52 protein-coding genes (2 of these 52 running past the window's edge) are annotated in these 115343 nt (G+C 38.6%); 36 read left to right on the top strand and 16 right to left on the bottom strand.

Annotated features, from left to right (window positions below; translation table 11 throughout):
* The 24 genes from dltB to PT285_RS10260 all read left to right on the top strand — a co-directional run.
* Window positions 1-645: the 3' portion of a D-alanyl-lipoteichoic acid biosynthesis protein DltB gene (gene dltB / locus PT285_RS10375; protein WP_277150308.1), read on the top strand. It extends 594 nt beyond the left edge of the window; only the last 645 of its 1239 coding nucleotides appear in the window; its start codon lies beyond the left edge, outside the window; its stop codon occupies window positions 643-645.
* A gap of 37 nt (window positions 646-682) precedes the next feature.
* Complete coding sequence (gene dltC / locus PT285_RS10370; RefSeq protein WP_277150306.1) at window positions 683-922, top strand: D-alanine--poly(phosphoribitol) ligase subunit DltC; 240 nt, start codon at window positions 683-685, stop codon at window positions 920-922.
* Entirely contained in the window at window positions 915-2225 is a 1311-nt protein-coding gene (gene dltD, locus PT285_RS10365) for a D-alanyl-lipoteichoic acid biosynthesis protein DltD (RefSeq protein WP_277150304.1), read from the top strand. The genes dltC and dltD overlap by 8 nt, the downstream gene beginning before the upstream one ends.
* Window positions 2225-3172, top strand: a complete 948-nt coding sequence (locus PT285_RS10360) for a serine hydrolase domain-containing protein (protein ID WP_277150302.1) — start codon at window positions 2225-2227, stop codon at window positions 3170-3172. Before dltD ends, PT285_RS10360 begins: the two co-directional genes overlap by 1 nt.
* A gap of 517 nt (window positions 3173-3689) precedes the next feature.
* Complete coding sequence (locus tag PT285_RS10355) at window positions 3690-6188, top strand: sigma 54-interacting transcriptional regulator (protein ID WP_277150300.1); 2499 nt, start codon at window positions 3690-3692, stop codon at window positions 6186-6188.
* A gap of 207 nt (window positions 6189-6395) precedes the next feature.
* On the top strand, window positions 6396-6782 hold the full coding sequence (locus PT285_RS10350; RefSeq protein ID WP_277150298.1) for a PTS sugar transporter subunit IIA: 387 nt from the start codon (window positions 6396-6398) through the stop codon (window positions 6780-6782).
* Between the two features lie 19 nt (window positions 6783-6801).
* Entirely contained in the window at window positions 6802-7257 is a 456-nt protein-coding gene (locus PT285_RS10345) for a PTS sugar transporter subunit IIB (RefSeq protein WP_277150296.1), read from the top strand.
* 33 nt (window positions 7258-7290) lie between these two features.
* The gene (locus tag PT285_RS10340) at window positions 7291-7704 is read left to right on the top strand and encodes a hypothetical protein (protein WP_277150294.1); all 414 of its coding nucleotides are present in this window, start codon (window positions 7291-7293) and stop codon (window positions 7702-7704) included.
* 1 nt (window position 7705) lies between these two features.
* On the top strand, window positions 7706-8197 hold the full coding sequence (locus PT285_RS10335) for a PTS sugar transporter subunit IIB (protein WP_277150292.1): 492 nt from the start codon (window positions 7706-7708) through the stop codon (window positions 8195-8197).
* A gap of 18 nt (window positions 8198-8215) precedes the next feature.
* Window positions 8216-8977: a PTS sugar transporter subunit IIC gene (locus tag PT285_RS10330; RefSeq protein ID WP_277150291.1), complete on the top strand. Its 762-nt coding sequence runs from the start codon at window positions 8216-8218 to the stop codon at window positions 8975-8977.
* A gap of 2 nt (window positions 8978-8979) precedes the next feature.
* On the top strand, window positions 8980-9813 hold the full coding sequence (locus PT285_RS10325; protein WP_277150290.1) for a PTS system mannose/fructose/sorbose family transporter subunit IID: 834 nt from the start codon (window positions 8980-8982) through the stop codon (window positions 9811-9813).
* Window positions 9814-9918: 105 nt separating this feature from the next.
* Window positions 9919-11043 carry a glycoside hydrolase family 172 protein gene (locus PT285_RS10320; RefSeq protein ID WP_277150289.1) on the top strand — a complete coding sequence of 375 codons (1125 nt, stop codon included), beginning with the start codon at window positions 9919-9921 and terminating at the stop codon, window positions 11041-11043.
* A gap of 30 nt (window positions 11044-11073) precedes the next feature.
* Window positions 11074-13944 carry a hypothetical protein gene (locus tag PT285_RS10315; protein WP_277150288.1) on the top strand — a complete coding sequence of 957 codons (2871 nt, stop codon included), beginning with the start codon at window positions 11074-11076 and terminating at the stop codon, window positions 13942-13944.
* A gap of 895 nt (window positions 13945-14839) precedes the next feature.
* The gene (locus PT285_RS10310; protein ID WP_277150287.1) at window positions 14840-23077 is read left to right on the top strand and encodes a BspA family leucine-rich repeat surface protein; all 8238 of its coding nucleotides are present in this window, start codon (window positions 14840-14842) and stop codon (window positions 23075-23077) included.
* A 23-nt stretch (window positions 23078-23100) separates the two neighbouring features.
* Window positions 23101-28947, top strand: coding sequence for a BspA family leucine-rich repeat surface protein (locus PT285_RS10305; protein WP_277150286.1), 5847 nt, complete (start codon window positions 23101-23103; stop codon window positions 28945-28947).
* 716 nt (window positions 28948-29663) lie between these two features.
* Window positions 29664-38045 carry a BspA family leucine-rich repeat surface protein gene (locus PT285_RS10300; protein WP_277150285.1) on the top strand — a complete coding sequence of 2794 codons (8382 nt, stop codon included), beginning with the start codon at window positions 29664-29666 and terminating at the stop codon, window positions 38043-38045.
* A 23-nt stretch (window positions 38046-38068) separates the two neighbouring features.
* Window positions 38069-43717, top strand: a complete 5649-nt coding sequence (locus PT285_RS10295; protein ID WP_277150284.1) for a BspA family leucine-rich repeat surface protein — start codon at window positions 38069-38071, stop codon at window positions 43715-43717.
* Between the two features lie 575 nt (window positions 43718-44292).
* Window positions 44293-52302, top strand: coding sequence for a BspA family leucine-rich repeat surface protein (locus PT285_RS10290; RefSeq protein ID WP_277150283.1), 8010 nt, complete (start codon window positions 44293-44295; stop codon window positions 52300-52302).
* 25 nt (window positions 52303-52327) lie between these two features.
* Entirely contained in the window at window positions 52328-57805 is a 5478-nt protein-coding gene (locus PT285_RS10285; RefSeq protein ID WP_277150282.1) for a BspA family leucine-rich repeat surface protein, read from the top strand.
* A gap of 352 nt (window positions 57806-58157) precedes the next feature.
* Window positions 58158-59435 (top strand): ISL3 family transposase, encoded by a 1278-nt coding sequence (locus PT285_RS10280; protein ID WP_277150281.1) that lies wholly within the window; start codon window positions 58158-58160, stop codon window positions 59433-59435.
* Window positions 59436-60307: 872 nt separating this feature from the next.
* Window positions 60308-67570 (top strand): BspA family leucine-rich repeat surface protein, encoded by a 7263-nt coding sequence (locus PT285_RS10275; RefSeq protein ID WP_277150280.1) that lies wholly within the window; start codon window positions 60308-60310, stop codon window positions 67568-67570.
* Between the two features lie 24 nt (window positions 67571-67594).
* A complete protein-coding gene (locus tag PT285_RS10270; protein ID WP_277150279.1) occupies window positions 67595-73525 on the top strand; it encodes a BspA family leucine-rich repeat surface protein in 5931 nt (1976 codons plus the stop codon).
* 998 nt (window positions 73526-74523) lie between these two features.
* Window positions 74524-81516 carry a BspA family leucine-rich repeat surface protein gene (locus tag PT285_RS10265; RefSeq protein ID WP_277150278.1) on the top strand — a complete coding sequence of 2331 codons (6993 nt, stop codon included), beginning with the start codon at window positions 74524-74526 and terminating at the stop codon, window positions 81514-81516.
* Window positions 81517-81538: 22 nt separating this feature from the next.
* Entirely contained in the window at window positions 81539-86989 is a 5451-nt protein-coding gene (locus tag PT285_RS10260; protein WP_277150277.1) for a BspA family leucine-rich repeat surface protein, read from the top strand.
* A 96-nt stretch (window positions 86990-87085) separates the two neighbouring features.
* Here the strand turns inward: PT285_RS10260 and PT285_RS10255 are convergent, their stop codons facing one another.
* Genes PT285_RS10255 through PT285_RS10245 form a run of 3 tightly spaced genes read right to left on the bottom strand, consistent with a single transcriptional unit; the run spans window position 87086 to window position 88013 of the window.
* Window positions 87086-87325 (bottom strand): hypothetical protein, encoded by a 240-nt coding sequence (locus tag PT285_RS10255; RefSeq protein WP_277150276.1) that lies wholly within the window; start codon window positions 87323-87325, stop codon window positions 87086-87088.
* Window positions 87326-87356: 31 nt separating this feature from the next.
* On the bottom strand, window positions 87357-87632 hold the full coding sequence (locus tag PT285_RS10250) for a helix-turn-helix domain-containing protein (RefSeq protein WP_277150275.1): 276 nt from the start codon (window positions 87630-87632) through the stop codon (window positions 87357-87359).
* A gap of 18 nt (window positions 87633-87650) precedes the next feature.
* On the bottom strand, window positions 87651-88013 hold the full coding sequence (locus PT285_RS10245; protein WP_277150274.1) for a type II toxin-antitoxin system RelE/ParE family toxin: 363 nt from the start codon (window positions 88011-88013) through the stop codon (window positions 87651-87653).
* A gap of 214 nt (window positions 88014-88227) precedes the next feature.
* Here PT285_RS10245 and PT285_RS10240 point away from each other — a divergent pair, with 214 nt between their 5' ends.
* The 4 genes from PT285_RS10240 (at window position 88228) to PT285_RS10225 (ending at window position 95237) form a co-directional block, all read left to right on the top strand.
* Complete coding sequence (locus PT285_RS10240) at window positions 88228-89550, top strand: PTS sugar transporter subunit IIC (RefSeq protein WP_277150697.1); 1323 nt, start codon at window positions 88228-88230, stop codon at window positions 89548-89550.
* Window positions 89534-90400 carry an alpha/beta hydrolase gene (locus PT285_RS10235; protein WP_277150695.1) on the top strand — a complete coding sequence of 289 codons (867 nt, stop codon included), beginning with the start codon at window positions 89534-89536 and terminating at the stop codon, window positions 90398-90400. Before PT285_RS10240 ends, PT285_RS10235 begins: the two co-directional genes overlap by 17 nt.
* Window positions 90401-90403: 3 nt before the next feature.
* On the top strand, window positions 90404-92935 hold the full coding sequence (locus PT285_RS10230; protein WP_277150273.1) for an AAA family ATPase: 2532 nt from the start codon (window positions 90404-90406) through the stop codon (window positions 92933-92935).
* Window positions 92936-93143: 208 nt separating this feature from the next.
* Entirely contained in the window at window positions 93144-95237 is a 2094-nt protein-coding gene (locus PT285_RS10225; protein WP_277150272.1) for an ATP-dependent Clp protease ATP-binding subunit, read from the top strand.
* A gap of 59 nt (window positions 95238-95296) precedes the next feature.
* On the opposite strand, the gene PT285_RS10220 is transcribed toward PT285_RS10225, so the two are convergent.
* The 8 genes from PT285_RS10220 to PT285_RS10185 form a co-directional block, all read right to left on the bottom strand.
* Window positions 95297-96532: an ISL3 family transposase gene (locus PT285_RS10220; RefSeq protein ID WP_277150271.1), complete on the bottom strand. Its 1236-nt coding sequence runs from the start codon at window positions 96530-96532 to the stop codon at window positions 95297-95299.
* A 368-nt stretch (window positions 96533-96900) separates the two neighbouring features.
* On the bottom strand, window positions 96901-97566 hold the full coding sequence (locus tag PT285_RS10215; protein WP_277150269.1) for a Fic family protein: 666 nt from the start codon (window positions 97564-97566) through the stop codon (window positions 96901-96903).
* Window positions 97567-97608: 42 nt separating this feature from the next.
* Window positions 97609-98556, bottom strand: a complete 948-nt coding sequence (locus PT285_RS10210; RefSeq protein WP_277150266.1) for a Fic family protein — start codon at window positions 98554-98556, stop codon at window positions 97609-97611.
* Window positions 98557-98560: 4 nt separating this feature from the next.
* Entirely contained in the window at window positions 98561-99202 is a 642-nt protein-coding gene (locus PT285_RS10205) for a Fic family protein (protein WP_277150265.1), read from the bottom strand.
* Window positions 99195-99617 carry a helix-turn-helix domain-containing protein gene (locus tag PT285_RS10200; RefSeq protein WP_277150263.1) on the bottom strand — a complete coding sequence of 141 codons (423 nt, stop codon included), beginning with the start codon at window positions 99615-99617 and terminating at the stop codon, window positions 99195-99197. Before PT285_RS10200 ends, PT285_RS10205 begins: the two co-directional genes overlap by 8 nt.
* Before the next feature lie 194 nt (window positions 99618-99811).
* Entirely contained in the window at window positions 99812-99988 is a 177-nt protein-coding gene (locus tag PT285_RS10195) for a hypothetical protein (RefSeq protein ID WP_277150262.1), read from the bottom strand.
* On the bottom strand, window positions 99966-100157 hold the full coding sequence (locus tag PT285_RS10190) for a toprim domain-containing protein (RefSeq protein WP_277150259.1): 192 nt from the start codon (window positions 100155-100157) through the stop codon (window positions 99966-99968). The genes PT285_RS10195 and PT285_RS10190 overlap by 23 nt, the downstream gene beginning before the upstream one ends.
* Before the next feature lie 21 nt (window positions 100158-100178).
* A complete protein-coding gene (locus PT285_RS10185; protein WP_277150258.1) occupies window positions 100179-100949 on the bottom strand; it encodes a DUF3991 domain-containing protein in 771 nt (256 codons plus the stop codon).
* Window positions 100950-101092: 143 nt separating this feature from the next.
* Between PT285_RS10185 and PT285_RS10180 the strand changes: the two genes are divergently transcribed.
* Window positions 101093-101356: an AbrB/MazE/SpoVT family DNA-binding domain-containing protein gene (locus PT285_RS10180; RefSeq protein ID WP_277150256.1), complete on the top strand. Its 264-nt coding sequence runs from the start codon at window positions 101093-101095 to the stop codon at window positions 101354-101356.
* Window positions 101356-101691 (top strand): type II toxin-antitoxin system PemK/MazF family toxin, encoded by a 336-nt coding sequence (locus PT285_RS10175; protein ID WP_277150254.1) that lies wholly within the window; start codon window positions 101356-101358, stop codon window positions 101689-101691. The genes PT285_RS10180 and PT285_RS10175 overlap by 1 nt, the downstream gene beginning before the upstream one ends.
* Before the next feature lie 150 nt (window positions 101692-101841).
* Here PT285_RS10175 and PT285_RS10170 read toward each other — a convergent pair whose 3' ends face one another.
* Complete coding sequence (locus PT285_RS10170; protein ID WP_277150252.1) at window positions 101842-103632, bottom strand: FAD-binding protein; 1791 nt, start codon at window positions 103630-103632, stop codon at window positions 101842-101844.
* 514 nt (window positions 103633-104146) lie between these two features.
* On the opposite strand from PT285_RS10170, the gene PT285_RS10165 reads away from it, so the two are divergent.
* The 3 genes from PT285_RS10165 to PT285_RS10155 all read left to right on the top strand — a co-directional run bounded on the left by PT285_RS10165 (window position 104147) and on the right by PT285_RS10155 (window position 107472).
* Window positions 104147-105169, top strand: a complete 1023-nt coding sequence (locus tag PT285_RS10165) for a branched-chain amino acid aminotransferase (protein ID WP_280928001.1) — start codon at window positions 104147-104149, stop codon at window positions 105167-105169.
* A 153-nt stretch (window positions 105170-105322) separates the two neighbouring features.
* Complete coding sequence (locus tag PT285_RS10160) at window positions 105323-106051, top strand: gamma-glutamyl-gamma-aminobutyrate hydrolase family protein (RefSeq protein ID WP_277150250.1); 729 nt, start codon at window positions 105323-105325, stop codon at window positions 106049-106051.
* A 17-nt stretch (window positions 106052-106068) separates the two neighbouring features.
* Complete coding sequence (locus tag PT285_RS10155; protein WP_277150249.1) at window positions 106069-107472, top strand: APC family permease; 1404 nt, start codon at window positions 106069-106071, stop codon at window positions 107470-107472.
* Window positions 107473-107609: 137 nt separating this feature from the next.
* Here the strand turns inward: PT285_RS10155 and PT285_RS10150 are convergent, their stop codons facing one another.
* The 4 genes from PT285_RS10150 to PT285_RS10135 form a co-directional block, all read right to left on the bottom strand.
* A complete protein-coding gene (locus PT285_RS10150; RefSeq protein WP_277150247.1) occupies window positions 107610-109079 on the bottom strand; it encodes an FAD-dependent oxidoreductase in 1470 nt (489 codons plus the stop codon).
* A gap of 371 nt (window positions 109080-109450) precedes the next feature.
* Window positions 109451-110608, bottom strand: a complete 1158-nt coding sequence (locus PT285_RS10145) for a mannitol-1-phosphate 5-dehydrogenase (RefSeq protein ID WP_277150245.1) — start codon at window positions 110606-110608, stop codon at window positions 109451-109453.
* A 22-nt stretch (window positions 110609-110630) separates the two neighbouring features.
* Window positions 110631-111029, bottom strand: coding sequence for a PTS sugar transporter subunit IIA (locus PT285_RS10140; protein WP_277150243.1), 399 nt, complete (start codon window positions 111027-111029; stop codon window positions 110631-110633).
* Window positions 111030-111100: 71 nt separating this feature from the next.
* On the bottom strand, window positions 111101-113560 hold the full coding sequence (locus tag PT285_RS10135) for a sigma 54-interacting transcriptional regulator (protein WP_277150241.1): 2460 nt from the start codon (window positions 113558-113560) through the stop codon (window positions 111101-111103).
* Between the two features lie 219 nt (window positions 113561-113779).
* On the opposite strand from PT285_RS10135, the gene PT285_RS10130 reads away from it, so the two are divergent.
* The 3 genes in view from PT285_RS10130 to PT285_RS10120 are tightly spaced (at most 16 nt apart) and all read left to right on the top strand, a layout consistent with a single transcriptional unit that may run on beyond the window.
* On the top strand, window positions 113780-114280 hold the full coding sequence (locus tag PT285_RS10130; protein ID WP_277150239.1) for a PTS sugar transporter subunit IIB: 501 nt from the start codon (window positions 113780-113782) through the stop codon (window positions 114278-114280).
* Window positions 114281-114296: 16 nt separating this feature from the next.
* A complete protein-coding gene (locus PT285_RS10125; protein ID WP_277150237.1) occupies window positions 114297-115055 on the top strand; it encodes a PTS sugar transporter subunit IIC in 759 nt (252 codons plus the stop codon).
* A gap of 5 nt (window positions 115056-115060) precedes the next feature.
* On the top strand, window positions 115061-115343 hold the 5' portion of the coding sequence (locus tag PT285_RS10120) for a PTS system mannose/fructose/sorbose family transporter subunit IID (protein ID WP_277150236.1). Its footprint extends 560 nt past the window's final position; only the first 283 of its 843 coding nucleotides appear in the window; the start codon lies at window positions 115061-115063; its stop codon lies beyond the right edge, outside the window.

The following is a 115343-nucleotide window of genomic DNA, read 5'->3' as shown; positions in this document are numbered from 1 at the left end:
TTCCAAGGCTTTCTTTATAAGTTTGTCTTGGGCTGGTTCTTCGGCACTTACTGGCTACCACGGATCAGCAGGTCGGCACTGATTGTCGGCAACATGAACGGCGGCCTCAAGCTTTCATGGTGGCTGGTTGCCTACATGTATTGCTACAGCATGTATTTATTCTTTGACTTTGCGGGCTATTCGCTGTTTGCGGTGGCAATTTCCTATTTCATGGGAATTCACACGCCAATGAACTTTAACAAGCCCTTTATGTCCAAGAATATCAAAGAATTCTGGAACCGTTGGCACATGACCTTGTCCTTTTGGTTCCGGGATTATATCTACATGCGGTTCACCTTTTTCGCAATGAAGAAAAAATTAATCAAAAACCGCATCCGCCTGTCGCAAGTTTCCTACCTGCTGCTATTCGGCATCATGGGCTTCTGGCATGGCTTAACCTGGTATTACATTGTTTATGGCATTTTCCACGCGCTGGCGATTATTATCAATGATTCCTGGCTGCGTTTTAAGAAAAAACACAAGGGTAAGTTGCCTTCGAATAGGTTTACAAAATATTTCGCAATTTTTGTAACGTTTAACGTCGTATGTTTTAGCTTTTTAATTTTCTCAGGCTTTCTCAGTCAGCTTTGGTTTGGCTGGAAGTAGGGAAAAAGAGTAAAAAATTTATTAAAGGAGTAAAAAAATGGATACTAAAAAAGAAGTTTTGGCAATTTTGGAAGATTTAACCGGTGAGGACTTGTCAGACCGGATGGACGAAAATATTTTTGCTAATGGTCTGATGGATTCGATGGCAAGCGTGCAGATGCTCCTCAATTTACAAGAAAAATTTGGCATCGATGTTCCGGTTTCTGAATTTAACCGTGAAGAATGGGATACCCCTGCTAAGATTGTGACAAAGGTGGAAAACTTAGAAAATGAATAACAAACGCCGACTGTGGCAGATTTTTGGCCCAGTTCTTTGCGCTTTTATTTTGTTATTAGTTGTCTTTTTGCTGCCGTGGGAGCGAACCTTCTCCAAAGATTCAGTCTACCAGGCAGCTAATTCCCAAACCACGACAATTTTCAAGGGCTCGCGGATGAAGCAGAATGCCTATCAGGATGGTTATGTGCCTTTCTACGGCTCAAGTGAGCTGTCTCGGATGGATCCGCTGCACCCCAGCGTGTTGGCGGAAAAGTACCACCGGTCATACCGGCCGTTCTTACTGGGCGGTCCGGGCAGCCAATCGTTAGCGCAATTCTTGGGGATGCAGGGTACAGCTGAACAACTTAAAAATAAAAAGGCTGTGGTAATTGTTTCGCCGCAATGGTTTACCAAAAGAGGCCAAGATCCCAATGCTTTTAGCCTATACTACTCACCGCTGCAGGCATGTAATTTTATTCTGCAAGCAAGAAATACGCGCACAGACCGTTACGCAGCGAAACGCTTTCTCAAAATGCCGGAGGTTAAGGGCATAATTAAGTCGGGCATGAAGACAGTTGCACGCGGCGGCAAGCTTTCAACCATTCAGCGCCTTGCTCTTGATGGCCGGCGCCGGATGCTGAACAATGAGGACAAGTTCTTCAGTACATTCCAGTTGCGTGACCGTATTCAGAAGATTCGTGCACAGGGTAAGCTGCTGCCTGATAAGTATTCGATTGCGGGCTTGGACAGAGTGGCTGATGAACAAGCCGAAAAGCACACCAATTCGAACGATTTCGGGATTAATAATGTTTTTTACAAAAAGCGGCTTAATAAACGGACACTGGATAGACTAAAGGGCAGTCAGCGTGATTTTGACTATACCAAATCAGCTGAATATGGCGACTTTGAATTAATGCTTGACCAGTTTGCTAAGCAGCATACCAATGTTCTGTTTATTATTCCACCGGTTAATGCCAAGTGGTCTGAGTACACCGGTTTATCGCAGAAGATGTACCAAAAAGCTGTCTCAAAGATTAAGTACCAGTTGCGCAGCCAAGGCTTTGATAATATCAAGGATTTATCAAAACGCGGCGCTCAGCAGCACTTTATGGAGGACACGATTCATTTGGGCTGGCGCGGCTGGGTCGCCGTTGACCAAGCCGTTAGGCCATTTATGAAGAAGGCTAATCTACCTTATAACTATAATATCCATAATTACTTTTATTCAAAGAAGTGGCAACGCAAACCTTATGCTGCTCTGGTCAATATTACAGATAAAAACACTTTGAAAGTTGATCAAAAAGATAATTTAAAAGGAAATTAGTGCGCCAGGAAATTAATGCTCTGGGCATCAAGGGATCAGTATTAGTCATCAAAAATGGCAAAATTCTGCTCAACTATGCTACAGATAATACAACTGACACTAGTTATCTGATAAATTCCGTGCAAAAGTCAATGACAGCCGCAATGGTTATGCGGGAAATTCAAAATGGCAAACTAAGCATGAATGATCGCTTGGCTAAATTTTATCCAAGCGTGCCGGGTGCAGACAAGGTCAAGATTAAAAATCTGCTGAGTATGACATCCGGTCTTGATATCATGCCGGGTGAAGAGCTTGGCAGCGAGCATTTCTTGTCTGATGAAGATAATATTAATCAGGACATTCAGAAAACCGTTTTTTCAAAAGATTTATTGAACCAATGGTATTATAGTTCGCTCAATTATGTTTATCTTTGTGGCATTATTTCGCAGATTGAGCATAAGTCGTATGAGGAGCTTTTCCGTCAGACCTTCATTAGGCCGCTGAAATTGCGGCAGGCCGAGTTCTTATGGTCTGAGCCGGAAGACATAGTTGCTAGTGGATTGGTTCCCGGATTTATTTACCGCAATGGCCGCTATGATGTTGTCAAACACAAAACGGCTGTGCTTGATGCGCACAATGAGCTGGGTGCAGGATCGATTGTGATGTCTAACTATGATTTGGCGAAGATTTTACGCTATATTTTGACCGGTAAGCTTTTAACCAAGAGTAGTCGCGAGGAACTTTATCAAACACGTTCGCCTTTATCGAATTATGGCGGCGGTTTGTACAATTATCAGGGTTACAAAACTGCCAATGGTGCCGGTGAGGGTTATTATACCTTTCTGCGTACGAGTGATGATGCCAAGGACATGATTATTATTCAGAGCAACCGGACGAAGGATGGTGAGTTTACTTACCTTAGAGCGCAGGTTGACCGGATTATGGCACAGCTTTTAAAAATGAATTAATATTAAAAGATGATTAGCGAGGGGATTCCCCCGCTTTTTGCGTTGTGGCTAAAACTGAGGGGTCTTGCGTTTTTGGTGATTGAATGCTAAAATTTTCCTGAACCGTTGCTCAGAGGATAACTATTTTCTCCGGTAGCGAAAATAGCTATCTTCTATATGTGGTCAGAAGTGACGGTTAACACTGTGTGAGCCTAGTTCCGATGTTGGTGGAATTAGGCTTTTTTTTGATGTGAGGAATCTACTATTTCAACAATGCTTTTTAGGTCATATGCAAAAGCACTATGACGGTATATAACTAGCTTGGTTATGCTTAGTTGAAGAAAAGGTGTACACTGAATATGATTTGAAAATATCTTTTGCTTGTTTGATCTTTATTTTAAAATTTGCATACTTATGAGCAATAACAGTGGTAAGCTTTTATTTTTTTGTGTGCGGAGATTAAAAAGATTGTTGAATTTAAACATAATCAAGTTCAATAATAAATAGGTAAAATAGTACAAATAAAGAGAGAATTAATATGAAAAAGTTTAGAAAAGAAAAAGTTTTTTTAAGCGTTAAAGATGACACCACTTCTCAACTAATTTTGCACAATACGATATTGAGAGGAGCAACAGCTAAAGATATTAGCGAAAAATTACAGTTGGATCGTAGTAATGTAAGCAGGGAACTGAATGAATTAACAAGAGAGAATCTATTAATAAAAATAAAGGGAAAGCCCACCCAATATATATGTAAAAAAGTAATAGAAGATTTCTCGGGGAATATACTACCCAATACTACGGATTATAGTAGTTTATCGTCCTTTCTTGGGCAAAAGCCGGAAAACTCAAAAAGCAATAATGATTTTAATGAATTGATTGGTTATGATGGTTCATTGAAAGATGCTATAAAAAAAGCAAAGTCTGCTATTTTATATCCGCCTAATGGATTAACAACTTTAATTACAGGAGAAACTGGCGTTGGCAAATCTTTATTTGCAGAAAAAATGTACCAATATGGCATAAATAAAAAAATTTTGAGTAAGGATGCGCCTTTCATCAATTTTAATTGTGCCGATTATGCAGATAACCAAGAATTATTATTATCTCAACTTTTTGGACATCTCAAGGGATCCTATACAGGAGCTACTGATGATAAAGAAGGAATTGTCGGTGAAGCTGATGGCGGTATTTTATTTCTTGATGAAGTCCATCGATTAAGTGAAAAGGGTCAAGAGATGCTTTTTTCTCTGATGGACAGGGGACAATATCATAAATTAGGACAAGTAAAAAATTCTTCTTCTAAATGTCGAATTATCGCTGCAACAACTGAAAAGCCTTCTGAAACGATGTTAAGCACTTTTTTAAGAAGAATTCCTATTCATATTCATTTGGAATCTCTAGCTAAAAAATCAATAAAAGAAAAGTTTGAATTAATTTGTTATTTTTTCAAGCAAGAATCTCAAAATACTCAACAAAATATATATGTATCTAGAGATATTTTGCTGCTGTTTTTATTCGGCAATTTTACTGGAAATATTGGTCATCTGAAAAGTAGCATTCAATATGCTTGTGCGAGTGCATTTTTGAGATATGTTTCAGAAGATAATTTTTCAAGGTTAGAGTTGGTCCTGTCTGATATTCCCAAATTTTTGTTGGAGCAAGTAAAGACGCCAAATAACGCTGACAAAAATTTTGTTTACTCATTACCTAATACGTTAATTTTTAATTATAAAGAGAAAGGCGGCTCACAAAATTCAGTTGATGCCTTAAATTATTATAATGTTTCGGAGATAAAAACAACAAAGTATTTAGAAGCAGCAAATACAGATACTAAAGCTAAATCTGAATTAAAGAGTGAAATCGTTAAATACATGAATTGTTTGATTGCGGATTATTCTAAGCTTGCAAATGATCAATATGGTATTAACAATAAAACAATATTGGAAACTTTTATTAATAAGGATGTAAAAGAAATCATTTTTAATGCAATAAGACCATATGCTACAAGTCTTAAAAGCTGTGAATACTGTTCTCAATTATTAACTTACCATATTAGTAAATTGGTTTCAGTCTCCCATAAAGTTGATTCTAATTCGTTGACTGATGGTTTTATTGAGCAATTGACGGACAAAATTTTTACTGAAATTGAAGTGAAAACAAAAAAGTATTATACCAACAACGATCAACTTTTTTTCGCAGAAATTTTAAATCACCTTTTGTTTGAAGCAGAAGAAGGTAAAATAGGTATTATTATCATTATGCATGGTAACTCGACTGCTTCTAGCATGGCGGAAGTTGTTAATCAGCTCCTAAAAACTAAGCATGTTCATGCAATTAATATGCACTTATCGGACGATTTAAATAAAATTTACAATCAAGCAAAGGATTTGGTTAGGAAAGTCAACGAAGGACAGGGAATTTTAATATTGGCAGACATGGGTTCCATCGTTACATTTGAGGATAGATTGCAACATGAAACTCAGCTTCCAATTAAAGTACTGAGCAATGTAAGTACACCGATTGCGATTGAAGCAACGAATTATATCCTAAGTAGTAAAGACACACTTGAAAGTATTTATTCAAAATTAGTCAAGAAAAATAATAGTTTTGGAAGTTTGGTTAATAAAGATGACAGCTATCGATATTTTGATCAAATCATAATTCATAATCTTAAAAAGATCTTGACCTTCTTAGATGCAGAAAAGGTGTTTTATATTACTAAACAAGCTTTGAAAGTAATAATAGAAAATAGTAAGTTGGTTCTAAATAATGAATTCTTAGTTAAATTCATTATTCATTGTTCGTGCATGGTTGAGCGCTCATTTACAGGAGAAGTATTGCATTACAAAAACCCATGTGAATTATTTAATACTTATCCGAAACTATATCAAACCGTTATAAAGTCCTTTGCGATTATTGAGCAATATTTTGGAATAAAAATAAAATCAGAAGAAGTTGCTAATTTGATGGACATGATAATATTTGAATATCCAGATAACTTTTTGACACACATTAAGCAAAATGCAAAATTTTGAGGGAAAATAACACAATTATCAACACGCTTTATAAAGAGTTGTTGGTATTTATTTTTGTAAAATTAAAATAAAAAAATCAAAGTTGAACGAAGTCTTAAAATTCAAGTGCTAAGGAACAATAAAATTCCTTGGCATTTGGATTTTTTGTTTTAACACAAAGTCTTGGCATACTTATTGCTAATAACAAAGTGGAAAGTGGGTGATAAGATGACAGAAATTTTAATTATTACACATGGAAATTTTGGAAAATCGTTGTTAGAAAGCTGCAAATTAATAACTGGTGATCTGAAAAACTGCTGCGCTTTGGGATTACAAAAAGATGAATCTGTTGATGATCTAAAAGATAAAGCTCAAGAAAAGATCCAGGAATTAAAATCTAAAGGAGACGTAATTGTACTGGTGGATATATTAGGAGGCTCACCTAGCAATGTTGCCAACATACTTTTGAAAAAAATTGGTGGTTTTAAAATTATTGTTGGTGTTAACCTTCCCTTGTTAATTAGTCTAGCTTTGTCTAAAAATGATGTTTCAGATAAAAAATTTATGCAACAACTTATTAACACTACAAAAGATTCAATTCGCTTGATTGAATAGGTGAAGAAGGTGAGGAATTTTGAATATTTTTCGTTGTGATGATCGCTTAATTCACGGACAAGTAATTTACCGTTGGCTACGAGATAAAGGACTTTCTTCCATAATAATCATCGATAATGAAGCTGCAAACGACTTGCAGGAAAAAAGTATTATCCAAATGTCTGTTAATAAAAGATATGCATTAAAATTTATGGAAGTTCAAGAACTAAAAAATTTTTCCTCTCAAAATGACGATAACCTCTTTGTATTTAGCCAATTGCCAATAGCTGTTATTTTATACAATAAAGGTATTTTAACAGATGAATTAGTTATTGGCAGATTGTCTACAGGAATTGGGAAAAGAAAGCTGATAGAAGGAGTATATATCAACAAGGACGATGAAGCTGCCTTGAGATACTTGGCTTCGCATAAAATTAAAATTGTTCACAAAATGCTGCCGAGTGATGAGGCTGTGAATATTAATGATTTTTTATAATACATTTATTTCTATTATGAAGAAGGAACTTATATGAATGTAACCATTGTTATACTTTGCCACGGAACTTGGGGCAAATCATTAGTTAGAGATTATCAAACTTACTTTGGTTCGTCTTGTCAATTTAAAGTTTTTCCTCTTGAGGCAGAAACTGAAAAGAAAATGTATAAAGATAAAGTTGATAACTATATAAAAAACAATCCTAATTCAATTTTAATATGTGATTTATTCGGCAGTACTACTTTTCAAACAGCCTTAAAAATAGCTTTAAACAAAAAATTGCCAGCATACTCTAATTTATCATTGGAATTATTGATATCATTAACCAACATTATCAGCGATAATACTGAATTCTCCGAAATTAAAAGATTGCTGAGGACAGATAAGGAAATAAAAAATAAGGATTTAGTTACATTGTACAAAAAATATATGAACGGAGATAGTTAAAATGGCAAATATTACATTAACACGAGTTGATAATCGACTTATGCATGGTCAAGTAATCGTAAAGTGGACGCGTGTTGCTGACTGCAATCGAATTTTGATCGTAGATGACGCATTAAAAAATGATTCTTTTATGGTGGATATTTATAAAATGGCGGCTCCATCAGGAATCAATGTTGAACTAATGTCTACTCAAGAAGCGGGGAATGAATACCAAAAAAATCAATTAGGTGATGGAAAAATTCTGCTTTTATTTAAAACAATCGCTTCTGCAAGCTCAGCATATAAAAAAGGATTGCTCTTTCCATCATTGCAGTTAGGTGGAATTCCTAATGAGCCTGGAAAGATCAAGATTGTAACTGCGGTGTCAACTAGTCCCGATGAAATAAATAAAATAAAAGAATTGCATGAAAATGGTGTGGACATTACTGCACAAGTAATTCCCGAAGAATCTAAGCTTAATTACGACGAGATTATAAATCGTGCGGGTATTTAAAGAAAGGAAAAAAGAGAAATGTCTAAATTATTGTTAGCATTAATAACGGCCACATGGTACTGGATTGGAGGCAGTTTTATTGGATACACAATTTATCCAATTGTTATTTCTCCCTCTGTTATAGGACTGGTTTTTGGACTTTTATACGGCAATGTAACAACTGGACTTATTGCAGGAGCAAGTCTAGAAGTTATTTATATAGGGATGGTCAATGCGGGCGGTAATCTTCCGGCTGATCGTATGCTAGCAGCTTTAATAGCAATACCTGTTGTTTTGGAGACAGGTATGAAGCCGGCAGTTGCAGTAAGTATTGCTATTCCAATCGGAATTATTGGCGTGTTTATCAATAATATTCGTAGAACTGGTAATTCATTTTTAATTCAGTGGGCAGATAAATATGCTGAAGAAGAAAACATTAAAGGTATCTCAAGATGTGCAACTTTGTACTCGTTAATCTTTGGCTTTTTCTTGAGATTTCCAATTGTGTTTGTTGCTAATTACTTTGGTGCAGGATTAATTAAAATGATTCTAGGTGTTATTCCTGCTTGGCTAATGAACGGTTTAACAGCAATGGGAGGAGTTTTGCCTGCATTAGGTTTTGCAATGACGATCTTTGTGATAGGGAAAAACAATCTTATCCCGTTATTCTTAATAGGATACTTTATGGTAGCATATTTCAAATTACCAATTATGGGTGCAGCTATATTCTCAATTTGTTTAGCCGTGTTAATAATGTTTTGGCCAAAAAGTAAGGACAATAGTGATAAGGAGGCTTCTTAAAAATGGCAGAAGATGTAGAGCAAGTTGCGGGAAAGAAAATTTTAACAAAAAAAGACATCCATCGAGTTTATCTTCGCTGGTGGATGGGTTGTGAGTTAAGCTTAAACTTTGAACGTTATCAAGGATTAGGGTTTTGTAATGCTTTTGCACCATGCTTAAAGAAACTTTACGGGCATGGAGAGAAATTAAAACAAGCATTAAAACGACATTTACAATTTTTTAATACTCAAGCGATTTGGGGTGCTTTAATTCCAGGGGCAGTTTTGGCTATGGAAGAAGCTAAAGCATCTGGAGAAGATATTCCTGAAGAAACCATAACAAGTTTTAAAACTGGACTTATGGGGCCGATGGCTGGAATCGGGGATGCCCTTGAAGGCGGAACCTTTATGGCTATAATAAATTCTTTAGGAGCATCGTTTGCCATTAAAGGAAATATCTTAGGGCCTTTGTTGATCATTGCATATAATATTTTTGATGGATTTGTTGGCAACTTCTTGTTTAACATGGGTTATAAGATGGGCAAGCAATCTGTATCAAAAGTTTTACAAAGTGGCATGATTAATAAATTAATTCAAGGTGGAGCAATCGTTGGTATGTTTATGATGGGCGCTCTCTCCTCTTCATTTGTAAAATTAACTACTAAATTAAGCTTTAATGTTAATGGTCAAAAAGTTGCTATTCAAAGTACTTTAGATCAAATTGCGCCAGGCTTGCTTTCATTAGCATTAGTCTTCTTGATTTTTTGGGCTATGAAATATAAGAAGATGTCAGTAACAAAAATCTTGTTAATTTTGATTGTATTTTGCCTTGTGGGCGCATTTATTGGATTGTTTTAATCTTTAAATATATTTTTATGTTGTTAAATTGAAAACCTGATATGTAAGATTAGGTTTTCTTTTTTACATAAAGCAATTACTTAAAATTAATAAGGAGATAATTAAATGAGTATCTTAAAAAGTGTTTGGAATTATCAAGGAGAAGAGAGTAGAAGCATTTCTCCAGAAAATCCAATTGGAGAAAAGGGAAAAGCTGCAATGACAGCAAGTAATCTTGGTCCCAGTCGCAAAGGATCTTCTTCAGTACCTATAAATCCCAAAGAAACGATCACTTTGGCAGAAATTAATGGTCCCGGAATTATTAAGCATTTTTGGATGACAACACCAGAAAAAACTACGGCTGGAAGTTTTATTTTACGTGATTTAATTCTCAGAATTTATTGGGATGATGAACAAAATCCTTCAGTGGAATGTCCCTTGGGCGACTTTTTCTGTAATGGGTTCGGTACAAGATGTTTAGTTAATTCATTACCAATTGTGGTTAATCCAACTTCTGGAATGAATTGCTATTTTCAAATGCCCTTTAAAAAGAAGGCAAAAATAACCTTAACAAGTGAACATCCTAAACCGATTAATCATGTATTTTATACGTTTGATTATGCACTAGTGAATAATCTCCCAGAAAATACAATCTATTTCCATGCCAAGTGGAATCGGGAAAAAATTGTAAAAAAAGGAATTGATTACACTTTAATCGATAATATTAAAGGGCAAGGCTATTATGTCGGTACTTATCTCGCACTTTGTGCATTGGAAAGATATTGGTGGGGAGAAGGAGAATTTAAGTTTTATATAGATAATGATGATAAATTTCCAACAATTTCTTCAACAGGTACTGAAGATTATTTTGGTGGTGCTTGGGCATTTCATCAGCAAAAATATGGAAAGTTACCAGAAGCCCAGACTTTCAACACCTTGTTTACAGGATATCCGTTCTATTCTACCCAAAATCATACTCGTGAATTCTTTAATACTGGGAAACCCAACCCTAATCCTGAACATGCTTTTGGTGATGATGCACTTCCTATGCATGGACTTTACCGCTGGCACTTGCTGGATCCAATATCGTTTCATAAAAATTTAAAAGTGACCTTGCAAAATATCGGCAATGACGATATCAGCTTGTATGAACGACAAGATGATATTTCATCAGTAGCTTATTGGTACCAAACAGAACCACATAATAACTTTTCCGATATTCTTTCAAGAAACGATCGTCTTCCACGATAAAAACAAAGTAAAAGGAGAGCATTAATTAATATGTATTTACGTGAACAACCATTATATAAAAATTGGGAACAGTTATGGAAAGACAGTTATTGTTCAGATTTTTTTCAATCTACATACGATAAAGAAAGCGCAAGTGTTGATCTATCACTTAGCGAAAGACAGCTATTCACTCAATCGAATGGAAGAACACTTATTGGTCAGGATACCAAGGGACGCTTACATTTTATTAGTACACCGCATGAAAGTATTTATGCTATCCCTTCCGGTGGCACTGATTTAGGTGGACAGTTCAAAGGCAATATAGGACAGTATTATCAAAATGATGTTGCTTTATTTTTGGGTAAAATGCGTTATGAAATAAATCTAAATAGTGGGATAACTTATTCGGTTTATAATAAAAACTCAAGAACTAAATACCTTGATTCCTACTTACCCTTGACCGAAACTATTCGTCCTGAATTTGAAACAAGGGTTTTTTCCTTGGCACCTATTCTGGAAAAAGAAGCAGTGAATTCGTCTTCGCTTCCACAATTGCCTGGTCCAGCAGCAGTTTTTTACTGTATGGAAATTAAAAATACATCTGGTGCAAAATTATCCGGAAATATCAGATTATCCTTTGACCAAAAATTTGTTAACCAATTTGAAAAATATGGAGATAAGTTTGAAGATTACGCAAACTTACCATATAAATCTTCTTTTGAGCAAAAACTTTTAATGCTTTGGCATCCAGAAGCTTGTGCAGCTATTCAAATGTTAAACAGTACTTTGAAAGGAGCTCCTCGTTGTCCGATAATTTCATCCACTTTGAACTTAAATCCGGGAGAAAGTCAGCTGTTTACAACTATTATTGCTGTTGCACCTGAGCAAAAAGATATAAATAAATCATTAGGAATAATATATCAGCATACGCCCTTAGAATGGATTAATGTTGCTTCCCAATTTTGGAATGAACGTTTAGGAAAAATGAGCTTAGATATCCGGGAAAAATCCCCAAGCTCTCAAAAGTATTGGGATATGCACCTTCGTTTTTTCTTGGATAATTTTAACTGCCTTTCGTTTGATCATAACGGTAATTTATTGACTAATAGCCAAGGAGCCCCTTCACACGGACTTTCGCGTCTTTGGGGAATAGATATTGTTCCAAGTGTTATAAGTGTAATGTATGCAATACCAGAAATTGGTCCTAAAGCCATCGAATACTTGATAAGAAGAAATACTCCCCGTTACAGTATTTATGATGATCACAGTATTTTCTTCTATGCAGCTCCATTAATCTTGACACAAAAATATCTTGAATTAACTGGCGATGAAAAATATTTTCAAAACAATAAAAAGGTATTGAGTAAATTAAAAACTATCGGGGATAATTTGCTGAAATTTAAAAATAGCAAGAAAGCACTTTTTTCTAGTCACTATGCAAGTGATTTAATGGTTTTTAGGAAATATGATTATGGAGCAAACGTCCAATGCTACTACGCATTAAAGGGCTATCACAGCATTTTAAAAATTCTTTCGCAGAATACTTGTCAGGTGGATAAAATCTTGCACGCCATGCCTAAAGATATGGCAGAAAATATTGAAAATGAAGGTCCATTTGGTAGGCAAATAACGGGTGGAACAAATTTAGATGAAAAAGATAGGGATAAATTTTATATTTCAGATAAAACATATTATTATGCTGGAGAAGATACAGCCACTGTCTTAGCCCCATTGTATGGCCTGTATAATTTTAACTATAAGCCGTATGTTAACTTGCATCGTTATGCCCGCTCTATGTTTATTGCCTGCTATGATCCTGAGTTTCAAACTATGCGAGAACTTCCTTTTGGAATGCATCCGTCAGCTACAGGACTGACACTGCGCTTAGGTGGAAGCTATACTAGAAAAGAAATGTATGATAATTTACAGTTGTTATATAGTCGACTAGATGAAAGTGGATCACTTTTTTGGTGGCCTAGAGGTTTTAATAAGAAGCGCTGCTTAACCAGATGCAGCCAAGGACAAGGTCAGTGGGTCCAACAAAGTATGGAACAATGGCTCGGTCTTCGAATGGATGCCGTTCACCATACGTTAACTATTAAGCCACAAGGATTAATTAATGCTTACAATTGGAAAAATGGGAAAATAGGTAATTTTTATTTTGATATATCATTTGAAGAAAAATTGGGAAAGACCAATTTTAAAATAAAAAACAAAAACAAGGAGCCGTTTAAGATTATTATTGGGGCAAGATCATATGGCGTTGGAACAGAAATAAACCCTAAAGCAAAAGAGACTATTCTTTCTCCTGATGAATCATTAGATGAAGCTATTGCTACCGATCAATTTACCCCGCATGAAATAAATATTGCTAAACAAGAATGCTTGCAGCAAAAAGAGCATCTTGAATTTGGCCCATATGGAATAGTTATGCCTAAATTGTATAGCCATAATTGCAGTACTTTTATATTACGTTGCGTAATTGCCCATGATACCGAAACAGATTGGAAAGATCTGGATGTTGAAATTAAAGCCGATAAACGTTGGAAAATAGCTCCTAAAAAGTTTTATATATGGGATTATCAACCAATTTATTCTGGAAGTAATGCAGTGATTCATATTAAATTATTACCGCCACTTAAGCATACTGTTGCTGGTTTTTATATTAATTTACCCGAAAAATATAGTGGTAACTCAAAAAGTGTGATGCTTAGTGCTCATCCTTTTCAAGAGCCATTTTCGCAATCTGAAAGGGAGTTGAAACTTTATATTAAAGGAAATTCACAAGAAAATTTTTCACCAATAACGATTACTTTGAAGAAAAGCGGCAAAATTGTCAAATCTATTAAAATTCCGGTAATTATTTTGGGTGAAGAGCAGTATACTGAAAAATTTAATTTGATGGTTCATGGGGAAAAATAAATATCACAGGTCAAACTATGCATGCCCCGTGCTAGTAATAGAAGCTGAGAAAAGACTCAGTTTCTATTTTTTGTTTATATATTGAGCTTATTAATTATAATATCTCAAAAAATTTCATAAATTTTATAGAATTAAATGCTGCACATACTGTTAGATCGGAATTTATGGCCTAAAATTAACAAAAAACTACAAACTTTTCACACTTGATAATAATAGCTAAATTTAAAAGTAACGATGAATTTTCACCGTTATTTTTATTAAGTATGAATTTCTTCCAGAGTATTTTTGTAGCCTCGAAATCTAGGACAAATTTGTTCCTAACTTTATCTTAGATTAATTCATCAGTCTAAATTAGGTGTTTATGTTGTAATCTAACCAAGTATCAATAAATAACAAAGTACAATCTGAAAAGCCTAGTTTGAATAACAAAACTAAACTAATGATTTTAATCGATAAATATTAACAAGTGACTTTAAAATTTTGCTGGATCTTGCATTTTGATTTTTGAAATATTGGTCATCTATTTTATGACTTACTCTATATTGCAATAAATATTTTATTATTGCATGAAGCGTAATTATTGGGAAATATCACGCTGATTTTTAGTTTTAAAATATTTGCCATTGCCTATTATCCTGTTATATCAGCATTATCTAACTTTTTACTTTCTTTTACTTACATGATTTAACAAAAAAGAAACGCATTAATAAACAAGATAAATTTTAATATTTTTTAAGTAAATTGAATCGAACAATAATTTTTTATTTGAGCAAGAATCGATATTATTAGTTTTTTTCTAAACATTATTAAAAATAACGTTTACAAGAATAGCTTTTTGTTCTATTATTAATGTATATATAATCAGAATTGGAAATAGATAATCAGGAGGCAAAATTTGGGTAAAAATAACTTTACTGAACGGTCAAAGAAAACAGGATCGCAGAATAAACAGGAACACTTTTCAATTCGTAAGCTAACAGTTGGAGCAGCTTCTGTCTTGATTGGCTTTGGCTTTGTTAATGCTAATAATCAAGTTGTTAAAGCTGATGCGCAAAAGCCGGATGATACTGATGCCAATGTGCAATCGAATAATCAGGAGAAAACAGCAGCTAGTTCAGCTGATCAACAACAAGCCAGTGCAAATACTGCTGCAGGAATTGATACTCAGACACATGCAAGAAAGCATAGTCAGGCAGCTGCTGGTGATCAAACCCAAGCTAAACTATCGACTTTTAACGGGTTAACTTCATTTTTGCGTGATGCAACACCTGAAACGCCGAAAGAAAGTGAAGAGGGAGCAGTTTCTGCGCCATCTAGTTCGGCTGCGCAACAGCCTGAAGATACAGCTGAGCAGAGCAAGAAAGTTGAAACAGAACAGAAATTGAATGCGGCAGCAACGAGTTTGAATACTGCATTGAATCAGGCTAAGACAATCAGTAACTCGGACAAGTATAAGCAAGACACGCAGGAAAGACAGGAAGCACTGCAAGCAGCTGTCACCCAGGCACAGACGGTGGCTAACAAATATCATGATTTGGGCAGTTCCCCTTTATCTGAAGATGATCAAACCAAACTGCTTGCCGATATTACTGCGGCCTCAGATAAATTGACGGCGCTGCTGTCCGAATATACTGCAGAAAAAGAACAGGTGGAAGCTCAAGATGGAATTTCATTGCGTTCTAATTCGGGGCATGATGGTGATATTACCTGGACGTATACCAGCGGCACGCTAACTTTTACGGGCAGTGGTACTCTTTCTTCTACTGGGATTCAGTATTTAGGCGTGTCTGTAGGTGATATTACTAAGATAGTTTTCAGTGGTCCTATGCATGCAATTAAGCTGGCTGCAGATAGTTCGCATAAATTTACAAATTTATCGAATGTTACCGAAATTGATGGGCTTACTAATTTAGATACCAGTGCGGTAACAGACATGTCTTACATGTTTTCCGGTGTCAATAAAATGACCACTTTGGATTTATCGGGTTGGAATACTAGCAGTGTATTAAATATGTCTCATATGTTTGAGGAAGGTTATTACAATAATAGTAGTAAGTTATCCAGCATAATTTTCACAGGCTGGGATACCAGTCATGTAACAGACATGTCCTATATGTTTAGCAATCGTTATGGTTTGCAAGATATGTATGACGGCCTGACTTCTTTGGATCTTAGTGCCTTGAATACCAGTAGTGTAACAAACATGAGCCACATGTTTAGTGGTGATAGGGATTTAACAGGAATCACATTTGGTAGTGCTGCCAACTGGGATACCAGCAATGTAACCGATATGAGCAATATGTTTGATGGAGATCAAAAATTACAGACCGCTAATTTGAATATTGTTACTTCAGGAAATTACTGGAAAACCAGTAGTGTGAAGAATATGTGTAGCATGTTTTCTTCTACTGGTAGCATAACTAGCTTAGATTTGAGTACATGGGATACTAGCAGTGTGACTACTATGAACAGCATGTTTTCTTATACTAACTTGACTAGCCTAGATTTGCATACATGGGATACCAGCAGTGTGACTGACATGAGTTCGATGTTTTATTATACTGACGTGAGAAGTTTGGACTTGCATACTTATACAGATGGCTCTGGTGCGCATTGGGATACCAAGAATGTAACTGATATGGATTCGATGTTTAATCACGCAAGAGAATTAAGCACTTTAGATCTAACAGGTTGGGATACTAGCAAAGTAATCAGAATGGATTCGATGTTTTATTACTGTGATGATTTAGGGAGCATAGATGGCATAAGTGCCTGGGATACTAGTAAGGTAAAGTACATGGGTTCGATGTTTTATTCATGTGCACGCTTAACCGATTTAGATCTGCATACTTATACAGATGGTTCTGGTACGCATTGGGATACTAGCAGTGTAATTGATATGGCTTATATGTTTCAGTATTGTAGCAGCTTAGGCTCTGATTCAGGCAGTTTAAACATTAGTACATGGAATACCAGTAATGTAACGTCTATGGGTTTTATGTTTTATGGATGCAAAAATTTAACAAGTTTAAGTATCAGTACGTGGAATATTAGTAAAGTACAAAATATGGTGTGTATGTTTTTAGACTGCAGCGGCCTGACCAGTTTAAATTTAATTACTGATACAACAAGTGGGCATAATTATTGGAATATTGGTGCTAATATTCCAGCTGGTTCTGGTGCATGTATATCTATGACCTCTATGTTTGCTGGTTGCAGCGGCTTAACTAAACTAAAAATAAGTAACTGGAATACTGCCCGCGTGAATGGCATGGACAACATGTTTTCTGGTTGTAGTAGCTTAAAGACAGCTTCTGACATTGATATATCTAGTTGGGACGTCAGCAATGTAACGGACATGAGTTACATGTTTCATAACTGTAGTCAGTTGCAGAATTTGAACATAAATAACTGGCATACTGGTAATGTAGCTCATATGGAGTACATGTTTTCTGGCTGCACTGAGCTAGGCGATGATGGGTCAGGTAATTATACTTTAAACATTGGCACATGGGATACTAGTAGGGTGCAAGATATGCACAACATGTTTTCTGGCTGCTCTAGTTTACATAGTTTAGATTTGCATGCCTATACCGATGCAGCAGGCTCCCATTGGAATCCTTGCAGCGTAACTAATATGTCTTATATGTTTGATAGTTGCAGTAATTTGCAAAGCTTGAGCATGAGCACATGGGATACTGGTAATATGCAAAATATGAGTTACATGTTTAATAATTGTGCTCTGTTAAATAATTTAGATTTGCATACTTATACCGATGCGGCAGGCTCCCATTGGAATACCGCCAAAGTATCTACAATGGAAGGGATGTTTGATGGCTGTACTACCTTGAATGATTTCAATTTCAAAGGCTGGGATACTTCTACTGTTGCTAATATGAGTTATATGTTTAAAAACTGCACAAGTTTGACAGGGACGAAGGTAGCCCAAGAAGGGATTGCAGCTTTTGATACTTCCGCTGTAACTACGATGGCCTACATGTTTGCTGGTGATAGTTCAATTAAAGATCTGATTTTGGCATATAATGCTGGGAACTTGAATGATATGTCGTATATGTTTTCTGGTATGTATTCTGCCGCCACGTCTTCCCCTATATCTAAACCAGAGACTGGTGTGAAGTACATTGATATTACGGCGATGAATACCAGTACTGTAATCTATATGTCACACCTGTTTGATGGTGATCAATTATTAAATAACCTGAATGTTAATTCTTTTAACACGGATTTTGCTGAAGACATGTCCTACATGTTTAATGATTGCCGAAGTTTAACTAGTGACGGTACTGATTATACATTTGATGATCCTGCTGGTGCTGGTCAGCGTACGGTATGTTTGCCATTTGAAGTTAAGGACTGGATCACACGCTTTGTCAGCAACATGAGTTATATGTTCGCTGGTGATGCAGCATTAACTACTTTGAACCTTAAGCATCAGGACACCAAGTGGGATACTAGTAATGTTGCTAGTATGCAGCATATGTTTGACGGCGATACAGCTTTGACAAGCATTGGCGATGTCAGCAGCTGGGACACTTCCAGCGCGCAGTATATGACTTCCATGTTTAAAAATGATAAAAACTTAGTCGGTGATAATAACAAATTAGACTTAAGCGGCTGGAATACTAGCAGTGTATTAGATATGAGATCCATGTTTAACGGTGATGAAGCTCTGACCACTTTAAAACTTGGTCCTGATTGGAACACGAGTAATGTTGGTAATACTCCGTACAACTATAGCTACAGCGTGGCATCTATGTTCAACGATAACAAAAATTTAACAACAATCGATAATAACGGTGCGCCTTGGGGCACTGCTAAAGTTATAGATATGTCTAATATGTTTAACGGTGATGCCAAAATCACAAACTTAGACTTTGTTGACAGCTTTGTTACTGGTAACGTTACTAATATGCAGAATATGTTTAATGGAAATAGCAGTTTAACCGGTCTAGATTTACATACCTGGAACACTTCTAGTGTGGAGAACATGTCTAATATGTTTAATGGTGATGCGGCCCTGACTACTTTAACATTAGGTCCTAATTGGCATACCGGCAATGTTTCTAATCTACAAAATATGTTTAACAGTACCAAGAAGCTGAAAAAACTAGACATAAGTGCTTTTGATACAGGCAGTGCATATTCCAATATGCAGAGCATGTTTAATAACTTGGGTGCTGATTCAAGTGTCCAATCATTTGTATTAACATTGGGCCATTTTAAAATAAATGATAATGCCTGGGGTGATTTTAAGTGGAAAAATATTCGGGCTATGGGTACAAGTCAAGATTTTGATCATCCTGCTGGTAATGTTTATACCTTAGATGAATTCAAATCCTTATATAATCCAAGCAATGTTACAGAATGTCCCAATACAGAAACTTATGTATTGCAGATTCATGATGTCGACAATAAACACTACACTGCGATAAGTCCCGTTGTGGTTAAGGCACATACAGGCCAAACTGATCGGGTAACAGACCAGTATCAATTTACCGATATTCTCTCGTTCACAGATAATGAAGATTCTAACACCAAGACGTATAGTGACTTATTAGCCGCAACCGATAATATCGTTCCTAGTAAAAAGGTAATTCAGTCTGCGGAATGGCGGCTTGCTGCAGATAAAAAATACTCAATGGATCAGGAAGGCAATGTTAAAGTAACAGGCGGCGTCCTTGATGAGAATGGCAGATTAATTCCTGGAGCGAAAAATACTCCGGGACTCAATCTGGGGAATGCGGTAATTCGTGTGAAATACGGCGACAATACTGAAGCTAACGTGCCGGTTAAAGTCGAGTTGCCAGACTTCGTCCCAGGTCCTATGCAGGAAGTTACACGGACAAACAAATTACCAACTGTTGATCAAGCAAAAGCAGCGCTTAAAACCAGTGATACGGAAATTGGACCGGATGAGTGGGGCAAATCAAACTTGACCTATTCGTGGATTAAGGGAGAGCATGATCTTACGCCCTTACAAGATTCTGACTTAGGTGCAGTTGGTGATCACCACGTAGCAATTAAGGTCACATACACTACTGCTGGTCATTCAGATGGTTATGAGGTCGTCCCAGTAACCTTATTGGTAAAAAAATATAATGAAGAATTTCCAATCTCAACTAAAATCCCTATAACAACGCATGCGGTTGGCAGCAGCAGTACGCTCAGCGTGGTTACTCCGGGAGAATTTTCTAAGAGCAATTTGGCCGCCATGAAGGATCTAATCACGATTACTGACATTGCATCGGGTTACACTAGTGACAATCGTCCGCATGATATTAATGTTGATAACATCATTTCAAGCCTAGATTGGGCAAGCGGCAGTACGCCAACCTTTATTGACAATGGCAATGGCACCGGTAATGACTGCCACATCATTGCTCATTACACCGATAACACGGATGGTGCAGCAACTCCGGTTAAAGTACATGTAATTGGTGGTCAACTTAATAGTGCATACAATTCAGGCATCACTTTAAATGTCGGCCATGCTTTGCCGCCGATCGCTGATGCATTGAATCCAGCAAGTGTGTTAACCCCAGCAAGTGTTACAGCAATTAATAGTCACTATAATACTGTTCCTAATACCGTTAAGTATAATTGGTCGACCTCGCCTGATCGGGTAGTGGCTCCTGATATCAGTACAGGTGGCGCCAAGAACGTTTACGCTATCATTGATTATGGTGACGGAACCACACAGGCAGTACCCGTAACCATAAATGTGACAGATACATCAACATTGTATAGTGGCATTGCATATGATGGAACTTTGACAATTCATGCTGCAGATGACAGTACTGCTGCACCAACTTTGGATTTAGCCACCATGAAAACGCACTTTACGGATACAGAAGGCACACCACCTACCACATCTGCCATTCCAAGTAGTAGCATTACAGGACTTGAGTGGGCAACTGAAACTAATAGTGTTCCCGATTATACTTCCGGTAATATTGGCGCGCATACTGGCAAAATGCAGATTATATACACAGGCAACTCTGTAAGTGCTCCATTTAATATTAATGTTAATGTCGAAGGAGCCACTGCTGTATCCAGCATGGACTATTCATGCGGAGATAATCCAGCAGATAATATTGTTCCTTCTGCAGCAGATTTTCTGGATGGTACTAATGGCACTAAAGCCCCAGCTAGTTATGGTCTTCATGATACTGATTATAAATGGGTTGATGCCGTTAGTCATCAAGAACTAACGTTGGCTGCGCTACATCAGGCTAAAGGAATCATTGCAGCAGCAATTGAAGTAGATTATCACGATGGCACTCACCAATATTTGCCGGTAACATTAAATTTGCAAACAGTGGCTGCTAAACATAGCCATGACTTTACACCTGTAAGGATAAATACTCATGTCGGCAAGAATCCTAATAAAATCGATGTGTACGAATTTATTACTAATTCTGGTTCATTGGTTAGGGATACAGATTACCAAATTGTTTGGGCAAATAAACCTGATACGACTGTTATTGGGTTAAAAGATGATGGCACTAAAGATGTGAATGCAGCAGCACTTATTACTTTTGTTAAAGATGGTTCGCAGCTTACCGTGTCTGTTCCAGGAACAGTTAGTGGTGCAGTTCTTAAGAACAGTGATACTGCTAAGACGCTTTATCTGAATGATGCTGCCTTATCTGCAGGCCAACAAGCAGATATTACCAATTATTATGTTAACTCTAGTTCAATCAGCGGCTATACCCCAACGTATACTATTGAATTAGATGATAGTGCGGCAGCAATAAAGGTTCATTATAGTGACGGCATTGTGCAGGAACTTGAAGATGTGCCGCTTAAGGTTATTAAGCCGGCCACGCAGCGGGTTGAAACTTATCAGGGCAACCCTATAACTGCACAGCAAGTGCTTGCTAATTACAGTGAACTAGCAGGTATTGCGGGAATGACGATAACTAATGAGCTTTCTGGAATTAATTTCAATCAAACTGGTACCCAAACAGGCTACGTTAACCTTAACTATACAGCTGATGATCCCGCATTTTCTGATTTCAACGGCAGTTTTGCAGTTCCGGTAACAGTCAAGGTCAATGTACGACCGGTAGATAATTCAATGGCCGCTAACTTCCATCCAAACGGCGGTGGGGTTCAGGTACCGCAATATACGGATCTCCCATCGCACAATAATTATGCGGATCAAGCTGTTACTAATGCGAATGAAATGCCGGCCGGCACGAATTACACTTGGGACACAACCAGCACGGCTGACACGTCTACTAAGGACAAAACGGACAAGACATTTGTTACGGTTCATTATCCGGATGGTTCTGTTGGTTCGATTCCCGTTAAAGTTAACGTGAGTGATCCACAAGAGAGTGACATTGTCTTGAAACACAACGCTTACCTTTATGATGAGCAGGGCAAGCGGGTCAACGGCCAAACTTTGCAGAGCGGCTCAACGGTTAAGACTTATGGGACAGCCTTAATCAACAAGAAGATGTACTACATTATTGAAGCCGACAAATATTATATTAAAGCCAGCAACGTTGCGGGCAGGAAACGTAAGTTGGACTCGACAGCGCATGTTTACGATAAATACGGTCAGCAAACCAACGATCAGGTAATTTATGCTGGTACTGCGGTTACCACTTATGGTACCCCGGTCATGATTAAGGGGCAGAAATACTATCTGATTGATAATAACAAGTACGTGCCTGCTGATAATTTTCCGCCGGCATCTGATACTTGGATTGATCCGACAGTTCATGGAAGCAGTGATACTTCAGGCGGCGTCAAGAAGGAAACGATGCATGCGGCTTACTTCTACAATAAAAACGGCAAACGCAAGAGCAAGGCAATTTTGAAGGCTGGATCCAGTGTCGTAACTTACGGTAAGACAACGATTAAGCATAAGCAGTATTATGTTTTGGATAACGATGAATTTCTACTCGCAAACAATATTGATCCTGCTAAACGTTACTTAAGCCATGGAGCTGAGGTCGTTGATCGTTACGGTAAGGCAACCGGTAAAAAGCTGCATAAGGGAAGCAAGGTTTCTGTTTATGGCAAGGCTGTCAAGATTAAAGGCGTCAGCTGTTACGTTATTGGCGATAACCAATATGTTAAAGCCAGCAAGCTGAAATAATATAGGATTTGGAGGAATGCATCGTGTTAAGCAAAAATAATAGTAATGAACGAAAAAGAAAAAGCGAACTGCAGAATAAGCAGGAACATTTTTCCCTGCGTAAATTGACAATTGGTACAACTTCAGTTCTCTTGGGTTTCAGTTTTATTCAGGCTAATAATCAAGTGGTTAAGGCTGACGCAATTAAAGGGCCAGATGAAGAAAATGAAGAAAATGTAACGGCTAATAAAGCAGGTAAAGCGGCCGCCAAGCAGAAGGAGGCTGTACCTGTTAAGTCTAAGCAGGCCAATCTAGCCACATATGCCGGTTTAACATCCTTTTTAAGGGGTGAACTGGAAGTACCGCAGGAATCACAGGGCAGTACCAGCAGCGCTGCTGCAAGCAGTACAAGCACAGCAGAGAGCAGTGCAGCGGCTGGCAGTAGCACAGGCAGTGCCGCATCTTCTGCGGCATCCACACCTGTTTCGGCTTCCAGCACTGGTATGGGAAGTGTGGCAGCTGCTTCTGCAGCGTCAGTTGGGTCAACACCAGATTCTACTGGTGCAGAGAAATTGCCTGAACCAGAACCAGTTACAGTTGGGCCCCAAGGGGACACTAATTCGCACCACGCTGAAGGACTGGACGGAAATTGTAAGTGGACATACGACAGTCGCTCTAAGACGATAACTTTTACGGCAATGGCAGACAACAGTCATGATAATAGTTTAGCAGCTGGTATGCTGGGTACAACTTCAGTTCTTACCAACTCTCGATCGGGTCTGGACCATGATAAATCAGATATGACATATTTTCCTTCTGGCATTCCCGTGAACGCAATTAAGGTAATTAAGCTTGACAATTCTCAGGGACAAATCAAGCTGAATCAGAATTCTCGGTTTAAGTTTGCTAATCTAACAGATCTTAAAGAAATTGAGGGTTTAGATGGCGTGGATACTAGTTCTGTTTGGTATATGGACAATATGTTTGAAAATGATATTAGATTGCTGCATTTAAATCTTAATAACTGGGACATGTCTAATGTTATTAGTATGGATAATATGTTTAGGGATAATGATTCATTAAAATCTCTAACAATGGCTCATGGTATTAATCATACCGGTTCAGGAAATACTGCTTCAGGTTCTCCTCAACGTATAAATCTTAATTACAATGATGATGATTATTATTCAATGTTTTATGGCGACGGCGCTTTAACTGAAATAGTTTTACCTAAGATTAGGGTAAGCAAACTAAATTATTCTGATTTTGGTGTTTTAAGATATACTTTAAAGAAGTTGGATGTTAGCCAATTGATTACTGACGGGATAACTTCTCTAGGCTGCGATGGCAGTAATAGCGGTGGTGTATTTAGTGGCTTTAGATCTTTAACCGATCTTACAGGACTTGAAAAGCTGAATGTCAGTCAGGTTGATAATATGGCTGGCCTGTTTTCTGGCGATTCTTCTCTTACAAAATTAGATCTTTCTACATGGGATACCAGCGGTATTGCCCAGGAAGATCGTGATAATTTTCCTCCTAATAGTGAAAATAGAGTTGAGAATGCTTATCTGCATTATAGTATGTCCAATATGTTTTCAGGTGATAGTGCACTTACAACACTCATATTGGGTCCAGGTTGGGATACCTCAAAGGTTTATTCAATGCATAACATGTTTTCAGATGATACTAACCTGAAAACAATCAGCGGCTCAGCTCATTGGGATATGGGTCATGTTGCGCATGCCGAGGGGATGTTTATGGATACTTATCATCTTACAAATACATCATTGACCAATATTGGAGTTAGTGATTGGAATACCAGCAATTTTAAAAACATGGATGCAATGTTTTTTGGTCTTAGCAGTAGTTTGAGTACAGCACCAGAAGCCCATGATGACCCAGTGACAACGTTAGATCTGAGTAACTGGGATACCAGCCAAGTTACGGATATGGCTAGTATGTTTTATAGTGCAAAAAATTTAGCTACAATAAATTTGAGCACCTGGAATACTAGTCAAGTTACGAATATGTCGCAAATGTTTTCATATGCTAGTGGTTTAACATCATTAGACTTAAGTAAGTGGGATACCAGTAAAGTTACAAATATGTTCAATATGTTCTTATATACTAGCCATTTGCAGACGTTGAATCTTGGTAAAAATCAAACTACTAATAGTCAGACATTTGTGACAACTAGAGTTGCTGATATGCATTATATGTTTAAAGGAACTGGCAGCGCCAATGATTATGCTAATACTTTACATTTGGAGTTAGGCAATTTTAAGATTACCGTAGATGCTTGGTCAGGCTTTAATCCGTTAGGCTTTGACCTTGAGATTGTTAAGCTTGTTAAGATCGATGGTCATTACCAGTATGTTTCGGACGGGGCAATATCATTTGGAGATTTAGAGAATCGTTATAATGCTGAACCTCCGATAGCAAGCCCAGACCATATTTATACGCTGCTTTTGCATAATCATGGTAATAAACGCTATAGCTTTGATGGAACAGTACCAGTTATCTATGCTCATAAGGGGATGCTCAAGGCCCAGGTAGCTAATGATCTTGAAAACTTAAACTCAGTCACTCTTAAGGATAAAGACGATAGCAATAATTATTATCCGATTAAAACCTTAAAGAGTAAGGAAGATTATTTTAAGACAAAAGGTGATTATACTATTAAGTCTATTACGTGGGAAGACGGGAAAAACCGGGATGACCCGCTTGATACGTCTAAACCAGATCCCAAGGTAATGAAAAATAATGGCAGTTTGGATTCAGGAGGTGCAATTGATTTTGCCGGTAATATTACGTCTGATGCGGCTAATAAGACTGCTGACCAAAAGGGTAATGCCGTTGTCAGAGTAACCTTTGGTGATGGTACATTTATCGATGTTCCTGTTAATGTTTGGCTGCCAACAGTGGAAGAAGGGACCGGGCAGTATACGCAAAAGAATATGGTGCCAAGTGAAACCAAGGCTAAAGCTGCACTGAAGATAGGCGGGGATTTTTCATCTTCCTCGACAACCCCGTCTGCTCCCGTATCTCCTGCACCTGGTAAGTGGGGGAATAACAATTGGACCTTGTCCTATTCATGGATGATCAAGGACAGCCACACTCATGATTGGCGAGAGTTAAAGTCAGACGATTTACCAAACCCAGGTCAGTATGATGTCGGGGTCAAAATTAGTTATACAACTCCTACTGGTGAAGATGATGGTTCTCAAATAGAACCCGTAAAATTGGAAGTGCAGAATTATGACTCTGCATATAAAATAGCTTTTAAAAATACGGGTTTATTACATGAGCACCAATTAACGGTTCCTAGCAGCGATAATTCTGATCCAGTTGAATTTAATGATCCTGGTAAGTGGAAAGACTTTCTTGATGTCAGGCCGGTCACAGATCAAACTTTAGGAACAACTGGACCTGCGATAACCGAGGGCTTGTCTGAAATTATTCAAAAGGTTGAATGGGTTGCTAAGCCAACACTGAACCTTGGCACCAATATAGCAAATCAGCAGATTAAAATAACTTATCAGGATGGTGCAACTGCGCTGGTGGGTAATCCGTCAACTAATCCTGTTTATGTTGATCTTTCTGGCGGACAAGCAAGCAGCGCAGAACATTCTGTGTCTATTAATCACTCGAATGAATTAAATGCAACTACGGCTAAAGAGGCTATTGATATTACTAAAATTGCTACTGGTACGTATAATAATCTAACATATAGCTGGTCTGTACATGGAGATGCTAGTTCAACTCCGAATGTTACTCATACTGGTACGCAAAATATTTACGTTTTGATTGATTATCATGATGGGACTAAACAAGCAGTCCCGGTAACTTTGAAGGTCACATCCTTGAGCCAGACTTGCACACCTACATTGACAGGTAATCATATTATTATTCATGCCACTTCCTCTGGTACTGGTGAGTCAGTTGATAGTGATCATCATAGTTTGGTGCCAATAATTACTAATTCTGATAAAATTAATGACTTGTTGACTTTGACAGATAGTGGTACTCCGGTTACCTATCCGTCTGATAAAATATCTAAAATTGTCTGGCATCAAGGTGATGAACCTCATAGTGATGGTTCCGCATCGCAGACTCATAAAATAGATATCGTTTATACTGATGGCTCGGTGACTAGTCTTAATGGTGCACAATTTGATGTTGAAGGAGCTGCTATTGATACCGCTAACCACGCAAATATTGAACATTCCGGTTCTGATTACAGTGTAGCTTATGTTCAAGGTACGGTACCTACTGCAGAATCTTTAGTAGTTAAGCCTAATGCAGCTCATTTTGTTCCGACATATAAATGGGTAAGGAATGATCCTACACATGATGAGCTTTCCCTGTCAGATTTAAATGATGGCACTATCCATGGTACGATTAATGCGGCAATTGAGGTTACCTATTCCGACAACACACACCAATATTTGCCAATTACGCTGACAATTAATACTAGAGCCGGAGTAAGCAGATGCACTGGGCATGACCAAACAGTTCCCGTTGGCAAAAAACTTACTTTGGATAAGCATCTGGTTAGTGTTATAGATACTGCTACTAATACTGATGTTAATAAATCAGAATATAGTCTTTCCTGGGTAGACGGGGCACCTGATTTAACGGCTGCCAATTTAGGCAATGCCAATGAAAAGCAGATTAGTAAGACGATTAAAGTTACATTTAATCGTGGTGATTCAACACAACTTGTTAATGTTACTATTACGCTGGTTGGGGCAAAGCTGAAAACTTCTGCTTCACCTAAGCGGGTTTACCTGGGCAGTTCGGGTGCGGATATTGACCAAAACCAGGTGAACACCATTGCTTCTTATTACCTTGATACCAGCAAGATTAGCTCTTTACCGCCTGAGTCAAAACCAGCCTATGCATTAACCCAGACAGGTGACACTGTTACTTTGACAGTTACATATGGCGGGGATAGCAATGCACAGCAAGTTTTTACTAACATTCCTTTGAAGTTAGTTAGGGGTCAGATTAGCAACAATGTTCTTGCAGCCGATCAAAATTCTGTTTTGGGTTCTAATTATATCAGACAAGTTCTGCTTAATTATGATGATGTTGCAAGCACCGGTGCCTATATTAGTGATGCAATTACTGGCATCAACCTGACACAGCTGGGCGAGCAATATGGTAATTTCGTAATAAGCTTTAGTTCCAGCGGCTTTCCGACGATTAATGAAACCATACCAGTAACAGTTATGGTTAGCCATACCGATGTTTCTAAGGCTATTCATTCTGCAGATTCCAAAATAGTTAAACTGCTCTCAGGCAGCGTTATCGTCCCACAGCATACCGACCTTGCAGCCCATAATGAATATGCCAAAGGTGCTGTGACCAGTGTTAATGCAATGCCGAACGGCTGTGAATATGTTTGGGACAAAGATCATATTCCAGCAACGGATAAGGAAGGCACATACAGCAGTTTCGTCAACGTTTGTTATCCGAACGGGACATTTGTTTCGGTACCGGTAAAGGTAACGGTGGTTGGGCCTACGCTTAACGAAGCAATCCTGATGCACAATTCGTATATTTATAATCAAGATGCTAACCGGGTTACTAACCGTGTCTTGCAGCAGGGACTTAAGGTCAAAACCTATGGCACAGCGCTGCTTGAAGGCAAACTCTATTACCATCTGGAAGGTAATCAATATGTTAAAGCCGGCAATATTGATGGGCAGAAGCGCAGGCTGATTAAGACCAGTTACGTTTATGACAAATCGGGTCAGCGGATTGCAGATAAGACCATTTATGAAGGCACTGAGATAACGACGTACGGCGCACATGTAAAAATAAAGCACGGAAAGTATTACGCAATTGGTATCAACGAGTTTATCAAGGCCGATGCAATAAATTAAAGATTTAATCGATTGAACAAGAAAAAATAAGACTGATGGAGATTGAACTTCTTCATCGGTCTTATTTTGATGTTTGTATATTGCTTTTTAAAATCATAATCTACCATTTTTGACTCGAATATGAATCATTTTCAAGCAAAATATCCCCTAAAATAACATAAATCTCATAAAATCAAGTGCTACAAATACTGCCAAATTGCCATTTATAGCTTATAGTTAAAATTGCTTTTATCATGCAAACAAAAATCACCAAAAACCTGCAGGTTCTTCGTACTAAATAGTAACAGTTAATCTAACAGTAACGGGTGAAAAAGATATTTTCACTGTTATTTTTATTAAAAGCTAATTTTTTGCGCGCCTTTTTTTACTGCCTAAACTGTTATTGTCTTTTTGCCGAATTATCCTATACCTTACTAAGTATTTGATTATAATTTAAAACCTTGTAATTATTTAGTTATAAAGAAATATTGTAATGATTTTTTGTTTTAAAATCGTTTGCTGTTTCACCGTACAATCATTGTCTGTCTGCTTCTTTTCGTTTGATATATAAGTATTACCTGTAAGTAGAATATGCTTTAAAATACCTTTCAACTAAAGGCCAGTGTTATTAATTTTTTTCTAATTGTTATTAAAAATAACGTTTACAAAAATCGCATTTTGCTTTATCATTAACTATATATATAATTATATTTAAAGACAGATAATCAGGAGGTCAAATGTTGAGTAGGAATAACTTTACTGAGCGGTCAAAGAAAATTGGATCGCAGAACAAACAAGAACACTTTTCAATTCGCAAGCTAACAGTTGGAGCTGCTTCTGTTCTGATTGGTCTTGGTTTTGTTAATGCTAATAATCAAGTAGTTAAAGCTGATGCCCAAAAGCCGCAAGGCGAGAGCAATGTGCAAACTAATAATCAGGGGCAGACAACAACTAGCTCAGCTAAGCAGCAACAAGCTGATACAACTACCACTGCAGGCACCAATGCTTCTGTTAATGACAATCAGACACAGGCAGGAAAGCATAGCCAGGCAGCGGCCAGTGATCAAGCCAAAGTTAAGCTGACGACTTTTGCAGGGTTAACTTCATTTTTGCGTGACACAACAGTACCTGAAACACCTAAGACAAGTGAAGAGGGGGCAACTTCTGCGCCGTCTAGTTCTGCTGAGCAGCAGCCAGAAGATACAGCTGAGCAAAGCAAGAAAGTTGAAGCAGAGCAGAAACTGAATGCAGCAGCAACGAGCTTGAACACTGCATTGGATCAAGCTAAGACAATCAGCACTTCTGACAAATATAAGCAAGACACGCAGGAAAGACAGGAAGCCTTGCAAGCAGCTGTTACCCAGGCACAAACAGTGGCTAATAAATATCACGATTTGGGCAGTTCACCATTGTCGGAAGATGATCAGACCAAGCTGCTTGCCGACATCACTGCGGCCTCGGATAAGCTGGCGGCTCTTCTGGCAGAGTACACTACAGAAAAAGAGCAGGTGAGCCCTCAAGATGGGATTTCACTGCGTTCTAATTCAGGGACCGATGGCAATGTTACTTGGACTTATAATAGCGGCACTTTGACTTTCACTAGCGGTGGAACTCTTTCTTCTGCGCGGATTCAGAGTTTTGGCATTTCTGGCAATATTACTAAGATAGAATTTCAGGGTTCTGCAAATGCAATTAAGTTGGCTGAGAATAGTTCATATAAATTTGCATATTTATCGAGTCTTACAGAAATTGATGGTCTCAACAAGTTAGATACTAGTGCAGTAAAAAATATGTCGTACATGTTTTATTATGATACAGGTATAACCACTTTAAATTTATCGGACTGGAACACTAGTAACGTATATAACATGTCTTACATGTTTGATACTGGCGGCTATAGCCATTTAACCACTATAACTCTTGGCAGTGGCTGGCATACAAGTCGCGATTCTAATGGGAATGGAACAAACATGTCTTGCATGTTTGCAGATCTTTATGGGCGTCAAGGTCAATTTCCGGGACTAACCACTTTAGATCTTACGGGATTAGATACCAGCAATGCGGGTAATATGGCCGGCATGTTTTATAATGATAAAGAATTAACAAGTATTACATTTGGCAACACTTGGAGCACCAGCAATGTAACGAATATGAGTCAAATGTTTGAGAATTGTCAGCAATTAACTAGCTTAAATTTGAGTACATGGGATACCAGCAACGTAACAAACATGAGCTATATGTTTTCAATGAATGATAGTTGGCCATACAGCCAACTGAATAGTATAACCTTTACAGGTTGGAATACCAGCAGCGTGACTAACATGAACTATATGTTTAAATCTTGTCGAAGTTTAACTACTTTGGACTTAAGCGCTTGGGATACTCATAAAGTGACGAACATGTCTAATATGTTTTATTGTTGCAGTGGACTAACCTCTTTAGATTTGCGTCATACTGCTGGTACCAACTACTGGGATCTTGCGAGTGTATCAACTATTAATATGAGTAGTATGTTTTATAGTTGTAGCAGCTTAACTACTTTGACCCTTACTAACTGGGATACTAGCAAGGTAACAGATATGAGCTCAATGTTTTATAATTGTAATAGCTTGCAGAATCTTCGCATCAGTAATTGGAAGACTGGTAACGTCGTTAACATGAATAATATGTTTGCTTCTTGTGGCAATTTAAAGAGCATATCTGACTCTGAGACTTTGCCTATTAATCCGTCTTTTGATGTACATAAATGGGATACTAGCAAAGTAATATATATGAACTCAATGTTTTATAATTGTAGCAGCTTAACTAAGTTGATTACAACCAGTTCTACTCTTGCTGAGAATAAATGGAATACTGGGACTGTTTGCTACATGAGCTCAATGTTTTCTGGCTGTACAGGCTTAACAACAGGAACTAACACTGCAAATGCTAGTATAAATATCTTTGATTGGGATACTAGTCATGTAATGACTATGTCTGGTATGTTTTATAATTGCAGTGGCTTAACTTCTTTAGATTTGCACCATACTGCTGATACCAATAAGTGGAAACTTACGGATGTGTCCAATATTAGTATGGATCAGATGTTTCGGGGCTGCACTAGCTTAACCGCTCTGACGCTTACTAATTGGGATACTAGTAAGGTAAATACTATGTATGCCATGTTCCGTGATTGCAGCAGCTTGACGACTTCAGATAATATAACTGATATATCTAGTTGGAATACCGGCAATGTAGCCAATATGAAGGAAATGTTTGAGAACTGCAATCAGTTAAAGAAGCTAAACATCAGTAATTGGAACACCAGTAATGTGCAGAACATGGCCCAAATGTTTCAAGATTGCAAGCAATTAGGCAATGATGGCACTGATACTCTGAATATCGGTAAATGGAATACTAGTAAAGTTAGAGGATCAAACACACAATATACAGATAACAATCCAAGCGGATGGGTAGAGAGCTTTTATGATGGTATGCAGTTTATGTTTTATAACTGTACCAGCTTAAAGAAGTTGGATTTACATGCTTATACAGATGGTCCAGACTCTCATTGGGATGTTAGTGATACAGCAGAGACTTATCCGGATAATAGAACTAACACCATGGATCGGATGTTTGCAGGTTGTAGCAATTTAGAAGATTTAGACATTCATTCATGGGACACTACAAATGTTACAAGAATGAGTTATATGTTTTATAACTGCACTAAGTTAAATTCAACTACGATTCATGACGGTTCAACCCCCGGTGCGCCAACTGCCTTTACCTTGAATTCTTCAGGTACTTATTGGAATACTGGTAAAGTAACTACAATGCAAGGAATGTTTAAGAATTGTACTAGCTTGAACAATATAGACTTTAAAGGCGGCTGGATTAATAGTCATTTGGCCGATATGAGTTATATGTTTTATGGCTGCACAAGTTTAACAGGGGCTTCGGTAGATGCTAACGGAATTGCAGACTTTAAAACTTCAACAGTATCAACTATGTCGTACATGTTTTATGGTGATAGTAAGATAAAGGATCTGGTCTTAAAATATAATGCAAGCAACTTAAATGATATGTCATATATGTTTGCCAAGATGTACACTCCTGCGTCTGGTTCACCAGTTACACCGGAAACTGGACTAAGGTATATAGATATCACGGGAATAGATACCAGTACCGTAACTGATATGTCGCACTTGTTTGATGGCGATAAATTATTAAATAATTTGGATGTGACTCATTTCAATACTAATTTTACTGAAAATATGTCTTTCATGTTTGCTGACTGTGTAAGTCTGACCGCTGATGGTACTACTGAGGTGCTCGATGATATTGTTTCTGACCCTGGGTCTCTTTACCGCCCTAGTTCTTCTACGGTTAAATGCGGTTTTAGTGTTAGCAGCTGGAATACGCGTTATGTTACCGATATGAGTTACATGTTTGCTGGCACTACGGCCTTGACCAAGATTGGCGATGTTAGTCAATGGAAGACCTCTAATGTGCAGTATATGAATTCAATGTTTTATAATGCCAAGAAATTAGGCAGTGATAGTGATTTAGATCTAAGCGGCTGGAATACTAGCAGTGTGACAGACATGAACTATATGTTTTCTGGTGCTGAAGGTCTGACTACTTTAAAGCTTGGTCCTAATTGGGATACAAGTAATGTTGGTACTAATGGTGGTTCCGGCATACATCACCTCAATGGTATGGTAGCCATGTTTAACGATAATAAGAATTTAACTACCATAGATAATAACGGTGCAAGATGGGATACTTCTAATGTTACAAATATGTCTAATATGTTTAATGGTGATGCCAAAATTACTAATTTAGACTTTGTTGATAATTTTAATACCAGTAAAGTGCAAAATATGAATAATATGTTCAATGGTGCTGAATCTTTGACTGCATTAAAATTAGGCTCAAACTGGACTACCAAAAGTATAACATCGTATGCGAATACACCGGATTATTGGTCTGACGGCACACTGTGTGGAGTTACTCCGCCATGGAATAGTGGCTTATTAAATATGTTTAGTGATACCAAGAAGCTTAAAGAACTAGACATAAGTAGTTTTGTCGACATAAATTCCTTTACTAGTAACATATATTCTAGGATGTCGAATATGTTTAATAATATGGGCGCTGATTCTAGTGTTCAAACCTTTAAATTGACACTGGGCCAATTTAAAATAAATCCTAATGCTTTTGGCAACTTTAAGTGGATGAATATACAGGCCAAGGGCGATAGCATAGATGATAATCACCCTAATGGCAATTCCTATACTTTGGCTGAATTTAAGTCATTGTATAATCCGAATAGTGATGCAGGGTGCCCTGTGGGGACAATCACCTATATTTTACGGTCGCATGGTGCCGACAATGAGCGTTATGAACCGCAGACAGTTGTGATTCAGGCACATATGAATCAACATTTTTATGTAAACAATCTTACGCAATACCCAATGTCTGAATTGCTTTCGTTTACAGATAGAGAAGATGGTACTTCAAAATCTTATAATGATTTAATAAGTAAAACTGATGACATTAATCCAGATAAGAAAGCAATTGATTCTGTAAAATGGTTGCTTGATCCCGTCAAAAGGTGGTCAATGGATTCCGAGGGGAACGTTGTCCCTAGCGGCGGCGTTCTTGATCAAGATGGTAAGATAGTTGCTGATGCAAAAAATACCCCAGCTGCCGATAAAGGGAATGCGGTAATTCAAGTAACATACGGTGATGGTACTAAAGGTAACGTGCCAGTTAAGATTGAATTGCCAAACTTTGGCGTTGGTGACATGCAGGAAGTTACTGCTATTGGCATATCGCCAGATGATACTCAGGCAAGAGCTGCAGTCAAAACTAGTGATCTCGGAAATCCGCATCCAACAGAATGGGGCAAATCAGACTTGACCTATTCTTGGGTTAAAGGCGAGCATGATCTCTCACCTTTAGAGGATAATGATGTAAGTAGCGCAGGTGATCTTCATGTTGCAGTTAAAATTAGTTATACTAATAAAATTGATCAAAGAGATGACGGTTACGAAGTTATACCGGTTACCCTGCTGGTAAATCAATATTCCGATGAATTCCCAATTTCAATTGTTACGGATGGAGTCCCCCCTGTTGCTAGAAGCATAGCAACGCATGCAATCGGCGACAGCGGCACACTTGTTGTACCAAAGCCGAAGGCTTTCTCTAAATCCGGGACCAACGTGACTGATATGACAAACTTAATTATGGTCACTGACGCCGCATCGGGTTTTACAAATGTTGATCATCCTCTTGATGTAAGTGTTGATAGGATTATTGATCACTTAGATTGGGCAAGTGGTGGTGCTCCAACAGTTATTGACAATGGTGCTGGCGGTGGCAGTAATTGTCAAATTGTTGCCTATTATACTGATCGCTCACAAGGAGCAGGTGTCTGGGTTAAAGTGAAGACGTATGGTGGTAAGAGTAATGATTCTGCGCTTAGTGCGACCGTTGGTATAGATGCTAATAGGCCATTGGCTACTACTTATGCTGCTGTTGATGCATTAGATCCGGACAGTGTTACTGCTATAAGTAATAGATACTCATTGAATAATAACGACTTCAAGTGGTCGACTTTACCTGATCGGGTAAATGAACCTAGCACCGCTACTGGCGGCATTCAGCATGATTTTATCATTATTGATTATCATGATGGAACGACCCAAGCAGTTCCTGTCATCTTAAAGGTAAATGATACGTCAACGAGATATAACAATGTAAAATATGACAACTCAACCAGATTTTCTATTCATGCTGCAGATGACACCACAGCTGTGCCTATTTTAGATTTTAATACTATCAAAAACCATCTTACGTATGGTACACCTCCAGCCCCTATCCCAATTGGTGACATTAGGACAGTTGATTGGGCAAGTACAACCGGTAGTGTTCCTGGGTATACTAGTGATGACATCAGCTCTACGCCTGAGGATGCTATGCTGCAGGCTACGTACCAGGATGGTTCAATAAGTGCTCCAATTACTGTTCCCGTTACTATTGAGGGTGCCACAGTTCCGCCTACAGATACGGATCCGGTTAGTCAAGTACATTATGCAAAATATACGTATCCGGATGGTCAAGTTCCGCCTGCAGCAGATTTTCTAAATGCTCATGGAACAAAAGCACCAGCTAGTTACGGCCTCAATGATGCTGATTATAAGTGGGTTGATGCATCCAGCCATCAGGAATTAGCAGTAAATGATGCTACGGGTAATATTGCAGCCGCAGTTGAAGTCACTTATCATGATGGTACTCACCAATACTTGCCGGTAACTTTAATCTTACAAACAATGGCTGATCAGCATGCGGGTGAATTTACACCTAATAGCTTAACTACCCATGTCGGTGTTGACCCTAATAACTTTAATGTGCATTCATATGTTACTAATCATGGTTCATTAGCGGAAGGCCAAGGTGCAAATGATTACCAAATTGTTTGGCAAACACAACCGGATACAAGTGCCGCTGGATTAAAAGATGATGGTACTAAAGATGTGAATGCAGCAGCGCGCATTACTTTTAACAAGGACGGCTCGCAGCTTACCGTGCCTGTTCCGGTAACAATTAATGGTGCAGTTCTTAAGAACAGTGATACTGCTAAGACGCTTTATCTGAATGATGCTGCCTTATCTGCAGATGAACAAGCAGATATTATCAATTATTATGTTAACTCTAGCAAGCTCGGCAGCTATGCCCCGACATACACGATTAAGTTAAATGATAGTAAAGCAAAAATAACGGTTCATTATAATGATGGTATTACACAGACGCTTCCAAATGTTCCATTTAAAGTCATTAGGCCAGTTACCCAGCAGGCTACAACTTACCAGGGCAACACCATAACTGCCCAGCAAGTGCTCGCTAATTACAGTGAACTAGCAAGTATTCCGGGAATGACGATGACTGATGAGCTTTCTGGAATTAATTTCAATCAAACTGGTACCCAAACGGGCCAAGCTATTCTTAATTACGCGTCTGGTGACCCTGCATTTTCTGATTTCAACGGCAGTTTTGCAGTTCCGGTAACAGTCAAGGTCAATGTACGACCGGTAGATAATTCAATGGCCGCTAACTTCCACCCGAATGTTGGTGGCGTTCAGGTACCGCAATATACGGATCTTCCATCGCACAATAATTATGCGGATCAAGCTGTTACTAATGCGAATGAAATGCCGGCCGGCACGAATTACACTTGGGACACAACCAGCACAGCTAATACTTCTACTAAGGACAAAACGGACAAGACATTTGTCACGGTTAATTATCCAGATGGTTCTGTCGACTCAATTCCCGTTAAGGTTAACGTGAGTGATCCACAAGAAAGCGACATTGTCTTGAAACACAACGCTTACCTTTACGATAAGCAGGGCAAGCGGGTCAACGGCCAAACTTTGCAGAGCGGCTCAACGGTTAAGACATACGGGACGGCTCTAATCAATAACCGGATGTACTACATTATTGAGGCTGACAAGTATTATATTAAAGCCAGCAACGTTGTGGGCAAGAAACGTAAGTTGGACTCGACAGCCCATGTTTACGATAAATACGGTCAACAAACCAATGATCAAGTAATTTATGCGGGAACCGGTGTTACTACGTATGGTACCCCGGTCATGATCAAAGGGCAGAAATACTATCTGATTGATGATAATAAATACGTACCCGCTGCTAATTTCCCGCCGGCATCTGATACCTGGATTGATCCGACAGTTCATGGAAATAGTGATACTTCAGGCGGTGTCAAGAAGGAAACCATGCATGCTGCCTACTTCTACAATAAAAACGGCAAACGCAAGAGCAAGGCAATTCTGAAGGCTGGGTCCAGTGTCGTAACTTACGGTAAGACAACGATTAAGCATAAGCAGTATTACGTTTTGGATAACGATGAATTTTTGCTGGCAAGTAATATTGATGCTGTTAAACGTCACATAAAGCATCAAGCTAGCGTGGTTGATCGTTACGGTAAGGCAACGGGCAAAAAGCTGCATAAGGGCAGCAAGGTTTCTGTTTACGGCAAGGCTGTCAAGATTAAAGGCGTCAGCTGTTACGTTATTGGCGATAACCAATACGTTAAAGCCAGCAAGCTGAAATAAGATAGGATTTGGAGGAACGCATCGTGTTAAGCAAAAATAATAGTAATGAACGAAAAAGAAAAAGCGAACTGCAGCATAAGCAGGAACATTTTTCCCTGCGTAAATTGACAATAGGTACGACTTCAGTTCTTTTAGGTTTCAGCTTCATTCAGGCTAATAGCCAAGTGGTTAAGGCGGACACAATTAAAGGGACAGATGAAACAAATGTAACGGCTAATAAAACAAGTGAAACAGCCACTAAGCAGAAGGAGGCTGTACCTGTTAAATCTAAGCAGGCCGACCTGGCCACATATGCCGGATTAACATCCTTTTTAAGGGGTGAACTGGAAGTACCAGAAGAATCACAGGGCAGTACCAGCAGCGCTGCTGCAAGCAGCACAAGCACGGCGGAGAGCGGTGCGGCTGGCAGTAGCACAGGCAGTGCTGCAACTTCTGCGGCATCATCAGCTGCAGCTGCACCTGCTTCGACTGCAGCAAGCACTGGCGTGGGCAGTGCTGCAGCAGATTCTGCGGCGTCAGTTGGGTCTACACCTGCTGTTGCTGGTGCAGAGAAATTACCAGCTGAAGTGGAAGCTCAGGATGAAATTGTTCCCCGTTCAGAGATAAGTGGAACCGATGGGGATTGCTCGTGGACTTACGACAGCGGGACTAAAGCACTGACTTATACGGGTACAGCTGGGTCTAATAACACTCTTTCTTCCACCTCAGTTCTTAATCTATCCGGAATTCGTGGTGTTGTTGGTGAGACAGCAATTAAGGAAATCGACTTTGATAATACAACCAATGGTCGAATCAAGCTAAATGCGAATTCCAGCAGCAAGTTTGCTGGTATATCTGGACTTAAAGGAATAGAAGGTTTGAACGAGGTCGATACCAGTGCTGTTCAAAATATGAATAGTATGTTTTCTGGTGATGAGAGGCTGCTTGATCTAAATCTTGATGGTTGGGATATGACTAATGTTCAAAGCATAGACCAGATGTTTTATAATAACAAAGCATTAAAAACTTTAACGATGGCTGGTAGTATAAATGGTACAGCTTCAGCTTCTCGTAATATTTTATATTTAAATTCGGGTACATTTTATAATGACACTCATCTAACAAAATTGGTTTTACCTAGAATTAGGATAAGTAATTTGCCTTATAATGCTTTTTATTATTTTAAGAGTAGCTTAAAGACCTTAGATGTCAGTCAGTTAGATACTACTGGTGTTACTAATTTTGGTAATGCTACTTATAGTAGCAATGAAGATAGTGCGTTTTCTGGTTTTACTAACTTAGAGAATTTAATTGGACTTGATAATCCAACCTTTGATGTTAGTCAAGTTACCAATATGGCTAATATGTTTCGTAATGATCCTAAACTTACAAAATTAGATTTGCATACATGGGATACCCGTAATCTTGCACAAGAAAATTATGATGGCTATGCTCCCGGAGATACAACTCAAGTAGGTTCTGCGTATAAATATTATGGGATGGCCCGCATGTTTGAAGACGACAGTTCGCTTCAGGAGATTATATTAGGTTCAAATTGGAATACTCGCACTAACTATTCGACTTACCATATGTTTTCAGGCGATACCAATTTACAGACCATTAAATATTCTGATGGAGGTGTACATACATGGGATATGGGCCACGTTGCACATGCTGAGCAAATGTTTTATGGTACCAATAACCTTATGCAGTCGTCGTTGACGAACATTGGTCTTAGTAATTGGAATACCGGTAACCTTCATAATGCTACTTCGATGTTCGCGGGTATCGGCAGCTTAACCAAAAAGCCTAAGATGTCTGAGCGCGTGGATCCGCTAAAGGAATTAGATCTAAGTGCTTGGGACACTAGCCAGGTTACTGATATGTCCAATATGTTTGCTGGTGCCAGCACGTTAGAGAAGTTAAATTTGGGTCTAAATGGGGTGCAGCATTTTACTACGTCACCTGGTACCCACATGAGTTCAATGTTTTCAGGAATCGGCACTGCGGATGATCACAATAATCTTTTGCACTTAACTTTAGGTGATTTTAGGATTGATAGCAATGCTTGGACCGGTTTTGATACCTTGGGCTTACCTCTTACGGTTGTTGGAGGTGTTGGAAGTGATACGACAATATCTCTTGATAATTTAAAAACCCGCTATGCCCCTGCTTCTGGTAGAAGCGATACAAATCATACTTATATTTTGGAAGTACATAGACACGATAATACCCGCTATGCACTAGCGACTGCTGGCCCAACTGTTGAGGCACATATAGATATAAGTGAGCCTGCTATAAGTGCCCCCTTTATATCTGATAAGCTTGAGAACTTAAGTTCAGTAGGATTTGTCGATAGTGATGACAGCAGTCGGCCTGTACTGCCTATTGCTTCTTTACAGGGTACTGAAGATTATTTTGATTCGTCCAAAGGAATCATTCAAAAGATTACTTGGGAATATGGCCAGAAAATGGATAGAACAGGGACTGTAGTGTCAGGCGGTGTGATTGCTGATCCTGTTCCTGCTTCTGATACTAATCCTGATCATCATGGTACTAAGGGTGTAATTATCCCTACTGCAACAAATTATGATCCAAGCAGCCAAAGAGGTAACGCCGTAGTTGAAGTAACTTTTGGTGATGGAAGTACAGCCGATGTTCCCGTCATTATCCAGCTTCCCAATATCGTGCCGACAACCCAGCAATATATCCAGGCAGGTGCGTTGCCGAGTCCTGACAAGGCTAAAGATGCGCTGCAAATAGATGGTGGGTCAGCACCTAATAAATGGGGCAAGTGGAGCCTAGCTTATAGTTGGGCAAAAAAAGATGGCAATAACTGGAGAGCGCTTTTGAAGAGTGATATAACAACTACAAGCGATATGTCTGATGTTGGTATCCGAATTGATTATACGACAGCTAACGGTGACTCTGATGGTTATCAAATAATAAAGAAACCATCAACATGGCCGTTGTTGGTGGTGAAAAATTATGCACTAGCGTATAAAATAAACTTTAATAGTGCTGGGTTACTGCATATGCACGAAAAAACTTCTCCTACTAATCCACATGATAAATCTTTTGTTGATCCACCCGAATTTACCGATCACAGTACATGGAGCAGTTTCCTCACTGTCACGCCACGTAGTGGTGGGCCCGCAGCTACTAACTTATCCGAAATTATTAAGAAGATTGAATGGGAAACCGAGCCGTCAAGCAGTGATTTACAGCCTGGGAATAATAATGTAGCTAAAATGATCAAGATAACTTATCAAGATGATGATTCAGATTCTGCTACACCTTTAAATCCATCTACTACAACCATAGGCCGGGGGAGTAGAGATGGTGGGCCTGATATCAGAGTAAACCTTTCTGCTGGGAGGCCGTCTGGCTCAACAACTAGTATTCACGTTAATCATTCGGATCAGCTGGATCCGACTTCGGCTTTAGCTGCTCTAGACAGTGCTGGGATTAATCCATTTTATACAACATCGTATAGTTGGTCTAAAGACGGGAAATCTAATGAACTTCCCGATGTTAGTTCTTCACAACCAAGCCCTGGTGAAGATGCATATATTATAATTAATTACCATGACCGTACAAAGCAGGCAGTTAAAGTTAAATTGGAAGTACTAGCTGATAGCGATACTTATACGCCTTCATGGATTTCGGGCCAAAAGATTATTATCCATGCAACGGATTCTGGTACGGGTGAAGCAGTTGATAGTGCTGGGCATAGTTTAGTTCCAATAATCACTAATTCTAATGGCGTCAATAACGTGAATACATTATTGCAACTGCATGAAAGTAGTGGTGGTGGCCTTGTGACACCACCGTCTACTAAAATTGCCAAGATAGTTTGGCATAAAGGCAATGGGTCTCCTTTGGATCCAGATGATGAACCTGATAGTGCTGGCTCGCCAACGCAAAACCATAAAATAGATATTGTCTATAATGATAGTTCTGTAGATACCCTTGCAAATATTCCGTTTGTCGTTGAAAAAGCGACTGCTAGTGCTAATCTTTCTTATACTCAGGGGCAGGTGCCTGCCGCTATAGATGCAGTAACAAGTAAGCCAGCTGACTTTAACCCTATCTATAAATGGGTAAAGAATAATCCTACACATGATGAGCTTACCCTTCCATATTTAAACAGTGGTGATGCTAATGGTACAATTAACGCGGCAATTGAAGTTACCTATTCGGATAATACCCATCAATACCTGCCAGTTAGCCTGACTATCGGTACTAGGGCTTCGGTTAGTGTATGTACTCCTGTTGACCAAACGGTTAATGTCGGTGGGCACGTTCCTTTAAGCAGCTTGGTCAAAGTTGAGAAGACTGGTGGAGGCGATATTAGTACTTCAGAATATGAGTTGTCTTGGGAAGACGGGGCTCCAGATTTAACGGCTGCCAATTTAGGCAATGCTAATGAGAAGAAGATTCACAAAACAATTAAAGTTACGTTTAATCGTGGCGGGGGCTCGTTCCAGCTCGTTCCTGTTACTATTACTCTAGTTGGTGCGCAGCTGAATCCTTCTGCCGAACCAAAGAAAGCCTACCTCGGCAGTTCGGGCATGAATCTTAGTGAAGATAATATAAAGGATATAGCTTCTTATTATCTTGATACCAGCAAAATTAGTTCTTTACCGACAACGCCAACCTATGAATTAACTCAAACAGGTGATACTGTTACTCTGACAGTTAATTATGGAGATAATTCGAAACAGGTCTTTACTGAGATCCCTCTTGAGCTAGTTAGGGGAGAAATCAGTAATAATGCTATTCATGCGGATCGATATACTGTTTTTGGACCTAACGAGATCAAGCAAGTTTTGCTGAACTACGACAAGGTTGCAAGTACTGGAGCCACAATTGATGATACAATTACTGGAATAAATCTGTCATTGGCAGATAGTACACATCCGCAAATTGGTAGTTTCAAGATCTACTATCCTGCTGATTCAGAAGCAGGACTGCCTGAAGTTAGTGAAAACATACCGGTAAAAGTTATAGTTGGTTATAGTAAAGGCGATGATCCTAAGGCTGTTCATTCTGCAGATTCCAAAATAATCAAACTGCTTTCAGGCAGCGTCATCGTCCCGCAGCATACCGACCTTGCGGCCCATAATGAATATGCCAAAGGTGCCGTGACCAGTGTTAATGCAATGCCGGACGGCTGTGAATATGTTTGGGACAAAGATCATATTCCGGCAACGGATAAGGAAGGTACATACAGCAGCTTCGTCAACGTTCGTTATCCGAACGGGACATTTGTTTCGGTACCGGTAAAGGTAACGGTGGTTGGGCCTACGCTTAACGAAGCAATCCTGATGCATAATTCGTATATTTATAATCAAGATGCTAACCGGGTTACTAACCGAGTCTTGCAGCAGGGACTTAAGGTCAAAACCTATGGCACAGCCTTGTTGGAAGGTAAACTCTATTACCATCTGGAAGGCAATCAATATGTTAAAGCCGGCAATATTGATGGCCAGAAACGCAAGCTGATTAAGACAAGTTATGTTTATGACAAATCGGGTCAGCGGATTGCGGATAAGACCATTTATGAAGGCACTGAGATAACGACGTACGGCGCACGTGTAAAAATAAAGCACGGAAAGTATTACGCAATTGGTATCAACGAGTTTATCAAGGCCGATGCAGTGAATAAATTTATTACTGAAAAAAGTTAATAGCGAGTTTGAGTGAAAACTCCGATTTTTAGAAAAGAAACCAATGAAGATTTTTAAATTCTTTACTGGTTTCTTTTTTGCTTACTAATAAATTTCTTAACTGGATACGAAATGTAAGTGAAATGATTTGAAAAAATAAAAATGTGTGAAATTTTACAAATTACGGTATCCTGAATTTCTCCAATTTTTTAAAAGTTTAATTTGGTTATTGTTTGGAAGCAATATTATAAATAGTTTATTATATGATAAATTATTTATATAAAATTACTTTTGCTTAGTTGAATATGTAAATTTTTTGATATTAGATATACCAATATTAAACCATGTATATTATATATTATATAAAAATATAATCATTAATATAAAACTATTTTATGTTTAAGTATAGTATAAAATCTATAACTTGATTTAAGCTAATATGAATTATTCTATAAATAAATATGATAATAATGTGCTGATATAAGTGGATTTTACTTATCTTTTATAAAGGACAATGTTTACAAAAATAAAATTAAGGTCTACTATGTAATGTGTATATAATCAGAATTAGCCATAGATAATTTGGAGGTCAAAAGTTGAGCAAAAATAATTTTACTGAGCGATTAAAAAAGATGGAGTCGCAGACTAAGCAAGAGCGTTTTTCAATTCGTAAGCTAACGATTGGCGCTGCATCCGTTTTGATCGGCTTAGGATTTTTAGGTATTAACAGTCAGGTAGCTCATGCTGCTGATAGTGAGTCAGAATTAAATAACAGTATCCACAGTAGTGAGGTCAGTGGAACAGATACTGGCAAAAAAGGCGCTGCAAGTGACGTGAACAAATTTACTGGTACTGATGTGCGTACTAATAAACAAAAGCAAACGGAAACTTCAGCTAGGGTAAAATTGTCAACTTACGCGGGCTTAAGATCGTTTTTGCGGGACGGGTCTGAAATAGTTGAATCTGGGACAACTAGTGATGGAAGTGAATCTGCTGCTTCTGATCCAAGTCAAGAAGAAAAAGAAAATGATAAGAAAACTGAAGCAGAGCAGAAGCTGAATGCGGCAGCAACTAGTTTAGATACAACATTAGGCAAAGCCAATGAAGCAAGCAGCTCTGACAAATATCAACACGAGACACCGGAAAAGCAACAGGCTTTGCAAGATGCTGTAAACAAGGCGCAAGAAGCAATCAACAAGTATCGTGATCCAGGCAGTGTGGATCTACCGGAAGCTGATCAAACAAAATTGCTGGCTGATATTAATGCGGCGCAGGATAACTTGACTGTACTGTTAGCGGAATATTCTGCAACTCAGGAGCAGGTTGGCCCTCAAGATGGGATTTCACTGCGTTCTGATTCAGGAGTTGATGGCAATGTTAACTGGGCGTATAACAGCGGCACTCTGACCTTTACGAACAGTGGTACTCTTTCTTCTACGCAGATTCAGAGTTTTGGCGTTTCGGGTGATATTACTAAGATAGTTTTTAGTGGCACTGCACATGTTAAGTTGGCAGCCAATAGTGCATCTAAATTTGCGTATTTGAATAAATTAACTGATATTCAGGGAATTGGTAATTTGGATACCAGCGCTGTTACTGACATGAACAACATGTTCCGTAATGATGTATGTTTAACTAGTTTAAATTTATCAGGCTGGGATACCAGTCATGTAACCAATATGTCGCATATGTTTGAGGGCTTTGGGGGAAATGAGTATGACACTAATGGTTTTTACAGTCAATTAACCAGTATTACTTTGACGGGTTGGGACACCAGGAATGTTACTGATATGTCTTACATGTTTAGCGGTCTTTATGGCCTCACAGGGCGTACAACAGGTCTGGCTGCTTTAGATCTCAGTGCATTAAACACCAGCAGTGTGAAGAATATGAACCACATGTTTTATTATGACCATGACTTAACAAGCGTTAATTTTGGTACTAACTGGAATACCAGTAGTGTGCTTGATATGAGCTATATGTTTGCTAATACTGGATTTACTAGCTTGGTTTTATCTGCTTCAGGTACTAACTGGAATACCAGCAGCGTAACGAACATGAGCTCAATGTTTGCTAATACAAAGTTAACTAGCCTTGACTTGAAGACTTGGCATATTAACAGTGTAACTAATATGAGTCACATGTTTAGCAACTCTAGTTCTTTACGATCCTTAAATTCAACAGGTTGGACACCCAGTAGCGTGACCGATATGAGTCAAATGTTTTATGACTGCTATAATTTAGCGAGCATAGATGGTATAGATGGTTGGAATACTGCTGCAGTGACTAATATGAATAGTATGTTTTCTTATTGTGAGAATTTAACTAGTTTAAATTTGAATTATTGGACAACCAGCAGCGTGACCGATATGAGTCAAATGTTTTATTACTGCAATATGTTAGGTTCTACCTCAGGCGGTTTAACAATCAGCGCATGGGATACCAGTAATGTAACAAATATGAGCTCTATGTTCGAGTGGTGCCAAAGTTTAAGAAACTTGGATATAAGTAAGTGGGATATCAGTAAAGTGCAGTCTATGTCCGCAATGTTTCGTTACTGCAGCAGTTTAACTAGTTTAAACTTAAATACTGATACAACAAGTGGGCATAATTATTGGAATATAGGTGCTAATGTTCCGGTTGGCCCTTATAGCTATGTATATATGTCTTCAATGTTTTACGGTTGCAGCGGATTGACCAGTTTAAACATAAGTATGTGGGACACAAGCCGCGTGCAAGATATGAGCCAGATGTTTTATAGTTGTTTTAGATTACCTAGCTTAATTATTGATAACTGGGATACCAGTAATGTTACTAGCATGTATGCAATGTTTAGCGGCTGCAGCAGTCTAACCGGTTTAAACATAAGTACATGGAAAACGGGTCAGGTACGAAATATGGAGTCCATGTTTAATGGTTGCAGTAGCTTAACTAGTTTAGATTTACATACTTACACAGATACTGATACTCATTGGGATACCAGTAATGTTACTAGCATGTATGCAATGTTTAGCGGCTGCAGCAAGTTAACCAGCTTAAATATCAGTACATGGAAAACGGGTCAGGTACAAAATATGGAGTCCATGTTTAATGGTTGCAGCAAGTTGCCTGCTTTAAACATAAGCAGCTGGAATACTGGCAATGTATATTACATGAATTATATGTTTAATAATTGTAGCAGCTTGCCTACTTTAAATATAGACAGTTGGGATACTCATAGTGTGAATACCATGAGTCATATGTTTTTTGGCTGTACTGCATTAAATCATTTAGATTTGCATCATATTGAGGGCAGCACATCTTGGGATACAGGTAATGTAACTGATATGAGCTATATGTTTGCATTCCCAGGTCCATCATCATCTAGCTATGTTGCACCGCATTTAGATGATTTTAATTTTAAAGGCTGGAATACAAAAAAAGTCAGCACCATGGAAGGAATGTTTCAATATGATACTAGCCTGACTGGCGACTTGATAAAAAATAAGGGAATTGCTGACTTTAAGACTTCTAATGTATCTAATATGTCGCATATGTTTGAGGGTGATACCGGAATAACCGAGCTGGTTTTAGCTTATGATGCTGGTAATTTGGATAATATGTCATATATGTTTGCTAGCATGTATAAGGCTGGCGCACCAGCGATTGGGTTAAAATATTTAGATATTACAGGTATGCATACCAGTACTGTAACAAATATGTCTCATTTATTTTATGGCGATGCACTATTAAATAACTTTGATGTTACTAATTTTCAGGTAGACTTTGCTGAACAAATGGATAATATGTTTAACGGTTGTGCAAGTCTAACCAGTAAGGGTGCCAGTGACAGCAGCATTTCCCATACTACTCCTGTTGAGTTTAAAGTTGATAGCTGGAATCCACAATATGCTGTCAACATGTCGTCTATGTTTGCTAATGCTAGTGCTTTGGATAATGTAGATACTAGCAGCTGGGATACGCAGTATGTTGAAGATATGTCTCGTATGTTTGAAAATGATTCGTCATTAACTAGTATTGGTGGCGAACATAATACTACTAGCACTTGGAATACAGAGAGTGCGACTGACATGTCCTATATGTTTCACAATGATTCTAGTTTAGGCAGCAGTCTAGATTTGAGTAACTGGGATCCTGAGAATGTTACTACAATGACTCATATGTTTGATGGTGTTACAGCTTTAACTAATTTGAAGCTGGGAGCCAATTGGAATACTAGCAGTGTTACTGATATGTCATACATGTTTAATAATGTTAACGCTTTAGCAACTATTGACAATAATAATGCACCTTGGGGGACAGCGAATGTGACCGATATGTCATACATGTTTAATGGCGATAGTAGTATAACCTCCTTGGATTTTGTTAAAAACTTTAATGTTGCTAATGTTACGAGTTTTGCGAATATGTTTGCTAATGACAGTAGCTTGACAAATTTAGATTTAAGCAGTTGGAAGACTGATAATGCGACTACAATGACTCATATGTTTGATGGTGCTTCGGCCTTAGTTACTTTAATTTTGGGAGATAGTTTACACACTGATAATTGGAATACGAGTAACGTTACTGACATGTCTTACATGTTTAATGATACTAAGAAACTTGCTGCATTAGATTTGTATACTTTTGACACAGCAAGAGCATCAGATATGTCCAATATGTTTAACCACATGGGAGCTGATGGAAGTATAAAGGAGTTCCATTTAGCATTAGGGCATTATAAAATATCCTCTAATGCTTGGGGAGACTTTAAATGGCAGAATATTCAAGCTGTTGGCATTCGGCAGAGTGGCAATTTTAGTACACCTGTAGGAAATACTTATGTTTTAAGTGATTTTATAACTATGTATAACAAACCAGCATCAGATTGTCCGCCTACAGAAAGCTATGTCATGCGAATACATGACGCTGATAATTTACGTTATACGGTTAAGCCGACAACTGAAGTAGTCGATCCTAGTGATTCTGCCTTATTTATAATTAAAGCTCATAAAAATCAAAGTGATAAAGTAATAGATCAGTATCCAATGGCTAATATTCTTTCGTTCGTAGATGGAGAAGAACCTCCAAGTTCTCCTGCAAAATCCTATACGACTCTTACGGAAACAAGTGATGATATTAAGCCGGCTAACAAAGTAATTCAATCAGCGCAGTGGCTGGATAAAAAGATGATGGATAGTGAAGGTAATGTTAAAGATGGGGGAGTAGTTAACGATCAGGGTGAGTTAATTGCTGATCCTACAAATACTCAAGGTAATAATAAAGGAAATGCAGTAATTCGCGTGACTTACGGTGACGGCACGATAACTAATGTTCCAGTAAAGGTTGAACTTCCAACTTTCTCTCCAGGAGATATTCAACTATCTAGTATTGGAGAAGATCCTGATCCCAATAAGGCAGCTACAGCAGTTGCAACGATTGATTCTACAACAGGCCCGGCCACATGGGGAAAATCAAACTTGACTTATCAGTGGGTTAAAGGAATTCATGATGACAGACCTCTTGATCACTCTGATTTGAGTGTTTCGGGTGACCATACTGTAGCAGTTAAGATTGCCTACACCACCAATGGTCATGCCGATGGTACTGATATAGTGGAAGTTACATTGCGGGTACAGCCATATTCTGAAGCTTATCCAATTAGCATAAATACTAATCCAATAACAACACATGCAATTGGCAACGGCAATATTTTAACTCCGGCTGGCTTCTTTAATAAAAATAAGCTTGGCGTTACTAACAATAGTGCTATGAACGACTTAATTACTGCCAAGGATATAGGTAGTATTGGTCAAACTGCTGTTGCTGAAGGTAATCTAAATAAAATTATTGATCATTTAGATTGGGCAAATGGGAATGGTGCACCAACGACTATTGATAATGGCACTGGTAATGATTGCAATATTGTTGCGTACTATAAAGATGGATCGATTGGTCCTGAAGTTCAGCTTGCAGTTCATGTAATTGGTGGTATTAGCAATGGTGTAATAACTAATTTGCATGTTAATGATTCTTTACCAAGTGCGGTAAGTGCATTAACTTCCGCAAGTGTAACTAGTCTGGAAGGGTCTCCTTACTCGTTAAGCGACACTGACTTTAAGTGGTCAACGTCAGCTGATCATGTTGCTTCGCCTGTTACTACTGCTGCTGGTACTCAGCACGACTATATTATTATTGACTATCCTGATGGAACTACCCAAGCCGTGCCTGTAACTTTAAGGGTAAGCATAAATAATCTTGCTGGCAATTATGATATTCCTTCATATTCTTCTACACTTCATTTTCACGCTGCAGATGATAGTACAGCTGATCCTACATTAGATTTTAATGCTATGAAGGGCAACTTTGACGATAGTCAGGGTAATAGTATTCCTGCTGCTGATATTACTAAGATTGACTGGGCAACTTCACCTAATAGTATTCCTAATCATACCTCTGCTGATATTGATCAGAATACAGGTACTGGTCAGTATACAGGGGTTGTTAAATTAACATATAGGGATAATACTGAAAGTTCCCCTTCGGTAAGTAGTCCGATTAATGTAGCCGTTGTGATTGATGGTGCTTCGGCCAAGGTAACTCATAAAGAATATCCTCTTGGAGGCATTCCTGCTGCAGCAGACTTTCTAGCTGATCCCTCTTTAGGTATAAAAGCTCCATCTAATTATCATGCTAGTTATAAATGGGTTGATGCCATGAGCCATCAAGAATTATCATTGACGACTTTAAACCATTCTAGCGGAGTAACTAGAGCCGCCATTGAAGTTAGCTATCCTGATGGGACGCACCAATATTTACCAATAAAATTGACTGTGCAATCCTTAGCTGACCAATATCAAACTAACATTAGTGGTAACTTTAGTACTCACGTTGGTGTTGATTTAAATACCATTAATTTAGCGGATAAAGTTAGCGTGGGCAGTTTAGTTGCTGGTACTGATTATCAGATTGCGTGGGCTACATCACCTGATGTTGATGCTTCTGGATTAGATAGTAGTGGAAGCAAAGAAAGTAATGCAGCGGTTCTGGTTACCTTTACCGGTGACGGCTCACAAATTGTTAAACCAATTACAGTAACAGTTAACGGTGCAGTTTTAAAGAATAGCAATGCCCAAACGGTTTATCTAAATGATGCTAATCTTTCGCAAATGCAGCAGACAGGTATCGGTAACTATTACGTCAATGCTAATTCAATTAGTTCTTATCAGCCGACTTATACTGTTCAATTGACTGATAATAAAGCAAATATTACTGTTCACTATAATGACAATACCAAGCAGGTGCTTGAGAGTGTTCCATTTAAGGTTATTAGACCAGTTACACAACAAGCGGGAACTTATCAGGGCATCAGGGTAAGTACGCAGCAAGTAGTTACCAATTATAGCGATCTAATGAAAGTTCCAGGATTAACTTTGGATACAGCTATAACTGGAATGGATTTCAATCAAGTTGGTACGCAAACTGGGCAAGTTGCTGTTAACTATACCGCTGTTGATCCTGAATTTTCTGCTTTTAATGTTAATACATCAATTCCAGTAATTGTTAAAGTTAGCAAGCGACCAGTAGATAATTCAATGGCAAATAATTTATTGCCAGGTGGTGGCGTCATTCAGGTACCGCAGTATACGGATTTACCAATACATAATAATTATGCAGAAAATGCGGTTACTAATGCAGGTGAGATGCCAGCAGGAACTGATTATACCTGGGATACCGCCAATACGATTGATACGGCTGATAAAAATAAGACAGACAAGACTTTTGTTACTGTTCATTATCCTGATGGTTCTGTAGGTTCTGTTCCGGTTAAGGTTAATATCGGTGATCCTGCAGAAAGTGAGGTTGTCTTAAAACATAATGCATACCTTTATGATAAGCAGGGAAAGCGGGTCAACGATCAAACGCTGCAAAGTGGTTCTAAAGTTAAAACATATGGGACAACGATGATTAATAACCGGCTATATTATATTGTTCAGGCTGATAAATATTATATTAAGGCCAATAATATTCAAGGCAAGAAGCGCAAATTACAGTTAACAGCGCATATCTATGATAAATACGGCAAACAGATTGGTGATCAAGTAATTTATGCTGGAACTAGTGTGGCTACTTATGGCACACCAATTACAATTAATGGGCAAAAGTATTATTTGATTGATGATAATAAATATGTTAAAGCTGCTAATTTCCCGCCAACACCTGATACTTGGACTGATCCAACAGTTCGTGGCAAGGCTAATCCAACAGGCGGTATTAAGAAAACTATCAAACATGCTTCATATTTCTATAATAAGAATGGTGAGCGTGAGAATAAAGCAATTTTAAAGGCTGGCTCTAATGTTGTAACTTACGGTAAGACGGTAATTAAGCATAAACAATATTATGTCTTGGATAATGATGAATATCTGCTGGCAAGTAATATTGACAGCACCAAGCGGTGTGTGCTTAATAAGGCTGTCGTGGTTAATCGTTACGGCAAGGCAATGAAGAAGAAGCTGCATAAAGGTACCAAAGTGGCAACTTACGGTAAGGCTGTGAAGATTAAAGGTATTAAATATTATGTCATCGGTGACAATCAATACGTTAAAGCAAGTAAGTTGAAATAGATAGAGATCTTTGGAGGAATAGGTAGTGTTAAGCACAAACAATATAAAAGAGCAACAAAGAAGAAATAGTTTAGAGGATAAACGTGAACGCTTTTCCTTACGTAAACTAACAGTTGGCGTAGCTTCAGTTCTGTTAGGCTTCAGTTTTATGCAAATTAATAGCCAGGTAGTTAAAGCCGATACGGTTGAAGGAAAAACCGCGATAGTTGATAAAAAGACTTCAAAATATGAAACGCAAGGTAAATCTAAATCGGCTGCACCTAAACAAGCAGATTTGAAGACATATTCAGGTTTGAGTTTCTTTTTAAGGAGTGATTCTGAAACAGCTTCGGATAGTATGGGTGATAGTGGAGATAGCAATAGTATTTCTAGTGCGCCAAGCAGCAGCGGCACTCTAGCAAGCGAAGCAGGAAGCACAAGTAAAGGGAGTACGGCTGGAAGCGAAGCAGTGAGCTCGGCTGCATCAAGTGCGGCAACTTCTGTTGCAGCAGCTGGCTCGAATTCTGTGCAAAAGCAACCCGTTAAGGTTGCTCCTCAGGAAGAAGTTTCCACTAGAGGTGTAACAACTTCTGGGACAGACGGCGGCTGTACTTGGACATATGATAATAGTACAAAGACGATAACATTTGTCGGTGATGGTACCAGTAATATGCTTGGAGACAATTCAGATAGTCGGCATGGTATCACTTACCTTATCCAACATCCAGATAATGGACCAGTTATTACTTTAGCAGGAGTTAAAGCTATTTGTTTTGACAATAGTGATGTCAGAACCGGCGGTACTGGCAAAGGGCAAATTAAGTTACCGGCCAATTCTTCAAATTTGTTTGCTGGAATAGATGGACTTAAAAAAATTACGGGAGCCGATGGATTGGATACCAGCCAAGTTACGAATATGAGTTACATGTTCGCGAATGATCCTAAGTTATTGGAACTAAAACTTGATAACTGGAATATGTCTAATGTTGCATATAATAATATGTATGGCATGTTCTCCGGCGATCAGCAATTGCGCAGCTTGTCAATGGCCAACAGTACTAATACTTATCCTGTTTCTGCAAACCAAAATATCACAATAGATGACAACATGTTTTCTAATGATATTAAATTGGAAAAGTTAATTTTACCTAAAATTAAGGTATCTTCTATAAAATGGGGTTATTATACTAGTGTAAAGGGTAGTTTGAAATCTTTGGATGTAAGTCAGCTGGATACGAGTGGTTTAACGATTCTCAAAAATCGTGATTATTATTATGGCAGTGCATTTAGTGACTTTAATCGCTTAACAACGATTACAGGAATAGAAGGCTTGGATGTTAGTCATGTTAAAACGATGTATGGTGCCTTTTCTAATGATCCTTGTCTTACAAGTTTAGATCTTTCTGGTTGGGATACTAGTGGAATAGAAAAAGAAACAGATGATGATTATAGACCTGATGGGACTTACGAACAAGGTGCGTATCAATATTATGGCGGCATGAATCAAATGTTTTCAGGCGACACGGCGCTTACGGAATTAAAATTAGGTCCAAATTGGAAAACTGACAATGTTTATTCAATGGCTAACATGTTTTCAGGTGATAAAAATTTGACAAAAATTAGTGGTTCCGGTCACTGGAATATGGGCAATGTTGCACATGCAGAATCTATGTTTGGATCAAATTATTCTGATGATGGTGCTGCAAAGCTTACGGATGAAGCCTTGACAAATATTGGCGTAAGTAATTGGGATACGAGTCACTTTAAGAATACACAATCTATGTTTAAGGGTGCCAGCAGCCTGACAACATTAGACTTACGTAATTGGGATACCAGTCATGTTACTAACATGACATCCATGTTTCAAGATGATAGCAAACTGCATGTTTTGAATTTAGGCAAGGATAAAGATAGTAATGTTCAGATTTTTACTACAACTCCCGCCTTTGATCAAATGTATAATATGTTTTCTGGAATTGGGACTAAGACTGATAGCACTGGTGCTCTGCAGCTGACATTAGGCAACTTTAAGATTAATAGAAATGCTTGGGGCACAATCACAGCTAAGAGTGTTGCAGCGACCAATTTAGTTACAATAGATGGAGAATCCACCCAAAACATAAGTGGGGATAAATTTTACAAAGTAGAAGACCTTTATACTGGTACAAGTGGTCCGGATAATACTTATACTTTTAATTTATACAGTTCTGACAATGTTCGGTATAAATTATTGGGTAGCTACACTGCTCCAACCATTATGGCTCATAAGGGACAGACCAGTCTTGTTATAAAAAAGGAAGATCTTGATGGAAAGTTAGGTACAGTTTTTTATGACAGCGAAGGAACAATGCAGAATTATTCTATTACTGACTTGAAAAGTTTGGACGATTACTTTCATACAAACGGTAATGTGGTTGTCAAAGATCTTCAATGGCTGGATTCTTCGATGACTACTGCCGGGGTACCGACAGGTACAGGTACAGGTGCAGTTGATAGTGGTGGCCATATTACGAATCATATAAGTGATCCATTAACTGATACACAAAAAGGTAATGCGGTTGTGCAGGTAAACTTTGGTGATGGTACCCATGGCTATGTTCCGGTTAATGTACAGATTCCTAAAATAACGGGTGCAGGTGTGAATACATCTACACAATTAAGGAATATACCAAGTGAAGAAAAGGCTAAAGCTGCGGTAAAGCTGGATGGTGGCACAGCCCCTGATAGCTGGGATGACGGTAAATGGAATTTAAGTTATCATTGGGTGAAAGGTACCACTTGGAGAGACCTCAGTGAAGATGATCTAGGAACAGTTAGCTCCATACCAATATCTAATGTTGGTGTTAAGGTTAAATATACTACACCAGGTGGCGATGCTGATGGCAGTGAGATAGTATCAACGGGTATATCCCTGAAGGTGCAAAATTATAGCCAACTTTATAATGTAACTTATGGAGGTGCGACACTGCAGGCACATCTTAAAACGGATCCTACTAACCCTAGAGTTGAAAGCGTAGCCGTTCCAAAAGAATTGACTGATCCTGCTAAATGGGGCAACTTTATTAGTATTAACACTACAGATGGTAGTCCAGTTCCAGAACATTTGAATGATGCCATTAAGAGTATCGAATGGACTACTGCTTCTGCACCAACAACTACAGGGAGTCATACAGTTACTCTGAAAGTAACGTTTAAAGATGATTCCCCTGACAATCCTTCAACTGTTACAATTCCTGGTGTTAGTGTCAATGTTTCTGGTGGGGTGGTTGATTCTGGTCATCCTAATAATGTTGGCGTTAATGGAAGCAGTTGGTTTTCTGAAAGCACAGCTAAAGCTGCACTCACTGGCACAAGCACTAATGCTATAACCATTAATTTTCCTTCACCGTCGGTTTCATATTCTTGGTCTAAAGACGGGAAGAATAATTCCAATCCAGATGTAAGCAGCGATAAAGTTGGTGTTACGCAACATGTTTATGTTTTGATCGATTACCATGATGATACTAAGCAGGCTGTACCCGTTGATTTAAATGTAACCTCTATCGGGCAAAAGTATACGCCTCATATTACAACGGGCCAGACTATTAAAATCCATCGAACTGATTCTGCTGATGCGCGCGATAGTCAGGGCTATCCCCGCATACCGATAATTACCGATGCTAATAAAATAAATGATTTGTTAACATTAAATAATGCTTCCGATCTACCGTTTTCGCCGCCACCTGTTCCGTCTAGTGAAGTAAGCAAAATTATCTGGGATACAAATCATGCTAATGATCCTGAGAGTGACGGGCCGGGAACACAATCTAAGCCGGTTATTGTTGTTTATAAAGATGGATCACAAGAAAGCACTATTAACTCTGCTGCTTTTGAAGTTGAAGAAGCAACAATAAAGGGAAGTCCTTCTCATTCTTACTTGCAGTCTGAAGTGCCTACTCCTGATAGCTTAATAAATTTGCCAGAGGATTTTGGCGATGCTATTTGTGAATGGGTAAAGAATGATAATACACATGAAGAATTATCTTTGACACAATTAAATAACGCGTCGGGCACAGTTGATGCAGCAATTGCGGTCACTTATGCAGATAATACCCACCAGTATTTGCCGTTTTCATTAACTATTAGCTCTAGATCAGGTCTTAATGATTATACTAAAATTCCTAAAACGGTTCATTTGAACCAACATCTTAGTCCAGATGAATTGGTTAAGATTACTCAGCGTGGTACTAATATCCCAGTAAGTCGTTCAGATTATGATCTTGAATGGGTAGATGGTGCTCCAGACTTGTCAGCAGCTGCTTTAGGTAATGCTACTGAGAAAGAAATTTCTAAAACGATCAAAGTTATTTTTAATAATGATCATTCCGTTCATGAAGTTCACGTTTCAATTACACTGGTTGGTGCGCAAAAACGTTCAACTGCTGCGGCAAAGAAAGTCTATCTTGGCAATCCTGGAATGAATCTTACACCAGATCAAGTCACCACTATTGTTCCATATTATCTTGATATTAGTAAGATTGGTTCGCTAGCAAGTTATACATTAACACCAACAGGTGATACGGTTACTTTAACGGTAACTTACAATGATGATGGGACGCAGCAGACTTTCACGGACATTCCTTTGAAGTTGGTTAAGAATAATGTGGATAATAATGCCGTGATCAATGTAAACAAGGGTGATAGCATAGGAGCAGATGATATCAGGCCAGTTCTGCTTAATTATGATGAAGTTGCAAGCACTGGTGCCGAAATTGGCGGTGTTACTGGGATTAATACAACGCACTCAGGGCTACAACATGGTAATTTTAAAATAATATATCCTGGTGATAATGATTTGGGTCTTAATGAACTTGATGTTATGGTACCAGTAGCAGTTGATGTTGGCGACGCGAAACAAAAAACCCCGTCTATTTCAACAATGCCATCGATCCATCCAGGATCAATAATAGTACCACAATATACAGATTTGCTGACGCATAATGAGTATGCACAAAACGCTGTGACTAATACGAATACAATGCCTAAGGGTGTCCAATATATATGGGATAAAGATCACATTCCGGCAACGGATAAAGAGGGCACTTACAGCGGTTTTGTCAATGTTCGTTATGCAAATGGAACATTTGCTTCAGTCCCAGTAACTGTTCAGGTAGTAGCACCATCACTTGATGAAGCAATCTTGATGCATAATTCATATATCTATAATCAGGATGCTAACCGGGTTACTAACCGGGTTCTGCAGCGAGGACTTAAGGTTAAGACTTATGGTACGACGCTGATTGACGGTAAATTGTATTACCACCTAGAAGATAACCAATATGTTAAGGCTGGTAATATTGATGGACAAACACGTCAGATAGCTAAAACAGCTTATATCTACAATCATGCGGGCAAGCGCGTTGAGGATCAGGTTATTTACAAGGGTACAAAGGTTAAGACTTATGGTGCTGCTGTTAAGATTGATCACGATAAATATTACACGCTTGGCCTCGAGAAGTTTATTAAAGCTGAAACGGTAAGATAAGTAATTTATTTAGCAAAAAGGTTGATGTCTTTGACTTTAACTGTCCGATTAGCCCCTAACTTAGAACTAGTTTTCGATATTTTATTGGAACTAGTTCTTTTTTTGCCTAAAATTACACAATGAATTCAATTAATGTTTAAACTGCTGCGATCGCGAGTGTCTGGGAAAAAACTAGATACGAAAAGAAACGTTAGTTTTTAAGGTTGTAGAATAAATCCTGTTGATGAGTACCTTATGGTATCTTATTAATAGGATTTATTGCTGTTTAAAAGCAAAAAAGAAGACATTCAAAACTGTCTTCCCTCAATTATCCATTAACGCTCTACCATTATGTTTTTTAAGGAGCTTTGTTATGTCTTCTCTTGATGATTATTCTACTAAACTTTTGCTTGATATTAAAGATAATAACCTTGTTTTTTCTGGCTTTTATCTTGCTAAGGATCATGTTACCAAGGTTCTCATCGCTGAACTTATATTGCCTATAACTTCTTGTCCCAATTGTCATGACCCTTTAGTCCATAACGGCCACTGCCTTTCTCACATTCACTATCTTGCTTTTGATGCTTCTAAGCCGATTCAAATCGAATTGCATAAGCAGCGCTTGTATTGTCGAACTTGTCACCGCTCTTTTATGGCCACCAGCCCGCTAATTAATAAGCATTGCTTTATTGCCAATCCTGTTAAGCAAAAGGTCATTAATGACTTAACTGTTGATCGTTCCATGAAAGACATTGCCTGCTCTGACAATGTTTCTTCTAATACCGTGTTACGGACACTAATTAAGTTTAAAAAGCAGCCTCAGGTTGATGACTATGATTACTTGCCAGAACATATTGGGGTTGACGAATTCCGCGGTGTCAACCGCCAATTGCACTTTATCTGCGTTGATGGCGACTCCCATCAGATCATCAAAATTTTGCCCACGCGCTTAAAAAAAGATATTATGGCTTTCTTTGAAAAATTTCCCCTAATCGTCAGAAGTAAAGTCAAAACTGTTACTATGGATCTCAATGCCTATTATCAAGATATTGCCCATGCGCTTTTCCCTAACGCCCAAGTCATCATTGACCGTTTCCATATCGTTCAAATGCTTAATCGTTCCTTCAACCAATTGCGCGTCCAAACTATGAAACGGTTTGATCATCGTGACCGCCGTTACATCTTGCTCAAATACTACTGGAAGTCATATCTAACACCCTACAACAAGCTGGAAGTTAAAAGGGTCAAGTATTACAAGCACCTAAGAGATTGCATGACGCAAGAGCAAATCGTTGAGGAAGGGTTGGATGCAAGTCCCAAATTACGGGCTGCTTACGATTTAATGCAGACCCTAAGACAGTCGCTTACCGAACATGATTCTAAACAAATGGCCAAGCTGCTAAAAAGTCGAGCTGACGTGGGTGGGCAAATGAAAACGACACTTAAAACTTTTAAACGTAATCGCAAAGCCGTCCTAAATGCTGCTACTTCAAAGTATTCCAATGGTTGTGTTGAAGGAACTAATCGCCGGATTAAACAAATTGAACGAACTGCTTATGGATATCGCAACTTTTCCAACTTAACTGCTAGAATCATGTTAGAATCAAAAAATGCCGTGCTAAAAGAAAACACTTTAAGCAAAATTGCCTAAAGTATTTCAAGTTAAATATTATTTTTCATCAACAGAATTTGACATTCAGCCGTTTTTAATATTAACGTTCCTTTTTGGATATAAATAATTAATCGGATTATGTTGCAAAAAACTTATCTAAGTTAAAAATAATTCCAGCAGCATTCGATTTTTATAAATGTGTTTAAAGCATATCTATAAAAATTAGAATTTTTTCCCAGACACTTATTTTTTCGTAATAATCTACAACGATACAGTTACCTATTTCAAATTCACCTGACACGTAAACCTATTTTATAAATTAATGTCAGCAAAGGCTGATTTTTGCTGTCCCTGTTTATTTCATTAATCGTGTAATAATAACACGAATACAGGTGAGTGAGCATCTAAAATCAAAATCGCATTTGCAATAATTATTTCAATGAATGAAATGGAATGACTTTGGAAAAATAAAGTCGTGTGCGCTTCTTAAAATTACCGGTATTATAAATTCATCTAATTTTATTTTTAACAATCCAATTTAACCAGCGTTCAAGAATATCATTATAAATAATTTATAATAAAATAAACTATTTATACAAAGTGCGTTTAGTATAGCTGATTATGCAAATTATCAAATATTGAATAATTATATTAATGTCTGTCATATATTTTAATTTAATAGGAATAGCTTAACAAATTGGATTAGTATTTATATCCAAGTATATATTTAATTACACTTATATACTTTAAACAATAGGGATTTTTGAATAATCAAAAATTGTACACAGACTGGAATAATTGGAAATAATTTATGATTTTATTAAGAGCAATATTTACAAAAATAAAATTAAGGTCTACTATATAATGTGTATATAATCAGAATTATCCATAGACAATCTGGAGGTCAAAAGTTGAGCAAAAATAATTTTACTGAGCGATTAAAAAAGATGGAGTCGCAGACTAAGCAAGAGCGTTTTTCAATTCGTAAACTAACGATTGGCGCTGCATCCGTTTTGATCGGCTTAGGATTTTTAGGTATTAACAGTCAGGTAGCTCATGCTGCTGATGGTGAGTCAGAATTAAATAACAGCATTCACAGTAGTGAGGTCAGTGGAACAGATACTGGCAGAAAAGGCGCTGCAAATGATGTAAACAAATCTACCAGTACCAATGTGAACATTACAAATGAACAAAAGTCAAACAAAACTTCACCAAAGGTGAAATTGTCAACTTACGCGGGCTTAAGATCATTTTTGCGGGACGGGTCTGAAATAGTTGAATCTGGGACAACTAGTGATGGAAGTGAATCTGCTGCTTCTGCTCCAAGTCAAGAAGAAAAAGAAAATGAGAGTAAGAAAGCTGAGGCAGAGCAGAAGCTGAATGCGGCAGCGACTAGTTTAGATACAACATTAGGCAAAGCCAATGAAGCAAGCAGCTCTGACAAATATCAACACGAGACACCGGAAAAGCAGCAGGCTTTGCAAGATGCTGTAAATAAGGCGCAAGAAGCAATCAATAAGTATCGTGATCCAGGCAGTGCGGATCTACCAGAAGCTGATCAGGCAAAATTGCTGGCTGATATTAATGCGGCACAGGATGGCTTGACAGCACTGTTAGCGGAATATTCTGCAACTCAGGAGCAGGTCGATACGCAGGAGGAAGTTTCTCCACAGGCCATAATAACGGGAACTGATGGCGGTGTTAGATGGGAATTTGAAAGTAGTACAGGCACCTTAAGTTATACAACTGCTGGACAACTTTCTGCTGATACCATTCAATCTATTATGTCAACTGCTGGAATTTCTGAAGATAGCATTAAAAAGATTGCTTTCGACATTGGGATTAAGCTAGCGGCAAATAGTCAATCTAAATTTGCAAATTTAACTAAACTAACAGAAATTCAAGGAGTGAATACTCTAGATGCTAGCGCTTTAACCGATACAAGTTATATGTTTCACAATGATGGTAATCTGACCGGTCTATTAGATTTATCTAGTTGGCAGACAGGTTCGTTAACTAGCATGTATGGTATGTTTCGGATGGACAGTTATGTTGACAATCATTATAGTAGTCTAACCGATATAAAATTTGGTAACGGTTGGAATATTAGCAAAGTAGAGAACATGGACTACATGTTTTATTATGACCAGCAATTGAGAACCATTGATTTTGGAAGTCAATGGCATAGTACTATTGGCACTGGTGTTAGTACTCCTAATAGCGGCGTTTATATGAACGGTATGTTTTATAATTGTAGCAGTCTAACCGATGCATCTATGGCTACTATAAGCGATTGGGATACTAGTCGCGTGAAGAGCATGAATTCTATGTTTAGTTGCTGTGAAGGGTTAAGCACTTTAAATATAAATAATTGGAACACTGGTAATGTGGGGGACATGGATTCTATGTTCTCCGGTTGTAGCAACTTAAATAATTTGAATTTAAATACGTGGAATACTAGTAATGTAAGGTCTATGGGATCTATGTTTTCCGGTTGCAGTAGCTTAAACTGGAATAGCTCAGATTTGCATACTTCTGGTGTATCCTGGAATACTAGTAACGTAACTGACATGAGCGGTATGTTCTCCGGTTGTAGCAACTTAAATAATTTGAATTTAAATACGTGGAATACTAGTCAAGTGTCTGACATGAGCAGTATGTTTCAAAGCTGTTCAGGATTAACCAGCTTGGCTATAGATAATTGGGATACTGGTAATGTGCTTAGCATGAAATATATGTTTTATGATTGTACGGCTTTAAACAATCTAGATTTGCACCATACTGAAGGTAATATTCCATGGAATACTGGTAACGTAACTGACATGAGCCATATGTTTGCTTTCCAAAGTCCCAACCAATATCCCTATGTTGCGCCAAAGTTAACTAATTTTGATCTCCAAGGTTGGGATACCAGTAAAGTTACTAATATGAGCTACATGTTCCAATATGACACTGCCTTAACTACGGATTTGATACAAAACAAAGGTATAGCTAGTTTTATCACCGATATGGTAGGTAATATGTCGCATATGTTTGATGGTGACAGTGGTGTGGAAAGTCTAATCTTAGGAGTTGGCACTCACTTCAAAACCAGTAATGTTGGTAATATGTCATACATGTTCTCTGGCATGACTAGTATGAAAAAATTAAATATTGATAATTTTGATACTAGTGCTGTCAGCGATATGTCGCACATGTTTGATAGTGATCAATTATTAGATAATCTTAAAGTCTCTAATTTTGATACAAAATTTGTTGAAGACATGTCGTACATGTTTAATAATTGTCGAAGCTTGACTAGCTCAGGAACTGCTGTAGACGGTAATCCTGCGGTGGCATTTGATGTTAGTGGATTTAATACGGGTTATGTTGAAAATATGGCCTATATGTTTGCTGGTGATATTAAGTTGACTAGTATAGAGGTTACAACTAATGAGTCAGATCCAAATAATAGTAGATGGACTACTGACAGTGTAACTGATATGCAGCATATGTTTGATGGTGATACAGCATTAACTGGTCTAGATGTTAGCGGCTGGGATACGAGCCAAGTGACTAATATGCAGTATATGTTTAACCGTGATACTAATTTAGCTAGTCCAGTAGTTACTAATTGGCATACAGGTCAGGTTACTGACATGCAGCATATGTTTGATGGTGCTGGCAGTATAATTTCTTTAGATTTAAGTAATTGGGATACTAGTAGTGTGGGCTTGGACGCTGGCAGTATGCAATACATGTTTAATAACGCCAACGATTTAACCCAAATAAAATTAGGTGACAATTGGAATACTGAAAATGTTACCGATATGTCATATATGTTTAATGGCGATACAAGTTTGACAACTTTGGATAATACAACTTTAGATAATAATGATGCACCGTGGGGTACTGCTAATGTCACAAACATGGACAGTATGTTTAACGGAGACGGTAACGTTGCAGATTTGCGTTTTGTAAAAAAATTTGATACTACCAATGTTACAAGCATGGCCAATATGTTTAACGGCAATAATAAGATAACCGAGTTAGATTTAAGTTTGTGGAATACCAAAAATGTCACTAGTATGAATAACATGTTCAATGGTGATGCTGCTCTGACTACTTTGAAATTGGGGTCAAACTGGAATACGAGCAAAGTTTATTATATGCAGAATATGTTTAATGGCACTAGTAAACTTAGTAGCTTGAACTTGAGCGCCTTTGATACTAGTGGAATATATTATGGCAATATGACTGACATGTTTAATGGCTTGGGTGCTGATGCCAGTGTAGACAAGTTTGTTCTGCAATTAGGCCACTATAGATTAGATTCTAGTGTCTGGGGTACTTTTAAATGGCAGAACATTAAGGCAACAGGTACTGACGGAACTATAGAGAATCCTAAAGGTACTGCCTATGATTTAAATGGCTTTAAGACTCTATACAATAAGGATGTTTCGATGTGTCCTGGACCAGCAACTTATGTCATGACTGTACATAAAGATGATAATAAGCGTTATAAAATCAATGACGTTACAATTAAGGTCCATAAGGGACAACGTGCTAAGATAATTGATCAGTACCCAATGACAGATATTCTATCATTTGAAGATACTGAAACATCAACTGATAAAAGCTATACTGATCTTATAAATGCTACTGATGATATTAAGCATAGTAACAAAACACTTGTATTGGCAGAATGGCTGCCTAATAAAAAGATAAATGCTGAAGGTCGTATTGATGATGGCGGTGTGATTGACAATCTTGGCAATTTAGTTACAGATCCGCCAGATTTGGGTATTGATAAAGGAAACGCAGTAATTAAGCTGACTTTTGGTGACGGTACAATAACTAATGTTCCGGTGAAGGTGCAATTGCCGAAGTTTGCCCCCGGCAAGGGCCAGATTGTGGCTAAAGATACAGATCCTAGTACTGAAGAAGCAAAAGCGAAAGCAAAAGCAGGTATTAAAACTAGTGATTCTCCAGAAGGACCAGGACCAGACGAATGGGGCAAGTCAGATCTAACTTATTCTTGGGTCAGAAGAGAAGGCAACCATGCACCCTTACAGAAGAGCTACTTAAGCAGTTATGGTCAAAAAGACGTAGCCGTTAAGGTTACTTATACTACTGATGGTAGCCCAGATGGCGAAGACATTGTCCCTGTTACTCTGTTAGTTGAAAGATATTCTGATGCATATCCAATTTCAATTAAGCCAGATCTATCGTCACTACCACCAGCCCCCAAAAAAATAACAACACACGCAGTCGGTGATGGCAATACGTTTAAGGTAGCTGCTCCAGCAGCCTTCTCTAAAGATCACTTGAATGATATGAATGATCTGATTAAGGTCACCGACCATGCAACAGGTGCTGTCATTGATGCTATTACTGATAGTCAAGAATTTGACAGCATCATTGATCACCTAGATTGGGCAGCTGGTGGTACTCCTACCATTATTAATAATAATCCAAATGAATTTAATTCTTGCCAAATTGCTGCTACATATACTGATGGTACAACTGGTGGTTCTACTGGGCTGCAAGTAAATGTGGTCGGCGGTAAGAGTGATCCTTATGCAATTACCGCAACTGGTGTAGATGTTAATACGGCGTTAACAGATACCAATGCTAAGGCTGCATTACTTAATGCAGGCAATATAACTGATGCTTATCCAAATGCCACATTTGAGTGGGCAACCTCAGCCAGCGGTGAGCATGCTCCTAGCACTAGCACAGCTGGTACGCAGCGCGTCTATATCATCATTAATTATGGTGATGGTACTAAACAGGAGGTACCGGTAATCCTGAAAGTAAATAACACTTCATCAAAATATAGCGGTATCTTGTATAATGGATCGGCTTTGTCTATCCATGCCGCAGATGATAGTACAGTTGTCCCCGATTTGAACTTTAATGCGATGAAAAGCAGCCTTACACACACAGTTACAGCTGGTATAGCTACAACTCATGATCCAATTCCAGCCAGTAAGATTAGCGAACTTAATTGGGCAACTGAAACTAATAGTATTCCAGGTTACACCACCAAAGATATTGGTACGCAGAATGCTAAATTACAAATCAAGTATGACGATAATTCAATAAGTGATCCATTTATTGTTCCGATTACTGTCAAGGGTGCTAAAGTCTTAGTCACTAACAAGGCCTATTTGCGTGGAAATGTTCCGTCTGCCGCTGACTTTTTGTCAGATGCATCTTTGGGGCAAAAATCAGATTCAGATAGTTTAGGTGCTAGTTACAAATGGGTCGATGTTGCTACCCATCAAGAGCTGACTAATTTGAATAGCACTGAAGGGATTGTGAAAGCAGCAATTGAAGTTGATTATCATGATGGCACTCACCAATATCTGCCGGTGAAGCTGGCTATAGGAAATTGGGCACAGTACTATAGAGACAAGGTTAGGATTAGCAATTTCACTACCCACATCGGGGCTAATATTACTGATGCGAGTTTGAATAGTCATATTGTTGTAACCGGATTGACTCCTAATGTCGATTACCGCTTAACGTGGGCGGCTAAACCGGATACCAGTGCTGCCGGTCTGGGCAGCACTGGCAGTAAGAACATTAGCACCAATGCAATGATTACCTTTACTGCAGATGGCTCACAGCTTACTGAACGGGTAGATGGAACAGTTGTTGGGGCTGTTCTTAAGAACAGCAATACATCCAAAAAAGTTTATCTGAATGATACAAGCTTGTCTGCAGATCAGCAAGCTGATGTTGGTAGTTATTATGTAGACGACAGCCTGATTAATAGCTATCCACATAGCTACACTGTGCAATTAAATAGTGATAAAGCAACCATTACGGTTCGCTATAATGATGATACTAATGCTGAACAAGTACTTAAACCAGTACCGTTTACAGTTTTTGGACCAAAAATACAACAGGCAAAGGTTTATCAAGGTGATAGTATCACGTCACAGCAAGTACTTAGTAATTACAATGAATTAAAGGATAATTCTGGAATAACTTTAGATGATAATGTGTCTGGAATTAATACCAAACAAGTTGGATTCCAATCAGGACAAATTGGCATTCGATATGTACCTAGTGATCCTGGATTTATTCATTTTAGAGGCAGTTATTTAATTCCAGTAATTGTTAAGGTCACTAAACGACCAGTTGATAATTCAATGGCCAGCAACTTAAATCCTGGCGGAGGTGAGATTCAAGTGCCGCAATATACGGATCTACCGATACACAATGATTATGCTGGTAGTGGGATTACTAATGCAGGCGCAATGCCAGCTGGCACAAATTATACTTGGGACACCAACAATGTGGCCGATACTTCCACTAAGGGCAAAATGGATAAGACATTTGTCACAGTTCACTATCCGGACGGCTCTGTTGGTTCGGTTCCCGTCAAGGTTAACGTAGGCGATCCGCAGGAAAGCGATGTTGTTTTGAAGCATAGTGCTTATCTCTATGATAAGCAAGGCAAACGGGTTAACGACCAAATCTTGCAAAGCGGTTCAAAGGTTAAGACCTACGGAACGACTATGATCAATAATCAACTGTATTACATTATTGAGGCTGACAAGTATTACGTGAAAGCCAGCAACATTCACGGAGAGAAGAGGAAGCTGGATTTGACGGCTCACGTCTACGACAAGTATGGTCAGCAGATCGGCGACCAAGTAATTTATGCGGGCACTGCGGTAACCACTTACGGTACTCCAGTCACAATCAAGGGTCAGAAATATTACCTGATTGACGGAAATAAGTATATTAAAGCCAGTGACTTCCCGCCGACTTCCGATACTTGGGTTGATCCTACGGTTCATGGGGACAATGATGCTACAGGCGGGGTTAAGAAGGCAATTAATCATGCAGCTTATCTCTATGATAAGAATGGTAAACGTGAAAACAAGGCTATCTTGAAAGCCGGGTCAAGTGTGGTAACTTACGGTAAGACGACAATTAAGCACAAACAGTATTACGTCTTGGATAATGATGAATTTTTGTTGGCCAGCAACATCGATGCCGTTAAGCGACACACAATAGGCAAAGTCACAGTGGTTAACCGCTACGGTAAGGCAACAAAGAAGAAAATGCGTAAGGGCGCTAAGGTGGCTACCTATGGCAAGGCCGTCAAGATTAAAGGTATTAAATACTACACTATTGGTGATAATCGTTACGTGAAAGCCAGCAAGCTGAAATAAGAGTGAAAATGGAGGAAATACGTAGTGTTAAGTAAAAAAAATATTAACGAACGGCAAAGAAAAAGTGAGTTGCAGAATAAACGTGAGCACTTTTCTTTACGTAAACTGACGGTCGGGATGGCCTCTGTACTGCTCGGCTTCAGTTTTATGCAGGTGAATAACCAAACAGCTAAAGCCGACACAGTTACAGGAGCAGATAGTGCAGTAGTTAATAAACAAACAGCCAAGCAAAAAGAGCAGACGAATTTAGCAACCTATTCTGGTTTGCGTTCTTTCTTAAGGAGCGAACCAGAAGCACCACAACCTTCACAAGCTAGCCAAGGCAGTCAAGCTGAAGCTTCAAGCAGTGGTACAGAAACAAGTGCAGCGGAAACTTCTAGCGCAAGCAGTTCTGCAGGAAGTGAGGCAGTTAGTTCAAGTGCCTCAAGCAGCACTTCCGCAACTTCAACCGAGGTAGATGAAACGCATTCAGCTAAGGTTGAAGCACAGGATGGTATTGAACCACGAACAATTATTACTGATGTAGACGGTCAATGTAATTGGAGCTATAGTAGTGTGTCTAAGACGATGACTTTTGTTGCCACCGGTAGTGGTAATACACTTTCTTCTACTCCAGTTAAAACTTTAGCTAGTCTTAAAGGAATTGGGCCAGATGCAATCAAATTTATTGAATTTGATCAATCGGGTGGGGCAATTAATCTACCTTCAAGTTGTTATCAAAAATTTGCTAATTTGTCTGGACTTAAAGGCATGATAAATGTTGACGAATTAGTTGCTAGCAATGTTACGTCTATGAGTGGAATGTTTGCCAATGACCCTAAATTATTGAAGTTAGATCTTCGTGGCTGGAATGTTAGCCAAGTTAGATCTATGGATGGGATGTTTTCTAATAATTATTCCTATGGTATCACTGATTCTAGTAAACAAAGTGTGATGTCTTCGTTAAATCTTCATGGCTGGAATATTTCAAAAGTTTATACTATAAGCCGCATGTTTTATAATCTGCCTAAGTTGAAAGTATTAGATGTAGAGAATTGGACAACAAATTCTTCCAATTCTATGAGTATGGATGAGGTATTCAAGAATGATACAGCATTAGTTACTTCAAAAGAAGGGGATTTGGATAACGGTTTAGACTTAAGTTCGTGGCAGTTTAAGGTTAATTGTTCTATGTATCATGCTTTCGAAGGCCTTTCCAGTCTGAAAACCCTAAATATTGGTGGTTTAAATACTTCTAATGTGAATAGTATGGAAGGATTATTTTATAACGATAGTAAATTATCCACTATTAAAGGATTTGCTAATTGGGATGTTAGCAGTGTTACGGATATGTCTGAAATGTTTCAAAATGATAGCAACTTAAAAAAGATTGCAGGGATTGAAAGCTGGAACGTTAAAAATGTTGAAAAGATGATACATATGTTTGATGGTGCGTTTGCTAGTTCTTCCAGTTTGACAGATTTAACTCTTAATTGGAATGTTACTAAAGTTGCAGGAAGTGAAGATCAACATCGTGGTCCTGGTAGTGGATACTGGTACGCAACTGCATATACGCAAAACGGCATGGCGTATATGTTTGCCAATACAAAAAATTTGGCTACTTTAAATTTATCTAACTGGGATGTTACCAATGTTTATTCAATGTATCATATGTTTGATGGAGCTATCAGTTTAACGAAAATTACAGGTATAGAAGGTTGGAATGTTGGTAGAATTCATCACATGGAATTTATGTTCAATGGTGATAGCAGTTTAAAGTCACTAGACTTGCATAATTGGCATACTAGCCAGGTTGTTAATATGTCCTCCATATTTAATGGTGATAGTAAGTTGACTACCTTGAATTTGGGTAAAAATGATTCTGGCCTCCAAACATTTACTACACCTGTTGTAGGTGATGATAGTAATATGTTTAACGGTGTTGGTGCTGATAATGTTGCTAGTTCTCCTTTGAAGTTAACGTTAGGAAACTTTAAAATAAGCAAGTCTTATGCATGGGGAAGTTTTGAAGGACGAAGTATTGAATCGACTGAGGCAATTACTGATGTAACTACAAGTTCTGGCTCAGTTAATTACATAACTCTTGATAAATTGAAAGATCTCTATAAGGATGCAACTAATACGAACAGGCCTGTCGAAAATACTTATACCGTGTATTTGCATAAACATGACGATGAGCGTTATGGGCTAACTATCCCGCCAGATCCTAATCATTCTACTAATAATATTCCTACAGTATATGCTCATAAAGGCCAAAAAACACAGATTACCAATGGTACTGATCTTAATGGTGTAAATGAAATTCTGGGACTAATCTTTTATGATAGTGAAATTTCTCCTTTGGGCACTCACTACTCAATTACTGATCTAAATAGTAAACCTGATTACTTTAATTCTGATCCTGAACACCCAGAAAATACTCCTAAAACTGTCACAGGCGTCAAATGGGTAAGTAAGAAGGCTATGAATTCATCAGGCGAATTAATTGATGGTGGTGTAATTGAAACGGACCATATTTATAACGATGTTGATGGAAGTCTTAATCATATTGAAAACAAAATTATATATAATCCAACTGATACTGTCGCCAATGAGCTGGGGAATGCAGTTGTCGAGGTAGATTTTGGTGAACAGAGAGCTAAAGTCGATGAACATGGCAACCCTGTTTATGTTAATAAACTCAATGAATATGGTGATCCTGTTGTCGATAAAAGTAACGGTGGTCCAGTATATGTTAATAAAGTTGATGAACATGGTAATCTTGTTCATGCTTCTGCCCATATTGGCAAGTACATCCCTGTTAATATAGTACTTCCTAATATAACTACCGCAACCCAATATGCTCAAAAGGGTAAGTTACCAAGTGAAGAAAAGGCTAAGAATGCGATTGCAATAGATGGATCAGCTGCCGAAACATGGCAGGATAAGTGGAATTTGAAATATTCATGGGTGATTAGAAAAGTTGATAGAAATGGACGTCCTATAGATGCGAATGGTCATTCTCTAGACGCTGCTGGTCATCCTATGGATACGGACGGCCATCTTCTAGATGCAGACGGTCATTCTCTAGATGCAGACGGTCATCCTATGGATTCATTAGGTAATCCTATATTAAGCGAATATAGTCAACCTACATATAGTCAACCTGCATATAGTCCCTTAACTGATAATGATGTAAAGCATAGTGATACTAATCCATATGGTAAAGTACCTAATGTTGGTGTTAAAATCAGTTACAGTACTCCAGATGTGGATGATGATGGCTTTGAAATACAACCGGTAGATTTAGAAGTTAAAAACTATGCTGACTCTTATATAACAACTTTTAAGCCATCCGCACTTAATTTATTAAAGGCACACTTTGCCACCAACCCAGACACTCATCAACCTGAAATTGTTGATCCAAGTGAATTTAAAGATTCTACCAGTTGGGGGCAATTCCTTAACGTTGTGACTAACGATACATTTCATACCCAGCAAACTGGTAACTTATCTGATATTATTAAAAGTATTGAATGGGATCTAGGTGACTCAAGTGCAGTACCACCTAGACCTTCAGGAGCGCCGACCCTAACGCTTGGTCAGCAAACTACTGGGCGTACACTTAAAATAACCTATACAGATGGTTCTACCGCGCTTGTTCCTAATGCGGCAGTGACCGTCTATGGCGGAGAAGTGGATTCTGGTAATGTAACTACAGTGGGAATTAACCAAACAGATATGTTGTCTTCGGATACTGCTAAGGCCGCGTTAACTGCTGCAAGCTTTACATCTATAAATGATAATGATAGCTTAGCCACGTATAGCTGGTCTAAGGATGGTGTTAGTTCTGTCAATCCGGATATTAGCCAGCCGGTAACTCCTACTGCTCCAAATGCCTATATCATAATTGATTACCATGACAATACTGCTAAGCAGGTGATACCCGTAAAATTAAAGGTAACGGCTCTTAAGCAGGATTATACGCCAGTGAACTCATCAGGAATTTCGATTCATGCAACTGATGCTGATGATGCGTTTACTGGTGGACATACCCGGGTTCCAGTAATTACTGATCCAGCTACTATTGATCAAGTGCTGACTTTGAAAGATCCTTCGGGTCTCCCACTGGGTTCACCGGTGGCTTCGTCAACTAAAGTAAGAAAGATTATTTGGAAAACGGATGATGAACCTAATAGTGCTGGCAACGCAACCCAAAATCACCAAGTTATTGTTGTTTACAATGACGGTTCTGAAAGTGTCCCTATCAGTGCTACCTTTAATGTTGAATCGGCTACCATTAAAGGTACTGCTACTGGTATTAGCCAATCTGAATCTAATTATAGTGGTACATTCTTGCAGGGTACGGTTCCTGCTGCAAAAACTTTAGTAAACTTGCCAGCCCACTTTGCCGATGCACAGTGCAAATGGGTGAAAAATGATGCAACGCATACAGCATTGCCTTTAGAAGATCTAAATAATATGGATGGTAAGGTTGATGCTGCCATCGCTGTTACCTATGCGGACAATACACACCAGTACTTACCAATCAAATTGACTGTCGATACTAGGTCGGGGATTAGTGAGTGTCGTCCGGTTGCACAAACCATTCACCCTGACCAATTACTTAATATCGATGATCTGGTTAAAATTACTCAAAAAGGCACCAATGATGTGGTTAGTCATTCAGAGTATCAGCTTGCGTGGAAAGATAATATTGCACCTGATTTGACGGCTGCCAGCTTAGGTGATGCCATCAGTAAGAAAATTCCAGGGACAATTATAGTTACCTTCGTTGGTGGATCAACTATGCCTGTTGACGTCGACATTACAATGGTCAGTGCACAAAAGAAACAAGCCTTAGCTACCAAGCAGGCCTATATCAGTAACGCAGGCCTAGAACTTAGTGATACTCAGATAAAGAAAATTGTTAGTCATTATCTTGATACCAGTACAATTGATTCTTTACCGACAGATTCCCAACCGACTTATATGTTAGCACAGACAGGTAATACAGTTACTCTGACTGTAACGTATAGCGATGATGGTTCGCAGCAGACTTTTACCGATATCCCTCTGAAGCTAGTTAAAGCTCAGGTTAATAATAATCCAATTCCAGTTGCACAAGGTTCAAGTCTGGGAACTGATGTTATCAAGCAGGCTTTGCTTAATTACGGTGAAGTTATGGCAACGGGTGCTGATGTTGATGATCAAATTGCTGGGGTTAATTCGTCTCAGGTTGGCAGCCGACAATATGGCAGTTTTAAAATAAAGTATTCAGAAGATGCTGCTTGGGGCCTGCCGGGAGCTACTGATACAATCCCAGTAACGATAGATATTGTGCCAGCACCAGAGCGTCCAGTTGATAATAAACCGGTGTTAAAGCCCGGTTCAGTGTCAGTGCCACAATATACAGATTTAACTACGCACCCTGAGTATGCTAAAACTGCCGTTACAAACACTAATTTTATGCTAGACGGTTATGAATATACGTGGGATCCTGATAGCCTGCCAAAAACAGATCAGTCGGGTACTTATAAAACATTTGTGAATGTTCATGCTAAAGATGGAACATTTGTCTCAGTCCCAGTAACTGTTCAGGTGGTGGCACCATCACTTGATGAAGCAATCTTGATGCACAATTCATATATCTATAATCAAGATGCTAACCGGGTTATAAACCGGGTTCTGCAGCGAGGACTTAAGGTTAAGACTTATGGTACGACGCTGATTGACGGTAAATTGTATTACCACCTAGAAGATAACCAATATGTTAAGGCTGGTAATATTGATGGACAAACACGTCAGATGGCTAAAACAGCCTATATCTACAATCATGCGGGCAAGCGTGTTGAGGATCAGGTTATTTACAAGGGTACAAAGGTTAAGACTTATGGTGCTGCTGTTAAGATTAATCACGATAAATACTACACACTTGGTCTCGAGAAGTTTATTAAAGCTGAAACGGTAAGATAAGTAATTGGTTGATGGCTTTGACTTTAACTGTCCGATTAGCCCCTAACTTAGAACTAGTTTTCGATATTTTATTGGAACTAGTTCTTTTTTTGCCTAAAATTACACAATGAATTCAATTAATGCTTAAACTACTGCGATCGCGAGTGTCTGGGAAAAAACTAGATACGAAAAGAAACGTTAGTTTTTAATATTAACGTTCCTTTTTGGATATAAATAATTAATCGGATTATGTTGCAAAAAACTTATCTAAGTTAAAAATAATTCCAGCAGCATTCGATTTTTATAAATGTGTTTAAAGCATATCTATAAAAATTAGAGTTTTTCCCCAGACACTTGTTTTTTCGTAATAATCTGCAACGATACAGTTACCTATTTCAAATTCACCTGACACGTAAACCTATTTTATAAATTAATGTCAGCAAAGGCTGGTTTTTGCTGTCCCTGTTTATTTCATTAATCGTGTAATAATAACACGAATACAGGTGAGTGAGCATCTAAAATCAAAATCGCATTTGCAATAATTATTTCAATGAATGAAATGGAATGATTTTGGAAAAATAAAGTCGTGTGCGCTTCTTAAAATTACCGGTATTATAAATTCATCTAATTTTATTTTTAACAATCCAATTTAACCAGCGTTCAAGAATATCATTATAAATAATTTATAATAAAATAAACTATTTATACAAAGTGCGTTTAATATAGCTGATTATGCAAATTATCAAATATTGAATAATGCGAATAATGTCTACCATATATTTTAATTTAATAGAAATAATCTGACAAATTAGATTAGCATTTATATTCAAGTATATATGATGTTGCACTTATATGTCTGAATGCATGGGAATTTCAACATAATTAAAATTCGTATGTAGGTTAGAATAATTGGAAATAATTTATGATTTTATTAAGAACAATATTTACAAAATTTAAATTTTGGTTTACTATAATATGTGTATATATTTATAATTAATCATGAATGATTAGGAGGCCAAATGTTGAGCAAAAATAATTTTACTGAGCGCTTAAAAAAGATGGAGCCACAAACTAAGAAAGAACGTTTTTCAATTCGTAAATTAACGATTGGCGCTGCATCCGTCTTAATCAGCTTAGGATTTTTAGGTGCTAACAGCCAAGTAGCTCGCGCTGCTGATGGTGAGCAAGAATTAAATAACAATATTCAAAGTAGCAAGGCTAATGAAGCAAATTCTGGCAGCGAGGGTGCTGCGAATGAATCTGCTGGTAGTAATGTACATGCTAGTGATAAACAAAAGCAGACAGGGACTACAGTAAATGGGTCAACTAAGATGAAATTGTCAACTTTTGCAGGTTTAAGTTCGTTTTTGCGTGATGGAACTGAAACGATTCAATCTGTTCCGACTAGTGATGGAAGCGAATCTGCTGCTTCTGCTCTAAGTCAAGAAGAAAAAGAAAATGAGAGTAAGAAAGCTGAGGCAGAGCAGAAGCTGGATGCTGCAGCGGCTAGCTTAAGTACAACCTTAGGAAAAGCTAACGAAACAAGCGGCTCTGACACATATCAACATGAGACACCGGAAAAACAGCAGGCTTTGCAGGATGCTGTAAATAAAGCGCAGGTAGCAATCAATAAGTATCGTGATCCAAACATTGCGGATCTGCCAGAAGCTGATCAGACAAAATTGCTGGCTGATATTAATGCGGCACAGGATGATCTGACTGCACTGCTAGCGGGGTATACTGCAGCAAAAGAAGAGGTTGGCGCTCAAGACGGGATTTCACTGCGCTATAATTCGGGATTTGATGGCGATGTTGCCTGGAGCTTTGATAATGGCACCATGACTTTTACGGGCCGCGGGACGCTTTCATCTAAGCAAATTCAGAATTTAGGAGTTTCTGCAAGCAGTATTACGAAGATAGCTTTCACTGGGCCTGCAAATGCAATTAAGTTAGCAGCAAATAGTGCATTTAAATTTGCATATTTGAATAAATTAACGGATATTCAGGGTATTGGTAATTTGGATGCTACCGCTTTAGTTAATATAAGTAATATGTTCAACTTCGATGCTAATCTGACTAATTTAGATTTATCCGGTTGGCATACAAGTAGCTCATTAAAATACATGTCTAACATGTTTGCGACGGCATATCTAACTGAAAACAGTAAGCTGAATAGTGTAAAATTTGGTGACAATTGGGATACTAGCAACGTACGTGACATGTCTAATATGTTTTATCAGGATCTAGTGTTGAGCAGCATTGATTTTGGAAGAAATTGGAATACTAGTAGTGTAACTAACATGTATGACATGTTTATAGGCTGCTGGTCATTGCGTAGCCTAGATATAGGTAATTGGAACACCAGCAAAGTAACTAACATGTACAGTATGTTTCAAGGCTGTAAGGCATTGAGCAGCCTAGATATAGGTAGTTGGAACACCAGCAAAGTAACTAACATGTACAGTATGTTTCAAGACTGTAAGACGTTGAGCAACTTAGATATAGATAATTGGGATACTAGCCATGTAAATAGCATGGTTAATATGTTTAATGGTTGTTCAGGATTAACCAGTTTGAGCATAGGCAGTTGGGATACCAGTAAAGTAACCAATATGCAATCCTTGTTTAAGGACTGTTCTAAATTATCCAGTTTGAGCATAGGTAAGTGGAATACCGATCTTGTAACTAACATGAGTTGTATGTTTCAGAATACTACGGAAATAAACAATTTAGATTTGCATACTTATACGGATGCTCATGGTAACCATTGGAATACTAGTCGTGTGACCGATATGAGTTCAATGTTTGCTAATAAAAAAAATGCGGTTAATTCCAGTTTAAATAATTTAGACTTAAGCGGTTGGGATACCAGCAAAGTTACTAATATGCAAAGTATGTTTCAATATGACGCTGCCTTAACTACGAATTCGATAGAAAATAAAGGTATAGCTAATTTTAAAACCGATCTTGTGAGCGATATGTCGCACATGTTTGAGGGTGACAGCAGTATAGAAAGTTTAACATTGGGGGATGGAACACACTTTAAAACTGACAATGTCGGAAATATGTCGTTCATGTTCTCTGATATGACCGGTATGAAAAAAATAAGTATTGATAATTTTAACACTAGTGCTGTTAGTGATATGTCGCACATGTTTAACAATGATCTACTATTAGATAATCTTGGTCTTAATATAAGTGATAATAAATTTGACACGAAATTTGTTGAGGACATGTCGTACATGTTTAATAATTGTCAAAGCTTGACTAGTACGGGAACTGGCCCTCATAAGGCGGCATTTGATGTTAGCAACTTTAATACACGTTATGCTGAAAATATGGCATACATGTTTAATGGCTGTAGAAATTTGACTAGCCTAGTAGTTACTAATTGGGACACAAGTCAGGTTACCGATATGCAGCATATGTTTGATGGTGATGCAGCTTTAACTGGTCTTAATGTTGGTGGTTGGAAGACAGGCCAAGTAACTAACATGCAGTACATGTTTAGCGGTGATACTAATTTAACTAGTCCAGCAGTTACTGATTGGGACACAAGTCAGGTTACCGATATGCAGCATATGTTTGATAGTGCCAGCAGCATAACTTCTTTAGATTTGCATAAATGGAATACTGAGAGTGTAGGAAATGCTGTTTCATCAAGTAATTATCATCCTGGTATGCAGTACATGTTCAATAATGCCAGCAGCCTGACAATATTAACTTTGGGTCCCAATTGGAATACTGAAAACGTTAAAGACATGTCATATATGTTTAACAATGATAATTTGGTGACTGACCTGAACTCCGTGAGCAATTTTAATACTTCGCAGGTTACCGATATGCAATATATGTTTAACGATACTAGCAGTTTGCTCAGCCTAGACTTAAGTAGGTGGGATACTAGTAGCGTGCAAAATATGCAGTCAATGTTTAATAACGATTCAGCCTTGATTACTTTGACTTTAGGTCAAAATTGGGAAACGCCTAACGTTACTAACATGTCCAATATGTTTAACAATACCGGTAAGCTTAGTAAATTAGCCTTGAGTGCTTTTAATACCAATAAGGCGTCTTCTGGTAATATGGATAATATGTTTAATGGCATAGGCGCTGATGCTAGCATAGATAAATTTATTTTAAAATTGGGCCACCACAAGTTAGATAATAATGTGTGGGGTGCAAACTTTAAATGGCATAATATTAGAGCAATAGGTACTGACGGAACTATAGAAAATCCTAAAGGTACTGCCTATGATTTAGATGGTTTCAAAGCAGTATATAATAAGGAAGTTTCGATGTGTCCGGGGGCAGAAACTTATATTATGTATGCTCATAAAGCTGATAATGAGCGCTTCACAGTTGGGCCGACTCACCTAGCTGTTGATTCAATTGCGCCGGACGCTATTACACTTAAAGTTCACAAAGGCCAAGCAGCTAAAATAACTGCTGAATATCCTATGGCAGATATTCTTTCATTTGTTGATACAGAAATTTTTCCTCCTGCTGACGGTACAAAATCATATGATTCCCTTAAAGACGAACAAGATGATATTAGGCCTAATAAGAAAATACTTGAATTGGCGGAATGGTTGACTGATAAAAAAATAAATCAAGAAGGTAATCTTGCTGACGGTGGTGTTGTTAATAGTGACGGTAGTTTAGTTACGGATCCGACGAATCCGGGAACCAACAAAGGTAATGCAGTCATTAAGTTGACTTTTGGGGATGGTACTATAACTAATGTGCCAGTGAAGATTAGACTTCCAATGTTTGCTGCAGGAAAAGCGCAGATTGCAGCTAAAAGAACAGTACCGAGTGAAGAAAAAGCGGCCGCAGCGGTTAAAACTAGTGCTTCTGAAACAGGTCTGACAAGTTGGGGGAAATCAACCTTAAGTTATTCTTGGGTTAAACTAAATGGTTCTCCTTTAGTAAATGATGATTTGATTGCTTACGGTGATCATCATGTGGCTGTTAAAGTAACTTACGATAATGATGGTGTTACAGAGCTAATCCCAGTTACTTTGCAAGTTAAAAAATATTCTGATGCCTATCCAATTCGGCTTCAAGATGGTATTACTTCGATAACAACACATGCCGTTGGCGATGGCAGTACATTTAGTGTAGCACCACCAGTTGGTTTCTTTAACATGAATAAAAATGGTGTTACCGATAATAGTGCTATGGACGATTTAATTACAGCTAAAGATTCTGCCACCAACGTCGATATTACCACTGAAAACTTAAATGGCATTATTGATCATCTAGAGTGGGCAACTGGTGACGTGGCCCCAGGGTTTATTGGTTTAAATGATAATTGCCAAATAGTTGCCAAATATATGGATGATACAACCGGTGCTTCTATCAAACTGAAAGTAAATGTAATTGGTGGTAAAAGTAATAGTGCGGCTAGCACTGCAACTGGCGTGTCTACTGGTCCTGCTGCAACGGTATTAACAGAGGCTAATGCTGAAGCTGCATTAAGTAATGCAAGCACTGTGACCAGTGCCTATCCAGCAGCTACATTTGCTTGGTCAAAATCAGCCAGCAGCGTCATTCCTTTTGAAGATGCTGATACCGAAACCGCTGGTACGCAAAATGTTTATATCATTATCAATTATGGTGATGGTACTACGCAGGCAGTGCCGGTAAAACTGAAGCTTAATAACACTGCTTCCTTGGATAACCTTTCATATGATCAAGCTTATCCTCTGCATATTCATGCCACAGATGATAATACAAATAAACCGCTTTTGGATATGTCTTTCATTAGAGCACATCTTAATGGCATAACTGATCCGACAGCTGTTAGCACCATTACTTGGTCAACTGAAAATAATAGTGTTCCTGATCACACTACTAGTAACATTAATGCTGTCGGTGAACCGGCTGACGGTTATTTACAAGTTAATTACACTGATGGTTCTCATAGTGATCGCATTAAGGTTCCCGTTATGGTTGAAGGCGCCCAAGTTTTAGCTACCAATCAAGCGTACTTGCAAGGAACTGTTCCTGCTGCTGCTGCTTTTATGTCAAATTCTACTTTAGGTGAAAAAGCCCCAAGTAGCTACAATGCCAGTTATAAGTGGGTTGATGCTGCTACGCGCCAAGAACTGACTGACTTAAATAACACTAAGGGAATTGTGAACGCAGCAATTGAAGTTGCCTATTCGGACAATACTCACCAATACTTACCGGTGAAATTAAATCTGCAAACTTATGCGGAATACTATAAAAATGAAGTTCGGACCAATGATTTTAACACCCATATAGGGGTTATTGTTGATGATTCAAGTTTAAGTAGGCACATTAGTGTTAATGGACTTGCTAACACTGCTTACAGTTTAGCCTGGACAAGTAAGCCTGACACCAGTGCTGCTGGCTTAAATAGCAGTGGCAGCAAAAATATTAATGCTTTAGCCAAAATTACCTTTACTAGTGATGGCACACAGCTCACTGTAAGAATACCTGGAACCGTTGTTGGAGCAGTTATTAAGAATAGTGATGTGGCCAAGACAGTTTATCTGAATGGTTCAAGTCTGTCACCAGACCAGCAAGCAGATATTGTTAATTATTATGTCAATGCCAGTTTAATCACTAGCTATGTTCCAAGTTATATTGTGCAATTAAGCAATAATCGGGCAACAATTACAGTTCACTATAATGATCATACTAATGTTGAACAGGTTCTTAATGCCGTGCCGTTTACAGTTATTGGGCCCCAAACGAAGCAAGCAGAAATTTATCAAGGTTATAGTATTACAGTGCAACAGGTGCTTACTAATTATAGTGATTTGAAGAGTAATCCGGAAATAACTTTAGATGATAATATAACTGGAATTAATAGCAGCCAAGTTGGCACACAATCAGGCCGGATCGGCATTTGTTATACTCATAGTGATCCTGAATTTTCTCATTTTGATGGTAGATATTCAATTCCGGTAACGGTTAAGGTCATTGAACGGCCAGTTGACAATTCAATGGCAGCTAACCTGAAGCCTAATACTAAACCGATTCAAGTTCCGCAATATACGGATTTGCCTGCCAATAATAATTATGCTGGCAACGCTATTACTAATGCTGCTGATCTGCCAGCAGGTACTAATTATACTTGGGATACGGCTAATGAAGTTGATACTACAAAGAAGGATAAAACTAGTAAAACTTTTATCAGGGTGCACTATCCAGATGGCTCAGTAGCTTCTGTTCCCGTAACGGTTAAAGTTGGTGATCCGGCAGAAAGTGAAGTTGTCCTCAAACATAATGCTTACCTTTATGATAAGCAGGGTAAGCGGATTAATAAGCAAACTTTGCAAAAAGGCTCGACAATTAAAACGTATGGAACGACCCGAATCAACAACAGTTTGTATTACATTGTGCAGGCTGATAAATACTATATTAAGGCTAATAATGTTCAAGGAACAAAGCGGAAACTGCAGTTAACAGCGCATGTGTATGATAAGTATGGCAAACGGGCTGATGACAGGGAAATCTATGCCGGCACTAGTGTTATTACCTACGGAACGCCTATCACCATTGATAATGAAAAATACTATCTTACTGATAATAACAAATATATTAAAGCATCTAACTTCCCACCAACAGCCGATAGATGGAATGATCCAACAGTTCGTGAGCAGACTGATACTTCTGGTGGTGTGAAGAAAGCGGTTATGCACACGGCTTACTTCTATGATAAGAATGGTAAACGTGAAAACAAGGCCATCTTGAAGGCCGGCTCTGAGATTGTCACTTACGGAAAAACAACGATCAAACACAAGCAATATTACGTTTTAGATAATGATGAATATCTGCTTGCAAGTAATATTGATGCGTCTAAGCGTCATGTAACGGGTAAGACCAGGATAGTTAATCGTTACGGCAAGGCGACGAAGAAACAATTGCGTAAAGGTACAAAAGTTTCGGTTTACGGCAAGACCGTCAAGATTAAAGGCGTTAAGTATTACATTATTGGTGATAATCAATACGTTAAAGCAAGTAAACTAAAATAGAGTGTTATGGAGGTAACAGACAGTGTTAAGCAAAAATAACCTAAAAGAGCGACAAAGAAAAACCCATTTACAAGATAAACAGGAACGCTTTTCTTTGCGTAAATTAACGGTCGGCACGGCCTCTGTTCTGCTTGGCTTCAGCTTTATGCAGGTGAATAGCCAGACAGCTAAAGCTGACACAGTTATGGGAGCAAACACTACTGCAGTTAATGAACAAAAAACTAAGCAGAAAAAACAGGTGCAAGCAAACCAGCCCAATTTAACGACCTATTCTGGTTTGTGTTCTTTCTTAAGAAGCGAACCGGAAGCGCCACAACCTTCGCAGGCTAGTCAAGGAAGTGCAGCTTCAAGCGGTGGTGCGGAATCAAGTGCCGCAGCAACTTCTAGTACAAGCAGTTCTGCAGGAAGTGAGGCAATCAGTTCGAATGCCTCAAGCAGCGCTTCCGCTCCTTCAACCGGGGTAGATGCAGCACAGCCTGTCAAGGCTGAGGCCCAAGATGGTGTTGAGCCAAGATCAGAGATTAGAGATAAAGATGGTCAATGTGATTGGATATATAATAGTGAATCTAGGACGATGACTTTTGTTGCTGATGCTGATACTGGTAATACGCTTTCTTCTACTCCAATTGTAGATCTAGTAAGTGAGGAAGGAATTAGTCCGGATGCAATTAAAATTATTAAATTCGATAATACTGACGTTAGCACCGATGTCGGCGGGACAGGCCATGGTCAAATCAAGTTGCCGCAAAATTGTACTAAAAAGTTTGCTAATCTGCCTGGGCTTAAAGAAATAATTGGTGCTGATGGACTATATACTAGTAACGTTACAAAGATGGATTCTATGTTTACCAATGACCCTGGATTGTTGAGATTAGATCTTCATAGTTGGGATGTTAGTCAGGTTACCAGTATGCGGAGGATGTTTAGTAATACTACATACCAAACTACCGATAAGAAAAGTGTGCTGTCTTCCTTAAATCTTCATGGCTGGAAGGTTGATAACCTTTCTAATATGTTTGAAATGTTTTATAACTTGCCTAAGCTGAAAGTTTTAGACATAGAAAACTGGGATACAAACGAAAATACCAATAACATATCTATGTCTCATATATTTCTGCAGGATAATTCGTTAGTTGCCTCTCAAGAAGGAAATTTAGATAATGGGCTAGATTTAAGTTCATGGAATTTTAAGGTTAGCGATATGCTATATGCTTTTGGTGGGATTTTCAAACTAAAAAAGTTAGATATTAGTAATTTGGATACTTCCGCTGTGACTACTATGCAAGGCGCATTTAATAGTGATAGTAAATTAGCTGCCATAAAGTTTGGTGATAAGTGGAAGGTTGACAATGTTACGGATATGTCTTTCATATTTCAGGATGATAGCAGCTTAGCAAGTATTGATGGAATAGGAAGCTGGGATGTTAGCAAAGTTGAAAAAATGACCAGCATGTTTGATGGCGCTGCTAATTTAAAGTTTGCTACTAATGATGTCTTAGATAATTGGAACGTCAGCAAGGTTGAGCGTATGGATGCCATGTTTCGAAATGCCAGTAGTTTAGAAACATTGAACTTAAGTAACTGGGATACTAGCAGTGTTGTTAATATGTCTTATATGTTTCAGGGTGATAGCAGGTTAACGACTTTGAATTTGGGTAAAAGTAATGATGGGACGCAAAAGTTTATTCCAAATAACAATATGCTTGGCACGTTTGGCATGTTTGATGCTGTTGGTGCTGCCGATGTTGCGGATGCTCCTTTGAATTTAACATTAGGCAACTTTAAAATAATCACTGATGCATGGGGCAGCTTTAAAGCGCAGAACATTAAATCAGCTAAGGCAATTGACGGCGTAACTACGAATTCTGGGACAACTAATTATATAACTTTTAATAAATTGAAAGAACTCTATAAGAATTCAAATGGGCCTGACACTAATACTTATGTTGTGTATTTACATAAACATGATGATGAACGTTATGGAATAAGAACATCTGCAAATCCGCCAGAGATATATGCTCACAAGGGGCAGTTAACGCCAATTACTAAAAACGTGAATGGAATAAATGATATTTTAGGGCCGATTTTTTATGATGGGGAGATTTCTTCCTCAGGTCCATATTATTCTATTACTGACCTGGAGGGAATAGACGATTACTTTACTTCCGGTACTCCCACAGTTTCAAAGGACACAGGTGCTAAGTGGTTAGATGGTAACTCAATGGATTCACATGGCAACTTAGCTGGTGATGGTGTGGTTGTCGTTAAAAAAGATGAACATGGTAATGTTGTCTATGATGATAATAATAATATTGTATATAAAGTTGCAGATAATCCAAAGAATCTTGATACAGCCAATCGTCAGCAAGGGAATGCAGTAGTTGAAGTAGACTTTGGTGACAATACGGATGCCAATGGTGTGCATACTAATGTTAATAGAAAAAAGTATATCCCGGTTAATGTGAAATTTCCTGTAATGACAACTGCAACGCAATATGCTCAAAAAGGGCAGGTACCAGGTGATTCCAAAATTAAGAACGCTCTAAAAGTAGATGGTATTTCTGCTCCTGAGAAGTGGCAGGATAAATGGAGTCTGAGTTATTCATGGGTAATTAAAAAAGTAGACGAGCATGGTAATGTTATTTTAGATCATGGTAATCCTGTGTGGGTTCCGTTAACTGCAGACAGGGTATTTGGCAGTGATGTTGATGTTCATGGTAATCCTACCGGTTATGGTCCAGTGCCTAATGTTGGTATTAAAATCAATTATGGTCAGCCAACTGCTCCTGATGATGGCTATGAAGTAGTAACAGCAAATGATTTGCTAACAGTTAAAAACTATGCTGACACTTATGACACAACTTTTGTAACACCAACGCATCCGCTAACAGCTCATCTTGCAACTTCTGCCGTTTCACCAACTGTTCAAACTGAAGTTCTTGTTCCAAGTGAATTTAAAGACCCTACTAGTTGGGGCAGCTTTCTTCACGTTGAGACGAAAGATTTTCATATTGTTCAAACGGATTTATCTGATATTATCCAAAAGATTGAGTGGGATAACACAGCCGCACCAACTACCGCCCCCCTTGGACCGCAATCCAATATTAAACTTAAAATAACTTATAAGGATGGTTCAACTGCATCAGTTTCTGGTGCTGCAGTAACTGTTTATGGTGGAGAGCTGGATGGCAGCCATCAGAATGTAGTGGGGATTAACCAAACGGATATGTTATCTTCAAGTACTGCTAGGGACACGTTAACTTTGGGAAGTGTTAATAGTATAACTGCTAATGCCCCCTTGGCTACATATAACTGGTCTAAGGACGGTATTGACCTTGTCAACCCGGATATTAGTCAGCCAGTCAACCCTACTGAGCCCAATGCCTATGTCATAATTGATTATCATGATGATACCGAGAAACAGGTAGTTCCCGTAAAATTAAAGGTAACGGCCATCAGTCAAAACTATACACCGCTAATTAAACTAACGGGCATTACAATTCATGCGACTGATGCTGCCGACTCAGTTGTTGGTGGCCACAGTGTTCCAGTAATTACTACTCCTGAAGCTATTGATAATGTGCTCACGTTGACCGATACTTCTTCAATTCCTTCAGTTACAGTATCAACGCCGCATACTAAGGTAAAACGAATTATCTGGAAAGCGGGTGATGAACCTGATAGTGCTGGTGCCGCAACGCAATCGCATAAAGTGATTGTTATTTATCAAGACGGTTCACAGAGTGCCCCTATTGATGCTACATTTAAAGTTGAAAAAGCGGAAATTGATGCTACTAAACCTGGAGTTACCCCAACCGGGTCAAGTTATACTGGCTCTTTCTTAAAAGGCGAGGTACCTGCTGCTGGTATTTTGGTGAAATTGCCGGATGATTTTGTTGATGCCCGGTGTAAATGGGTAAAGAATGATGCAATTCATGCGGAATTATCTTTGTCGGATTTAAATGATACAACAGGCACGATCGATGCAGCTATTGCAGTTACCTATTCGGATAATACTCACCAATATTTGCCGATTAAATTAATAATTGATACTAAATCAGGGATTAATGAGTGTCAAGCAGTTAAAGGAAAGATAGTTCATCCCAACCAGCGGCTTGATATAGACAAGCTGGTTAGTGTTACTCAAAAAGGCACCTCTGCACACATTAATCATTCAGAATATCAGCTTGCTTGGAAAGATAATACTGCACCTGATTTGACGGCTGCCAGTTTAGGCAATGCAACCAGCAAGCAAATTCATGGAACAATTATAGTTACATATACTGCTGATGAAACAACTACACCTGTTGATGTTACTATTACGCTAGTTGGTGCACAAAAGAAACAAAATGCTAATCCCAAACAGACCTATGTTGGTAATGCAGGCTTGGAACTTAAAGATGCGCAGGTAAAGAAAGTTGTCAGCCACTATCTTGACACCAATGCGATTGATTCTTTGCCATCAGACTCAAAGCCAATATACACGTTAACGCCAACGCCAATGGACAATACGGTTGCTCTGACTGTGACATATAGCGATGATGGTTCGCAGCAGACTTTTACCGATATTCCTCTGAGGTTAGTTAAGGCTCAAGTTAATAATAATCCAATTGAAGCTGTTCAAGGTTCAAGTTTAGGAACTGATGTTATTAAGCAGGCTTTGCTTAATTACGGTGAAGTTATGGCAACGGGTGCTGATGTTGATGATCAAATTGCTGGGGTTAATTCGTCTCAGGTTGGCAGCCGACAATATGGCAGTTTTAAAATAAAATATTCAGGAGACACCGATTGGGGTCTGCCGGAAGTTACCGATACGATTCCGGTAACAGTAGATATTGTCCAAGCGCCAAGGCAGTCAGTTGATAATAAACCGGTGTTAAAACCTGGTTCAGTATCAGTACCACAGTATACAGATTTGACAATTCACCATGAGTATGCTGAGGCCGCTGTTACTAAGGCAAATTCAATGCCAGCCGGTTCTGAGTATACGTGGGATCGCGATAGCCTGCCAAAAACAGATCATCTAGGTACTTATAAGACGTTTGTAAATGTTCGTACCAAAGATGGCACGTTTGCTTCAGTTCCGGTAACTATACAGGTGGTGTCACCGAAACTTGATGAAGCAATTTTAATGCACAATGCTTATGTCTACAATCAAGATGCTAACCGGGTTACTAATCGAGTTTTGCAGCGCGGGCTTAAGGTTAAGACTTATGGTATGACGATGATCGACGGCAAGCTGTATTACCACCTAGAAGATAATCAATATGTTAAGGCGGGTAATATTGATGGACAAACACGTCAGATAGCTAAAACAGCTTATGTCTACAATCATGCGGGCAAGCGCGTTGAAGATCAGGTTATTTATAAGGGCACAAAGGTTAAGACTTATGGTGCTGCTGTTAAGATAAAACATCATAAATACTACACGCTTGGTCTTGGGAAGTTTATTAAGATCAAGGCGCTAAAATAAGTAACTTATTTAGCAAGTGTGACTAGTAATATTGAGTTAGAAAAAAAGGTTTATTGTTTAAGTGCAATAAGCCTTTTTACTTTGAATTATGTATGCTTAATATTTATTTAAGTCGTTGAAGTTGCTGTTTAGCAATTGGTCAATGATTTTAGAAGTATTGCTTTCCGAATCGTTGTCTTTAAGTGCCCGTTTGACTTGGCGGGAACCCAATTGTTCAACAAGATAGAATTTTAATGCTTCGTTGATTACTTCATTAAGGTCTTTGTTAGTCAGATCTGCATACTTTTCAGCTAATTTTTCAATCTCGTCGTTTATTTCAATTTTTTTCCTAATCATTTTGCATCCTTTCAATAATTACTTTCTTTGATTATATGATTTGATATTTAAGCTTGTGACCTGTCGCTTCTACTATTTTTGACATTAATTTAAAAGTAGGATTCATTTGACCTGTTTCAATTTTGGTAATTGTCGATTTTGAAACATTTGCCTTTTTTGCTAATTCCCTTTGGCTTAGTCCTTCTTTCTCTCTAAATTTCATCAATAATAAAGCTGTATCTAAACGTTCATTTGCTTTATTGAATTCTTTTTTGAATTCAGGATCGCGTTTGCTGCGTTCATTTGCATAATCTTCTAAAAAACTCATAATGTACCTCTTAATATTTTAAGACTGATGATTAAGTTTATTATTGTATAATCGTCTTCTGCTTTTTGCTTTTAAAATTTCTTTTCGGGAAATTTTTTGCGACTTTTTGGTGAAATAGTTTGTAATTACATACTGATTATTGATCTTATGAAAGTATAATGCCCTTTGGATATTAGATCCCCTTTTTGAACGAACTTCATATAAGTTGTCTTCTCCAATAATTTTCTTTACCCATTTTAATTTAATGCTATCGTTAACGCCGATTGCCTCTATTTTTATTAGTAAACTGTCTAATGAAGCGGCATCAGCACTAGGAAGACTATCAAGAAATTCTCGAAATTCTTCTTGATCATAAAATTCAAAGGATATCTTCTGGTTCACGGATAATCTCCTTTCCTCTTGGTATATTATAATAACCCATAACTATTATAGCAAATTTATTATTTTAAATGGAAACTATGAATTATTTCATGGTAAAAGATCCGACTGAATCAATTTCATCAGCTGCGTAAAAATGTTTAAACTATTAAACTGTAGAGCTCATTCAAGTCATTGTATAATTGAACCATTAATTAAAACAAAAGGGATGCTGGCAATGATTGATTATCTGACAAAAATTATACTCTGGCTGCGGCGACGGACTTTTCTGCGGGCTGCCCAGCGGACACTGGTAATGCTGATGCCGTTGGCAGTGATTGGATCATATTTTAATCTTTTACATGGCATTCTTTTTTCCCCAGACGGAATTATTTACAATATTTTTAATCTTGATAAAATCATTCCCGACCATCTCTGGTATGCCGGGGCATTTGTCTGTCAGGGAGTGGTGGAAGCAACCTTTGGCGTTTTTAGCGTTTATACTGCTTACTTCATGGCCCGGTACACAGCTCGGTTATACCAGCGGGATGCCACAATGGCGGGTGCCAGCAGCGTGATTGTGATTTTATTTTGTGCTTATGCTAGCAGTGTGGGTAATTCTGCTAGACAAAAAATTCCTTTTTCCTCTAACCTGCTGCAGATTAATGACCTGCTGCTTTCCTTGATTGTGGGTTATGTCGTGGGGCAGATTTTTCGTTTCTTCGGCAAAAAATATGTCATGGTCAAGTATGAACACGTGAGACGGGTGCAGGTAAGATCATGGAATGCACTCCTGCCCATGCTGCTTTCCCTGATACTTGGAATTATTTGCGGAATTGCAATTTATGAACTGGGGCTTAGGGTACCGACAGCCGCAGATTTTCGCCTCCTTATTGCTAAAGTGCAAACAAGCAATAATGTGGCCGAAATTTTACCTCTGCAGCTTTTATTGAGTTTCTTGAGCTGGCTGGGTATTGGTTATCCCTTGAGTGCTTTAGCCGAACCGATTAACAATAATTTTACGGCCAACAATTTGACCGCAGCTTTGCACAGCGATTCTTCGTGGAATGTCCCCTATAAATTTTTGGGCGGATCACTGATCAATACCTACGGAACAATGGGTGGCACCAGTATCGTCTTGGCTGTGCTGGTGGTAATCCTTCTGCGTAAAAGGCATGACGAGGTGGAAGCCATTGCTAAGATTAACCTGCTGCCGGTTACATTTAATTCTATTTTAGGCTTTACAATTGGTCTGCCACTGATTCTGGATCCGCTGTTCCTGCTGCCTGTTTTATTTGTACCGCTGGTTAATGTTGCTTTAGCGGCGGGAGCGATTGCTGTTCACCTGATTCCGGCTTGTGTGTATCCCGTTTTAAAGGGGACGCCGGGCATCCTCTTGTCCTTTTTTGCTACGAATGGTAATTTGGTCGCACTGCTTTTTTCTGTCTTGCTGTTTTTCCTGGATTTGCTGCTACTGCTGCCAATAGTCAAAATTAGTGAAAAAGTTGAAGCCACTTTGCGCGAGGAGAGAAAGGATGAGCATGATGCGGAAGAAAACTAATTTTAAATGGCTGCTGCTATTAATTGCGCTTCTTGTTTTGCTAGCTGTTCCCAGCTTTTTTTGGATGAAAAACTCTAATCGTGCACGGGCGGAGCGGAGCAAGTCGCCGCTGTCGCCGGTGATCATGGTGCCGGGGTCCAGCGCAACGACTGAACGTTTCAACCAGTTGATTGCGCAGCTTAACCGGGCAACACTTATGAAGCACAGCGTGCTGAAGGTAAATGTTTCAACCGCGGGGAAGCTTTCTTACAGCGGCGAAATTAATAAGAACGATGAGGAGCCCTTCATTATTATTGGTTTCAAGAACAATAAGGACGGTTACGCCAATATCAAAAAGCAGGCTGCCTGGCTTGATCTGGCCTTTGCTTCACTGACGAAGAACTATAAGTTCAACAATTTTAAGGCCTTTGGTCATTCCAACGGCGGACTGATTTGGACCTACTGGCTGGAGCACTATTATGCCGATTATGCGGATGAAATTACGATGAAGCGTTTGATGACATTGGGAACACCGTATAATTTTAGTGAAAAAAACACTAGTAATCGGACACAGATGCTTGAAAGCTTTGTTAAATACCGCAGCCGGATTCCTAAGGATCTGGTAGTCTATTCCTTGTCTGGCGGTAAAAATTATGAGTCTGACGGCATCGTTCCCGAATCCAGCGTGGCCGCTGGCAAGTATGTTTTTCAAAATCAGGTCAAGAATTATACAGCAATGACCGTGACCGGCAAAGAGGCGGATCATTCCGACCTGCCGCAGAATAAGCAAGTGGTGCAGCTGATTCGACAATATTTGCTTAAACGCGAACAGCCGAAACGTTTTCGTGATAAGAAAAAGGGGACGCGATAATCAATGAAATATCAAAAAGAACCAAAATGGATTGAAGTAATCGGCGGCCGGGTCAATAATTTAAAGAATATCAACGTTAAAATTCCCCTGCACCGCTTTGTGGCCATCTCGGGACTGAGTGGCTCGGGGAAGTCGTCACTTGCAATGGGTATTTTATATGCAGAAGGTGCCCGGCGCTACCTTGATTCGCTTGCTACCTATACTCGGCGGCGCATCAGCCAGGTGGGCCGTGCTGAGGTGGATGAGGTCAAGCATATTCCCTCGGCGTTAGCCTTGCGGCAGCGGCCGACCGTTCCCGGCGTACGCTCTACTGTCGGCACGGTTACCGAGATTTTCAATGTCATGCGGCTGCTTTTTTCACGATTAGGTTCGGTTGTCTGTCCTAACGGGCACCGGCTGGCGCCAACAATTAAGATTGCACAAAGTATGGACCTAGTGGGAGAGGCCATGGGCCGCCTGACTTGTCCCGTGTGCGGTCAGCAGTTTTATGCTTTTAGTGCTGAAGACTTTGCTTTTAATTCGGATGGGGCTTGTAAAAAGTGTCAGGGGCTTGGCGTGGTTGAGCAAATTGATGACAACAAAATTATTGCCGATGAAAATCTATCGCTGGAGCAGGGAGCGGTTGCCACTTGGCAGATTCCCGGACGCAACTGGATGTGGCGGATTGCTCGTGAACTTGGAGTAAGAACGGATATTCCCTACCGCGAATTGACGACTAAGGAAAAAGAGATAGTCTTACACGGCAAGGAAGAAAAAATTCCGGTGGATATCCCGACAGCAACGGGACGGGTTTATCATCTGAATGCCCTATACGAAAACGCCTATAATGCCGTGGCTAATTCGCGCAAAACAACCAAGTCGGAGCGAGGACTTTCCCGCATCAATACTTTTTATAAGTTTAGTACCTGCCCGCGCTGCCAGGGGGCGCGGATTGATCCCAGCCGTTGGTGTCAGGAAGTTGCCGGGAAAAATATTGTAGCTGCTGGTCATTTGTCCTTGGGTGAGCTTGAACCATATATGCAGAAAATTCGGGAAAGCTTGCCGGACGAGATGCAGGATTTAGCAGCTAACCTAACGGGTGAGTTGCTGCATCAAGTTAAGCCGCTGCTCAAGCTGGGACTTGATTATTTAACCCTGGATCGGCAGGCCAGCACGCTGTCAACCGGTGAATTGCAGCGGATTCAGCTGGGCCGCACCCTGCGCACGGAAACAACCGGCGTACTTTATGTTCTGGATGAACCTTCTGTGGGGCTGCATCCGGATAATGTTGCGGGCTTGATTGATATTTTTCATGAATTGGTCAATCAGGGTAATTCGCTGGTGGTGGTTGATCATGAGACAGCGATCATTGCCGCAGCCGATTGGCTTGTTGAAATTGGTCCGGGTTCTGGCAGCAGCGGCGGTGAAATTATCGCACAGGGACCGCCGGCAGAGGTTGAGAAAAGCGCGGCTTCCAATATTGGCCCGTATTTAACTGGCCAAGCCCAACTGCATGTGCGACCGCAGGTTGACAAGAAAACAGTTTTTGCAAATGGAAAAATTGCCTTTACCGTGAGCGATCATTTTAATCTGCACGATGTTCATACGCAGATTCCGCTAGGGCGCTTGACGGCAGTTACCGGCTTTTCTGGTGCGGGTAAGACAAGCTTAATCCTTGATGCGCTTCTGCCGGCCCTCAAAGCAGCTAACACCAAGAAAGCAGGACCAGACTGGGTGCAAGATTTGACCGCTGGCGGCATTAAAAATGTGATTAGTGTTGACGCGACTCCGGTAGGCAAGAACCAGCGTTCAACCGTTACAACTTACACTGATATCATGACCCAGCTGCGCAAGCTCTTTGCCCGGCAGCCGCTTGCTAAAAAACTAAAATATACCTCCACATATTTTTCTTATAACAATAAGGAGGGTGCTTGTCCCGCATGCGGTGGCACTGGAACGATTTCCCTAGATATTCAGTACCTGCCGGATATGGTTGAAACCTGTTCTGTCTGTGGCGGTCACCGGTTCAACCAGAAGGTTTTGCGGGTTAAGTGGCAGGGCTTGAGTATTGCGGATGTACTTGCTTATTCAATCGATGGTGCTCTTAACGACAAGCTGTTTAACCACGAGCCGGCAATTTTGAAAACGATCCAAACTCTGCATGACATGGGTCTAGGCTACCTGCACCTGGGTGAGGCTACGCCCGCACTATCTGGGGGCGAAGCCCAAAGGCTGAAATTGACCAGCCATCTGCACCGTAGCCAGACGGGCAGTTTATTTGTTTTTGACGAACCGACGGTTGGTCTTCACCCGCATGATGTCCGGACCTTGCTCAAGGTTTTGGAAAAATTATTGCGACAGGGAGCTACAATTATCACGATCACGCATGACCTGGATATTATGGCCAATAGTGATTACATGATTGACATGGGGCCCCGCGGCGGCCAAAACGGCGGCCGAATTGTCGCTGCGGGCAGGCCTGTGGATATCTGTCAAAATTCAGCGAGCTTAACGGCTAAATATTTGCGTAAACACATGAATTTATATCAAAAATAGTTTTTTAAAAAAAGATTGTGAATTATGTAAATACGATAAAGTTAAGCTTTGTATAATATATAAGACTATAATTCACAAAAAATAAAAAATGTGGAAAAAGTCAAGCATATTATTTTGTGCAATGTGGATAACCTGTTATACTAGAAGTATAGAAATTAGCACTCTAATTATTAGAGTGCTAAAAATAAAAAACAGGGAGTGTTTGCAAATGGCATACTTTGACAATGATTTTGATAATTTATTTAATGAACTGAACAATTCTTTCTTTAATGATGGTGGTAAGGATTCGGACAATGCAATTCCGATTCATTATTCCGGCAGCATGAATTTTACGCCGCAGAATATGGATCCGAATCGTCAGCCGCAACCGAAAAAAGAAAAGCCGATTGGTGTTGATTTGGTTGAGCAGGCCAAGAAAAATAAGTTTGACCCGGTGATCGGCCGTGATGAACAAATTGAAAACATGATTGAGATTCTGAGCAGACGGAAGAAGAACAATCCGGTTTTAATCGGACCTGCTGGTGTTGGTAAAACTGCGGTCGTTGAAGGCTTAGCCGAAAAAATTGCTAAGGGCGATGTTCCGGCTAAGATGAAAAACGTCCATATTATTGCGGTTAATATTAACGATATGGTTGCCGGTTCCAGTCTGCGGGGCAGCTTTGAAGAACGCCTAAAGGATATTATTGACAAGGCTAAGAAAGACCCGAATATTGTGCTCTTCATTGATGAGTTGCATAACATTGTCGGTGCTGGTTCAACCGATTCCGAGAATAATAACGGTGATGCCGCTAATATTTTAAAGCCGGCCCTTGCCAGCGGTGAATTAAAGTTAATCGGGGCAACGACAACCAGCGAGTATCAGAGGATTGAAAAGGATCCGGCCCTTGCCCGGCGTTTCCAGCCTGTTCAGGTTCCTGAACCGTCAACTGAAGTGACGGTTAAAATTTTGCAGGGTTTGAAGCCGAAGTATGAGGAATTCCACCATGTAAAGTACGATGATGCTGCCCTTAAACTGGCTGTTGAATTGTCGCAAAGATATATTCAGGGCCGCTATCTGCCGGATAAGGCCATTGACCTGATTGATGAAGCTGGTGCCAAAAAGTCTCTGACGGCTGCACCGCATGACGAAAGCAGTCTCAAAAAGCAGATCAGTTCTCTGCAAAAAGAAAAGGATGAAGCTGCCAAAAAAGAAGATTATGATAAGGCAGCCGAGCTCAAAAAACAAATTGGTCAGCTGAAAGATGACTTGAAGAATGCCAATGATGCAACAGCACCAGTTGTTACCGGCAAGGATATCTATGCCTTAATTGAGCAAAAGACCAAGATTCCGATGAGTGAACTGCATGCCGATGCTTCACAAAAGAACCTGAATTTGGCCAAGAAATTGAAGAGTGTTGTAATTGACCAGGATCAGGCGATCGACGTTATTACCGATGCCATTGCCCGTAAAGAAGTCTTCAAGGATAATAACCGGCCAACGGGTTCATTCCTGCTTACCGGACCAACCGGTGTTGGTAAAACCGAGCTGGCTAAACAATTGGCAATTCAACTGTTTGGTGGTGAAAACCACTTAATCCGCTTGGACATGTCTGAATATCAGGATGAAATGGCGGTCAACAAGTTGATCGGCTCCGCTCCTGGTTACGTTGGCTATGGCGAAGGCGGCCAATTAACGGAAAAAGTACGCCACCAGCCTTATAGCCTGATTTTGCTGGATGAAATTGAAAAAGCTAACCCGCAAGTCTTCAACGCTCTTTTGCAGATAATGGATGACGGGCGTTTAACTGATGCACAAGGTCGGACCGTTTCCTTCAAGGATACGATTTTAATCATGACTTCGAATGCCGGTTATTCCGACAAGCTGCTTAAAAACGGCAAGGTTGACCATGATGCCTTGATCAAGGCCTTGGAAGTTTACTTCAGGCCGGAATTTCTGAACCGTCTGGATGCGATTGTTCCGTTCAACTCTTTAACTAAGGAAGATATGGGTAAGATTATCGATATCTATCTGAAGAAGATGACCGAGGTTTTGGCTAAGAAAGAGGTTAAGCTGGAAGTTGCCCCTGAAGCCAAGGAATTCTTGGCAGAAAAGGGCTACGACAAGGAGTTCGGTGCCCGTCCGCTTAGAAGGGTGGTTGAACAAGACCTGCAAACACCGGCTGCCAAATTGATTGTTGCTGAACCGGAAACTAAGGAAGTCAAGTTCACGGCAGATAAGGAGCACCTGTATCTGAATGACAAGCCGATTTTGGATATTGCCCCTAAAGCCGATGAGAAAAAAGATGCTGACAAAAAGAAATAAGTCTGTTAATAAGTTTTAAGTAAAAATAATAAAGAATAGGAATTTTCAATTTGTGATTCCTATTCTTTTTGGCTCTCCGTCAAGTGCTGTTGATGAAAAATAATATTTGATTTTAAATGCTTTAAGCAATCTTGCTTAATCTTGCGGTTAGTTCCCTCAACACAACTATTGGCATACTTAAATCTTGCGGCGTTTAGAACGGCTGTGCGATTGTGTTTGAAGGTTTTAACCGTAATCTTCATTTGTGTACCTAAATCTTCTTTGCAGTCTAGTAATTTCAACATTTGTCCCACATCCTTTGTTCTCAATGCTTTACTAAAGCCTTGCAGGAAATTATAGGTGTTTCTCAGCTTGGGCGAACAATCAAGTCCCTCATCTACGATAAAAGCTTGATTAGACATCCTTTTGAGATGGTGATAGTACTTGAGTTTATTGCCTTTTAAATCAGCTACCGGCTTTAAATAAAACTTCCAGTAATACTTGAGCAGTTTGTAACGGCTGTCGCTATGTTCATACTGTTTCATGGTTTGGACTCGCAGCTGGTTAAAGGAACGATTAAGCATCTGAACGAGATGAAAGCGATCAATAATAATTTGCGCATTGGGAAAGAGTACCCGAGCAAGATCTTGATAATAAGCATTGAGATCCATGGTAATGGTCTTAACTTGTCTTCTAACTAGCAAAGGAAATTTCATAAAATAATTTTTAATGTCCTTTTTACGCCGGCTTTCTAAGATTTTAATAATGCGGTGACTGTCACCATCAATACAAATAAAGTGCAATTCTCCTTTTACCCCACGAAATTCATCGACTCCTAGGTGTTTTGGTAAGTATTCATAGTCGCACATTTGCGACTGATGCTTGAACTTAGTGAGTTCTCGCAAAACAGTATGGTCGGAAACATTGTTAGCCTTGGCAATATCCTTCATTGAACGATCAGTGGTTAATTCTTGAATAATTTTCTGCTTGCTAGGATTGGCAATAAAGCAATGTTTATTAACCAAAGAGCTAGTTGCTTGGAAAGTATGCTGGCAATTATTACAAATCATTCTTTGCTTATAAAGCTTAATCTTAATAGGCCTAGAGGCATCATAAGAAGGATAGCTGAGATTAGAATTAAAGCCGCCATAAGGAGCAAGCGAACTATGGCAATTAGGGCACTGCTTTAAAGAAGACAGCAGTTTAGCCACTAATATCTTGGTTAATTGATCCTTAGCCAAATAAAAATCAGAAAAAATAATGTTAGGGTCTTTAATATCGAGTAAAAATTTAATAGAATTATTGAGAGAGGTCATAGTCAAAGCTCCAATCTTTTTAAGTGGTATTAGGAAATTTAAGTGGAGGCTAAGGCCTCTTTTTAAAGCAAAAACGGCAAAAAAATAGATCAAGTTTTTCCAAAAAGAAATTCTTGATCTATATTTTTTTGTCCAAGAAGCTAGTTTTTTTCCCAGACACTTTAAAATTTTGTTGTTTTATTTAATTGTTAATCTAATTCTATGTCGTTATGATTTCGATTGTTTAAAAATGGAATAATGATAAATTTTTAAATGATTTAAAATAAAAGATTTGTGATAAAAAATTTATCTTAAATCTTTTATCACAAAACAAGATCATTCATTTAGCATAATGTTTCTTGCGCCTACAATCTACTGTATACAATAGATTATATACAGTATACTGAGCCAGCAATACAGTTTTGATAAGTCCAATTTTTAAGGTCCGCCATGTCATTAGAAAAGTAGAAATCGGCAATTTTCTTTTGCCAAACTGGCCATTGCTCCAGGGGGACATTAATTAGTCCAATACCATGATCAATCATTAGTTTATTAGCTGAAATGAACGCTGTACGTTTGTTGCCGTCATAAAACATTTGTTGGCGCATATTGTGATACATCAAAGTTAATGCCTGCTCGGTTGCTGATTGTTTGCTAGTAAGCAGCCTATGCAAATAACTTTCTTCTTTGGTTTCGTCAACTAACGGTGGTGTATATTCACCACGATAGGTTTCTACACCGCCACTACCATTTCTTAAAAAGCCAGGGTAGGCGGCAGTATCATGGGCAACGATTTTGTTTATTTCTTTTTCAAAAGTTAAATCTAAAGGAGTAGTTTGGTTAATTGCATATAGCCAACCGTGTTTTAACTGCACAATTACATTAATATCATTAATTGATATATCATCAACATTCAGACCATCAATGATCATTTGTGTTTGCGCTAGTGTAGCAGTCAAGCCTTCAAAACGTGAACTAATATAAACTAATTTAGTTAAATTGATTTTTGCAAATCTGCGATTTTCATTGAGTGCTAAGTGAAATTTATCCTTCATATAATTTCTACTTCTCTATTCAAACTCCATACCGTCATGATCCTAGTGTTGCTGTTTGTATTCAGCGGCCAGTTCTTCTTGACTTGGTTCTTTGTTTACGCTTTTGGAGTGGTTAGCATTTAACTTCTTACTAGCTGCTTCATATTCTTTTTGTAGCTTGTCCCAGTCTAAAGAACTGTTTTTGAGACTTTCTTTAGCTTCGTTAGTGTACTTTACATTTAACTTTAAAGTTGCAATGCGGTTATTTAGCTCCTGCTCAACGTAGTCAGCAATTAAATTTCTAAAAGGCTGCAAGTCATTTTTAGGTTCTTCGGCTGCTATTAAAGCGTCCATATATTGTTTTCTGGCTTCTTTTGAAGGATTGACGTTAATTACTGGATAACCATTTTCGGTTAAAACAAGGTTCATCAGTAACCTAGCTGTCCGGCCGTTGCCATCTCTAAACGGGTGAATAGTTACAAATTTCTGGTGTAAGTCAGTGGCATATTGAACCGGGTGTAATTCGGTTCTAGCTTGATTACTCCATTTTTGCAGCTGCTCCATTTTTTCTGGTATGTCATAAGGCTTTGCATACGGTCTAGCTGTTGAACCGTATGGATAGACTTCGATTGTGCGATAGCTGCCTGCTTCTGATTTTGGCTGCATGGTTTCCAAAGTAGAAATACGATTTAAGTTTCTAATATCGTCAATTCTAATTGGCTCTTTCTTAGTAGCCAGGTCTTTCATGTAAGTGTAGGCTTCGTTTAAATCAACAATTTCTAAAGTTTCTTTGATTGTCTTACCATGAATGGTTGCACCTAAACCGCCGTCTATAATTGCAGCTGTTTCAGCTTCCGTCATGGTGTTACCTTCGATAGCAGCGGACGACCAAACGTGCTCAATTCTAATGTTTTTTTCTAACTGTTTAATTTCCAAAGGTGAGAGTGGACGATAAGTGTCCATTTCTTTTTTTAACTTGGAGATTTTAGTTAGTTTGTCTTGATAATTCATTATTTCACCTGCCTATTCTAATTCCATACCGTCTTGTTTCTTCCTGCTGTTCCGCTTGCCTTTGCATGATCAGTTGTTTAAAGGCAGCTTCTCTAGTAGGGGTATCTTCTATTTTAATTAACTTAGCTATTTTTTCTATGTTTGCTTCATTTTGTGCAGCAATCATTTCTTCATTCTTGCGAGGGTAATCAATAGTTTGTTGATGATTAGCCGCGTATGCTAGTAAAAACACTTTGCAGCTGCGGCCGTTGCCTTCTCTGAATGGGTGCATGAAATTGATTGAGTCAAGCAATTCAGCGTAATCAGTCGCATGTAAAGGAGTGCTTTTTGGCTGCTGCGCCATGATCCCGTTGATGTTATTTTCTGCAAAACCAAATCTTGTGTGGTCAAAAAATTCATAGCCGTTCTTCTGGAAGTTCCCAGGCCGATATTTACCTGCCCAGTCGTATAACTGTCCAAACATAATTTTGTGAATTTTTTTAAGATCACGAATGTTGGTAATTTTTGGTTGCTGCTGTAAAAAGATGATTGCATTCCTAGAAGATAATAAAAATTCACGTTGCTCTAATTCTTCTTGATTGTGAATGTGATACTTGTTTTTCATTACCCCATTAGAATAAAGTGTGTCTGCGATCCAATCAGTCATTTTCTTCGCTCCAAATTTTATCTATTCGTTTTACCAGTTCCGGATCAGGATCAGTTGCTTGGTCAAGTAAATATTGAATATCAGCTTTATTAGGGTTCCACCCTTCTAAGTGGCTGGCTTCGACTACACCTCTAATTTGTTGATACAGGGTTTTATCGGCAATGTAAACACCTTGAATGCTTTGATTACGATCATCAATATCAAGGGTATAAATTTTAGGCTCTAACATATTTAATAAATCTCCTGGTCTTTTATCTAGGCTTACGGCAAAAGCGTTAAGTACCCTAATTGACCAGTTTTCGATTGGTTTTTGGATCGACTTTCTTAGCGTACTTGCTGATACATGACTTTTGTCTGCCACATCTTTTACTGTAAGATTGTTGCTCTCTAAAACTTTATTAATTACCGAGCTCATTAGTTAAACCCTCCTATTTTTTATACTAATATTATACCATATTTGGTAATAATATTAACCAAATTAGGATAAATAGATAATAAAACTTTTTAGCCTTTTACGGCAGGGCGACCTTATGCGGTAGTCGTTATTTGCTTGAATTTTAGCCAATTTCCATACCACCCATTTGTTGACCTTGTGCTTGCTGCTGTTTTTCATACTTGGCAGCCAGTTCTTCTTGGCTTGATTACTTGCTCTTTTTCTACCGTTTGTTTTTTGCTCATTTCAAATTTGTTTTCGCGCCCGTCAATAAAATCAGTCATTTTGTCGTCCGCATTTTCCACATTATTCAAAATAGCTGCTTGTGTTTTAGCTTCTAATGAGTTCATCATTCCAATCTTTGCCCCACTTCTTGTGTGGCTGGGCAGCTTTCATTTTGATTACTTTTTCGTCCGCATTTTTAAAATGATATTCCTGCATTTTTTGGACAAAATTGTCGCCGGCTTGGTCATTATCTACGGCTAATGCAATCGACTGTATTGTTGACCCCGAGTTTCTCAATTCATTTTCAGTAAAAGCGATCTACTGGGCAGCTACATGGTCTTTTAAGCCGTCCAGGGCGATAAACCTGGTATTGTGGATCCGATCTGGTGCAATCTGATAGTAGGACATAGCATCAATCGGTGCTTCAAAAATTCGGATATTTTCCGGTTTGCCAACATCAAAGCTCCAAACTGAATTAGGAGTAGAATTTTTGTCGATACCCTTGAATGTGCCACGCTTGGGATATTTGTCAAAGTCAATCTTGGTGCCTTGCCTGCTGGCACCCATGATTACCCCCGTAACTGGATTGAGCCTTTTAAAAACAATGTTGCCCATGCGATCTTGATCAAGGCGATCATGTTTGTGTAGCCAGTCAACCAAATCAGGACTGATTTTGCGCTGTTCAGATAGGTATTTTTTAGCAATCGTTAAATCTGGGACAATTTGATCTGCGCGGTAAACATAGGGTACCCGTGTAGTTTGGTACTGCTCGTGGTTAAAGGCCACAAGGTTTGCTTTCTGGGCAATCTCGTGCATTTTATCCATTAAATCGCTGTGCGATAAGTAATCATCTGCATCCTCCAGGATAATATTTTTAGCAAATGCCCAACCGCCCACACCATGTACACCGTCAGAATTTTTAATATAGGCATTTTTGGCTTTAGTAATTACTAAGCTATCATGTTCGACACCGCGTAATTGGTGGCCTTCATCTTTCAAGTCATAACCAACTGCGGCGCATAGATCGGGAATACTGGCGTTATACAGTTGATTTTCCCAACTATTTCGATCAATTTCTTTTTTAGTCATAATTTTTCCTTTCTAAAACAAAAAAGGACGCCTAGTAAAAATTAACTAAGCGTCCTAAATGAACGAATAAATTTTTGAAAATAATATATAATTTTGGTACAATGTTGTATGTAAGACGTACAACTAACTGGAGGGTAATAAATATGACAATGTTTACTGGATTAGTATCGCAAAAAGGACAAGTAGTAATACCGGCTACTATTCGCAAAGCACTTGGATTAGAAAAAGGAACTAAGGTTTCGTTTGAGATCAATAATGATGAAGTAACAATTAAGAAGTTGCCCACAGCATTAGATTGGTCAAATTTGATGAAGCAAATACCTATTGAAGAAGTAGAGTTTGATAAAAATGGTCACTATGATCCTAAAAAGTCACCAAACTTTCATGATTGGATGGTAAATGGTTAATGCAGCCGATGGATATTTATATTGCTGATGTACCATTTGATGAAGGCAATGGTAGTAAGATTAGGCCAGCTTTAGTAACTGAAGTAACAGCTAAAAAAGTTATCGTTCTAAAAATTACTAGCAAATACAACTTAAATTCGGAAAAAATAAAGCAATTTTATTATCCAATTAAGGATTGGCAAGCTGCTGGCTTGAATAAAAAATCGTATGTAGACATTCACCGAGGCTATCATTTACCTGCAGAAAAAGTTTTCGCTAGAAAACCTTTAGGAAAACTAACTGATTTAGACCGAGTGGGTTTATATGATTTTTTCCAAAAACAAATTGAAAAATAATTCTGTAAGGTAGATTGTAGAATGAAGTTGAACACTTTGGTTTATTAAAAAATAAAAAGTCCATTGGACTTCTTTGATAGAATGTAATTACTAACAAAACTTTCTAAAAAGAAGTTACCAATGAACACTTTTCGTCAATTAAATTTTCTATTACGCTTTACTTAGCGCATCGTTTACGGCTTCTTTAAAGGCTCTACTCGTGCTTGATGCCCCAGAAACAGCATCGACATTGGCACATTTAGCATCTTGCACTTCTTGAATTAATTGGCTAATAGCTTGCTCACCGTAATCAGCTGACTCGCTTTCTTTTACAACCTCAACTTTAACGGGGCGCTTTTTCTGATCAACTGTTACTTTCACTGCAATTTCATTACCAATTCCGCTAGTTGAGTGACCAATATATTGGTTAGCACCTACTTCGTATGATTCAGTTACTTGAGATTTTGCAGTGCTAAGTTGCAATGGCACCAATTTATCAGCACGTAAGTCATCTTTTGACTTTGCAGCATTTTCACCTGCAATTTTACCGAAGATTAAGCAATCCGCAAAATCACCCCCACCATTATATTGATTAATATTTACATGTCCTAATTCACCGGCTTCATATAAATGTGGTATAACGCGGCCTGCCGTATCTAAAACTTCCGCTTTTTCATTTCTACGTGCGCCACCCTGGGTGTTAAGCATTGTATGCCGCTTGGCTAACGCATAAAATGGGCCTGACATAGAAATCTTTTCCATAGTTTCTGGATTACGTCCTAATTGATAATCGCATTTTTGCTCAACAAAGAAGTTATAATTCTCAATTGTTTGTTGCAGCACTTGCGAATCAACACCTATCGTGTGAGCTAAATCTGAAATAGTTGCAGACTTAACTGCTGTATTTAATATTGCTTTTTGCAAATTATCATTATCAGCTTGCATAAACTCATCGTATTTCTTTTGATCAAAAATCAAATATGGATGTTGCTGAACCGGCAGAACTCTCCATAAGCCATGATAATAAGTGTGTCCATGACGTGACTTATCATCTTCTGGCAAATATCTGGTACCATCATCACCAACTGAAATTAATGATCCTTTAAACATTTCGGACCAGTTATTAATCTTAAAATATGCTCGCTGACCACCTGGAATAGAAAAACTAGTAGGAGTACCCGGTTCATAGTTATTCATGTGCCAAAGACCTGCACCAACTTCAATAGCCATTTTAATACCGTCACCTTTATTGTAAAGAGTTCCATAAGGTATTAGATTAGTTTCACCGAGATAATCTTGTATCATTCGGTCATTATTTTCAAATCCGCCTAAAGCTAATATGACACCATTATTGGCTTTAATATTAAGAAGTTTATCAGCATACTTAATTTGTACACCAATAATAGTTTTATTTGCTGTTTGTAGTAAGTGTTGTGCTGGTGCTTTGTAAAGTATGTCAATGTGACTTGACCGTGATATTACATTTTTCCGTAAAATTTTCCACAGTGCAGAATCAAATACTTGAGGATGAACTAATAAATCATCACCTGTTTCGCTGCCAGCAAATTCAGGAAATTCAACTGCTTTAAACGGCAAAGTTTTGTCATTTTTAGCATCTAAATTCTTTTTTACGCTATATGGTTCACAGCCTAAATATTTACGAAAGTAATTGGGCAAATCAACCATGCCGTGAATAAATGTATCCAGTACCTTTTCATCCAATTCAAGTGGTGAAGTCATTTGCTGATAATATTTCTTAAGCTTATCAAAATCATCACCTGTTTCAACAATTTGACCAGCATAACGAGTATTACCGCCTTCATGACCTTCTGGTGCACTGTCTATAAGCAAAACTTTAGCATTATTGTCAGCTGAAAATCTTGCAGCAGTTGCGCCAGCTCCACCAAATCCAATTACAATTACATCATAAACGGCGTCCCAAGAATTTTTATCGTAGAACATAATTACGCTCCTTTTTATAAAATAATTTTGACTAAAAATTTCAAATATATTATAGTGTATAATTTCACATATTTAAAGAATAATTCTACTCTTTTGATTAAAAATCAAGATTAATATGGAAGCTAATAGATTTTTATATACAAACTATTATGTGTCTGGGAAAAAACTAGCTTCTTGGACAAAAAAATATAGATCAAGAATTCCTTTTGGGAAAAACTTGCTCTATTTTTTTGAACTCCAAACTTTCTTTAAGTGGTATTACGGAAATTAACAGGAGGCTATGGCCTCTTTTTTGTATTTTTAAAGCAAAATAAAATCCTGTTAATAAGATACCATAAGGTACTCATCAGCAAGATTTATTGTACAGCCTTCTTTTTTCTTTGAAAATTACTTAATTAAACTATTGACTTATTCTTACTTATGGTTTAAATTAGTCAATAATTAAATAATTATGAAACGAGGCAAATGACCTTGTTTTTACTGACTAATTTGTTTTAGTTATGGAGGCACAATAATGAAAGAAAAAGTAGAAAATCTGGATTGGAATAATTTAGGGTTTCAATATCATGACTTACCTTATCGCTATGAGGCGAAATATAAGGATGGCAAATGGGGTGAAGGAAAGTTAATTACTTCTTCAACTATGGAATTATCTGAATGTGCGGAGGTTTTACACTACGGACAAGAAATTTTTGAAGGCCTGAAGGCTTATCGACGTAAGGATGGTAGAATCAATCTGTTTCGTCCGGAACAAAATGCTCACCGCTTTACACTGTCTGCTGGCCGTCTGGCCATGGAACCATTTCCTGAAGATGAGTTTGTTAATGCGGTCAAGCAAGTAGTTGAAGCTAATAAGGAATTTGTGCCTCCTTACGATAGTGGTGCCACTTTGTACATTCGGCCCTTGATGATCGGAACTTCTAAGGTTATTGGCGTGCAGGCAGCAACTGAATATACTTTTCGCGTCTTTGCTACACCGGTAGGCGCCTACGTCAATGGTTTAATTCCTGCAGCTTATCAAGTTAGTGATTATGACCGTGCAGCTTATGCGGGTACCGGCCGTTCAAAGACTTCTGGTAATTATGCCAGCAGTTTATATCCATCGGTTGAGGCGCATAAAGAAGGCTTTGCTGATTGTTTGTATCTTGATCCGCGTGAACACAAGTACATTGATGAATTCGGTGGTGCTAACTTCTACGGTATTACAAAAGATGGTCAGTTTGTCACACCAAAATCTAAGTCAATCTTGGTATCAATTACTAAGCGTTCGCTTTTGGAATTGGCCGAGAAGCAAGGCTTGAATCCGGTTGAAAGAAAGATTACTTTGGAGGAAGCCTTTGACTTTGCTGAAGCTGGGGCCATGGGAACCGCGGCCGTCATTTCTCCGGTTGGTTCAATTACTTATAAGGGCAAGAAGCATGTCATTTACAGCGAAGAAAAACCAGGCCCGATCACAACCAAACTTTATAATGAATTGGTTGCAATTCAGTACGGTGATACCGAAGATAAATATGGTTGGACGCAGACGTTAGAATAAACGACAATAACTTATTTAGAAAACTTCAGAGCTTGAATACAGACTCTGAAGTTTTTTGTTTGCACTAATTTTTTGTAAGCTAAATATTATGCAGAGCATCATTTTTTACCTATAATGGTGAATATTACTTATAAAAAGTAGGGAGGATGTCAAATGAGTAAACCAATTATCGGAATTGCTGGCTCCGAAATTATTGATGATGGAGGAATGTTTCCTGGCTACCGGCGCAGCTATGTTAACGAAGATTACGTAGATTCGGTTGTGCAAAATGGCGGCCTGCCTTTAATAATTCCGTTTACGGAAAATGATGAAGTGATTAAAGCGCAGCTGGAGCATGTTCAGGGCCTGATTTTGTCGGGTGGACATGATGTTGACCCGCATTTGTATGGTGAAGAATTGTTACCAAAAATTGGTAAAACTTGGCCGGCCCGTGATCACTTTGACATGTTGCTGTTAAAGTTGGCTGAAGAAAAAGGACTGCCGGTTTTGGGGATTTGTCGAGGTGCACAAATTATTAATGTTGCTCATGGCGGCAGTTTATATCAAGATGCTTCTTATAGAAAAGAATTAACTTATAAGCATGAACAGGGTCATACGCCAAGCCTGCCGACACACGGGATGCAGGTTAAAGCTGGCAGTAAGTTAGCACAGATTTTAGGTAAGACCGACTTTATGGTTAACTCTTTTCATCATCAACTGATTAAAAAGGTAGCATCAGACTTATCGGCAGTTGCTAAAGCACCCGACGGTGTGGTTGAAGGAATCGAAAATCAGACTGGCACGGTAATTGGTGTTCAATGGCATCCAGAAATGCTGCACCGTAATCCGCAAATGTCATTTATGAATAATCTTTTTAAATTTGTAATTGACAATGCAAAGTAGAAGGGGAAATGTAATTAATGGGTGAGAGTAAAAAAACAGGAGATAAATTAGGATTTTGGTCAATTGTCTTTTTGGCAATTAATTCGATTATTGGCTCCGGCATTTTTTTGACACCGGGAAGTGTAGTTAGTCAGGCCGGCAGCAAAGCAATTTTGGTTTACTTCATTGCTGCCTTGATTGCTGCCGTTTTCGCTGTCTCATTTGCTGCGGCGGCAAAATATGTTACCAAGTCGGGTGCATCCTATGCTTACTCAAAGGCAGCTTTTGGTGACAATGTCGGGTTTTACATGGGCGTTTTGCGCTACTTCTCGGCAAGTGTTGCCTGGGGCGTGATGGCTGTCGGTGTAATTAAATCAACCATCTCAATCTTTGGCGGTGATCCGAATAATATCGTCAGTGTCACAGTTGGTTTCATTGTCCTAATGTTGCTCATCACAATTATTAATTTATTTGGTCAAAAAGTTGTCAAGTATGTCATGAACTTGGCAACAATTGGTAAGTTGGCAGCATTAATCCTAATCATTGTTGCCGGTGTTGTCTTATTAATCACAACTGGAGCTTCGCATAATTTAAATGCGGTTGACCAAATGACGCAGAATGGGCAAAAAATTGTTCCGACTTTGACCACAACCGGTTTTGTCATGGCCATTGTTTCAGCTTTTTATGCTTTCACGGGTTTTGAATCTGTTGCCTCTGGTTCCGGTGATATGGATAGGCCGGAAAAGAATCTGCCAAAAGCAATTCCGCTAGCAATCTTGATCATTGCGGCGATCTATATGGGTGTGATTGCGGTAGCGATGATGCTTGACCCGCGGGCATTGATGACGACGAAGCAGGTGGTCGCAATTGCGGCAATTTTTAAAAATGAAATTTTACGCGATGTTATCCTAGTTGGTGCGCTTATTTCGATGCTGGGGATTAATATTGCTTCCAGCTTTAATGCACCGCGGATTTTGGAAGCAATGGCCAAAGAAAATCAGATGTCAAAAGCTTTGACCAAGCGTACAAAAAACAACTTTCCGATTCGGACTTTCTTTATCTCGGTTGGACTGGCAATTTTAATTCCGATGGCCTTTCAATATGATATGACAAACTTGATTACATTAAGTGCCATGGTCAGATTCTTGGGCTTTATCGTTGTGCCGCTGGCAGTAATCAAGTTTTATCGCGGGACCAACAGGGAAAAAGTGCTGAGTGCACCAAAGAATGTTTGGACTGATGTGGTGATGCCAATCTTGTCGATTATTCTGGTTATTTTCCTATTAATCGAATATAACTGGAAGGTACAATTTGGTGTAGTCGTTAATGGTCAAGTTGTTGGCATTAACTGGTATGCAATTATGATAATGATCTTTGGCTTTATTGTATTGCCGCTTTTAATGTTTTGGCTGTCCAGAGCTGAGCGGAAGAATGGAAAATAGAAAATCAACGATTAAATTTATGAATCGTAATTCTTTCAAAAGTGAAATAATTTAACCATAATAAACCCCCGAAGTTAGTTTTCCTAATTTCGGGGGTTTATATTAACCTGTGTTAATTATTTTCAACCAGGTTGATCTTATTTATTTGTAAGATATTTAGTTACAGCATTAGCTGCATTTCTTCCAGAATAGGCACAATAACCAGCGGCTGAACCACAAACATTTGGTCCATAGGTATCACCTACTAAATTACCAGCTGCATCGACACCAACGGCATATAAACCGGAGATTGGGTCACCGCTTGCTTTAAGAACTCGATTAGACAAGTCAACTTTTAAACCGCCTAAAGTTGTAAATGCACCAACACCTAAGTGAAAGGCATAGAATGGACCCTTTTCGACAGGAACCATGAATGTTGATTGTTTTCCGAAATCGTCATCGATTCCCTTTTTGGCTAAGAAATTATAACGATCAATAGTTTGATTTAAGTTAGATAAGTTGAGTTTTTTAGCTAATTCGTCAATTGTATTTGCTTTAGTAATAAATGGCAACTTTTTTTCAAGTGATTCATCGATTTGATTTTGCAAATCAGCCATTGGTTTATTCTTGTCTTCGTAATAAATTTCGATAATTTTATACATACCGACATTGTTAAGATAATCTACAGCACCTTGATCTAATATACTGTAGACTTTATTTTGAGCTAGTAGAGCATTACCAGATTGGGCAAAGTTATCACTGACTTCTTCATTGACAAAGCGCTCGCCACTTTCGTTTACCCATAATAATGATTGAAGAGCAGCTGCAGTATTCATTTGAGAATACCAATATTTGTATGAAGGAGTAGTTGGGTCATTAATGTATCCATTAAATGCCATTAAAGTTCCCTTTAATTCTTTTTGCGCACCGGCGTTCCAAGCTAATTTAGCTCCATCGCCTGTATTCTTACCAGAATTAATTGGGATAATTTTATCTGCATTACGGTTTGTTTCTGCTTCAAGCATTTCACTATTATTTAGAAAACCACCAGTAGCAATAATTACAGCACGAGTTTTGAGCGTTACCTCGCTTTGATCTGCTTCATTTTTGATAATAACTCCGTTAATAGCACCATTATCATCTTTTAATAGCTTTTGTGCAGAAACTGAACTGATAATTTCTGCACCAGCTTTTTTAACGCTGGGAACTATATTATCGTGAATTTGCTTTTGGCCTTGACCTTCTAAGAGATGCCAGGTTACAAATCCTGATCCTAGTTTGGTAACTTCAGTAAATTTAACGTGTAAATCTTTTTGTAGCCAATCAATTATTTCAGCACTTTGATCAATATACTTTTCCCAAGTTCTTGTATCCGCTTCATAGTGTGAGTATTCTAATTCTTCACTTAAAATATCTTCTTTAGTTAATTTGATTCCTTTTTCTTGCTGAAAAGAAGATCCTACAGCAAATAAGCCTTCGACATAATTGCCGCTCCCACCTAAATTTCTTCCTTTTTCTAGTACAAGAGTCGATAAACCATTTTTGGCACTTTGATAAGCTGTGATTAAGCCTGATAAACCAGCCCCAATTACAACAACATCATAATTCTTATTTATTGGTAAATTCATATATAAACGATCCTTTCATTATTAATTTTTGTATACGCTTACCCAATTAATTATACGTGGTTGGAAATTTGATAACCAAATGAAGATAGATTTTTTAACAAAAATTAAGATTTGTTCGAAAATGTTATGGAAATAATATTTAGTAAATAATCGTTGATACTGCGCCTTGAGTATAATTGAATATGCTGATAAGCTTGTAATTATGATTTAAACAAGAATTATGTATTATCGTTATTTTATTTAACAAAAGTTGGTAAATATTTAACTTATAACAGATAATCTTATTAAATCTGGAAATAAAAACTTTAAAAAAAGGTAATTTTTAGGAATTCATATTTTTTAAAGTTTAGCAATTTGTAGAAAATGTTTCCCTACTTCTTAGCTTTCTGATAGGCCGCAGCGATTTCATTGACCAATTCTTGATCATTCCTTAGACCTGTTGTGGCAACAATCACCTGCTTAAGGTCATCATCCCGCAGCATTTCCTGCAATTTCTGGCTCTCGCTGTCGCCCGGCTCATCAAACAAGTAAATCCTGCCGACCGTTTCAACTAGAGCACTGTAATCAAGGCCGCGTTCCTTCAGTTCCCTGATCGGCCGGATGAACCGTTCATCATAGCCAAGCTTGCGGATTGGCGTTCTGCCCACTCGAGCAATGTCATCCGAAATATACGGATTCTGAAATCTGTGCAGAATCTTTTCGTGGTAATTTTCCAGGCTCTTTTCGGTAAAGATTTCGTGCCATTTGCTGAAAAGAAGCGTCCGTGTTTCACCCAAGACCTTTTTAACCTGCGTCAAAACCTGCGGATCATTAATCGCATCCCCAATTGTTTCGTAGCCCAGGCTCTTGCCGGTATAGGCAACCGTGGCGTGCCCGGTATTGACAGAAAACAATTTTCTTTCAATATACGGTTCCAAATCTTCCGCATAGTCAACGCCCTTAAGCGTGATCGCCTGGTTCTTCATCTGGCTCTTGTCAATGACCCATTCCTTGAAATCTTCAACCGAAACAAAGAGCGGATCATCATGATGCTGAATCGGCACAATCCGGTCAACAGCGGCATTCGGGAAGCCAATATACTGGTCAACTTGAGGTTTGATTGCCTCATCTAAATGACTGTAGACATCTTCCTTCAAGTGCTGCGAGCCGCCAATCATGTTCTCACACGCAATCACGTCCAGCGGCTGTGTATTACCGGCCTTAATTCGCGCGGTCAAGCCTTGAGCAATCAGCGGGGCAATTATCGGTAAAATCTTCGGGCCGATCGCGGTTGTGATCATGTCGGTTGTTTTAATCGCGTCGATCACCTTTTCCGGCTCCTTGCCGTTATTAATCCCGTCAACATCCGTCACGTGGATCCGCTTCTTGCCCGGGGCCGCTAACTCAATCTCATATTCACCGCGCTTATTCAGCTCGCCAATAATCGTCTCATTGACATCAACGAAGTCAACGCCGAAGCCGTTATCATTCAGCGTTTCGCCAATAAAGCCGCGGCCGATATTTCCGGCACCAAAATGTACTGCTCTCATTCTATTTTCCTCCTTAATAATATTATTGCAGTTCTTTTTTAAGATTGTGAATGCTTGCTGTGCCAGCGTCCATCACTTGTTCAACATATTTCTTAAAGTCAGTGGCCGAACTTCTGGCTGTGATAGCTTCAAGCAGCATTCCTAGATTGGTTCCCGTTAAACATTCAAAATCTAAATCTTGCATCGCCGCTATGCTGACATTGGTGGGACTTCCTCCGGGAATATCTGTTAATACTAAGACATTCCCTTCTTTCATTTTTTGGATAATGGAGTTTTTAACTTGCTTTTCAAAATCAGTAATATTATCGCCGGGATTTAACGAATGTACTGTGATATTTTCTGTTTTGCCAACGATCACTTGTGCTGCACTAACTAAGCCCTTAGATAATTTACCATGTGTAACAATAATTAAATTAATCAATGTTGTTTGTTCCTTTCTTAGTTTTCTTTTCTACTGTGTTAGTAGCAAAAAATGTGCCAAAAAAAGTGTATCTAATGATTTAAGGAAAAATGTGTGTCAAAGATTTCCACGACATAGGCTAGTTCTGCATCTGGAATTGAAATAAAGTAGGTATTTTCAACTAATTTGAATGCTTGGCGAATATCTGAGAACAGTTTTGCGTCAGCCGCTTTCAATTCTTTGATGTGTTTGTAAGGCAGCGGATCTTTAATTATTACGCGTTCAATCATGCTGGAACAATGAAAAATAAATTTAATTTGTAATTCATTGCTATCCTCCAGATCATTTTGGGCTGCAAGAATTTCATGTAAAACTTTTTGCAATAAGGCAACAACTTTTTTAGGATCAAGAAACAACAAAAATTGTTCAAGCGATTCAATCATCCGCCGGTCAGAAAAAGACGGAACTGCTTGTGGTTCTTGTTCTACTGTGAAATCTTTTTCGAGTGAATCAGTCAGTTCTTGAAGGTTAGCGTTTGGCAGCATTGACTTTCTGGTTGCTTCCAGCAGCATCGGTGTGCTAATCGGAGAGATATTCATCACCTGATGATGGGTTTTTTCTTGAATTAAATTGGCAAATAACGATAATGATCCCATGTCAGAGAGAATTAAGACACCAGCTCCTTGATCAAGCTTGTCGATGGTAGAAAGCACTTGTTTAAAAATTTTGTCTGTACTTTTATCTAAGGGCAGGTCAATTCCGACGGCATGGGAAGTGTTAAGAAATGAATTTACTACGTTGCACATACTGGAAGCGGTATTGATTCCGTGTGATAATGCCAAAATACCGATGCTGTTATGTGTATCTTCTTTTGACATGTGTAGGAGCATGGTTAAGAAAATCAATTCCCCCTCAGGAATATAAAAATCTAGCAGTTGGTTTAATCGTTTGCGAATTGCCATAGCTAGTTTGTATTCCTGCGGGTATTTTTTTTGCGTGGAATTATCTTTAGAATAATGCGGCACCTGTTTGGAAAACATTTTGTTCCGTAGAGTATTGATATGCAGCATCAAACCTAGGACCGTATTTTTATCAAGACTGACTTGTAATTCTGTTAGTGTGGTCTTAATTGCCAGATAAACGTTATAATCAATAATTTTGGTAATTACCTGTGAATGGTCAAGTTCATCAAAGGTATTAATTTGGTGATAAAAACTACTGGCTTCCTGATAAGCCTCTTTTAAACCGTTATTTTTGTTGGTACCTTTAAACCACTGCGGCTCAGCGAATGACTTGATTGCTTTGTCAGTTAATGAATTAATATCAAATGTATCATTTTCTTGATAATCAATTTTAGTAATTTTTGGTAAACGAGAAATCAAATCCTGCACTAGCATATCAGACGTATTTTTTTCTTCAAAATAGGCTTTGATTGTTTGTTCCGACAGATCATTAAAAGTTAAAGGCAGAGGTTGCAAGCTCTTGCGGCGGTTTTTCATAAATGCCCGCGCACAAGCCAATTTGATTTCTACTTTTAGTTGTCCAAGATTATTAGGCACTTTATGAATTAACAGTGCAGAAATGACCTCTTTGTCAACTAAGATCTGCTGTTTAAGCTGGTGTGATTCTTCTTTAAGAAAAAGATAAATGTAGTCGAGTTTTTCCGAAGGAAAACGATCGTCAACATCAGGCAAGGTGACAGAAACAGGGATCCGCCGAATGAAGGTACGCAATAAATTAGATTTGATGTCTTCGGTCGTAGCCATAATAAACATAATTGGGCCGATTGAGTTTGTTTCAACTTGGCCTAAGCGGCGAAAGACGTGATTGTCCATCACCTGAAAAAGCATTTCCTGCGCTTGCGGCGGTAGCCGGTGAACTTCATCAAGAAATAAGATACCATTTTCGGCTTTTTTGACTAGACCCTCTTGTGTCGATGATGCATCGGTGAAAGCTCCTTTTTCATAACCAAAGAGAAGCGACATCAGTAATTGGGGATTATCAACATAATCGGCACAATCAAATGAAATTAAGGGTGCATTCTTAGCCAGAGTTCCTTCTGTTACGGCGTAATTATAAAGATAATTGACCATTGTGGTTTTTCCAACGCCGGTTGAGCCTGACAGGATAATGTTCATTCCGTGCGGCGGGTAAAGAATGGCCGATTTCAGCTGTTCGACAATTTTTTCGAGGCTGCCCTGAGAACCAATCAAAGAATCAAAAATATCGTTGCTAGGTGTTTGGCTGCTGGGATGAGCAAGCATTTGTTTGATTTGCTCTTTAGAAAAAATATATTCTTTCTGCACGGGTATTTTCGCATGCAGTGGCTTTAATGACAGATATAAAACTGGTTTGCCGCTGATTTTGAGTACTTTTTGTTCGCGGAAAAGGATGTTTAATTCTTTGCTGACGTTTGACCGGGTTATTTTCAATTTTTCAGCAATATAATTTGTGCTGATACCAATTTCTTGTGTTTGCTGAATATTTTCAAGAAGACTTTTAGTTTTTTCTTCAATAAATATGTTTATCCGATCTTTTCTAGAAAAGTTCATGCTGTCTCCTTATTTAATTATATATATTTATAGTGACCGTTTTCAAAATAGATTGTATCAAATTTAATTTAATTCGCAACTTGGATTGATACACTTTTAATACAGTAGGTGTAAATATTTTTTAATATTGTGAAATCGCTTAATCTTAAAAGATTGGCATACTTTTTGCTAAAAGCTAGGTGTAATGAATTTTATTAATTATTAAGGGGGGTTCTAAATATGGCAAATATATCTTTGTTGAGAGTAGATGACCGATTAGTTCATGGACAGGTGGTGACAAAATGGATTCATGAATCCGGTGCTGAAAAAATTATTATTGTTGATGATTATTTGGCCACCAATTCTTATTTAAGTAATGTTTTTAAACTTGCTGCACCTAAAGGAATTGATGTTGCAACCTATTCTTCTGAAAAGTTTGTTGATGAGATTAACGCAAATACTTTTGGTGATACACCATTACTAGTTCTATTTAAAACTATTAAAAATCTAAAGAAAGTATTTGACTTAGGTTTTTCAGTTGAAAGGATTCAAATCGGCGGTATCGGCTCAAATGCAGATAGAAAACTGGTTTATCAAAGCATTGCTTTATCCGAAGAAGAGGCAAAAGACCTGTTAGAAATTCAAAAAAACAATGTTGCGATATTTTTCCAACGTGTACCGGATGAGAAAGAAGCAGATTTATCTGTAATTGTTAAGAAAAATTTTAAGAATTTAATATAATAGGAGGGATTATTTTATGGCCATTCATATGACTATTTTGCAAGCAGTGTTAATTGGATTGTTTTATTGGTTCCGCGGATGTAGATTCGGCTATACCTTTGGTGTTACTACTATCTATTCGCCACTGCCTGCTGCTCTTTGGGTTGGGATAGTTTTAGGTGATATTCCTACTGCTATGAAAGTAGGTGCTGCTCTACAGTTGATTTATTTGGGAATGTTAGTGCCTGGTGGCGCTGCACCTGCAGACCCGACAATTGCTGCTTTAGTCTCTTGCTCTATTGCTGTAGTAGCTAAGACTAATATCAATGCTGCGGTTGCTTTAGCTGTTCCTATCGGATTATTAGGTACGCAAATTAATAATATCGAATATATTATTAACGGCTTTTTGGCAAACTGGACTGATAAAAGTGTAGATAAGGGAGATACAAGGGGAGTCTATTTGACTGCGGTTGTGTATCCGACTTTGTTTAAATTGGTATTGTATGCTGTTCCAATGGCAATAATTCTTTACTTTGGTGCCACACAAATTGGGCACTTAATAAATCTAATTCCGCAAGCTGTTTTGAATGGATTGAATTTATCTGGTGCTGTTTTGCCAGCAGTTGGTTTTGCTGTCATTGTTCAACAAATTGGCAAGAAAAAATTGCTTCCGTATTTTTTGGCAGCTTTCTTCTTGGTTCAATACACGCAAATACCTACTCTTGAAATTGCTTTGATAGGTTTATTCTTAGCATATCTGCATATAACATTTACATCGAAGACAAAGGAGGAATAAATAATATGGAAAATCAAACTTCAACTAATAAAGAAAAAAGTGTCTTAACAAAGGGAGATCTAAATAAGTCTTGGCTTTTATGGTGGCTTTTTGCAGAAACGAACCATTCCTTTGAACGTATGCAAGGTGTTTCGTTTGGACTATCTTTAATGCCCGCATTGAAAAAACTATATACTAAAAAAGAAGATTTTATTTCTTCTCTGAAAATACATATGCAGTTCTTTAATACTAGTGCTAATTGGGGTGCATTGATTCCTGGAATTACACTTGCAATGGAAGAACAAAAAT

The organism is Lactobacillus sp. ESL0791 (assembly GCF_029433255.1).
Lineage (GTDB): Bacteria > Bacillota > Bacilli > Lactobacillales > Lactobacillaceae > Lactobacillus.
The sequence above is the reverse complement of the archived record's forward strand: the minus strand, read 5'-3'. Positions and strand labels throughout refer to the sequence as shown.

Bases quoted from the DNA above. Each gene is read 5' to 3' on its own strand.
- dltC (WP_277150306.1), top strand. From the start codon at position 683: ATGGATACTAAAAAAGAAGTTTTGGCAATTTTGGAAGATTTAACCGGT.
- dltD (WP_277150304.1), top strand. From the start codon at position 915: ATGAATAACAAACGCCGACTGTGGCAGATTTTTGGCCCAGTTCTTTGC.
- PT285_RS10355 (WP_277150300.1), top strand. From the start codon at position 3,690: ATGAAAAAGTTTAGAAAAGAAAAAGTTTTTTTAAGCGTTAAAGATGAC.
- PT285_RS10350 (WP_277150298.1), top strand. From the start codon at position 6,396: ATGACAGAAATTTTAATTATTACACATGGAAATTTTGGAAAATCGTTG.
- PT285_RS10340 (WP_277150294.1), top strand. From the start codon at position 7,291: ATGAATGTAACCATTGTTATACTTTGCCACGGAACTTGGGGCAAATCA.
- PT285_RS10335 (WP_277150292.1), top strand. From the start codon at position 7,706: ATGGCAAATATTACATTAACACGAGTTGATAATCGACTTATGCATGGT.
- PT285_RS10330 (WP_277150291.1), top strand. From the start codon at position 8,216: ATGTCTAAATTATTGTTAGCATTAATAACGGCCACATGGTACTGGATT.
- PT285_RS10325 (WP_277150290.1), top strand. From the start codon at position 8,980: ATGGCAGAAGATGTAGAGCAAGTTGCGGGAAAGAAAATTTTAACAAAA.
- PT285_RS10320 (WP_277150289.1), top strand. From the start codon at position 9,919: ATGAGTATCTTAAAAAGTGTTTGGAATTATCAAGGAGAAGAGAGTAGA.
- PT285_RS10315 (WP_277150288.1), top strand. From the start codon at position 11,074: ATGTATTTACGTGAACAACCATTATATAAAAATTGGGAACAGTTATGG.
- PT285_RS10300 (WP_277150285.1), top strand. From the start codon at position 29,664: ATGTTGAGTAGGAATAACTTTACTGAGCGGTCAAAGAAAATTGGATCG.
- PT285_RS10280 (WP_277150281.1), top strand. From the start codon at position 58,158: ATGTCTTCTCTTGATGATTATTCTACTAAACTTTTGCTTGATATTAAA.
- PT285_RS10265 (WP_277150278.1), top strand. From the start codon at position 74,524: ATGTTGAGCAAAAATAATTTTACTGAGCGCTTAAAAAAGATGGAGCCA.
- PT285_RS10255 (WP_277150276.1), bottom strand. From the start codon at position 87,325: ATGATTAGGAAAAAAATTGAAATAAACGACGAGATTGAAAAATTAGCT.
- PT285_RS10250 (WP_277150275.1), bottom strand. From the start codon at position 87,632: ATGAGTTTTTTAGAAGATTATGCAAATGAACGCAGCAAACGCGATCCT.
- PT285_RS10240 (WP_277150697.1), top strand. From the start codon at position 88,228: ATGATTGATTATCTGACAAAAATTATACTCTGGCTGCGGCGACGGACT.
- PT285_RS10235 (WP_277150695.1), top strand. From the start codon at position 89,534: ATGCGGAAGAAAACTAATTTTAAATGGCTGCTGCTATTAATTGCGCTT.
- PT285_RS10230 (WP_277150273.1), top strand. From the start codon at position 90,404: ATGAAATATCAAAAAGAACCAAAATGGATTGAAGTAATCGGCGGCCGG.
- PT285_RS10225 (WP_277150272.1), top strand. From the start codon at position 93,144: ATGGCATACTTTGACAATGATTTTGATAATTTATTTAATGAACTGAAC.
- PT285_RS10220 (WP_277150271.1), bottom strand. From the start codon at position 96,532: ATGACCTCTCTCAATAATTCTATTAAATTTTTACTCGATATTAAAGAC.
- PT285_RS10215 (WP_277150269.1), bottom strand. From the start codon at position 97,566: ATGAAGGATAAATTTCACTTAGCACTCAATGAAAATCGCAGATTTGCA.
- PT285_RS10210 (WP_277150266.1), bottom strand. From the start codon at position 98,556: ATGAATTATCAAGACAAACTAACTAAAATCTCCAAGTTAAAAAAAGAA.
- PT285_RS10205 (WP_277150265.1), bottom strand. From the start codon at position 99,202: ATGACTGATTGGATCGCAGACACACTTTATTCTAATGGGGTAATGAAA.
- PT285_RS10200 (WP_277150263.1), bottom strand. From the start codon at position 99,617: ATGAGCTCGGTAATTAATAAAGTTTTAGAGAGCAACAATCTTACAGTA.
- PT285_RS10195 (WP_277150262.1), bottom strand. From the start codon at position 99,988: ATGATGAACTCATTAGAAGCTAAAACACAAGCAGCTATTTTGAATAAT.
- PT285_RS10185 (WP_277150258.1), bottom strand. From the start codon at position 100,949: ATGACTAAAAAAGAAATTGATCGAAATAGTTGGGAAAATCAACTGTAT.
- PT285_RS10180 (WP_277150256.1), top strand. From the start codon at position 101,093: ATGACAATGTTTACTGGATTAGTATCGCAAAAAGGACAAGTAGTAATA.
- PT285_RS10175 (WP_277150254.1), top strand. From the start codon at position 101,356: ATGCAGCCGATGGATATTTATATTGCTGATGTACCATTTGATGAAGGC.
- PT285_RS10170 (WP_277150252.1), bottom strand. From the start codon at position 103,632: ATGTTCTACGATAAAAATTCTTGGGACGCCGTTTATGATGTAATTGTA.
- PT285_RS10165 (WP_280928001.1), top strand. From the start codon at position 104,147: ATGAAAGAAAAAGTAGAAAATCTGGATTGGAATAATTTAGGGTTTCAA.
- PT285_RS10160 (WP_277150250.1), top strand. From the start codon at position 105,323: ATGAGTAAACCAATTATCGGAATTGCTGGCTCCGAAATTATTGATGAT.
- PT285_RS10155 (WP_277150249.1), top strand. From the start codon at position 106,069: ATGGGTGAGAGTAAAAAAACAGGAGATAAATTAGGATTTTGGTCAATT.
- PT285_RS10150 (WP_277150247.1), bottom strand. From the start codon at position 109,079: ATGAATTTACCAATAAATAAGAATTATGATGTTGTTGTAATTGGGGCT.
- PT285_RS10145 (WP_277150245.1), bottom strand. From the start codon at position 110,608: ATGAGAGCAGTACATTTTGGTGCCGGAAATATCGGCCGCGGCTTTATT.
- PT285_RS10135 (WP_277150241.1), bottom strand. From the start codon at position 113,560: ATGAACTTTTCTAGAAAAGATCGGATAAACATATTTATTGAAGAAAAA.
- PT285_RS10130 (WP_277150239.1), top strand. From the start codon at position 113,780: ATGGCAAATATATCTTTGTTGAGAGTAGATGACCGATTAGTTCATGGA.
- PT285_RS10125 (WP_277150237.1), top strand. From the start codon at position 114,297: ATGGCCATTCATATGACTATTTTGCAAGCAGTGTTAATTGGATTGTTT.